The sequence below is a fragment of the Flammeovirga sp. MY04 genome (genome assembly GCF_001682195.2).
In the GTDB taxonomy this organism is placed as follows: domain Bacteria; phylum Bacteroidota; class Bacteroidia; order Cytophagales; family Flammeovirgaceae; genus Flammeovirga; species Flammeovirga yaeyamensis.
Map to the genome: position 1 here is coordinate 1,845,489 of NZ_CP003560.2, position 115,343 is coordinate 1,960,831.

Genomic DNA, 115,343 nt, shown 5'->3' on the forward strand with positions numbered 1-115,343 from the left:
CCCCATTGAAAGGATAACACCTTTTTATTTAAAAAAAAGGTATAAAGACATAAAACAAAAACACCAATCAAAAATGGGGGGTAAACTTTCAATAATCGATGTTTTATAAAGGCAAAATAAGATGAGGTTTTAATAGAATACGATGTACTTAAACCATATCCACTTATGAAAATAAATAATTGTACTCCATAATGTCCAAAAAAAGAAAATGATAAGTTGACAAATTGTTCTGGATAATCTATTAATAATGTAGCATAATTTTTAAAAAATAGGATATCAAAAAAAAATTCATTCTCTCCAGTTGAGGGCTGTACCCAATGAAAAAAATTGTGCAAAACAATAAGCAAGATACCTGTTCCTTTTATTTGTAATGTGTCATTTTTGGAAAAAAGAATACTTTGTTTCATAAAGAAATTAGCTAATCTTTTTCATCTTAATCTGTTTATTCATCCACTCCACAATTGCCTTTAAATCTTCTAAGCCAATTTTAGCATATGGAAAGACATTTATTTCAACACCATCCTTTTGAACTATGACTAAATAAAAGTCTTTATCTTTATTCTTCTTATTGAAATCTAACCGCTTTGTCTTTTTGTAGATACTAATATTCTTAATTTCTGAAAGTTGAAGGGTGTAGTTCTTTTTTAGAAATGTACTTTCATTAGTAATTACAATTTGCTTTTCATCTATACCTAATACTGACTTCCCTTTCGTATTTTTCACTAATTGTATTCCACTTATAACAGCAGCAAATGCACTGATCATCAACATTAAAGAAAAAGACAATTGTTTTGTCAGAGAATCTAAATGATAATTGTATAAATACACAAAAATGAAAAATACTATTATTGAAGTTACCAAATAAAGTATCTGAGTGGAAGCTTTCTTTTCTCCCCAAGTAATAGTGGTTGATTTCATGAATTCTGAATTTCAGATGAAAAGTTTATAAAGTGTATGGACGTTACAATGCAACGTCCATACAAGTATAATTTACCAAGCGTTAATCAAATCGATCAGCTGGAAATAAAGTTCTTTTGAGTGTGTTGGGAAGTTAGCAATTCTAACTTGAGTAGCCTTATTTGGTCCATAACCTGTACTCACTACTAAACCCTTCTCTTCTAGATAAGCCATAAAATCTTTAGGCGAACGTCCGTTTAATATTTCAATCACAATGACTGTTTTTGAACGAACTCTCTCCTCTTTTACTGCATAGTCTAGATCTTTATGAGCACCAACTGCTGCATAAAGTATTCCTGCTTTATATTCAGTTTCGCTTCTAACGATATCCATCTTACGACGTAATAAATCTTCAGAAACTTTACCTAAAAGGTAAATTCCTAAAGCATTTGGCGTTGCAGGAGTCATGTTTTTCTCTGCATTTTTAAGCAAAGTAAACATATCATGGTATCCTCCTAAATGTCTTCCAGAAGCTTTAATTTCTTTGGCTCTTTCTAGGCATCTTTCGTTGAACAACCAAATCCCCAAACCTGCAGGCATTCCCATTCCTTTTTGAACAGAGAAATACAAGCTATCGACTTTTGTCAAATCAATATCTACGAATGGAATCGACGATACTGCATCGATGGCTATCAATTTGTCTGGGTTTTCTTCTCTGATTTTATAGATATCCTCTAATGGAAACTGAACTCCTGTTGAGGTCTCATTTTGTGTGATGGAAATAAAATCACTATCCGCATCAATAGAGAAGTCATCAGCATTAAAACCTTCACCCAAAGGTTTTTCAATTTTTTGAGTTTGGTGTCCCCAAGCCTCAGCAAACTGATGAAAACGAGTAGAAAAAGATCCGTTTACAAAGTGTGTACTCTTTTTAGAAATACAGTTCTGTGCTAATCTCTCCCATACTTCGGTTGCTGAACCTGTAAATACCATGTAATAGTCCTCTGGCACATTTAACATCTCACGCACCTGAGATGCTGTAAAACCAAACATGTCTTGAAAAGCTTTACTTCTGTGGGAGATAACAGCGACATTCTCTTTTAATGCTTGCTGAATATGTTGCTCCACAGTAAAATACAATTCACTTGGGCCCGCTGTTAAGTGAAATTTTTTCATAAAGTGTTAATTGTTAGTTGTTAGATCATGTTTGAAACATGTGCTTACAGAAAATGGATTAAGTCCACTTCTGTAATATTAATTCTTCTGTATCTATATCCATAGAACATTTAAAATGTCCTTCTGGACAACTCTTTAAACCATGTAAACCACAAGGTCGACAAGAAAGTTTTTCTTTTACTTCAACAATTTTAGAATCAGACGATAAAGGTCCGAATCCTAATTCTGGAATTGTTGAACAAAATATAGCTGTTACTGGAGCATTCATTGCACTAGCCATATGCTGGGGAGCCGAATCATTCACGTAGTTCATCTCCGCTCCTTTCATCAATGCTGCCGACTGAAGGAAAGAAAATTTCCCTGCCCAGTTATATATGTTTTCTCTACCCGATTTTACAGCAATTTCATCACATAAATCGCCATCTCCAGGTCCACCGTTTAAAATTACTGCTACACGTGTTGGAATCTTATTAATTAATTCCACCCATTTATCTTTATGGAATTGTTTTGTGTACCAAACCGATGATGGAGACATCGTTACATAAGGCTTATCAAAATGTGCCTTTTCGTAATCAATTTCCCTTGGATACATTTTTGGACCAACAAACTCAGCGTCAGTAATGTCTTCAATTAAAGAAAGGTAGCGACTCACCTCGTGGTATTCTCTTTCTCTTCCTTCACCCATTACATGTTGTTTGGTTAAAGTAAACGTTGTGCTAAGAGGGTTTTTATCAAACCCTGCCGTTGTTTTGGCACCAGAAAGGAACGTCATTAAACCTGTAGAGAAATAGCGTTGTAAATTGATCACACGATCGTATCTACGACGACGAATTTCCATAGAAACTCTCCAAAGGTTTTTGTTTTTATTTTCCTTTTTGTTCCAAATGATTACTTCATTCACATGAGGGTTATTTCTCAGCAATCCCTCATTACCATTACGCACTACAAAATCGATATCAGCATCAGGGTAAAACTTAATTAGTTTTTCGACTACAGCTGTTGCCATAATTACATCCCCAATGAAAGCAGTTTGTATCACCAAAAACTTATTCATCCCGTAAAATTCTAATAAGATTCTGTAAAATCCAATTTAAAATTGAACTTAGAACTACTTTAAAACCTCTCTTAATTGATTATTTTTATATCTTCCATTGAAATTGATCATCGATAAAGCTTAAATGAAAACATTCGACGCTTTTAAAGGGCACTTTAAAGTCCATATTCAACCACAGTTGGAAGAATTAGAAAAGAAGAGGTACGCCATGCATAATAAACGTTTGCAGTTTGGTGGTCTCACATTTTTATTCCTTTTCTTTACCTGGATACTTATTTACTTGGATCAAATCAATATTTATGGTTTGTATTTCATGATCATTTTTGCTCCTTATTTTTCTTACACCTATTTCAAAGAAAATTATCAAGATGATACCATAGAAATTGAGTACAAAGAATTAGTCGTTCGAGAAATGATGCGTTTTATGGATCCATCACTTCAATACAATCCCGAAGGCTACATTCCTCTTGACAGATGGAAAGAAAGTGGTTTCCATACCTTAATTCCTGATGTTTATACAGGTGATGATCTCATAGAAGGAACAATTGAGGGTACTCCAATGATGGTTTCTGAAATTCAGGCGGCCACACAGTTACCTCCCAAAAAGAACAAAGTACTTGATAAAATCAAAGAGCCTGAGTTAAAGTACAAGACCTACTTTCATGGTTTCTTTATGATTTTTGAACTTCAAGAAGAAGTAAAAACAGACGTTTATATATTTAATGATGATATCCAACATCAATGGGGACATGTGGGTAGATTAATCGAAGAAACGGATACTCGATATGGTGATTATGTTCCAATTAGGGATATCAATTTTAGAAAAAACTTTAAAGTGTATGCTCAAAATAGAGCTTTGGCTGAAATCACTTTAAAAGACGATTTTGTATCTAAACTATCGGAAATTGCGAAGCACTTTAAAGCCAAAGTCAGCTGTATTTTAAAGGGGAATCATATGTATGTTTTCCTTGATATCAGAAAGGAGCTTTTCAAAGTAGATACAGCACATTCTTTAACCCGATCATTTATCTTAAAGAATTTATACAAAGACTTGAGTATGATCCTCTCTGTGGCCCACACGCTAAATGATCCTGTTCCTCAAGATGAATCTGAACATAGTTTTAGTAGCATTGATAACAATTTTGGAGGCTCTACCAATGAGTTTATTCAAGATGAAGTCCTCGATTTCCAACCTCAACAAGCCATGGAAGCGGAAGAAGAACATGAAGAATCAGAATATGATGATTTTGATGATGAATTGGGTGATCATACTGAAAAATCGGAAGCCGAATTATTTGGTATGGAAGACCAAATGATGGAAGAGGATGAAATCTCACCTTCTCAACACATGGAGCAATTTGATTTTGACCAAATGATGAGAAAACATGGCAATCAACTCCCTTTAGATTTTGATAATGATAATAATTATGAAGATGATGAGAAAGAATAGTATCAATTGCCTTTATAAACCAATTATTTTCCCCAATTTTGTATGATAGTTATTTATTTAGGCTAATATGCCTTTACAGAAGATTATTCCGTCGAATCTTCATTTTCAAACTGAATTCATATTTTACATACAATGGATAGTAAAAGACAACATAAATTTTCAAGATTAATTCAAAAAGATTTAGGTGAAATCTTTCAACAAAACTCAGTAGCCATGTTTGGTGGTACTTTTATCACTGTAACACAAGTTGAAATTTCTCCTGATTTGGGTCTTGCAAAAGTGTACTTAAGCTTCTTGTTGGAAAAAAATCCTGAAGCTAAAGTAGAAGAGATCGATAAACAGAATAAATCTATCAGAAAATTATTAGCTCAAAGAATCCGCCATCAGGCGAGAATTATTCCTGAATTAAGATTTTACTACGATAATACTGCCGAAGAGGCTGAAAAAATCGAAGACTTGTTCAAAGATCTTGATATCCCAGAAGACAAAGGGGAGGAAGATGATGATGATATTTACACAAGATAGATTCTTATCTAAAGATATATGGTATGGACGTTGCACTGCAATGTCCGTACTCTATTAAACCATTTTTTGAATTACATTTAGTATGCTTTCATTTTTTAAAGTTAACGACCCGCTAAGAGTCATTTTTATTTTCATTCTACTTGTAATTATTCGTCTACCTATCTGGCTAAGCGATATACCTTTACTTACAGAGGAAATTCATTGGTTTACCTTAGGAGCAAAGTTAGCAGAAGGTAAAGCAATGTATCGTGATGTTTGGGACAACGTTGCACCCATATCTGCAGGCTTTTATTGGTTAATAGCAAAGTTTTTTGACGGAAGTAGAACGGCTTATTTTATTATAGCAGCATTCTTAACGGCCTTACAATCCATCATGTTTAATTCCATGATGAACAGAAGTGAAGCTTATAAACAAAAAACATTTGTACCTGGCTTTATTTACCTTATTGCTTCTAATTTCAGCTTCGATTTCATGACCCTCTCGCCTACCTTAATTTCTTTAACCTTCTTATTGATAGGTCTTAGAAGTTTATTAAGGATGGAAAGAACCGATACTGAACAAAGTATATTAAATACGGGTGTATTCTTCGGTTTAGCATCAATGGCTTATTTACCAAGTTTTTCATTTTTATTGATGGGTATTTTCGCCTTGGCTACCTTTAGAGTATCCTCTTTTCAACGTCTTTTCTTGGCTTTTATAGGCTTCTCTTTAGTATGGGGAAGTTATTTGATATATCTCTATTATAATCAAGCATTAGAAAGTTTTGTACAAGCTAGTTTGATGTCAATTGGTTGGAACGAGCACGACTTTATACAAAGCTGGGATCAAATATTGATCATACTTGGCTTCCCATTATTGATGTTTATCTTTGGCTCATTCAGAACATTTTCAAACAATGCCTTTATTAATTATCAGCAATCCATTCAGCAAGTGATGTTAATTTGGGTGATTACGGCCATAATTAGCCTTATTTTCTCTATATACACAACTACTTTCCAATTAATATTATTTGTACCTGCTATTGCCTTCTTCACAGCCCACGAGTTACTGATGATCAGAAGAAGTTTAATAGGCGAAATCACTACAGCATTTTATACTCTTTCCCTATTAGGAATTATGTATGCTACCGCTTTTGGATTTTTACCAAAGAATTTAGACTCACCTTATCAAGATGCTCTTTCAGAACCAATTAACGGTTTGGAAATGCTTGGTGAACGTGTTATTGTATTTGGTGACAATTTTAATTACTTAAATGGAAAAAAATTAGCAACAGGTTACCTGAATTGGGAAGTCTGTAACCGTTTCTTTGATCAAGTAGATTCTTACGACGAAATACGTTCTATCTACAACTCTTTCGAAGAAGATATGCCTGATGCCATTGTCGATTTGAATGGAAAAGGAGAACAAGTCCTCTCCTATTTAAGTATTATCAAGGAACAATACGAGAAAGTAATCCTTGATAATGGTGCGATTATCTATAAAAGAAAAAATTAATAATCATTTTATTTTGTGCTTATGAATCTGTGTGTATATTTGCATTATAAATGTAATTTTTACGTTTTATAAATAAGATACACACTACCAATAAACACATGAAAAACATTATTGACCTTTTATGGCAGAAGTACATCAATGTAACTCCTTCTGCTGCTAAAATTCATGATATTTTCAAGAAAAAAGGAGAGAAAAACATAGCAAACGACCATATTGCTATCCGTACCTTCAATCATGATTTAGTCAACAAAGAAAAGCTTGCAGAGCCTTTCTTGGCTATGGGTTATGAGAAAAAAGGAGACTATATCTTCGAAGCCAAAAAACTCAAAGCCATTCACCTAGAACATCGTATTGATAAGGATATGCCAAAAATCTTTATCTCAGAACTTCGCTTAGAGTTGTGCAGTGAGTTCCTTCAGGAAGTCGCTGATACTTGTGTAGAGATTTCTCAAATCCCTCATTACAGTAGCGAAGATCTTCTATTACAAGGAAGAACATGGGGTACTCCATCTCACAAAATCTACGAAAAACTTCTTGCAGAATCAGAGTATGCAGCTTGGATGTATGTGTATGGATTCAGAGCCAATCACTTTACAGTGTATGTCAACAAATTGGAGAACTTCGATACACTTGAATCAGTTAATGATTTCTTAAAAGACAACGGTTTCCCTATGAACACTTCAGGAGGTGAAATCAAAGGTTCTAAAGAGCAATTATTAGAGCAATCCTCTATCCTAGCAGATAAAACGAAGGTAAACTTTATAGAAGGAGAATACGAAATCCCTTCTTGCTATTATGAGTTTGCTAAAAGATATGAACTTAAAGACGGGCAACTTTTTGAAGGTTTTATCGCCTCATCGGCGGATAAGATTTTTGAAAGTACTGATGTTGCGACCGCTTAACACCCTTTTCTACCAATTCAATTAACTAGCTTAGCACCTCAAAATTTTATTTTGGGGTGTTTTTTTAAATAAAAAGGCCATTTGATTTTTTTTCAAATGACCTTTTGTATAAATCTTTTAAACAAACACCATCCCCACAATACCTGCTAACATATAATACTTTATCCATTTACTGATATCATGATAATTCCTAATGGATGATGCTTTATGAAGCATAAACATCAAGAAAAATGCTGGAAGAATCAAACCAGAAAAATAGTATTGGAAATATTCGTTTTCAATGCGCTGTATGATCAAAGCAGATAAGATGACGAACAAGGCAAACAAAACATATACGAACTGTTTTGTCTTTTTATCACCCCAAATAATTGGTAAAGTCTTGCATCCAAATTGAGCATCTCCTTCTTTGTCTTCTAAATCTTTGATCACTTCTCTAATAATCGAAACAAAAAAGGCAAACAAACCAAATTGATACACCGCCTTATTGTGTTCTATAAAATAGATATTGATCAAAAAGATGGACATAGAGGTCATTGCTGCCACACTAAGGTTGCCAATAAATGCTCTCCTCTTTAGATTATTAGAATATAACCACAACCAAAAAGTCGTAAAGAAAAAGATAGTTCCAATTTCTTTTGATAGAAATAGACCAATAACGATAGCAACAAAATTAAAGACCGTATGCGTTAATATCGCTACTCTCCTTTTCATTACTTTACCCACCACTTGTTTCTTTGGCTTATTTACGGCATCAATTTTTATATCATAATAATCATTGATGATATACCCTGCCGCTGCTATCAACATTGTGGAAAATGTCAATAACCAAAAACCTACATCAGTAAAATGGTCTTTCCATTCTTGATAAGGTCCGATTAAGAAAATTCGGCCCAACCATTGGGTCGCAAATATGATCATTAGGTTATTGAACCTAATTAATTTTAAGAAGTCTTTAATACCAATAAAAAAAGACTTCTCTTTTGTTGGCGTCATCACTTGATTCATCTTAATGTGCTTCTAACCAATTTAAACCTTCACCTACTTCTACTTCCAATGGAACTTTCATTTCGTAGGCATTTTCCATCAGCTCTTTAATTTTTGATTTCATTATGTCCAATTCGTCTTTATGAACATCAAAAATTAATTCATCATGCACTTGCATGATCATTTTGGATTTCAAGTCTTGTGTATCCATCCATTTTTGAATATCAATCATCGCCTTCTTAATGATATCGGCTGCTGTACCTTGAATTGGAGCGTTAATCGCATTTCGTTCAGCCATACCTCTCACCGTAAAGTTTCTTGAGTTGATATCTCTTAAATATCTTCTACGACCCATCAAAGTGACTACATACTCGTCCTCACGTGCTTTATTGATCACATCGTCCATGTATTTTTTCACAGCAGGGAATTCCTCAAAATAAGCATCGATCAATTGTTTTGCTTCTGTACGCGGGATGTCCAATTGTTGAGATAAACCAAAAGCTGAAACTCCGTATATAATACCAAAGTTAGCTGTTTTAGCTTTACGTCTCATATCTGCATCCACTTCTTCTTCAGCTACTTTAAAGACTTTTGCTGCGGTTGCTGTGTGAATATCTTTTTTCGCTTTAAATGCATTGATCATTTCCTCATCGTTACTGAAGGCAGCCATAATTCGAAGTTCTACTTGAGAATAATCGACAGCCATAAATACATGATCTTCATCTCGAGCAACAAAGGCTTTTCTAATCTCCTTACCTCTTGATGAACGAATTGGAATATTCTGTAAGTTGGGATCTGTCGAACTTAAACGCCCAGTAGCTGCTACGGCTTGATTGTACGTTGTATGCACTCTACCATCCTCTTTGATCAACTTAGGAAGTGCATCTACATACGTACTCTTCAGTTTGTTTAACTGACGGAAGTCTAAGATTTTACCAACGATTTCATGTTGTTTCAAACCTTGAAGGATCTCCTCCCCAGTGGCATATTGCCCTGTCTTGGTCTTCTTCGGCTTATCGACCAACTTCATTTTTTCGAATAAGACAATACCCAACTGTTTTGGTGAAGAAATAGTAAATTCCTCTCCAGCTAGTGCATAAATATCTTTTTCCAATTGAACGATTTCTTCCGCCAAGGTCACAGAATATGTTTCAAGAGAAGGAACATTTAAGTTAACTCCTTCTTTTTCCATCAATCTCAATGTTTCCATCAATGGCATTTCAAGATTGTTGAATAACGTTTCTGCTTCTTTTTCTTTGAGTTGATCTGCTAAAGCATATTTCAACTGTAGCGTGATATCTGCATCTTCACAAGCATATTCATATACTTCTGAAGCAGGGATATCTCTCATATTTTTCTGTTTCTTCCCTTTTTTACCTAGAATAGTTTCGATAGAAACAGGCTTATAATTTAAATAATGCTCTGATAACGTATCCATACCATGTCGTTTATCTGGCTCAATTAAGTAATGTGCCAACATCGTATCGAAGAAGGGTCCTTTGACCTCTACACCTACATTATCTAAAATTTGAATATCATATTTAAGATTCTGACCAATTTTCAAAATCTTCTCATCTGCAAAAAGTGCTTTAAAGTGAGATAAGATTTTTTGATCTTCCTCTTCGTTTAAAGTTAAAGGCACATAATAACCTTCATCTTTTTTAGCGGAGAATGAAATACCAACGGGTTGAGCCACTAATGAATCTAGAGAAGTCGTTTCAGTATCGAAAGCGAATTCCTTTTGTTTCATCAAGTAATCTACGAGTTCTTGATATCTCTCCTCAGAATCGATCATTCTGTAATTTTTATTGATAGAATTAATTGTATCAATAGGAATTTCGATCTCTTCCTCCACTACTTCTACTGGAGCCGCTTTTGCAGCAGGAGCTCCACCTCCAAACAAAGATGTTTGTTCACCCGGCTTTGGAGCCACCTTTTTTGGTGCCTCACCTGGGAACACTCTTTTCAATAAAGTTTTAAACTCAAGATCATTGAAAATCTTTACCAACTCTTCTTTGTTTGGTTCTTTTACTTTCAATTCCTCTTCATTGAATTCTACCGGAACATCAATCTTAATCGTCGCTAATTCTTTTGATAGAATGGCTTGTTCACGATTATCAGATACTCTTTCTTTAAGCTTACCCTTTAGTTGATCTACATTTTCAATAATGCCTTCAACAGTAGAATATTCTTTAAGAAGTTTACATGCCGTCTTCGGTCCTACCCCCGGAACACCTGGAATGTTATCGACTGCATCACCTTGTAAACCTAAAAGGTCAATTACCTGATCTACTCTATCTAGATCGAATTTCTCTAATACCTCTTTGGGCCCTAGAATTTCAATTCCACCTTTTGTAGATGGACGGTAAAGGAAAGTATTATCATCTACCAACTGAGCATAATCTTTATCGGGTGTCATCATATAGGTTTGAAAACCTCCCGCGGCAGATGCTTTTTTAGCAATTGTTCCAATCACATCATCTGCTTCAAAACCTTCCATTTCGATTCGAGGGATATTAAAAGCGTCGACGATTTTCTTTACAATAGGAATGGCGATAGATATATCTTCAGGTGTTTCCTGACGGTTTGCCTTGTACTCTTTGTACATCTCATGACGAAATGTTGGCGCAGATAAATCGAAAGAAACGGCTATATGTGTAGGTTCCTGCTTTTTTAGAATTTCCAATAAGGAGTTGACAAATCCCATTGGGGCACTTGTATTTACTCCTTTAGAGTTGATCCTAGGATTACGAATTAACGCAAAGTGAGCACGGAAGATCAAAGCCATGCCATCAAGCAGAAATAATTTCTTCATAAATATTCTATTCAAAGGACAATTACATCCAAAAAGATGATGCTGTTTGTCGTGTTTTCTATTGATGCGAATATACGAAGTTGAGAAGTATTTTGATGGATAATCACAAATGATTTTTAATAGTTGGACTTTCTCTACACTAAATCAAAGTAATTCATTTTATTTGCCATTTGAAACTACATTGAGCGTAAAAACAATTAGACCTTGATAGGAGAAGCTATACTAAATATTCAGCAACAATTACAGTTTGCAGGCAATTTCAGAAACGAAGTAGCACAACATGGTGATCACTTGATAAAAACATTTAAGAAATCGTTTTTCCCTACATTTAATGTGGACGATTTATTAAAAATGTTGAGTGAACATATTGTAGCTGATTGCATATCCTCTCACCTTTTCACATCAGATGAATTGGGGGAACTGAAAGCTGACCCTATTTATTTAGCATTTCACAATCTGCTTCAATTTCTAGAACAAAAAGATGCGTTCGATGAAGGCATTCATCAGTTAAAAGAAAAAATTGATGTACTTCTTGATAACGGAACGGATCGAAATGAGCTATACACTCAATTAATGGGTCGTGAGGAAGGAGAAGAATTGCCCGATTATTTTAACGGCATGTTCAAATCCTTGATGAAGAAACACTTAAATAATGCTGGACAACATGCGCAGTATTTATACCCTTCATTTACCTTGCCTCCATTTTTAGACAATGAAGCTAAATCAAATACGATCGTTTGTTATGATTTATTGGTCTATTATTGGTGTGCAGTAGTAATCTCTGAAAGTAAGCGCTCTTATGGCAATAGTTTAAGCTTTGTAGACATTCAACCTAAAGGTCAGACACACTTTGAGTTTACCGAAGAGGATGCTAATCTGGACAAACTCATCAATCTCAATAGAGAACCTGTTCAAATTGTATTTGGTACGATTCAACAGATGTCTTTGGGAAATAGAAGTGCACATAAAGAATGGACGAATAAAGTTAAAAAGGCTTTTTCTGGTGATCAAAAAAGAAACCCTGTCTCCTATTGGTTGCTTTGGGCGAAGAAACGTTTGGGAAACAATGGTATTCTTGTCATTCGAGGTGATCATTCACTAGCCGCTGCTCCTGAATATAAATTTTGGAGAGATAAAGTGGCTGAAATTTGCCATAGGGTGTATATTCAAGCACATCAATATTCTCAGCAATTAGTCTATTGTTTTATTTTCGATAAAGAAAATGATTTTGACGGGGTGTATTATGCTCCAAGCTACCTTGAGGACTTTTCAAAGATCAGTCAGGATTCCGGAGATTGGATCACACTTTCTTCAGAAGAATACACTAAATTTTTGTGTATGTATTCTCAAAAGGAAAAGAGTATTTTTCAACAAGCGGTCTCTCCTATACAATTGAAAAATAAATCTTGGGTCACCGATTTCAATAAAAAACAATTGGTTTCTAAAGTAGCAGATTTACAGAAAGAATCTTCTAAAACAGTAGCCCAGGCAGTTTTACCTGATAACAAAAAAGAATTCGAAGAAACTTATCTCAAAGTATATCAAAAGCCTTTTGTAAAGAAATGGGTATACTTATCTGAAGAAGATACGAAAGCTTGGACGAATGCACATTCTTTTGGATTGGATAAAGAACAACCTGTCTTATGTATTGGGTCAAATGCTGCTACAGGGTTTGATATAATTTCGACCAATGCTCCGGTTTTATCCGACTTTTTTGATAGAAAACATCAAGTTACTCTCTTACCATTAAAGATGTATAAAGAAGATGCCTCTTTTGATGATAATGTTAGTGACTGGGCGTTACAACGCTTTAAACAATACTATATCCCACGCTTGCCAGAGGCAGGAAAGAAAAGTACTGTAGCAAGTTTAAAAGATCTTCTGATACACGAAACCGGACTGATCAGTAAGCACACACAACGCTTACCTGTGCTTCATAAGTTTACTCAAAAAATTGAGGGAATTATTGAAAATGAGGATAACGAATTAGATTTAATTCAAGTTCAACTTCAAGCACTTCAAAATAAAATGCTTCAGCTCTATCGTGGGGCTACAGAAAAAAAATCAATGTTATCGGCTATAAATTCTAGTATCAGTAATTTATCCAATGAGATCAAAGATTTAGAAAAAATTCAAATCGAGCGTACTTTAAAGGAGTCTGAACTGACGAAAGAAAATATATTCTTTTACTGTTTGGCTATTCTCAATCATCCTACTTACCAAAATGATTATCAGAAAGAATTAGTGGCCATGCCGCCTAGAATTCCTTTATTAAACGATTTTTGGAAGTGGGTCAAAATTGGTAAGAAGGTATATGCTTCATCCATTCAATTGATGAATGAAGAGGTAAACTTAGAAGTAATTGGTGAAGATGAATACGAAAAAGGGAAAGACATTAAATTGAATAATACCCAATATCTTCGTAATGCCGATTTACTTTATCATCAAATGCATTGGGGAAATACTGAACTAAAAGAATTAATCATTCAACAGTATAAAGAAAGAAAGCCTTTAAATAGAAGCTTAAGAAAGTATTTTAATGAAGAAATTTCAAATATCAACCTTATTGAATTGGTGAAGAACTTGGAAACACAATCTCAACTGCAACAAGTGCTTGAAGAAGTGATGCCAGAGGAATTGTTTGAAAATAAAAAACCGGTGCTGAAATTGAGAAAAAGAAGCTAAAAACAGAAAAAAGACTTACTGATTTTAAAATATTATTATGATGAAAGTTTTACTTTATAATTCCAGATTCTAAAGTATACTTTTTCTTGGCTAGTGGCCTCTGGGTTAACATCAATTAATTCAGGTATAATATTTTCTCCTTTATCGATGTAATTCGCAATAATTTCTGAATGAGTTTTAGGAACATAGCCAATCATCATAGAATTGGCAAAAACAGCAATGGCATTTTCGTCATGCGGGTTTGTTGCATGTCTTATTAACTTCAAATTCTGACGCATAATTTCCCACTCTTGATCATCAAGTGCGTAATGCCTGAATCCAGACAAAAATCCCTCAAACAACAACTCTTTAGAGACATTGTCTACTAAATTATTTATGTGATTAGGTTGTGCCATCATTAGCAATAGGGTAGTTAATTAGTGTTCAGTAATGATTGTATTTGCAATATACAATTATTTATTAATATTGTGCAATAAAATAATCGTGAAACTGCTTTTATGAAAGTAATTAAATGATAATTTTACACTCAGAAATCATATTTAAGAATAAATTAATGAAAACAAGTTCCGTTTTAAAAGTTATCATTGGGGTAGCAATATTGGGTTATATTGGAAATATTTTGTTCTCTTCTAAATCAGAGGAAGGCCAAACAAAGTATACTGAACGTATATTAAAAGAAAGAACTGACAAAGATAAAATCTTTAAAAATAAAAATGAAAGTCCTTTAAGTGAGGTAGAAATGGCTTCTTTTGAGCATTTAAATTATTACCCTGTCGATTACTCTTACCGTGTAAATGCACAATTAGAATGGGCAGATAAACCTGATAAAATAAGAATAAATACTACTCAAGAAAAAGCAAGAGAATATTATAAATCTTGTGTTGCAACATTTAAAGTAAATGGAGAAACTGTCAAACTTACTTTACTAAAAGCTGTTCTTCCTACTCCTCTCACAAAAGATTTATTGATGGTAATTTTTAGAGACCTAACGGCTGATACAGAAACTTACGGTGCGGGAAGATATATTGAATTACACGGTATTAAAAAAGGACAAATGCAAACGTATATTGATTTTAATATGGCTTACAATCCTTATTGTGCTTACAATGACAGTTTTGACTGCCCTCTTCCTCCTTTTGAGAATATGATAAATGTAGAGATCAAAGCGGGTGAAAAGAGATTTAAAGAAGAAAATCATTAAAATATATATGTCTTCAAATTTTTTAGACTAAATTAATAACTTGATATCGATAAAATATTTTGAGTCGTACTCAGGAGAATAGATAATTTTTTAATAAAACTTATTCTACATTGGCTTTAGAATCAATTTTCAAAAAACTTGGTTTTACAGGTGACAAAACCGCTTATGCTGAATTGCATTTCTGGATTATGTGTTCATCTATGATACCAATCATTAATATCTACATTACATTATCCTCTGTCGAGATTGTATTCTTAAGAACACTGGCAGCAACGGTTATTGTATTTGGTGTAGTATTATATAAAAAGGTGAATCTAAGAGTAAAGATGTCACATATTGTAATGTTATTCTTTACAGGTTTACTTACTGCAATCTATTGGGTATTATTTGTAGTAGCAGCAAAGAAGTCAAATACATCTGTAACATTAGTTGGTATTGCCACAACGCCAATATGGGTTAGTTTCATCTATCCGGTTGTTAGTAAAAAAAGTCCAACATTCACTGAGGTCATGACAGGACTATCTGCCTTATTTGGAGTATATATGATTTTCAGTTCAGGATTTGCTTATAGTGAGGGTATGTTTGCAGCAATATTAGCAGCTTTCTTTGCAGCTGTTGTTACTATCCTAACTTCGAAATACTCAAAAAAGTATCATTACTTAGTCATCACGTTTTATCAGATGTGTGGTGCATTCGCAGCAACAGCTTTGTTCTTACCTTATTTCTTAAAATATATATCTAAATCAAGCTTTCACACTCCGACATCATTAGATATTGTTCTAATCATCATCTTAGCCGTTATATTCTCTATAATCGCCTACAGTTCAATTGTTAAAGTGATGCAAAAGATTACTCCTTTTAGTGTTTCATTAGCGAATAACGTATCACCAATATATGGAGGTGTGATTGCCTATTTCTTTTTTGGAGATAGCGAATTAATGGATATCTATTTCTATGGAGGAGCTTTTATGATTGCTTTTGCAATTCTTGCCATGCCACTAGCAAGGTTCTTCTTTAAATTAGATGAATTAGACGATAATAAATCGACTACCTAATTTTATTGATTAATTCGTTTGTAGATAAGCTTAGTACCAATAAAACACAGACGGACAATGTGCCAAAGATCACTGCAATCCATCGACTTGTCGACATCCACCAATCTTTATTGTATTGAGCTTTTTTATACATCTCATCAGATAATTTGATGATTGCCTCTGTATTATTTTGCAATGTTAGGGTTAAACCAACATCTCCTCTAAAACCGATTCTATCATCTACCTGAACAATTCTCAATAAAATAGAATTATACCTTCTCAAATGGTTCAAGATATTGTGTTTTCTTCCATTAGGCATCTCAATTCCCTTCACTTCCCGCTGAAGACGATGGTTCAATTCACGTATTTTGTAGAAGTCGGCTGTATCTGCACTTAATAGATAACTTTTTTCTAAAAGTCGCATTTCTTCTAACAAAACATTATTTACATAGGGATCTTCCTGCAGAGATTTCGTTCTTTTTTGTAAATCACCAATCATTCCTGAAGTTTGTGAACCTCTATATTTCAATTGAGTAACAATTTTTGAGAATGTTTTTCTATGTTTTGCCAATAAATCGCTAAAAAGTTTTAGATCATCTTCATAAGCCATTTTCCATGAATCGTTCGATTCCATGATATCACCAACATAAGCTTCAAGTTTTTTATCCACCTTATGATACTCTGTCATAATAGGTGTAGCCTGCCTTGATCTATGAAACTCTTCATAATGAGCTTCATATGAAAGAAATTCTTGAGCAGCTAATGTCATAGACATCGTCATCTGACGTAAATCAATCACTTTTTCTACGATTACGTCTTGATCTTCAATTTGTCTAAACGCAGAAAAGTTACTAACAGCTATCACAAAACAAGCCACAAAGTAGCCATAAAACCACTTTACGATTTTTCTCCATTTATATGATACTGTACTTTTTTTCACTTAGGCTTGTTTCAATTCATATTAAACTTCAATTCTAATCGCAATAAATATTCCATAATGAAAGGAATTTTCTACTTATAAGATTGTGTTGAAGACATGAATTAATTGTTTACTCAAAATCAGTTACTTGTAAAAAATTATACCACAGATTATATTCTAATCTGTGGTATAAAAGTATTGATGTTTTTTAAATTTTAGTGTTGAACTAAAATTGCGTTACGTTCATCTTCGTTACGACCAATTTTCTTAAAGTTTTCCATATAAACCTTAGCTTGATCTTCGTATTTTAATGTGCCGTAAACAACACTATAAATTTGTTCTCCGTTTTCTTCTGTTACTTTAATGTAGGTTTTCCACATTTTATAATAAGACTCGAAGTTCTCTGCATAACCTTGTGCATCACATAAGCTTTTTGTAGAATACACTTGTACGCCCCAACCATGAACAGTAATTGTGCTAGAAAGATCTACAAAATAAGATTTATTACCCATCAAAGCACCTTGCTTACTAGAACAATTTGCACTGTTTGCAGGCATATTATTTCCATTTGCTACAGCACCAGAGTTTGATTTACTATTTTCAAGTGTAGTTACTAAACCTTCATTTTCGCTTTCAAGCTCATCTATTTCATTTTTTAGATTACTATTTTCAGCTTGTAATTTACTTACATCAGATTTTAAGCTTTCCATTTCATATGTAAGCTGTTCATTCATTGCTGCAAGTGAATTAGATTTCTTTTCTAAATCATCTTTACTTCTTCTTAACTCTTGATTTTCAGAAGTAAGTTGAGCATTCATTTGTTTTAATTTCTTTTTACTTTGTCCATATGTAGTAAAGGAAAAAACGAAAGCAAATAGAAAAAGAAAAATTGAGTAATTCTTTGTAATCTTCATCGGAATAAGTAATTGATAAACTATTAATGAGTTATAAATGTCTCATTTGACACCATTGGAACAGAAAATTATGAAATCTGTTTAAGATAAAGCTAATCATTATACATTAAATAACCATTAAAGAAGACAATTAATTTATCATACATATAAAAAAATACTCACTAGAAAGTACATTTTTTAACTATTTGAAGTAAATAATGTATTTTATAGTGAGTACTATTAAATGTATGACGTTGAAGTATTGTTAATACTTATTCGTCTTTCTTTAGCTGTTGCTTCAACTTATCTAAATCAGATAACTCTTCTCCAGCATTACTTTCTGTTGAAGATTGTTCTGAAGTTGATTCAGAAGAAGTAGAACCATCACCTAACCTCATTTTTTGTTTTAACTCTTCCAAAGCTAATGATGAAGTTCCAGAACCTGGTCCTAACGCTTTATTGATTTCTTCGTCAACAGTGACATTTGAATCTGCAATATCACCATAAGATTCCGCTAAAGCTTCTTGAGCTTCTACTTTATCTTTCATTCTTTCTAACATAGCAACAGTGCTAGAAGAGTCGATTGATGCCAACTGCTTATTGATTTTTGAAGAAGCTTCACTTACTTTAGCACGTGCTTTTAATGTTTTCGCTTCATTCTCCCATTGAGAAATCTGAGATTTCAGCTTTTGCACATTCTGCTCCATCTTTGCTACCTGAGAATCGTTTTGTTTTACCATTCCCTCATGTGCTGCCGCTGCTTGTGCTGCTTGTTCTTTTTTATTTAAAGCTTCAGTGGCTAATCGATCTGCTTCACCAGCATCAATTTGTCCGGCTTGTGCTTTCTGCAACAACATAATTGCTTTTCTTTCCCAATCTTGAGTTGCTTGTTTATGTTGTTCGTATTCTTTTCTTGTACGTATAGCGATGGCCTTCACCTGAGCCAAACCTTGTAAACTTTGATCTAAATCCTTTTTAAGATCTCTAATTCCTTGATCAGTCATCTTAATAGGGTCCTCTAATTTATCCATTGCCGAGTTTGCCTCGGAAGACATCCATCCAAATAATCTCTTAAACATATCCTTTCCTCTTTTTTAGTTTTGTGCATAATCTAGTAACATCGAGTAATTTTCGCTAATTACTAATTTCAGAGCATTTAACGTTCCCTCTAACTCGTTCTCATCAAGGTTTTCTAACTCTAATGTATCTCTGTATAACAAACGATTCCCTTGTTCATCAATAACAAATGCACCATGGACAAAGTTTCTGTTTTTAACCAGCAATTGTTTGTAGAAATCTGGTTTTTCCTGATTTAAATCAATCAGATGCATTTCTATAATTAGAATAGGATCTTCACAGTCAACTACTACATTAAGAAGTCCTTCTTCTTCATCAGAGATAATAAATAGTTCTTCTTGCTCATCCTCACTTTTAATATCGTAACCTAGATTTAGCAAGTATCCTTTAACTTTTTCGAAGTTATTCATTTCGTGCTTTTTAGTTTTATAATAATAATTAATACGAATATAAAATTTTTTTGATGTGATATGTAATCAATTTCTAAATAAATTTAAATTAACCCACTCAACATCAAACAATTATGGATTATTAAAAAATGATAAAATATTTCATAACAATCCTGAATACAACTTTCTATATAACTCTGATTGAATTTATTAAATAATAAATTAAAAACAGTCGTTATATTTGTGCAATCGGTTGAAAATTAAGTAACGATACTTAGAACAAACATAATTAACATTATACACAACTTTATATGCCAAAGAAAGTACATTTGAAAGAAACTCCATTGCTCATAGAAGGTGCATGGGAGGTTTGTAATCAAGTTGGGGGTATCTATACTGTAATCAAGTCAAAAATCCTGAACGTTTTACAACAAGTTGGCGATGACAACTATTGTTTAATTGGCCCCTACGTTAATAATAACATATCTGCTGTTTTTGATCCTATTAGTGACGATGGTGATGATTTAGTATCAAGAACTGTACGTTCTTTGAGAAACAAAGGCTACGAAGTACATTATGGTAGATGGTTGGTTTCTGGGAGACCTCGTGTGGTATTATTTAAACCACATAATGAAGCATGGAAATTGACTGACATTAAAAAATCTAATTGGGAGTCACATAATATCCCTTCATTTGATGGTGATGACTTATTTGATCAAACGATCATGCTGGCTTCTCAAATGACTGACTTCTTCCAGGAATTAGATAATTTAAATAATTCGGATAAAAAAGTTGTAGCACATATGCACGAATGGATGGCTGGTATTCCTATCCCAGAAATCCGTCGTAGAAACCTAAATATTAAAACAGTATTTACTACCCACGCTACCCTACTAGGTCGTTACCTAGCCATGAACGACCCTGAATTCTATCAAAATCTTGAGAAAGGAACCTATAATTGGACCAAAGAAGCAGAACACTTTAATATTCTACCACAGGTTTCCATTGAAAGAGCTGCTGCTCATGGATCTCATGTTTTCAGTACAGTAAGTAGGTTAACAGCTGTAGAATGTAAGTACTTATTGGGTAGAGAAATTGATGCAATCGTACCTAATGGTATCAATATCAATAAATTTGAAGCTTTACACGAGTCTCAAGTACTTCATCAAAGATATAAAGAGAAGATCCACGAATTTGTAATGGGTCACTTCTTCCAATCGTATTCATTTGATTTAAACAATACTTTATATTTCTTCACATCAGGTAGATATGAGTATAAAAACAAAGGATTCGATTTAACTTTAGAAGCACTTGCTCGTTTGAATCATAAATTGAGAGTCAATAATATCAATAAGACTGTTGTTACTTTCTTTATCACAAAGCAAGATTATCATACTATTAACCCTATCGAATTAGAATCGAGAGCCGTTTTAGGTGAAATCAGAAAGATTTGTGATGCCATGGAGAAGAGTGTGGGTGAACGTTTATTCTATGTTGCATCAAAAGGCGACATGATTGAAACACCTACCATTGAGGAGTTGATTCCTGAAAACTTAAGACTTCAGTTAAGAAGAACTGTTCAATCTTGGAAAACTTCTCGTCTCCCTTATATCACTACACACAACTTAAAAGATGATGCTAAGGATGATATCTTAAACTTTGCTCGCAATTCTGGTTTATTAAACTATGAAGGCGATAAAGTGAAATTGGTGTATCACCCTGACTTTGTTTCTTCTATGAACCCTCTTTTTGGTATCGATTACGATGAGTTTGTAAGAGGATGTCACTTAGGGGTATTCCCTTCTTACTATGAGCCTTGGGGATATACTCCAATGGAATGTGTCGCAAGAGGTATCCCTGCAGTCACATCTGATTTAGCAGGCTTTGGTGACTTCGTGATCAATGACTTGAAACGTACAAAAGTAGAAGGAATTGAAACTATTCATAGAAAGCACAGTGATTACACTCACTCTGCTGAGGAATTGGCTAATTTCATGTATGATTTCGTTACTATGGAAAGAAGAGACCGAATTGCTCAACGTAGTAGAGTAGAACAATCATCGTATCATTTCGATTGGAATGAGTTGTATGATTACTATATCAAAGCATATAATATGGTGTTGACTCGATAAGTCGCACCTATAAATAAAAAAGCCGATGGAATTTCTTCTATCGGCTTTTTTGTCAAATATTCTGGCTGATTAATCTTTTAGAATACTTCTTGATATTACAATTTTCTGAATCTCTGATGTTCCCTCATAAATCTGAGTAATTTTAGCATCACGCATCAAACGTTCAACATGATACTCTTTTACATACCCATATCCTCCGTGAACTTGCACCGCTTCTACTGTCACCTCCATAGCCACTTCAGAGGCGTATAATTTAGCCATTGCGGAAGCTTCTGAAAAGTCTTTACCTTGGTCCTTTAACCAAGCTGCCTTAAATACTAGATGACGTGCAGCTTCAATTTTAGTGGCCATATCAGCCAATTTGAATGCAATAGCTTGATGTTCACTAATTGGCTTTCCAAAAGTCTTACGCTCTTTTGAATATTTCAATGCCAACTCATAAGCTCCTGATGCGATGCCTAAAGCTTGAGCAGCGATTCCGATACGACCACCGTTTAAAGTAGACATAGCAAACTTAAATCCGAATCCATCTTCACCTACTCTATTCTCTTTTGGCACTTTTACATCTGTAAAACTCAACATGTGTGTATCAGATCCTCTAATACCCAATTTGTCTTCTTTTTTGCCTACAACAAAACCGTCCATGCCTTTTTCTACAATCAAACAGTTGATACCTCTATGACCTTTTTCTCTATCTGTTTGTGCTATGACAAGGTATATCGATGCAGAATTACCATTAGTGATCCAGTTCTTTGTCCCATTTAGAAGATAGTGATCACCCATATCGATAGCTTCTGTTACCTGTGAAGTAGCATCACTACCAGCTTCAGGTTCAGATAAACAGAAGGCACCAATGGCTTCACCAGAAGCTAACGGTTTAAGATATTTTTCTTTTTGAGCGTCAGAGCCAAATTTCTCAAGTCCCCAACATACAAGTGAATTGTTTACAGACATCGATACCGATGCGGATGCATCAATCTTAGAGATTTCTTCCATTGCAATCACATACGATATGGTATCCATACCTCCTCCTCCATATTGAGGATCGACCATCATTGCCATAAATCCTAATTCCCCCATTTGTTTTACCTGTTCTTTCGGGAATCGTTGTTCTGTATCTCTTTCAATAACGCCAGGTAATAATTCATTCTGAGCAAAATCACGTGCAGCATCTCTCACTGCCAACTGCTCCTCAGTTAGTTCAAAATTCATGTGTGTAATGGTATAAGGTGTTTATTGTGTGTTTTTCAATCTCAAATATATCATTAAAAATAGAAATTAAAAGCTTAATCACTGAATAATCATTCATTTATATAAATAACTACAAGTTTAATGATTTGTTTAGTACATAAAATAAAGAATATTCTATCATGATTAATCAATTGATTAGTATTTTATTCTTTAAAGACTGAAGTTGTCAAATGATGAAAAAAATATCAAAAAAACACAAAAAAAGCCCCCAGAATCTGGAGGCTTTCACGTACAGTAGATGTACAATATTTTTTATCTCAACTGTTGACCGATTGTAAAGTGGAATTGGCTACCACTTGGATCAGATCTACCCGGTGCGGCATCGAAACCGTAAGCCCAGTCAATACCTAACATACCGAATGCAGGCATGAAGATTCTGGCACCAAAACCAGCTGATTTATACATTTCAAATGGGTTGAACTCGTCAATTGTCGCCCAGTTATTACCACCTTCTGCGAAACCTAATAAGTAGATCGTTGCTGCAGGGTTTAATGATACTGGATATCTAAGTTCCATTACATATTTGTTATAAACTACACCACCAAGACCATTCGATTCATAAGGAACGATGGAGTTGTTTTCATAACCTCTTAAACCAATAGTTTCCGTACCTAGTAGTGCGAATTGTTGCGTTAAACCGTCACCACCCATAATGAAACGTTCGAATGGACCTAAACCTTTATCTTGGTTATATGCTGCTAAGAAACCAACGTGGGCTCTTACTGCCATTACTAAGTCACCAATGATTGATTGGTACCAAGCGTTATCAAACATCCACTTATGGTACTCTACCCACTTGTAACGCTCTTCGTCAGAAATTGATGGATCTGAGAAGTCTTTGTCACCAAATGCAGAGTAAGGAGGAGTTAAACTCACACTCAAGGATACTTGTGAACCTCTACGTGGGTAAGTTGGTTGGTCAATACTGTTTCTTGATAGAGTAGTATTGAACGTTAAGTTATAAGATTTACCGTTGTTATAATCACCAAAACCAGTAGCATACCAGTTATTCAAATCATATACTAGGAATGACAATGAATTCGACATTGTAAACCAGTCATCCGGCCATTGTAATCTTCTACCTAATGCAACTGTTGCTGCATTAATACCTAAACTACCAATTTTCACATCACCACTGTATGAGTTTTGATTAGAGTAGTTATAACTTACCGTTAATGAGTTCGGCTTACGACCTCCTAACCAAGGTTCAGTAAATGACACTGAGTAAGTTTGGTATTGAATACCTGATGCTTGAACCCTCAATTGTAGTCTTTGACCATCACCTGCTGGTAGAGGTCTCCACTTAGAGAAGTCCGTTACGTTTCTTAATGAGAAGTTGTTGAATACTAGACCTACAGTACCTACGAAACCATAGAAACCACCCCAACCACCGGATAATTCGATCTGGTCATTGGCTTTTTCTGTTAATCCATATTGGATATCTACAGTACCATTTGACATATTTGGCTTAGGTTGAATATCAATAGTTTCTGGGTCAAAGTAACCTAGAGTTGATAATTCCCTCTGCGTTCTAATTAAATCTGATCTAGAGAATTTCTGACCTGGCAAGGTACGGATCTCACGGTAAATTACGTGATCGGATGTTTTCGTGTTGCCATTAACGATAATCTTTGAAACATAAGCTTGCTCACCTTCAAAAACTCTCATTTCAACATCAACTGAATCTCCTTCTACCATAATTTCTGTAGGAGTTACGCTAAAGAATAGGTAACCATCATCCATATATAGGGCAGAAATATCTTGACCGTTCGGGTTAAATGAAAGACGTTTGTTTAGTTCAGTTGTATTGTATACATCTCCTTTTGTTATACCCAATACTTTTCCTAACTCTTCGTTGGTATATTTATAATTACCTGTCCAAGTAATATTTCTATAGTAATAACGAGTACCTTCGTAGATATCCATATCAATTGATACCATCTTAGGGTCCACATCATAAACAGAGTCTCTTAAGATTTCAGCATCACGGTAACCTTCTTCGTTATAGTATTGAACTAAACTTTTCTTATCGTTTTTATATTCTTCTGCAACGAATTTTGATGGCGTAAAGATTCTACCAAACCTCTTTTCCTTCGTCTTCTTTAACTTACGCTTTACCTTCTTTTCAGTCAGCTTTTCTACTCCAGCAAGATTAATTTCTTCAATCTTAACCTTAGAGTTCTTTTGAACATCAATTCTTAAAACTACAGAGTTGGCTAAAACAGGATCTTTTTCCTTTACAATTTTAACTTCTGTGTTTTTAAAACCTTTTTCAGCGTAGTGATCCTTAATGATATTCTGAGTATTACGAATCATAGACTCCGTTACGATTCTACCTCTCACTAACTGTACTTTATCAGTTAAGGTTTTGGCTTGACCTTTCTTGATTCCCTCAAAATAGAATTTTGATAGCTTAGGACGTTCCTTCAAGGCAATTTGAAGGTAAACATCGTTTCCTTGAATCTCAGTGATGTTGATTTGTACATCACCAACAATACCAAGTTTCCATAATTTCTTTACCGCTTTACTAATCGCGTCTCCAGGGATTTTAATTTTTTCTCCCACTTTAAAGCCAGCGATATTGATAAGGGCATTTTTGTCGTTAAAGTCTGCACCAACAACATCAATACCTGCGATAGTATACTCTACCGGAGTACCGTAGTCTACATTATACTTGTTGCTTTGCGAACCATAGTTTGTCCCAAATTGAGCATAAGAGGATGTTATTGCGATCGTCCAAATTGAGATGAACATCAACAGTGTCTTCACTGTTTTATTAGATGATATCATGCGTCTTGCTTGATGTCTTTTAAATACTTTAATAATCTGATTATGTAGTTAGTTGTTCACTAGTCTTACCATAACGGCGCTCTCTATTTTGGAAAGCCATTATTGCATCATGTAAAACGTCTCTACGGAAATCAGGCCAGAGTATATTCGTAAAAAATAATTCAGTATAAGCAATTTCCCATAACAAGAAATTACTAATTCTTTGTTCTCCGCTTGTTCTGATGAGGAGTTCAGGATCAGGCATAGCAGCAGTAGAAAGATATTGTTTGATCGTATCTTGTTCAATACTATCAATTTTACCTTCTTTAAAATCTTCACTCATTCGACGTGTCGCTTGAGTTAGATCCCATCTCCCACTATAGCTTAATGCCAACACTAATGTTAGACCCGTATTTCCTTCTGTTAGTTGTATTGCTTCTTGCAATTCTTTTCGACAGTCGGATGGCAACTTAGAAAGGTCACCAATTGCTTTGAGCTTTACATTATTCTTAGTCAGGGTTTTAGTTTCTGAGCGTATAGTAGAAACTAATAATTGCATTAAACCTAAAACTTCTGCTTTAGGTCTATCCCAGTTTTCTGTAGAAAAAGCATAAAGTGTAAGAAAATCTATTCCCAACTCTGCACAGCCTTCGGTAGCTTCACGTACAGCCTTGATAGCATTTCTGTGACCAAAAATTCTTTTTGCTCCTTGCTTCTTTGCCCACCTTCCGTTTCCATCCATTATAATGGCAACGTGTTTCGGTAGATTTGCTTTATCTATGTTTATACTCATGGTAAAAACCCCTTCTTGAACAATAAATTGATATGTAGATTAATTTATAAGCTACTGAACGGCGAAATTAAAGATAATTCGAACAGTTATCAACCAAATTTGTATCAAAAGTAGAAAGATTTATAAGTAATTTAATAATATGAACTATTTTTGTTGTTAATAAAAAGACATTTTTCAAGCTATTTTTTCCTATTCTATCGGATTATCAATGACATAGACCGATAATAGCATTTTTTACTATGGACAAACTTCTTCATTGGATTAATTTGTTAAATAAAACTATTGGAAAAGGAATTTCACTTTTTACAATACTTTTAATCTTGATTGTTTGTGTGGATGTGGCACTCAGATATTTTTTCAATTTTAGTACGGCAGGAATAACAGAACTAGAATGGCACATTTTCGGGTGTATTTTTCTACTCAATGCTCCCAATACTTTATTAATGAATAAACATGTTCGTGTAGATGCCTTGTATCAGAAGTTTTCTGACCGAAATAAGCGATGGGTAGATATTTTTGGCATTCTGTTTTTTCTTATTCCCTTTTGTCTTTTTGTTATCCATGCAAGCATTCCATATGTATATAATTCATGGGTGATTATGGAAAAGTCTACTGATGCCGGTGGATTACACTTCCGATTTATTATTAAAGCCATCATCCCAATATCAATGTCTTTGCTTCTTCTTCAAGGAGTCAGTTTGATGTTGAGTAAATTATTCGAATTAAAAGGAACTCTCACCTCATGATATTACTACTTTTATTCCTCTGTTTATTTGTCACATTACTTTTAGGTTTTCCTGTTGCATTTACTTTAGCAGGTATCTCCCTACTTTTTGGCTACTTTACTTTTGGAACAGATATTTTCTATCTCCTCCCATTGAGAATCTATGGAACGATGAATAATCAAATTCTTATTGCCGTTCCATTGTTCATATATATGGGTGTGATGTTGGAAAAATCTGGAATTGCTCAACGATTATTACAAACTATGGCGATTCTATTGGGTAGATTTAAAGGCGGACTCGCCATCTCTGTAGCCATTGTAGGTGCTATGCTTGCAGCCTCTACAGGAATTGTTGGTGCAACTGTGGTAACTATGGGCTTAATGAGTCTCCCTGCCATGCTTAATCGAGGATATGATAAAAAATATGCTACAGGTATTATAGCTGCATCTGGTACATTAGGGCAAATTATCCCTCCTAGTATTGTATTAATATTAATGGGTAATGTGATGAATATTTCAATTGGTGATTTATTTGTCGCTGCTGTTATTCCAGGAGTTGCATTGGTGACATTATACATCCTTTTTGTATATATCTATGCTGTTTTCAATCCTGAGAAAGTCCCACATTATTCTCAAGAAGAAATACAACAATTTAAAAATGAATTATCCTACAAATCCTTATTAAATACTTTTGTCCTACCTTTCTTATTGATTATAGCCGTATTAGGAAGTATATTCCTAGGCATCGCCTCTCCAACAGAAGCTGCAGGGATTGGAGCATTATGTGCCACAATATTAACTCTATTCGAAAAGAAACTTACTTGGAAAGTAATGAAAGATGCCGCCTATGAAAGTGGACATTTGAGTAGTATGGTATTCATGATATTAGTAGGTGCCACTGCATTCGGTTTAGTCTTCAGAGGATTAGGAGGAGACGAAATGCTCGTTCACTTTATTCAACAAGCTAACCTTTCTCCCTACGCCTTTTTAGCGATTGTAATGTTAGGTATTTTCATTGCAGGGTTCTTTATTGACTTTATAGAAATCATATTCATATTTATTCCAGTAGTCACCCCAATCTTCTTACTTTATGATATGAATTTATTATGGATAGGAATATTGATATCATTAAACCTACAAACTTCTTTCCTCACCCCACCATTTGGGTTCTCCCTATTTTATCTAAAAGGAGTTGCCCCAAGAAGTATCAAAACATCTGATATCTATAAAGGAATACTTCCCTACATAGGCATCCAATTGATATTGATTTTGATTGTAGTGTTATTCCCGGAAATTGTGACTTGGTTACCTGGGTATTTGAATGATTAGAATATAGGATTTTACTATAAGACTACCTCGTGCCTTAGGTGAACATATTTTGATCACTTATTGAGCTTGAATGTTATATTACTTTTGATAAAATAGTGAATATGGTAGACCTAGATGCATCACGAGGGGTTGCACCACCTCGTTGGGGAAGGTCAGTAAATTTTGAGGTATGAAAAGTAAAAGTCATGAAGTATACGATGGTTTTGTAAAATTGAATCGAGGGGTTTCACCACCTCTCTATCCAAAGAAGAGAATCTTCCTTAGTTCCTTAGTTCTTTAATTTAAAAACGAGGTCGGGAGACCTCTAACGTTTATGGGCACAAATGACGCTGTCGCTTAACATTTGCGCCAGTATTTGCTTCTGCGTTAATACTGCAACTCCTAACTCCTAACTCCTAACTCCTAACTCAAATTCCCCAAGAATTACAAAAATCTCAACTTCCCTCTTACTTTTTACTTTCCCCTTACTTCTTTTCCATCCAATACCACCCTTTAATACAAAGCAACATCATTCCTAATAAATAGATAAAGTCCTCTGAAGGAATCGTACCCACTCTAACACCGCTAAACGCTGCTTGATTATACCAAACTACAGGTGAAGGTGTAATACTACCAGTAAGTATTCCGTTAAAAATTAGGAAAGGAAATAATGTGATTGCATAACTTATCCAAAAGGCCTTTGTCAATGAGTTTCTTGTAATCAAAAAGCCAAAAAGAATAACAATAAGGTTCATATAAGAGTAAATACCTCCATGAATCGTTTGTGAAACTGCTATCCCGAGCAATAAATAATAAGGCATTTCCGTCTTCGATGTTGTCGAAGGAAAATAAGCTTTTACACATTCATAAATAAACAAGAAACAGTAAGGAATGATCAGGAAGAACATCCACTCTTCAACAGGTAGAAAAGCAAACTCAATCCCTATCAAATAGTCTGGGTTGAAGCCCCATTGATCTGTTGCTGTGAAGAAAATATCCCAAGGCAAATAAATTGTCCAAAGAAATATTAGTGAAAATAATAGTTTTCCCCAATGCTTATAAAAGGCCACTTTTTTATCGAAACTTAAAAAAAATGGCCCTGCTAATGCTATGAAGTTTATGATTAAATATAAATTAAACTGCTCCGGCATTTTTGTGTTTTTGTTTATTTCTTGATGGTTTAGCTTTTGCTTCTTCCCAATATTTCTTAGGTACAATCAGCATTCCAAAACACTTACTATCGTATTTCCCTTGATTTTTATGATGTACTTTGTGCGCTTTTCTAATGGCTCTAAAGTATCTGTTATTGGTTTTATCAAACCATTTAAAACGACGATGAATTAACACATCATGTGTTAAGAAATAACATAAACCATATAATGCAATACCAGTTCCTATCCATACAAATACATACTGGTTGTACATCATTCCTAACATAATACCCAACCAAGAGGGTACTGCAAAAATGAGGAAGAAAGCATCATTTTTTTCAAAAAAATGATCGTGAGGTTCATGGTGATCTTCGTGTAAATACCAAAGAAATCCGTGCATTACATATTTATGTGTAGCCCAAGCTACAAATTCCATAAAAAAGAAAGTTGTTAGTACGATTAGTGAATTAATAATAATTTCCATAATGATTATAGATTATGAGCAATAACTTGTAGGAAAAAGTATCCTAAAATTAGAATAAATAAAAATATCGATAAATTATTTCTGTTAGGAATATATTTCAGTTTTAGATAGATAAAGATAGACATAAAAAACCACCATGTGAAATAGTTTTTGAAGGGTGGCATTCCATCATCCCAAACCCAAAAACCAAGTGGTTCACAGACAATCTCTATAAGTACATCTAACATCACGACTATCACACTGCAAATAAGAGCTATAGGTAATAGTGGTAACTTTCCTTTAAAAGAACTTCCTATATTAAATCCTGCAATCGCTAAAATGATCCAATTGATAGGTATGACCAAAGGCACATCGAATACTTTGGGTCCTAGATTGTTTAAATAAACATATTCCCCAAAAAGTAATCCATATGTAGTACCATGCCATTCAACAAAGAAGCTGACGAGGTAGGTAAAAATCAACCAATAATAAAAAGGCTGACTTCGATTTTCTTCAAAAGAAAATAATACAATAAAAGATGCAGTTAATAAAACGGGAGTGAAAGGTAGTAATAGTTGATTTAAAGGTGTGAAAGCTACTACCCCTCCTACACTATAAAAAATGAGTAGGACGACCTTTACCTTTAATTCAGGACTATAGGATTGCAATTTCAATATCAGTTCTTTACTACTCATTGATTAAACTTTCTACAATTTTAGAACTATTTAAACAAAGTGGGATACCTCCTCCCGGATGAACACTACCACCCACAAAGTATAAATTCTTGTAATGATTCGATTTATTTCTTTGTCTGTAAAGTGCATGTGTTAATTTATTACTATTTAAACCATACAAAGCACCTTTCCAACTTAGTGTATCCTCTTCAATTGTTTTAGGTGTCCAATTTTTTGAACAAACAATTTTTTCATTCAGATCAACCTTCAAGAACTCACTCAGTTTTTTAATCAAAAGAGTTTCTATTTCTGAAACTTTTTCTTTTGTAAATACTTCTGGTAAAGCAGGTACATTGATCATCACAAACCAATTCTGAGAATTCTCTGGTGCATCATTCTTATTCAATACACTACTAATATGTACATAAATAGTAGGATCCTCTGGAATCTTCAGTTCATCAAAAAGTTGTTTAAACTCTTTCTGATAATCGTTTGAGAAAAATATGTTATGGAGATCCAGTTGCTTAAAATCATGATCAATACCCCAATAAAATACCATTGCTGATGATGATAATTCTTTTGGCTTAGGTGTTTTGATTTTCTCTCCCAATACTTCAGGTAAAAAGAAATTCACATCAGCATTACAAATAAACACATCAGCTTCGTAAGTTTTATTTGATGTATTTACTTCTTTAATTTCACGACCTAAATACTTTACTCCAGTAACTTGTTCGTTTAATTTAAACTCAACACCTACCTCTTCTGCTAATTTAGTTAAGGAAGTAATGATAGAACGCATACCCTCTTTTGGGAAAAAGACTCCATCAGAATGTTCTAATGCACTTATCACCCTCATAATTGATGGTGTTTTATAAGGACTAGATCCATTATAAGTGGCATATCGATCAAAAAGCTGTACTAATTGATCGTTCTTAAAATATTTTTTATTGAATTCATGAAGTGATTCAAACCAACCTAGTCTAGTAAGTACTGGCAGTGCATCAAATACTTCTTTGGTGAATAAGTCTGTAATTTTGGTTAGTCCGCTTTCTAAAAAAATAGGTGATGTTTTCTTGTAATCATCAATTATCTGATGCATTACTTCACTTACATCTACGCCCCATACTTTTTTTATTTCATCAGCAAATTTTTCTGCATCAGTATAACTTGTAAATTCAGTACCATCTTCGTAGAAGTATTTGGTAGCAATCTCGTGTTTGTTATACTTAAAGTATTGATCAACATCACGATCGTACAACTCAAATAGTTCCTCTACCAAATGTGGTAAAGTAAATAAGGATGGACCTCGATCAAAACGAAATCCATCCATAGAAAATTCTTTTAGCTTGCCGCCTACCGTATCGGTACCCTCAAGCACAGTCACCTTGTATCCGAGTTTGTTTATTCTTAAAGCTGCAGAAACTCCACCGATTCCTGCTCCTATGACAATGGCTTTTTTCATAAAGTTATTTTTGATTGGATTTCCTGCTTTACTATATCAAGACATAATGGGAACCAAGCAGTAAAATCATTAGGTTTATTTGTGAGCCAATCATCCAAATCTTCCAAAGAAAAGTACTTTACAGTTTCTACTTCCTCTTTATTAATTGTTGGATGACCATCGTATTCCCCGATAAAAACATGATCATATTCATGTTCGATTAATCCATTACCAAACTCCGCTTTATACAAAACAGAACCTATTGCTGTAGTATCTGCTGTAATTCCTAACTCTTCAACCAAGCGCCTTTTTACAGCTACATTTAGATCTTCATTGGGCATTGGGTGACTACAGCATGTATTTGTCCATAAACCACCCGAATGATACTTACTCAATGCACGCTGCTGTAATAAGAGCTCTCCTTTTTTGTTAAATAAAAAGACTGAAAAAGCACGATGTAATACACCTTCGACATGAGCTAATTGTTTACCCATTGTCCCTACTTCATTATCTTGCTCATCTACTAGTATTACCTTTGGCTCCATTTTATAAAATGTTTACTTGATGTCTAACATAAGATTGAAAAAACAATGCATATTTCTTAGGATCAGGAATTCTTAATCTTTCCTCCAAGATCACATGTGCAGGTGTGTTTTTCACTTTTTTGAATAATCTAGTGTAATAGATATATGCTAAATAAACACCAAATCTTGATTCTTTAGGTAATTGCTTAATACCTTCAAATCCAAAATCAAAGTCTTTTTGAATATCAGCTTCCACATCTTTTTTTACTTCCTCGTTCCATGAAGAAATATCAATATTAGGAAAGTACACCCTGCCTAGATCTCTAACATCTGCTTTTAAGTCTCTTAAGAAATTAATCTTTTGAAAAGCAGAACCTAAGGCCATTGCTGAAGGTTTTAAACGTTGATACTCTTTTTCATCCCCATTTAAAAAGACCCTCAAACACATTAATCCTACCACTTCTGCAGAACCAAGGATGTAATCTTTGTATTCCTGTTCAGTATATTTCTTTTTACCTAAATCCATACGCATACTACGTATGAATAACGTAATTAATTCTCTTTCAATTCCAAATTTACGGACTACTTCTTGATAAGCATGTAAAACAGGATTGGTACTAATACCATCGTCTATTGCTTTATAGCAGTCCTTTTCAAAATCGTTTAGTAATTGTTCTTTATCAAATCCATGAAAGGAGTCAACAATTTCGTCTGCTACTCTAACAAATCCATAAATAGCATAAATAGGGTTTCTTAATTCTTCAGATAAGAATCGAATTCCAATAGCGAAAGATGTGGTGTATTTAACAGTTATCTCTTTTGATAACTTGTAACTAAGATGATCATAAATTTTTTTCATAGTAATACGGGCACGTTAGTGTTTAAGCGTTGACAGATTGGATACTTGGTAATTTCTTTAAAACTTCGTTAGCGACTAATTGTCCTGAAATGATTGATGGAGGAACTCCAGGGCCAGGCACAGTTAATTGTCCTGTCATCATAACATTATCAATCTTCTTTAATTTTATGGAAGGTTTAAGGAATGCTGTTTGAGTAAGAACATTAGAAAGACCATATGCGTTTCCTCTGAATGCATTATAATCCTCTACAAAATCTTTGTAGGCAAATGTTCTTTTACAGATAATATGTTTAGAGATGTCCAAACCGGTAGATTTCTTTAACCTTTCTACCATTATTTGGAAATATTTTTCACGTATTTCTTCAGTATCTTCTAAGCCAGGTGCCACCGGGATTAATAATACCAAATTTTCTCCTCCTTCAGGAATAATAGTATTGTCTGTTTTTGAAGGTATAGAAGAGTAGAATAATGGTTCTTTTGGCCATGCAGGTTGATCATAAATTTCTGATGCGTGAGCATCGAAATCAGTATCAAAAAATAAATTGTGATGTAAAATTTCAGGAATTTCAGTATCTAGGCCAATATAATACATCAAACATGATGGAGCCATTTTTCTTTTTCCCCAGTAAGAAGGAGAATAATTTCTATGGCTTTGGGGTAATAACTTCTGATCAAAATGTTCATAATCGCAAGAAGCAATCCATTGATCATGCTTTACTTTCTCTCCATTGATCACAAAATCTGTTGCTTCTCTACCTTCACAAATTACTTTTTCCACATTGCTGTTGAAGTGGAAAATAACTCCCTTTTCAATGGCTAATTTTTCAAATGCTTTTGCTACAGAACCAAAACCTCCTGTTGGATACCATGTACCTAATTTAAGATCAGCATAGTTCATTAAACTATATAAAGCAGGTGTACGTTTTGCTACATCACCAAGAAATAAAACAGGAAACTCTAAGATCTTAAGGATCTTCTCATGTTTAAAATACTTTCTTATATAGCTTGCGAAATTATTCACCAAATTCAGCCTTGGTATATTTTTTACTACTTGCCATTCTGCGAAGTCCAAGAAAGAATAGGAAGGTCTGTGAACAAAATCATCCATTCCGATTCTATACTTGATTTCTGCTTCATCGATGAAATCAAGTAGATGTTGCTTTGCTCCTTTTTCCCAAGATTCAAATAAATCACCTAGATCATCTAAGTCTGATGGTATATCTGTGTAGTCTTCTTCAGACCAATAAATTCTGTAAGAGGGTGATAATCTTTCTAATTGATAATAGTCGGAAACGTTTGCACCGTTTTCCTCGAAGAATTTCTCAAAAACTTCTGGCATCCAATACCATGATGGACCTAAATCGAATGTAAACCCATCTTGAGTCCAAGTTCTAGCTCTTCCTCCTGACATTTCATTTTTTTCGTAGACGTGAATTTCATGTCCTTTATTTGCTAAAGTGACTGCTGCTGAAAGCCCCGAAAAACCTGAACCTATAATACCGATTGAACTCATTATTGAATTGTTTAATAGTCTGAAAAAAGTTGTTCAACTATTTGTATAAACAACAGGGTTAAAAAATTGTTTTGTTGAATCTTAGAATCACAAACATTCAACAAATGTAAAATACTAAAAATTAATGGTTTAGTCTAGTTAGAAAGCTTCAATATGCCTTGAAGATTTTTTTGAATTTAATAATATTATAAAAATAACTCAAAAAACTATTCAAAAAAAAGACAAAAAAAGGGTTTTAACTACGAATAGTTAAAACCCCGTTCAAATTACGTATTTCTAAATTTATTTTTTAATGAGATATACATTCTCAATCAATGCTGTATTTACATCCACATTCATGTTTTCATTGTAATCTTCAAAACGTAGAGAGAAGTTGTTGACCCCTTTCTTTAATTTTACCGAAATGTGGTTGGTTTTACCAATACTCGACCATTCTCCAGTACCTCTTTGTGCCATTACTAATGCACCATAATTCGTATTATTAACATAGAGTGTTCGGATAGCACATTTATTATCGGTATTCCATGGTCCACTACCATTAGTATACGACAACCAAACCATATAATCACCCGATTCAGGCACGGTCATTTTAAATGAAACCTTTTTATTGTTTGATTTAGATAACTCTAAAACTCCAGAAGGTGCATCAGCAATTTTCACCCTCTTACTCGCCCTCGCAATTCTTGAGATATTTTTAGTCATGATTTTACCTACTTGAATTGGTTCTGACAAGTAAGATACATCTCCATCAGTATCGATGGCACGAACAGCAATTTCTGTTAGCTTAGCATCCTCTGATAAAGTGAATGAAGTTTTGTTGGTTTTGGCAGTTGATTTTCCATTAATGAAAACTTCGTACTCATTTGCACCCTTCACTTCCTCCCAAACAAATTCACCACCTTCCAACTTAGCTACCGGTGTTCCTAAATGGAACTTATTAGGAACCTTGTTTGAAGAAGAGCCCTCAGTAATGTCATTATCAGATAATACAATTTCTATCGTATGCTTTCCTCCTTTTGATAAATCAAATTGTGGTTTATTTACTGATTTTCCATCTATGGTAATTGATTTCACTTGATTACCATATCCTGATAAAGTGATATCTAGGTTATTCTCCCATAGCTTTACATTTTTCAATTCTTTCTTTCCACCATATCTCTTTGGAACAACTGGATTAAAATGTAGTATCCCTTTTTCATCGATATTGATACCGAAATACACACGATATATCATGGCCATGTTTCCTGATAAACTCCACAACATCTCGTCTGAATTTACTTCAGTATCCATATAATCTCCATCTTCTGCCACAAAGTTTTCTTTGTTTGTCAAGAACAATGCTGCTGGACGATAAATTGATGCTAAACCATGCTCTAGAGCCATTCCATTACCCGCTTTTGCTGTTGCAATATTCCAATAGGCCTGAACGAATGGCCAAATACCGTTATTATGGTAAGGTCTAATTCCAGGAATCTGAGGGTAAACGCATGCAGCTCCAAATGGTGTTATTGGCGACTTTTCTACAATCGTTTTGGCTTTTTCTTCAGAAGCCACATCAAATATTATGGATAACGCTTCTCCCAAAGCTTCGAATTTTGGTGATTGTACCATGTAATCTCTACCATATAAATATTGAGCATAATAACCTTTATCCTCCATCCATAGATGATTATTGATAGCATTTTTTAAGTTTACTGCTTTTTCCTTAAACGCTTTCGCATCTTTCTCTTTACCTAATAAACCAGCCATACGAGCCGCAATTTGCATTGCCTCATAATGATCAACGTTCGTACCTAAATTTAATGATCTATAGATATCTACATTATCCATCCATCGTGGGTAGGTTTGCTTTCTCCAATCCAGGAACGATGATTCCCCCCTCATTAAGCCCGTTTCTTCATCATATACCACCATCATATCATCTTCAATGGTATTAGAAATTACTTCGTAAGCCTCTTTTAACCATTTCTTATCTCCTGTAGTAGTATATACATTCCAAGCAGCCAATGCCCATGTTACACGATCGGATGATACTGGCCATGCTCCTCCTGAACCGGTATCTTGGATGATTCTATTTCTTTTTACTTTTCTTCTTAAAGAAGTCTTTGCTCTTTCTGGATCTAAAATGGATAAACTTAAAACAATAGAATAAGAAATATCTCTTGTCCAAACTCCACCCCATTCTTTACCTGTTCTAAATGTACCGTCTGCTTCAGAGTCCGCTACTAATTCGTTTAAAGCCAAGTTATATAAAGCATCTACTAAAGGTATATCAGAATTATAGGTTGGGTATTTGCTTAAATCTTTAGAAGACTTCCACACAGGTGATGTGATTTTTTCAGGATCAGGCTGATTCATAGTTAGCGTGATTTCATACACTCCATCTCCATTTTCATCTTTCAATTGTTCGAAATCGCCAAGGTTATCAAAGTCCCACTTCATAGGGGCACTACCTCCTGCTACATACAACCCTTTAAAATCTTTCTTATAAATTTTTTCTCCATGGATATCTTCATAATATCCTTTGTTTTCAAAATCCTTAAGAACTTTAGAAAAATCAACACGAATGGTTACAGATGTGTTTTTCTCCATCCAATCCATTTTATCTAATTGTTCAGTATCTGCTTTTTGTTCGCCAAACTTTATTACTGGAGAAGTATATTTTCCATTTTCAGGACGAACTACTAAACGGTGATTTTTACCATAAGGCAATTCATCATCTTTTCCGTTGATACTAAATTTAAATTCAATTGCTCTGCTGTAGGCATCTTGCAAAGGACTTTTGTAAGTAGAGTTCATTTCTTTACTCGACACCACATTTGCTTTGTACTCTCCTTGCTCTACATGATCTTTAAATACAGAAAATTGATCCGATTCATATAGGGTATTTTTATCGTCTTCACAGCTAATTAACAGAACACCCAATAATAAAGGGATTAGCAATCGTAAGTTTTTATTCATTTTCTAAATTTTAAGTTTTTGTGTTTATACGGTCTAAATTTAGTAACAATTATCTTTTTTAGTTAATGTATTTAATGAATTTAAAGGATTTTTTTAATTCATTGAAGGTTAAGTAAATAGTTTTGAAATACATTTATAATTGAAAACATCTCCTTTTGCCCTTTGTTACATTATCACGTACTTTTGCAAAGTCATTTAACCACCCTTTCATTATGAAACTAAAGATCATTGATACTTTCACTTCTGAATTACCAGCTGATAAAGAAGTTAAAAATACGATTAGACAAGTGGAGAATGCTTGTTACTCTTATGTGACTCCTACGAAAACATCCTCTCCTCAATTATTACATGTTTCGAATGAAATGGTTGAAGCACTTGGAATAAATAAAAAAGATATCGATTCCAAAGAATTCCTTGATATTGTCACGGGCAATGCGGTTTACCCTAATACCACACCCTATGCTATGTGCTATGGCGGGCATCAATTTGGTCAGTGGGCAGGACAATTGGGAGATGGTCGGGCAATCAATCTTTTTGAGGTTGAGCATGACCATAAAAATTGGGCAGTACAGTTAAAAGGTGCTGGCCTTACTCCTTATTCTAGACATGCCGATGGATTAGCTGTTTTAAGGTCTTCTATCAGAGAATATTTATGTTCTGAAGCCATGTATCATTTGGGTATTCCAACTACTCGAGCATTATCACTTTCTCTTTCCGGCGATAAAGTTTTGAGAGATGTGATGTACGATGGTAATTCAAAATACGAACCTGGTGCTATCGTATCAAGAGTAGCCCCATCATTTATCCGATTCGGAAATTTTGAAATTCTTGCTGCCCAACAAGATCACGCCACTCTAAAACAATTAGCTGATTATACCATCACTCATTTTTATCCTGAATTAGACATCAATAGTGAGACAATCTATGTCGATTTCTTTAGAGAAGTAAGTAAAAGAAATTTAGAGATGGTGATACACTGGCAAAGAGTAGGCTTTGTACATGGAGTGATGAATACCGATAATATGTCGATTTTAGGCTTGACCATTGATTATGGTCCTTACGGTTGGTTAGAAGGCTACGATTTTGGCTGGACTCCGAACACGACAGATAGAGTAAATAAGCGTTACAGATATGGCACTCAAGGTGAAATTGTGGGATGGAATCTATTCAAACTTGCCAACGCTTTATTCCCTCTGATTGGTGAAGCAGAAGGACTTCAAGATGCGTTAAATGAGTATAGAGATAGTTACGATATGGCATATTATACAATGATGTCTGAAAAGTTGGGTCTTTTTGAAGGCGAGCATAAAACTTTAATTAATGAACTAAATAAAGTGCTTCATAAAACAGAAACAGATATGACTATTTTCTTCCGTCAGCTATCTGATTTTGACCCTCAGGAAACAAAGAATTGGCTTTCCGTAATTCGCCCTGCCTTTTATGATATTGACGAAGTAGCTGAAGGCATTTATGACCTATGGGAATCTTGGTTTACAGCATATCGTTCGAAATTGATAGATCAAAATATGGATCAAAAAGAAAGAACGGAGAAAATGAATGGTATTAACCCAAAATATGTGTTAAGAAATTACATGGCACAATTAGCCATTGATGATGCCGAAAAAGAAAATTATGAATTAATAGCTGAACTATTCGAAGTATTGAAACATCCCTACGATCATCAAAAAGATAAGGAGAAATGGTATGCTAAACGCCCTGATTGGGCAAGAAATAAAGTGGGCTGTTCGATGTTGTCTTGTAGTTCGTAACACACATCTTTCTCAATCTCAATTAATTATTTTTTCGACTGACTGCTTGGATAAATTTAGAATGAATATCACTTCATTATTGAACGATATTTCTCTATTTTTACCTAATTTATTATACCAAGTAGCAAATAGCATTATGACAAAAAAAGAATTATTTGAAGAAATAAAGAAAAAGGAAAGCTTTCTGTGTGTAGGATTGGATACAGATCCAAACAAAATCCCTGCTCATTTGCACAAAGCAGACGATCCAATTTTTGAATTTAACAAACAAATAATTGATGCAACTGCTGACTATTGTGTATCTTATAAACCGAATATCGCATTCTATGAATCTTTAGGTCCTAAAGGCTGGGTTTCTTTACAAAAGACATTGGAATACATGCCAAAATCTCACTTCAGCATTGCAGATGCTAAACGTGGTGATATTGGAAACACTTCAAAAATGTATGCTAAAGCATTTTTTGAAAACATGGATTTCGATTCAATTACCGTAGCCCCTTACATGGGTGAAGATTCTGTAACTCCTTTCCTTATGGACGGAAAATGGGTAATTGTTTTGGCACACACCTCAAATAAAGGTGGTTTAGATTTCCAGAAAATTGTGAACCAAGAAACGGGAAATTTCCTGTTTCAAGATGTGATGCTGAAAAACCAAGAATGGGCTTCTACAGATCAGTTAATGTTTGTAGTAGGTGCTACTAGAGCAGAGAGTTTATTGGATGTTAGAAAAGTAGCTCCAGATAATTTCTTGCTAGTTCCTGGTGTAGGTGCTCAAGGTGGCGACTTACAAGGAGTAGCGAAATATGGAATGAACAAAGAATGTGGTTTATTGGTCAACTCATCTCGAGGAATCATTTATGCTTCAAATGGTGAAGATTTCGCCTCAGTTGCTCAAAATGAAGCCAAGAAATTACAACAAGAGATGGCTGATCTTTTAGAAAAGTATCTTTAATTTAAGTATATGTAGCGAATCAAGAGTAATTGCTATCTTTTGATTCGTTACAAGTAAGCACAAAAGTATGGAACAACAAAAATTGCTTACTTACTAACCAACACATATTAACCGAGTAACATATGAAAAATGCAATGATTTCTGGGTTAGGATTTTATGTCCCAGAAAATGTAGTCACAAACGATGACTTGGCAAAACAGATTACAACATCAGACGAATGGATTCGTGAGCGATCTGGTATTGAAGAAAGACGTTATGCCGCACCCGATGAAGCAAACTATCATTTAGCAGCAAAAGCTACTGAAGAAGCATTAGAAATGGCAAAACTTACGGCAAATGATATCGATTTGATTATCTATTGTACGCTAAGTGCCGATTACATCTTCCCTGGTTCTGGTGTGCTACTTCAAAGAGAAATGGGCTTTAGAACAATCCCTGCATTGGATATCAGACAGCAATGTTCTGGATTTGTGTACGGTTTATCTATTGCTGATCAGTATATAAAAACTGGTATGTATAAGCATGTGCTGGTGGTAGGATCAGAAATTCACTCTAGAGGTTTGGACTTCTCTGATGAGGGTCGTGCTGTTACTGTTCTTTTTGGTGATGGTGCTGGAGCAGCGATCGTATCTGCCACAGATGAAGATAGAGGTATTCTTTCTACACACATGCACTCTGAGGGGGAACACGCAGAGAAATTAGCCGTTATTGATCCTGGGTTCACTAAGCCTGAAAGAAACAATCCTGATTATTGGAAGCCAGGTGGATCTGCATTCCCTTACATGGATGGTCAGTTTGTATTTAAAAATGCTGTTGTACGTTTCCAAGAGGTGATTGGCGAAGCATTACAAGCCAATAATATGTCAGCAAACGATATCGATTTATTGGTGCCTCATCAAGCAAACCTTAGAATTTCGAACTTTGTGCAAGCAAAAATGAAATTACCTGATGAGAAAGTGGTGAATACTATTCAGAAGTACGGTAACACTACTGCCGCTTCCATTCCAATCAGTTTAACTACTGCATTTAAAGAGGGTAGAATTAAGAAAGGTGATATTATTTGTTTAGCTGCATTCGGCTCAGGGTTTACATGGGCAAGTGCTATCATCAAATGGTAATTACTTTAATGATATAGTTGAGGGAGTCTTTATTAAAAAGGCTCCTTTTTTCGTACATAACACTTTGATAAATAAACATCTATCTCAATTTTTATCAAAAAAATTGATATTTTGATAAAACCTTCTCATTCAACAAATGTTGGATTTATATAGATCTAACTTATCAATGTAAATTATGGCAAAATCGAATCAGCTACTTATCAATAAATTAAGAGAGGCCGCAGAGAATATCACTTCAGGGGATTACATGTGGGGGCATCCTGGAAAATGTAATTGTGGTCACCTTGTTCAAGCAATCACTCCAATGAACTCTAAAGATATTTACCAAACTGCCCAACGTCAGAAATTGGATGAATGGAGTGAATTTGCCAATGACTATTGCCCTGCTAGCGGCATGCCTATCGACAATATGATTGACACACTACTCGATGTAGGTTTAGAGGTAGATGACATCCCACATTTGGAGTATCTATCTAACAAAAAGATATTAAAAGCCCTGCCAGGCGGATTTAGATACCTTCAGAAAGGAAATCGTGAGGATGCGGCTGAATACATGCAGACATGGGCAAATGTTTTGGAAGAAGAATTAGTTTAAAAATAAAAAAGGACGTTGCTGTGCAACGTCCATTCTATAAAATATTTTTTTATATATCTACTTATTTGATATTGAAATGACCATTTCGGTACCCTTACCTTGTTGAGCATTCATATCGAAACTAGCATTTTGAGCCTTTAAAATCTTCTTAGCCAAATCAAGCGTTTTGATATCTTCAGATGACTGACCGTCAAATCCCCAACCTCTACCGTTATCAGAGATTGAAATCTGTGCTTCACCTAAGGAAGCATACAAAGAGATGGTGATCTTACCGTTTCCTTCTATGGTATGTGCTGAACAACGTATCAAAGCGTTAATTGCTTTTGTAAAGGAGTTCGGGTTAATTTTCACTTTAGGAGCACCACCAATTTGAGCATCAATACTGACATTATCAGGTAATTTATCCTTCACTTCTTCGATCAGTTCCTCCATAAATTCTTTAGGTTGAATTTCTTTTAGTTTACCGAAGTTATGTGTCGAAACCATCGTTAACTCACCTACATCATCGTTCTCAACTACTCTTAAGGAATCTCCATGCACCCCTTTTAATCGAGAAGAAGTGTATTCCTCATCATGACTTTCTTCTGAAGTGAAAGTTTGTTGAGGAAGATTTTCCCCAGACATTTCTACAATCTCTTCCTGAATTTTAGGCTTATTAATTCTTGAAGGCTTTGTTTGCATTTCCTCCAATTCTTTGATCTTTTCTTCTAGAAAATTGATTTTTTCTTTTTGAGCATTGTAAGACTTTCGCCCTCTTTTCTGCTGACGCCTCCTTAAAACATCAATTGAAACACAAAGAGTGAATAAGAAAATAACGGCTGCAATCCATATCAAACGTTCTTGTTCGTAGGCTTGAAGTCCTAACTCATTTTGTGCATTGGCGTTAAAAGTGACCAAGAAAAATGATGCTATAAAAAGAGTTTTATGCAAAAAGTTCTTCACTGTCAATTAAGTTATGTTGGTTTCTAATTATAGAACATCAAAAAGTAAATATTATTTGATGCCGCTCAAAAAAATCAATTATAAATTGTCAATCCCTCTGTACAGTTTTTACATATATCAATATTTTCACGCCCCTTCAAAATCTGTTTTCTAAAATTGATATAAGATTGACTTCTCCATATTTTTCTAAAGCCAATATAGTCATTTTTTATAGTACCAAGAACGTATTTAGCATCTTTATCAAAACAACAGGGCACTACTTTTCCATCCCAAGTAATCACTGCAGAATTCCATAACCTCCAGCAATGTCGCTCCCATTTTCCTTTAAATTTATACTTCCCTTCTTTAGTTTTCTGATATCTAGAATATTGGTCGAGTGATGGAATTAAAGGCGATCCATTTTCATAATCATAGATTTGAGCAGTTTTGAACTGAATATCGTCCACCTCAAGATCTTTTGCCAATTGCTTTGCCTCCTCTATTTGATGTTCATTAGGTCGCACCACTAGGAATTGTATCACTATTTTAGGTGTAGATGAATTGAGCTGCTTCTTAGCACCCACCACATTCTTAATTCCCGAAATTACTTTATTGATATCGCCCCCTATTCTGTAATTCTCATAGGTTTCTTGGGTAGTTCCATCCAATGAGACAATCAAACGATCTAAACCCGACTCCACCGTTTTTAACGACATTTCTTCATTAAGATAATGTGCGTTAGTAGAGGTAGAAGTAAATACTTTTCTATCGGAAGCAATCTTTACCATCTTCAAAAAGTTCTTATTTAAATAAGGTTCTCCTTGAAAATAGAAAGTGAGATTCATTAGTGTATCTTTTAATTCATCGATCACCTTCGTAAAAAGGTCTTCCGACAACATACCTGTTGGTCGAGTAAAAGAACGTAGACCACTCGGACATTCCGGACATCTAAGGTTGCAGGAAGTAGTAGGTTCAATAGCAATACTAATCGGGTTCCCCCAATGAATAGGTTTCCTCAATCGCTTCGACAATTGATAACTTAAAAAAATTAAGCCTGCGTTATATAGTTTTTTTAGTGAGAGTTTCTCCATCTAAATTATTATTCCACAAAAAAATCAATTTGTTTATTCATTTTGTTTTTAGGCTTAAAGATCTTTCTCCAAAGAGTGTAAATATCGGCCAATAATTATCAAAATAAACAATTGTTTAACGCAAGATAAATCATTTTTCTTGGTAACTTTAATGAACTATTCAAAAAAAGTTATTCGATGAAAAGTAGTAAACTTTCTTTTTTAAGATATCTATTAATAGATCGCTGTATTCGAAATAAACAGAATCCTTACCCATCAAAAATGTATTTACTTGATAAATGCAGAGATGAATTTGGTGTCAATTCTCCTTCAACCATAGAAAAAGACTTACAGGCTTTAAGGCAAGAATTTGATGCCCCTATTAAATACTCCAAGAAAAATGATGGCTATTTTTATAGCGATCCCAATTATAAATTATTAGGCGTACATCATCTTACTGAAGAACATTTAGATGCACTAAACTTTGTGGAAACTTTTCTCTACGAGTTTAAGGCCCTTCCGGTATTAAGTAATTTTTCTGATGCTGTGGATAAAGTATTGGATGGATTGGACATCACTAAGAAATTTAATGATGGACAACAAAAGCAGTTTGATAATTTTATACAACTAGAAAAGTCCATTTATTCAAAAGGAAACGAGCTATTTTCTTCCCTTATCAATTCGACGAAAAATCATGAGGTCATCCGTATTCATTATCAAAAATTTGATGTTGATGAGATCGAAACTTATGACTTCCACCCATATCTAATCAAAGAATTTAAGGGACTTTGGTACATTACAGGATATGCAGAGAACAGAGAAGGTATTAGAACTTTAGGTATTGACCGAATTAAAAACATCGAAATATTATCAGATAAAACGTTCTCTTACGAGCATCACAATGTTAACTTTGATAGAGAAGCTTATTTTAAAAATTGTATTGGTGTTACACTAAAAGGAAAACCTCAAGAAATACGTTTATTATTGAGTCCAATTGCTGCCAATTATATTAAAACAAGTAAGATTCATAATTCCCAAGAGATCATCAGAGAAGATAAAGATGGAGTTGAAATTCGATTAAAATTAGTCGATAATAACGAATTGAGATCGATCATATTAAGTTGGGGAAATCAAATTGAAGTTCTATCACCTTTTAGCCTTCGCAAAAAAATTGGGGAGGAAATCAAACAATTAGCACAGAAGTATTGAATTATTTAGCACACCTATATTTATCAAGAGATGATCATGAAGAAATGTTTGGTAACTTTCTTGGTGATTTTGTCAAAGGCAAAAATTTATCGCACTTACCTCAAAAAGTAGGAAAAGGTGTGCAGTTGCATCGTTTAATTGATGAGTATACCGACAATCATAAGGTCACTAAGGAAATTCAACAACATCTTAGACCTGTGGCTGGCAGATACTCCTTAATTGTGGTCGACATTTATTATGATCATTTTCTAGCCAAACACTGGAACGAGTTTGAACCTCACCTAGCACTTTCTACATTTGCAGATAATTTCTACACCCATAATTATTGGAAAGAAGATTGGGTACCGCAAAAAGCATTAGACATCTACCCTTTCATGAAAGATTATGATTGGCTCAATGTTTATGCAAAAATGTATGGAATGCAGCGAGTTTTTAATGGCATGCAACGTCGAATAAAAAATCGAGTGGAATTATCAAATGCTGTCCAATGGCTGGAAAAAGATTATGAATTTTATCAGTCACAATTTTTTAAATTCTTTCCAGACTTAGTAACTTTCAGTCAACAACACCGACTTTAATATTATGGTCTTCAACCAAACGGTTTACGATAAACTTCAAGAATTAAGGTACATACTTTTATTAATCGCCTATATACTCGTATTATGGGCTCCTGTCATTTTTCAATCATTAAGTCTTTCGGACGAGTTTAGTGATGTATCTCTAATTATCTTGATCTTTGCTATTTTCAATTTTATAAGAAAAACAAAAACAGCTAGTAAAATACTAACTTTCATAACATTTTCCCTAATTTTTGGAAAAAGTGCAACAGTTGGCACAGAAAATGACAATGCTAGTATACTAAGTTGGTTCACCTTGCTTATTTATTTCATATTCTTTTTAAGAATTTTATTACTTGATGTATGGAATTCTAAAAAGGTAAATATGAATACAATATTAGGGGCAATAGCCGGGTATATTCAAATTGGAGTAATTGCCTTTATACTTTTTAAAGTGTGTGACATACTTTTTGATGGTCAGGCTTTTTCACAACCAGTAGAAGTTTCTGATCTAATATATTTTAGTTTTGTTACACTAACTACAGTAGGTTTTGGAGATATTTCTCCTGTAGCGGATGAGGTAAAAGCCTTTACTGTAATTTTTGCAATGGTAGGGCAATTTTATATGGCAATACTTATGGCCCTTCTTGTAGGCAAGTATCAACAAGAACACGGTAAATAATCGTACTATAATTAAAAGGAACTAAGGTAAAAACAATTAAGGGTAAACGTAATTATAAACCATAGTTTTATTATTAACTGAGAAAATAACGACTCGTGGAAAAACTATTTATTAAAAAGAAAGAATTCGTTCCAGAAGTAAACTTTGATCCAGCGAAAGGTCTTTTGGAAGTAAGTGGTCAATCATATCATGAATATACTGCTGAATTTTTTGAACCATTATTTAATTGGGTAGAAAACTACTTAAAGGTATCAGGTCTTGATATCACGCTTAACTACAAAATGACCTATTTTAATACGGCATCTTCTAAAAGTTTCTTCAGAATTATTGAAATGCTTCAAGCATACGAAGAAGCCGGCAAAGGTAAAGCAATAGTCAATTGGTACTATAAAAAAGACGATGAAGACATGTTAGAAACAGGCGAAGATTTTATTTCTGATTCTGGCTGGAAGAACATCAACTTGATCGCTTATTAATTTTTTACTTAAAAAAATTTAAAAAATAATCAAAAATACCTTTCTCAAAAAAAGAAAGGTATTTTTGTACAATAATGCCTATTTTATGAGCGTTATAGAAGTGAAATATAAATATTCGATGAACTACCTGTAATAATTTTAAGAAATAAGAAATACTATTAACAGATTTCAAATTCAAACTTACATTGGTAAATAATTGAAATTCAACTTTTTAAGTGACAACTCGTAATGAAAAGCAACTTAATTTTTAATTTTTGCATTTTATTACACACATAACAACATTATGATTTGGTTTTTTAACTTTTTACTTTTTGCATACTTGATCGTTTCTAATGTAGCGATCTTTATCAGACTATACCGTTCTTTCTTACAGTACTTATCCCCAGTTAAAGGTTACGCATCAATGATCTTATTACTAGGTGCATTAGGCGGAATAGATTATTATGTATTTGACTTCTCACACAATAAGTTCCAAATCTTCGAAGAGAATCAAGAAGTATATAAGCAAATTAAAGAAAGAAGCATCGACTATAAAGAATTAACTAGTCAGAAGTAGTTATTTATTGGATGCTAAAAGATATTTTATAACCCATTGTTTTTAAGGAACAATGGGTTTTGTTTTTTAAATGAAAAATTAAGAATGAAAAATGAAAAACGTAAAATGTTGCTCTATCGCAAGAACTCTCGCCCATTGAAATACTAAGGGCGAGAGTTCTTGCGTTAGTTTAACTAACTACGTTTTTCATTTTTAACTTTTCATTTTTAATTTTTTCATCTAACAAAAAAGGGCTGTTTTGTATAACGAAACAGCCCTTTTTTGTTAGATGAAAACCCTTAGTCTTCTTTCTTACCTTTTCTCTTTGCCGCTTGCTGTGCTTTTTGTTGCTCCTTCATCGCTTTGTCTAAACGAGCTGCAAAACCACCTGCTTTTTTGTTAGCGTTCTTCTTTTTGTTTTCATCCATTACCTTACGGATCTTGTCTTCGTTTACAAAACGTTTAGAAGCCAATTGTTGGATGATAGTGAAACAGTTTGAAACGAAGTAGTAGTACGTTAAACCTGCTGCAAAACTGTTGAAGATAAATAAGAAGATGACTGGTGAGATGTATGAGAAGTACTTCATTTGAGGGTTAGACTGTACTTGAATTTGGTTCTGGAAGTAAGTATAACCTGCCATTGAGATGGCCCACAATAAAGTAAATAACGATACGTGATCACCGTAGAAAGGTATATTGAATGGTAGATCTAAGATCGAATCATATGCCGATAAATCGTCTGCCCATAAGAATGCTTGACCTCTTAACTGAATAGCATTAGGGAAGAAGTTATATAATGCTACGAAGAAAGGCATTTGAGCGATCATTGGTATACAACCTGAAAGTGGGCTTGCTCCTACTTTAGAGTACAATGCCATTGTTTCTTGTTGCACTTTCATTTGGTCGTCACCATATTTTTCTTTCAACTCATCCATTTCTGGCTTCAACAACCTCATTTTAGCCATTGATTTGTACGAGTTGAAAGTTAGTGGATATAACACCGACTTCACCAATACAACCATTAGGAAGATAATTAAACCATAACCTAAATTGAAAGCTTCTAACTTTTCGAAAAGCGGAATAAAAATATATTTAGATAAAGGAGTAGTCCAAGACCAACCCAAGTATACGTTATCTTCAAATCCTGTTGCTACCAGCTCACAAACACGGTATTCGTTTGGACCGAAGTAGTATCTTAAGTTCGCTTCAGAAATTGAAGCTAATGGAATTTGTAAAGAGATATCTGCTGTCTTTACAATGTCAAGACTAGCTTCGTCCGTTGTCTCTTTTAGGTTAGCTGCATTAAATTGCTTATCTGTGATAAAACCAACGTTAAAGAACTTTTGTTTAGCAGAAACCCACTTCAAAGGAGTAGCAATTGCTTCTTCTTCAGTTTTAGTTGATGCCATTGATAAGTAATCAAACTTATCATCAGCTGTGTAGTAGTTTACAGTAGTTTTCTGACGAGAAGTTTTCATGTCCTTCTCAATTGCCATCATCTTAGAATTCCATTTGTAAGAGATGTTATCGCCAGTTACAAATTGCTTTGCAGTACCTAAGATTAACTCATAATCAACTACATATTTTTCTTCCTCTAAAGTATAAATCCTTCTTAAGATTTCTTGACCTTGTGCATCTCTAGCGACCATTGCTACCTTATTACCAGATTTTTCTGGAGTATAGTACAATTTGTTTAGATCAATTGGTCCAAAAGATGTAGGAAGTAATTCTTGTACAGAATAGTTATCTTTATTTACTAAGTGAAGGTCTTTTTTATCATAAGTTTGGTGAGTTTTGATTAAAACATCCTCTACTCTACCACCTTTAGAATTAAAAACAACTTCAATTTTTTTATTGCTAAGGACTAAATCTTTTTCTTCTCCTTTCATCACAGCAGAGAACAGACCATATTGTTGTTGTAAAACTGAATCTGAAACTACTGTTTGCGTTACTTCTGTTTGTTTGTTTTGACTGCTTGTCTGACCATCAACTTGCTCTGTTGTATTTGTCACAGTTTCTTCTGTTGGTTCCGGCTGGAAGAAGAACATGTAAGCAACCAACATGGCAGATAATATCAGAAAACCAGTTGTTTGATTTTTATCCATAATTAACTTTTCTATAAAAAACTTTTATATGAGTATTAGAGAGAAATCATAGTACTCATTAAAATGCTTGCAAATTTACGTTTTTTCGATTTAAAATTTATCAAAAAATTGATAAAAAGGTGAGATCATCCGAAAAACAGTGGAAATTATTTCAAACCTTTCTATTGGGTATTCCACTTGTTTCCCAAAAAAAGGAAACCCCTTGATGAAAACATCAAGGGGTAACAATATCTAAATCAAAGATTAAGCACTAACTACTTCACCTTTGCTATTTTTCAATTCTTTTACTGCTTTAACGAAAGCCACAAATAAAGGGTGTGGATTTTCTACAGTTGACTTATATTCTGGATGGAACTGAGCTCCAACATAGAATGGATGATCAGGAATTTCAACGATTTCAACCAAGCCTGACTTAGGGTTGATACCTGTCGCTTTCATACCTGCTTTTTCGTACTGCTCTAAATATTCGTTGTTAAACTCATATCTATGACGGTGTCTTTCAGAAATCTTCGCAGCTCCATACGCTTCATATGCTTTTGTTCCTTCTTTTACTTCACAAGGATAAGCTCCTAAACGCATTGTACCTCCCATTTGAGAAAGGTTCTTTTGATCTTCCATTAAGTCGATTACAGGATATTGAACTTCCTCTTCCATTTCTGAAGAATTAGCACCTGCTAAACCTACCATATCACGACCAAATGCGATCACTGCAGATTGCATACCTAAACAGATACCGAAGAAAGGTACTTTATGTTCTCTTGCTACAGAACAAGCATTGATCTTTCCTTCCATACCTCTTTCACCGAAACCAGGGGCAACCAATAAACCGTCTAATTCTGTAACAGTTTTAGCAGCCACTTCTCTTTCGTCTAGGTCTTCTGCCTTAATATATTCTAAACGAACTTTTACTTCGTTCACTGCACCTGCATGAACAAATCCTTCTACGATTGACTTATACGCATCAGGTAATTCGACATATTTACCAACTAAACCAATTCTAACTTCTCCTTTTGGATTTTTCAACTTCTGTAAGAAGCTTAACCAATTGTCTAAGTTAGGTTCTTGGAATGCAGGAAGACTTAATTTCATCAATACGATTTCGTCAAGTTTCTCTTTCTGCATTAATAATGGCACATCATAGATTGTAGAAGCATCACACGATTCGATTACCGCGTTTAAGTCTACGTTACAGAACAATGCAATCTTACGACGCATCTCCATTGGAATATGATGTTCAGTACGACAAACCAAAATGTTTGGCTGTACCCCTGCCTCTAATAATTGTTTTACTGAGTGTTGTGTCGGCTTCGTTTTCAATTCACCCGCAGCTCTTAAATAAGGAACTAATGTTAAGTGAATAACCATTGCGTTCTGAGAACCCAATTCTAATCTAGCCTGACGAACAGCTTCAATAAAAGGTAGTGCTTCGATATCACCTACACAACCACCAATTTCAGTAATAACGATATCATAATCGCCATTTTCAGCTACTTTGTAGAAGTTTCTTTTGATCTCATCTGTAATATGAGGAACCACTTGAACCGTCTTACCTAAGTAAGCACCTTCACGTTCTTTTGTGATTACGTTGTTATAAACTCTACCTGTAGTTACGTTATTTGCTTGAGATGTAGGAACGTTCAAGAAACGCTCATAGTGTCCTAAATCTAAATCTGTTTCTGCACCATCATCAGTCACATAGCACTCCCCATGCTCATATGGGTTCATAGTACCTGGATCGATGTTAAGATATGGATCAAATTTTTGGATGGTGACAGAATAGCCTCTTCCTTGTAATAGCTTTCCAAGTGAAGCAGAGATGATTCCTTTACCTAATGACGAGGTTACCCCACCGGTAACGAAAATGAATTTGGTTTGTGTACGAGAAGACATACTTCGATGATTTCACATTATGTTTGCACAAAACTAAAAGAACGAATTAGATTTAACAAATAAAGTATGTCAATGCTTGTAACTAGATTAAAAAAGAGCCCTTTGTTCTACCTTTTCCCTTAAAATTGGGTAGGTAAATTTCCAATTGTACTCAATTTCTGATTTTCTTCCGATATGATTTCCGATTTCTGGACATAAAATATCTTCAGGTTGATGGGCAAAAAAGTAGACTTCCTGAAGTCCCTGAGCCTTGAACCTTGCTAATCTTTTTAGCCAATCATCCACTCGGGAATAGTCGGTAGGACTCAACTCGTTCCCAACAAATCTGATGATGATTGCCGGAGTGGTGAGTCGCATATGCAATACATCTTTTCTACCTGCTACATCAGTAATAATCATCGCCTGACTTCTCTCTGTCATGATAGTAGAAAGTTCATCAAGTACTTCTTTATCATTAAACCAAGAGTTGTGTCTTAGTTCTAAGGCTAACGGGATATCTATTGGATATTTTTCGAGAAATTTAAAAAGCGATTTTCTCTCTTGAGTATCAAAATCTGGGGGCATTTGCAACCATGTATACCCTAATTTGTGCTCAAAAGTACGCATGGCGTCTGTAAATTCATCGACTTCAGACTGTACATTATTCAATCTTTTTCTATGAGAAACATTCTGAAGCATCTTGGGACAAAAACGAAAATCGTCACTTACAGTAGATTTCCACTTGGATAACGTTTCTAATTTGGGAATACCATAATGCGTACTATTCAACTCAATAGTATCAAAATGTTCGGCATAATAATGAAGAAATGTAGCGGGATTGGATTTCTCAGGATAAATTTTCCCTTTCCAAGCAGCACAAGACCATGCAGGTGCACCTAATCGGAAATCAAAATTTCCCACAAAGTTGGGATGATTCCTCAACACCATCTGAGAATACGGATCCTCTTCTGGTAAGGCGAAATCTACTCCTGCTATATCTTTAAGTCGTCCGAAATCCATACACATAGTAAAAGCTTTTGATCAAAGATAAGAAATAGTAGGCGATGTAGGTCTAGTCTTTCGATGCTGTCGCTTGTTCTGCAATAAAGTTTTCGATCTCTTTATAATGACATTGATTGACTAAAGCATCAATTTTTTGTTGGATAACTACATCTGACTCATGATTTCTACTTCTTAAGGCTTCCTTCATTAAAGCAGAAATTTCTGAAGTATGTGCTCTTGCTAAATCCAACAAAGGTAATTCGATTAAATCATGATACAAATTTGATTCCCTTGGAGAGAAGCTTATTTGCCTTGCTGTTTCTAATAATGATTGAGTGTATTGAGGTGCAATCTGAAGCAGTTTACCTATATAGATATAATCGTTCAGATTGACGTCACTTGTTTCGATGTAATAACGTAACTCTTGTAATCCACCTGTATTCACTTCACTTTGAGCAATCATTTTTTGAAATTCCTCCATGGCTTCGTCGTGAGTCATTTGATGAATTTCTTGTGCATGTGAAGTGATACCAATTAGTAAAAAAACAGATAATAGAAGATTTCTCATTTTATTTATTTCTAGTAGACCCGGCTTAGGGCTAATTAAATTCGGATTCTATAATTTATGACAAATTTAAATGAAAATGGTTTTCTGATGATCTTCAAATGATTGTTTTTAACATTGTTTTGATGATTTTAATGATTTAAAGTTAATGAAATTCAATAGGTTTTAATCTTACTTCCAACCAATTTAGATTTAAAGATCGATCGTTTAAAGCCAACTACCTATGTACAATCAAAAAGCAGCTCGCAGAACTGCTCTATTTTTTAACCTATTCAGTGTACCTCTTTTTTTCAATAATTATTATCTATTTGAAGGGTTCACTTTATTAATTCTAATTCAACTATTTTTTCCATTTGTCTCCATTTTTTTATTGATAAAATATGAAGGAGTACTTTCTTTTGATATTGATGAAAACAATAAAAAGCCGCATATCGCACTATGCTTCTTAACATCATGCATTGGGGTTGGTTTATTAGGATTAAAATTCAATTTTGAATCTTACCAAAGTCTTTGGGCTCCTTTATTTATTGTTTCCTCAACTGTTTTTATTATTCTCATCAAACTAAGTGAACTGAATTTTAAATCTTGGGTAAATTGTATTCAATCACTCGTTGTTTTCATTTGTTTATTCTTCTATTTTTTTGGTTTACTTCTCTCTATAAATGTACTATTTGATGAATCATCTCCCACATCAAAAAATGGGAAAATCTCATACAAAAGTAAAAGTGTAAAACTTGCTTACTTTTCAGTTGATGTTAAGCTTGAAAAAGAAAAAGTCAATCATATTCAGGTTGATCGGCAATATTATATACAACATCAAGTTGATGATAATGTAACGATACAATATCATAAAGGATTCCTTGATATTGGTTGGTTCCATATGGAAGAAGCAGAACGCTTTGACTTTTTTAAAGTGCTATAAAAAAGCATATCCCCTCCAAAAGAGATGATATGCTTCAAACAACTTGAATAGGTACTTAATTTCTTAATCTTCTATTCAGTAAAGGGGAGTACAATTTATTTGTACTCATTTTTTGAAAAAAAGATGAAATAAAAAAAAGAGGGTTTCTCATTTATCCAATTTCCTCGTATCAAAAACCTAGAAATTAAATCAAAGTTTTTGATACGAGGTTTTATCGAATTGAGATATCCTCTTTTTATATATTAATTAAATGTTATTCCAATTACTTGCTCACTTTTAGCTTCACTTCTACTCCGTCTAAATCTAGAACAGTGGCATCTGCTACTGAAGATTCGACAGTTAGTGATAATGCTTGAGTTTCATCACAGATATATCCTTTGAATGACTCGAATGCTGCATTGACTAAATCTTCACCTTGCTCAGCAACGATGTTGATTTTGTCTTGCACTTCTAAGCCCATGTCTTTACGGAGGTTCTGAACTCTGTTCACGATATCACGAGCGATACCTTCTTTACGAAGCTCATCTGTCAGTGTAATATCAAGTGCTACGGTAATACCTTGATCTTTCGCCATTGACCAACCTGGGATATCATCCGAAGTGATCAATACATCTTCTACACCAAGAACTACTTCGTTGCCATCCACATCAAAAGTATATGAACCTGTTGATTCGATATTTTTGATATCTTCTTGTGACATTTGATTCACTGTAGCCGCGATACCTTTCATCAATTTACCATACTTTCTACCCAAAGTAGCGAAGTTTGGTTTGATGTGCTTCACGAACATACCCTCGTTTTCTTCTGTCAAGAATTCGATTTCTTTGATGTTTACCTCATGTGAGATTACATCTTGAACCGCTTTAATCTGACCTGTTACTTTTGTGTTTACATCTGGAATAAGGATACGCTGTAATGGCTGACGTACTTTCATCTTCTCTTTCTTACGGATAGAGTGAGTTAACGATGAAATTACTTGTGCCAAGTGCATCTTCTCTTCCAAGTCGATGTTGATTAACGCTTCGTTTACTTGAGGGAATTTTGCCAAGTGAACCGATTGTGCTTCGTCTTTACCTGTTGCTGCATTCAAGTCTTGGAACAAACGATCCGAGAAGAATGGAGCGATTGGCGACATCAATACTGAGATGGTCTCCAAACAAGTGTATAACGTTTGGTAAGCAGCAATCTTATCTGCTGCATATTCGCCTTTCCAGAAACGCTTACGGTTTAAACGAACGTACCAATTCGACATATCTTCGATAGTGAACGATTGGATGGCTCTCGCCGCTTTTGTTGGCTCGTAATCGTTTAATGCCTCGTCTACTTCTTTGATCAAAGTATTTAGACGTGACAAGATCCAACGATCCGACTCGTGACGATCTTCCATTGGTACTTCAGCTTCAGAGTAAGTGAAGTTGTCCAAGTTCGCATAAAGCGAGAAGAACGAGTAAGTATTATAAAGTGTTCCGAAGAACTTACGTTTCGTTTCTTTTACGCCTTCCAAGTCAAACTTTAAGTTATCCCAAGGGTTAGCGTTCGAGATCATGTACCAACGTGTTGCATCTGCACCGTGCTCGTTCATTGTTTCGAATGGATTGATCACGTTACCTAAACGCTTCGACATTTTAGTACCGTTCTTATCCAATACAAGACCATTAGAAATTACGTTTTTAAACGCCACATTGTCTTGTGTCATACCTGCAATCGCATGCAAAGTGAAGAACCAACCACGTGTTTGATCCACACCCTCTGCGATGAAGTCTGCAGGGAAAGAACCATCAAAAATCTCTTTATTTTCAAATGGATAATGCCATTGTGCGTAAGGCATTGCACCAGAATCGAACCAAACGTCGATCAGGTCCAACTCACGGTACATTGGTTTTCCATCTTCAGATACTAAGATGATATCATCTACATACGGACGGTGTAAATCGAATTCCTCTACAAGTTCACCGTTTTCGTCGATGTACTTAGGATTCTTAGGCATTACCCCTGCCGCTACAGATTTTTTCACTTCTTCCGCCAATTCAGCGACAGATCCGATACATTTTTCTACTGCCTCGTCTTCTGTTCTCCAAATTGGAAGCGGAGTACCCCAGTAACGAGAACGAGATAAGTTCCAGTCGACTAAGTTTTCTAACCAGTTACCGAAACGACCTTCACCAGTAGCTTTTGGTTTCCAGTTGATGGTTTTGTTCAACTCAACCAAACGGTCTTTTACTGAAGTTGTACGGATAAACCAAGAGTCTAATGGATAGTACAATACTGGTTTATCAGTTCTCCAACAGTGAGGGTAACTGTGGACATATTTAGCTACTAAAAACGCTCTATTTTCCGTTTTTAATTTGATGGCTAAACGAACATCCATCGATTTGTATTCCTTAGCTCCAGATACTTCGTCCTCTTCGTATTCTGCTTTAACGAATTGCTCACCGAATTCTCCCATTTCTTTTACATAGCGACCAGTACGGTCTACTAATGGAAGAGGCTTACCTTTTTCATCAAATACTACGATAGCAGAAATACCTGCTTGATTAGCCACTCTCTGGTCATCTGCACCAAAAGTTGGTGCGATGTGAACGATACCTGTACCGTCCTCAGTAGTAACATAATCGCCAGGAATTACTTCGAATGCTTTACCTTCAGGTTTCACATATGGCAATAATTGCTCATATTTTACACCTACTAAGTCAGCACCTTTATATTCTCCGATCACTTGAGCAGGAACTAGTTTAGCACCTTTCTCATAAGCATCGAAATCAGCTTCCAATTGCTTTTTAGTGACATAAGCATTCAAACGATCTTTTGCTAAGATCACTGTAATTGGCTCATGTGTATAAGCATTGTATGTTTTTACCTTTACATAGTCAATCTTCTCACCTACTGCCAAAGCAGAGTTAGACGATAACGTCCAAGGAGTCGTCGTCCAAGCCAGGATGAATACATCACCGTGTGCACCTTCAAAAAGAGAAGCAGACTTATCGTCTTTTTCTACTTTAAATTGTGCGGTCACCGTAGTATCCGTCACATCTCTATAACATCCCGGTTGGTTCAATTCGTGAGAAGACAAACCTGTACCTGCTGCTGGAGAATAAGGTTGGATAGTGTATCCTTTGTAAAGAAGATCTTTATTGTATAACTCCTTAAGCAAGTGCCAAAGAGTTTCCATGTATTTTTTATCAAATGTGATATATGGATCATCAAGGTTTACCCAATATCCCATTTGTTTTGTCAGCTCATCCCACTGCGATTTGAATTCCATTACGGTCTTCTTACACGCTGCGTTATAATCATCGACAGAAATTTTAGTACCAATATCTTCCTTAGTAATACCAAGTTCTTTTTCAACTTTTAGTTCTACCGGAAGTCCGTGAGTATCCCAACCAGCTTTACGCTTTACTTGGAAACCTTTCAACGTTTTGTAACGGTTAAAAAGGTCTTTTACAGCACGGCCCATCACGTGGTGAATACCCGGAGCACCATTTGCAGAAGGAGGACCTTCATAAAAAACAAATGATGGATTTCCCTGTCTTGATGAGACAGACTTATCGAAGATATTTTGCTCTTCCCAATATTGGCGAATCTCTCTGTTCGCTGCTACAAGGTCGAGACCTTTGTATTCTTTAAATCCCATTGGATGATGTAACTGTCAATTATTATATTAAAAACTTGTCCCGTACGGGTACAATTCGCACAAATATCGTAATTTGTTTGTAAATGAGAAACTAACTTTTGATGATCTTCGATATTATTTGCAACAAGAGATTAATAGTCAAATAAATAATGATTTTTAAAATTGGTTTTTTAGGTGATTGTTAGTGTTTGTTTGCAGAATAACCATTATAAATAGTTACGAAGTAAATCTTGATGATATTCTTTTGAAAAATCATCCCTAAATATATCATCATTAATAGAATGAAATGTATTTGGGATTTCAATATCATTACTGATATAATAATTTTTGTTTATCATTATATAAATAACATTACTATCACAATCTATTAAGATTACAAAATCTTTAGATAAATCATAAATAAGCACTACAGTACCAATATCTGTATGAGAAATATAAAAATCTGGTTCTGATTTAAATAATTCTAAATCACTATAAATCAGATCCTCTATTTTATTATTTTTTAAATCCACTTCATATTCTAGTTCAAAATCATATAGTTCCATTGGGGACATTGTAGACATAAAAAACCTTGACTCTTTATGTTTATCAATCATGTTCTTAAATAAGAATTCAAACTCATCACAAAAGTCAAATTCAAATGATATAAACAAATAATAATCGTTATTATTTAAAATTTTATCAGGAAAATATGCTTCATTAGTTAGAAATTTCTTAGTGAATATTTCATTTTTAAGCTTTTCATTTAACTCAATAGTTCTATTATCCTTAATTACTTTCATTTGTAACCCCTTTTTGATTCTTATTCTTGATTTCTTATTTACTCTTGTGCCTTCTTACATGAGGTCAGCTAAAAAAATAGTTTGCTTTTAAACGTATTATTATCAGTTCAACCCCAAATTGTGAGATACTTTTGCTAAAACTTTAGCAAATGTCATATTATCAATGACTCCCATTTTTTTAATCAACCTTTCGTTACTGAAAGATTTGATTTGTACTGTATCTATAAAAGAATCTTTTATAAGGCCATTATCTTGAGAAGCTGTAATGGCTACATGTGTTATTCTTTGAGTTCCGGTTATTGGAAGTATGATTCTAATTGGCAATCCGTTTAAATGATCACTACCAATAATTAATGCAGGCCTTACTTTCTTTTGTTCATTTCCTCTACTGGGGTCAAAATCAATTAACCATATTTCACCTCTTTTCATTTAATCAATTACATCAAAATCATTAAATTCATCCGTTTCTTTAGCATAGGATTTTAATTCACGTTCATTTAAGGTATGAATTTCATTTTCAGCCATTTTAAGGTAGTTATTCTCATCTAATTTTTGCTTTTCCAAAGTAATTAGATCATCCATAGAATACTCTTTAACACTAGAAATTAACACTCCCCCCTCAACTGGCGTAAGAATAATATCCTCTGATAATTCTTGTTCTTGAAGCATCTTTTTAGGAATTATCACCCCTTTACTATTTCCTATTTTCTTTATTTTTGTGGTTATTGGTTTCATATATCTAAACATTTTGTTATTACAAATTTACAAAATGTTATAACATCAAACAAAGAGCTTGATACATTTTTTATAGCTCTTTAAAATGATAGTCAGAAGACAATTTCTGTTAATTGTAATAAGTTAAAGACAATTACTAATAATAGTTCGAAGTGACGCTGCCGCTTAACACTTCAAACAGAAAATACTTAATATTTTAGAGTATAAATTACCTTTTAATCTAGCAACAATAACTTATTTTTGATTTATAGAAATCTAATTCTAATTAATTCAGCCTCTCTAACTCAATGAATCAATTGCAAACGACTACATCAATTAAAAAAAGAAAATCTTCTCTCTCCAACTATAAACATGGAAAAGAAATATATATACCTTATACCTCAGAAGGTTTTAAGACCAAGAACAATATTGTTGGGAAACTTAAAAGATGGGTCGGTGGATTATCGTTAGGATTGATTTCAGCAGAGCTAAGTTTTAACATTTATGAGCTATATTCTTATGGCTTAGATTCTTATGTACTATTAGATTGGATGACTTTCGTTCCGGATGTATTAGAATTAGGTGGATTTATCTGTTTATATACATTTGCTCGTCGAATGAACAAAAAATCATTTTTATTCGAATTTTTAGGGTTAACTGATGAAGAAATTCAAATCAATTTACATTATAAAAAGCACCGAATTAAGATTAAAGATGTAATCAGTTACAGGTTCTTTACTTCTCAGTACAACGTCAACTATTTGATATTCGAACTGAAAGATGGAAAAGAACATAAAATCAAATGGCTTCAAACCTTCCTTATCAAAGAACAACAAGAAGTTGTGAATGATTATTTTGAGGAAATCGATAAACGCATTCACCTACCCCACAGGAATAGTTAACTGAAACTTCGATCCTTCATTCAATTTTGAAGTTAAAGAAATATCACCTTTTAATAGTTTTACAAACCTTGCTGTCATGGGTAAACCAAAACCTAAACCTTCCCTATCTGGGCTAGGTGCTATAAAACTTTCAGGCATCAGAAATATAGTTTCCATCTGATGTTCTCCAATTCCAGGGCCGTTATCAGATATTGATAGTGAAAAGCTCGTTTCCTTTCTTTTGGATGAAATCTTAATTTCTCCACCTTCTGGTGAATATTTCAAGGCATTAGAAAGAAGGTTTCTCACACAAAAACTTAGCAACTGATAATCGGTATCTAATATAGTATTTGATGGCAAATTGATATCAAAAGCAATATTTTTACGATCAATCACTTGCTTGTAAAGACTTAAATTCGTTTCTAAGATCTCTTTAAAATCTACCTTTTCGATATTCAATTCAATCTTTTCGTCTTGCAACATTGCCCAATTCAACAAGTCATTAATTAGTCGGATGACGTTATCAATTAGTATTTCGGAGTTGACAAGTTCTTCATAAACTGAAGAATCTTTATCCACTTTACCTATCAAACCAAACACCTGATTTCTTACACTAATCAGCGGTCCTTTTGCATCATGTCCAATCACAGAGAACATTCTATCTTTAATCTGATTGGCATTGAGTAATTCCTTTTGAGATTGAGACAATACATCATTGATAAGCATCAATTCATCGTTGTGTTCTCTCGCAACTTTTGCTTTCTCCCTTTCTAACATTGCATTTTTTCTAGTCTGAAGAAACCACAAGACTAAAAGAACACCTCCCAATAAAACGACAATTAAAATGACGATTAAGAGGTTGGTTTTTACTTTTTCCTGTTCTAGGATCAGATCTTTGATGTATTTATCTTGTCTTAAGTCAATAATTTGTAAATCCTTAAAATAGGTATCAAAATAAGCATTGGAATACGATATTGCCTCCATCTCTTTTTGCTCGTTACTTTTTGCTTGAGCAATTTTTGAGTTCTTAAGTAATTCATTCGACAACTTATAGTCCTTCCTTCTTTCTGCTATATCAGACAATCCAACAAGTGCTTCTTCTAGGTTTTTAAAATCCTGAAAACGTTTAGAATACCAAATAGCAGAATCATAATAGATTTTGCTTTCGGAAAAATTATGATCAATAATAGAAAGGTCTCCTAATTCGTTAAAAATGAATGCTTTTTCTGCATCGAAATTATTACCCATACTTTGTAAAGCCTTGTAATAATAAGACCTACTTGTAGCATATTTACCTTGATTGAAATTAAATTTTCCTAAGTTTTTTAGTACTAAATATTGATTTTCATTCTGTTGAGAAGAATAAGATAGTGCCAACTGAAATAAAGAATCTGCAGTGATATATTCTTTTAACAACATCTGACTTTCTCCCATATAAGAATAAATTTTTGATGCTCGAATTGAATCATTAGAGGCTAATGTATATGGAAGAGATTTATTAAAATAAACCAACGACCGATCGTATTTTTCTATAGCAACCGCCAATCGACCTATTTGATAATTCACCTCAGAAATATAGGAACTGTCCTTTAAATTTTGTGCAAATACCAATGCTTTTTGGAGATTATCATTCGCATTTAAATAGTTATAATTATTATAATAGTATGCCGATAATTTGATTAAAACATTGTAGTTTTTTCTCCAAAATTTCTCCTCATCATTGCTTTTAATAAACTGATCGAAAGTAAGGTTATCACTATGAAGGATCACATGATTTTGGCTGATTGAAAGTAATAGCTGTTCGGCTGTTTCTCTTGGTATATCATTAATATATTCCACCCCAACATATAAACTATCCAAAGATCGTTGGTAGTTCTCTTTAAAGGTGTAATACCTAGAAAGGTTAACATAAGCTCTAACTATTTCGTGTGTGGATGATACCTTATGTGCAGCTTCCAAAGCCTTTTCTGCCATTTTATAACTCTCCAAAGGAGCGTCGTAAAACAGTTCTTCTGCAGAGTCATTGTAAAATTTCGGAGTTTCTTCAGAGTAGGCGTTAGTAGTGAATAATAATATCAGTAATGAAATATAATATGGTAGTTTGTTAATCATGAGATAGAATATAAGAATAATAATTTATTAAGCCGGAAATGAATATTGTAATATTTGATTATATCAAAATTTTCTATTAAATAACATCATAAACTTAACAATCTCCAAAATAATGTGTAATACCAATTCAATTTTACTTGTTGACGACCATCCAATAGTACGTTCTGCTCTTATTCCTTTAATTGATATTATTCCTGATACTCAGATTATTGGTCAGGCAGAAAATGGAGAAGAAGGTTATAATAAATTTGTCTCACTATCACCTCAATTAATTATTGCCGACATCGAAATGCCTAAAATGAATGGTGTTGAAATGGTCAAAAAAATTAAATCAATAGCACCTAATACAAAAGTTATTTTTATCACTAGTCATAGTGACTTGTTTACATTTGAAGAAGCATTAAGCCTCGACGTAGATGGTTATATCTTCAAAGAAAATGCGATGAAAGAAATAAGAAATTGTATTGATGTAGTTTTACAAAATGAAAAGTTTACTTGTGAGAAATTTAAACAATTCATAGAAACCAATCAAAGAAAAATAGATAGAATAAGAAAAAATAAGCAATTAGTTACCCAATTAACGAAAACGGAATTAGAAGTCTTGGGACTAATTTCTAAAGGTAAATCATCTCCACAAATCGCAGATCAACTATTTAAAAGCATTAAAACGATTGAGAATCATAGATATAACATCTGCAAAAAGTTAGAAGTAACCGGTAATAATCAGTTACTAACTTTTGCCGTAAAGCAACGAAAAATATTATCTGATTATTTAGAAGCTGATAAAATATAAAAAAGTGGACTACAAAATTGTAGTCCACTTTAAATTACGGATCTATTTTCACCTATTTAACGATTAATTTCGTTAACCATAATTCAGATGTCTGTCCTTCAAATCTGATAATATACATACCCGATGACAAATGATTTAGGTCCAATTCTTTTTGATTCACTCCCAATTCTTTCACAAGTACTTTGTTACCGTTTAAGTCCATGACAAATATCGTCCCTGCCTCTTGATGTCTGATTTTAACATCACCAATTGTTGGGTTAGGGAAGACATTAATTACATCTTCTGATAAAGTAATTAAAGCTGTTGGATCGGGATCTGTGCTTTCCTTTTTCTTCACAGAATAGGTCTCATTCGATAATTTATCTTCAGAAATCACTTCAAATTGTACACCTTCTGTTAGAGCTACTTTATCTTCTCCAGATATTTGAATCCACTGATTATGTGTCATCATTGCTCCAGTAGAAAGTTTGAAGCTGATGATTAATTCTCCTTCAATATCAAATAGGGATTCGTCGAAAAATATTTCTTGATCTACTATTTCTGCATGAATATCTTCTGATACATTTTCATTCAAATCAGCTAAGATCATAAAAGATTCTAGTACCGCATTATCATTCTCTGGTTTAGCTGTCGATACCGTATAATAGTTCGTTTTACTCTGATCTTCAGATACTACCTTCAACATAAAGTCATTAGCATGATTTACCATAGTTTCATCAGTGATCAGAGTATCGGTACCTATTAAGACGATCGACTTATTGGCTTTTTCAATAGAAACAAATGCATTAGTAAGATCATCTTCTTTGTGAGCATCAATTGATATTTTATTTGATGAAACCTCCCCTATTAAATCTTCTGTAAGATCGTTATTCATTGCTACTACGATATCATAGGCTTGAATTTCAGCTTCATCATTTAAAGGAGGAAGACACTCGATTGTCCATAAAGAGGAATGAGAATTATCGTATGATCTTACTTCGACAACAATTGGAGTTGAAAGATCATAAACCGATGTATATGCCATTTTTTGACCTTTGTAATACAGTTTAGCTCCTGGAGAAATTGAGAATTGCAGCGTTAATTCTTCAATATTCATTTGCTTTGCTGGAATTAACTTTACTTCCTTGTTTACCTCGTCTATTGTTCCAAAAGAGGTTAAGCCTTGAATCTTGACACTATTAATTGAATGTAAAGACTCCGCTATTTCTTTATCATAGAACATAGAGAAACCAATTGCTTTACTAAGACCTTCGTTAACTGCACCCTCTTTTAGTGCACCCGACCATGGATCTACTTCCCAAATTTGGTAGTAATCTGTTGTCAGCTGATTATCTCTGGAAGCCAAATACATTTTACCTATGTTATGATCGAAGAAAAGATGAGGATGTGGAGATGTTCCAGTATAAATTGGTAATGTACTAATTTTAGTGGTTGTCCAATCCTCATCATCAATAATGTAGATATTTCCTTGATTATCCATTCCATACAGCAAACCAGAAATATCACAAGTAATGGTCTTAATCGCAGCATTAGAGAGCGTGCCCTCTAAAGTTGATGCTCCAGTTAGTTTATCAATACTGTAAATCTCTGCTGTGTAATAAGCCATGCCGTACAACTTGTCCTTTGGTTCGCTGTAACACATATCTCTCAACTCAATATCGGAAAATCCAATATTATCGATTTCTCCTGTAAATGGGTCTATAGTAGAAAGTAGTCCTCCTGTAGAGCTATTGTACCATTTATTCTTTGCAATTGTACCTGCATACACGTAGAACCCATTCACTTGTTTTATGTTTCTTGGTTGCTTAATATTTTGCATATGAAAGCTAATTGGTCCTGGATAAACTCCTTCAGCTCCTAAAATATTATAGGCAAAAACAGTGTTTAATGGCTGTACATTTATAGTTCTAAAAATAGAATCGTTAGTAGGTACTTCATCTGTAGATGAAATAATTTCTACATGAATTTTTGTAGTCGATTGCTCTAACTTTACACTTGAAAACAAGATTTCTTTTGTTTCTCTACCTGCATGGTCGTTGATATCAAGAACTTCCTTTTCGACATCATTGATATATAGCTTTAATTGATACGATTCGGTATTCGATGTTTTATTCTCGATAACCACTGGAATCTCATAATTGTCTGGAGTGACAAATTCCTCCATATCAATTCTCTTAATTGCTAAATCATGAATTGGAGCTTCTCCTTCCAACAAGATGGAATAATCTTCTACCTCTCCTGTAAATACAATTCCTTCTGGATCCATATCACCAAAAGACAACACACGAATTCTAAGTCTCTTTTTCCCTGGGGTTACATCATATGGTGGATCGATCACTCCTTTCATTTGTTGAGGATTAATTGGTTCAAATTCAAAACCTTCATCCTCATCAAATTTTCCATTGAAATTCCAGTCAATCCAGTATTTTCCTGCTCCTGAACCATCATTTTTGGTAACAATCAATTCAACCGTTTCACCATAATTAATTTTCAGTTCTTGATTGGAATAATCTTCATACATGAAATCTCCAGAAGTTTGGTTGATATCACCCATAGTTACATTGGTAATATATACTCCACCAAAACCTAAAGCGGGTTCATAATCTGATTTAAACCTTACTGAAGTTGAATCATTTCTACCCACTTCATCATTCTCTAAAATAGTATATGCTTTTACTTCGTATTGAATACCAAATGTGTTGAAAACATCTGCCTCATCAAATTCGATATCTGCAGACCTACCTGCTTCGATAAGACGATCTACCGCTTGTATTTTCGGTTCTCCCCCATTAATTGTGTAGGCAATTTTAAAAGATGAAATATCTTCTTTACCAAAGTTGGATACTGAAACTACTACCTTTTCGGCATCAGTTAGCCCCAAATGTGTTACAGGATGAAGAATTGATGTGATACCTGCATCGTAATCAATTGTATGATCTTCTTGTGTGACTGTGGCAATCCATCCCTCTTCGTTTACCGCCTCATCTGAATAAAATAAAAAGCTCAATGCCCCACCATTTACTGTAGAGGTAAAAGTTGTTTCTTGATTTTCGAATAAGCTGCCATTAAGTATTGCAATTGGATCACCTTTAGCATCTGTTCCTTCAAATACATAGAGGTAGTCGTACCCTTCCTCTAATTGCAATGAAGTAAATTCTACTTTTACTTTTTTATTAGGATCTGAAGGCACAAAGTTGTGTACACTTCTTGTATTATCAGGGTAATTGAAAATTCGTGTTCCTCCATCAGTAAAGATGATTTCATCACTTACTGTGGTGGTCTGAGTATAATCGTTTGCAGCCATTGGAACAATATCTCCAAAATTGAAGAAATCGCTTCCTTGCAATGTGTTATTTTCAATATTTGAGTCTCCCGAATGTTCCGCTTTTCCTTTTACATAATACAAAGCATCTTCTTCAGAAAAATCGCCTAAAGCAATAAATGTATAATTCTTTGTTTCGAAAGATGATAAAGAAGTTGTGAACGTTTCGTCTGCTCTTTGATTGATTAATCCGTTTTTGTAAACTTCAAAAGAGAAATCAAATGCACTTAAATCTTGAGATCCAATATTGGCAATTAGAAATTTAAGTTCTGCTTCTTTCAATCTTAGAGAATGATTAGGATGTTCGATTTCCAATAAAGCTACATCAAATTCTGCTTTTTCGGACAGATGTAAATTATCTATCCCCACCTGATCACCTTCTGGTGCCCAAGCAATTACTCCAGAAGGATAACGACAAATGGCTTTCAATTCTAATTCAATCGGCCCTCCTAGAAAACTGCTAAGATCGAAATACATTTTATCTCTTTTAAGTAAAGCTGTTTCGCTACCAATAAAATAACTTTCACCTTTAATATCAGAGATAGGTTGACCATTTACATACACTCTAAAAATACTTTGATTTCTAGAAACAGAATAACCTAATTTTGCATCTAATGTGAATAATAATGATTGAATGCCGTCTGGTATTTCTGTATTTAATTTTGCTGTTGATATGAATGATGGATTGGCATTCCAAACTTCTTGAGTTGTCCCATCGCCGTAGAAAGTTGCACCAGTAAGCCCGCCCTCAAATTTTAAATAATGTGAGTTCGTTTCGGTATCGTAATTTATTGTTGCATTGCCTTGATCTGACTTTTCGATAGAAATATAATTTGATTGTCCATCGTCAAAGCCTTCATCAAATGGAAAGTTACTAATAACCCCTTTCACACTTAAATCAATTGCCTTAGAACGTAATCCAACTATATTTTTCTCTTTATTGATGGCTCTCACAGCATACCAATATTGGCCAGGTTCAGGTGTGTATTGCGTAGATGTAACTTCTTCGACAACTTTCATTACTCCATCCTCAATTCTCATCACTTCGTATGAAGTAGCACCAGAAATTGCTGACCAAGAAATACTATTTGATGAGTTATCCAATATAACTGGTCTTCCGATAATACTGAATGAAGCATCACTCTCATCGAAATATTTTCCGTTAATTACTCTTACTTTTAGATCCCCTTTTGCTTCTGAAGAAGTTGTATATGTATAGTTTCTAGCTCCCGATCCTAATTCAGCTACTGTTTGGTAATTTGCTCCATTATCTTCCGAAATTTGAACTACAAAACCTTCTGTATTATTTTGTGGTGCTGACCAGTAGATCATCATAGAATTATCTGAAATATATGATTCTCCTCCTACTGGTGATAATAAAGTCACCCCTTTCTCTACAAAATCCCATGTGATACTATAGTTCTGTGGTCCGAAAGGAATTGATGTTCCATCCACTACAAATTCATAATATCCCGATTGAGGAAGATCTATAATTACTTGTTCGATGTTATTTAAATGATCTTCTTTATTAGTGGCCAATTTTGAAGGATATGCTGCATCTAAAACTAGAGGCAGTGTGGTCTCTCCATTTTTCACAACAGTTAAATCCAAATCATTAATCAGAGTATTTGATGTAAATGGAATACTTGGGTAATCGCTCCATGTTAACATCACTTTTAATTGACCTGTACCCTCGGGCACCCAAATTTTATAGGTTTCCTTCTCACCTGTTTCAAGTTCTCCCAATTTAAAATGATTGTTTTTAACCACTTTTGCTGCTCTTAAAGCATTCATTTCACCAAAACCGTAAGCGAAGTCAGGGCCAACATCACCTAAGTCTGAAGCCGTGTTACATAAAACCCCTTTTATTAAATCTGCTCTGGGTAACTCATCATTTTCTCTTTTGTATAATTCGTATAACTGGATAGCAACACCAGATACCAATGGAGTAGCTTGAGATGTACCATCCATCAATTCGTAATCATTATAAAAAGAACATGAATACACATCTACACCTTTTGCAGTGATATGAGGACCATGTCGACCGTCGTCTACTGGACCCCAGCTGGAAAAATCGCTCATTGCTCCAGTTTGAGTCAAAGCTCCAACTGTAAGGATATTCTTTGCCGTTTTAGAACTTGTTCCATATTGAAAACTTCCTCTTGAGTTACCAGATGAAAAAACGTGTAATACATGAGGTTGAGTCCATGTAACTAAATCTAATTCTGCATCACTCTGTATATAGGGCCAAAGGAACCCTCCTGGATGTGGAATACCGTAAGAATTTTGAGTGATGGAAACATCATTATTTAATGCTGCTCCCATCATCTCATCACCAGTAGTTAGTCCGTTTCGACCAATATTAAAATTCCAAGATTCGATTTTTACATTGTGTGCAATACCCACACCAAGAGGATCGACTAAACCACGCCCTGCCATTATACCTGCCACGTGGTTACCATGTGCAAAAAGATGATCTTCTAACTCATGCGATGTTACTCTACCGTTAAAATCTAAGTGAGGCTCAACATCTTGATCCCAAATACCCACTGTAATACCATTACCAGTAAGCATTTGGTCAATTCCCATATATCCCATTAAAGCATCTTGACCTACCATAGTTTTTCCTATGAAGTCGTCTTTTTCCACTTTCGGAGGAATTGGAGCGGCATATTTTAACCACGTGAAAGCATTTAATCTTTTCAGTTCTTTGATATCAATCTGACATCTCACTTTATTAAAGTAAGGAGAAAAGTTAATCGACTCTGCTCCTAGCCCTTCTAAATCGGATTGTACTTTTTGAGTATTTACACCCGAAAAAAACAACACATCTAACTGAATAGAATGTTTACCCGACATGGCGTATTTAGGCAATTCTGATTTCAATAATAATGGATCTAGTTTTTGTAAATCAACTAGGTTAATAATAGATCGAATTGAGCTTAAATCTATTCGACTATTAAACGTATTTATTTCGGTCAAATAGGCATTATTTCCCAAATAGTCGTTTAGAATAATACCATTATTCAGCAAGTTTGATCGCTTCTCTTTATTTGGAATTTGATAGAATTGAAGAATTACATAAGCCGATTGATTTGAAGTACGAGATAATCTTTTTTGCTGAAAATATGCATCAGCATTTTCTGGTAATTTCACAGCATTACCATTGAAAGTTACTTCTTCTAGGCTAGTCTTTGATTGAGAATACACAGTTGTGCTTAATCCCAAAACATAGAACAGAAGAAGAAAAATAAAATTCCTTTTCATTGTATAAGTGATAAATAAAAATGATGACTGCCAACTTGAGTTAAGTTGACAGCCTTAATGGTTAGTATGAGTTATTGTTTCTGAATCTTAAATGTCATTGTAGACGTTGCTGTATTCACCTGAACTATATACCATCCTTTTACAAGATGGGCTACATTAAAACTACGTTTTGATTCTTGAGTTAAGTCTTCGAAAGATTTTACCTTTTTTCCAATCAGGTTATAGATAAATACACTTTCCATTTGATCTATACCTTTCACAGTAAACTGATCTAACACTGGGTTTGGATATAATGTTACAGTTTGAATATCAAGAGAAGCATCAGTAATTTGTTTTTCTTCTACGGTTACAACAATCTCTTGCTCCATAGTCCAATCGGCTTGTGAGGCTAAAATCATAATAGATCCTGATTCCATCAAATTACCTTTTAGAATAGCTGTTCCATCTTCATTATCAATTAATTCCACACCTTCTACTGCTTCTTTTAATGATAAAGTGATTGCTAAATTTTCTAAGCCATCAACCGTTACTTTATGTTCAAAAGTTTCTCCTTCAGTAGCTGTTAAAACTGCTTCTGAAGTAAACATTAATGGGTTATCAATTTCAATAACTTTCAATGTGAAAGTTTGATTTAAATTCCAGTCAGCTACAGTAGCATTAAGTGTAATCACATTATTTCCTGTTGTTGAAGGCATACCGTTTAATACATATTTACCTTCTACCATATCAAGTGATAACCATTGAGGTCCTTGAGTAAGTTCTAAAGAAACTGCTTCATCAATATCACAACCTACTTGTACTTCATACTCATAAGTATCAAAGATTTTAGTTGATAAAGTAGGTATTGAAATAAATGAGAGAGGATTTTCGATATCCATAATTCTAAGATCAAATTGCTGACTTGCAATTTTATTATCGGCCATTGCCTTCACTCTAACATAATAAGAACCTGCCTCAGTAGTTCTTCCTGATAATGTAGCAGACCCATCATTATGATCTTCTATTGACAACCACTCCGGAGCATCATCTAAAGTAAATTCAATGGCGATTCCATCTTTATGAGTGGCTGTAATTACATAGCTATAATCATGATAAATAGCTCCCTCTTCAACTATTGAAGAAGTGAAAGTAATTGGATTCTCTCCTGCAATATCTAAGGATACATTATCTAGAGTCAGCACTCCTGTTGAAAGTTCCGTTTTAGTGTAAAATGCTAGAAACATATTGTTAGTTTCCGGAGCGTCAAACGTTATTGTCACATCCTTCCATGCATCTTCTATAGTAGAAGCTTTTACTAAGGCATCACCTAATGCTGTCACGTCATTATCACTTACCAAATAAACTTCTACTTCTTCTGTATGCCATTTATCTTCAAGTGCATCAAGCTCTGTTCTAATACTAAATGACAATTCGTAGGTAGTTCCTTCTTCTAAAGCCAATGGAACTGAGTAAAGAATATCATCTTTTTTACCAGAAATCTGCATTGCTCCAGAACCCTTCACCAAATCATTTGATCCATCATCTGTAATCTGTTTCCATTCGTTACCGTCAAGATTCAAATCGTCTATTGACCAACCCATAGGTTTAGTCGTTCCTTGTTTCATTGTCTCAAAATTTTCGAGATATGGGAAAGTCTCAACAGTTGGATCAGGGATGGTTGTAAATGACCATACTGGAGCATTAGGCAGTTCACCGTTACTATTATATGGCACTACTTGCCAATAGTATTGAGTGTTATATTCTAAGTTTTCTAAATCTAAAGCAGCAACATCTAAAGTTACTTCTTGCTCAGAAATCATATTGTTTGGAGGATAATTTGTCCCCACATTCACTTTATAACCTTCTGTTGCTCCGCCTCCATCTTGCCATTCTAATTTCACTCCTTTCATCATATCTACTTCCACAGCGTTCGATGCAGGTGATATTGGATTTGCCGCTAATGGGAATCCATTAGAAATCTTTTCCCAAGAAATATCATCGATTAAAGCAGCCGTAATTTTCTGTTCTCTTCCTCCGTGTCTAAATGCGATATACGGTCCTTTATCAGTATGACTAAAAAGTAAATTGAACTGTTTGTAAGCACTCGTTAGTTCGAAAGTCTTTTTTAACTCAAAAGTGGATGGATCCGTTGGGTCTGTCATTAAACCAACCTCAAGAGTTAAATCATATGCATCATTAGATTTTTTTGCTTGGAAAACGATACGGTTTGTATCAAAGTTTTTCACACCTGGTGACACTAAGATGACATCCGATTCAAAGTCGTTCAAGTTCATCAAACGAGCACAGTGAGGAGCTGTGAAATATTCTAAGGCACCGTTTATTACTTCAACACTTGTATAGTTATCCCATGAACTTCTTACCTGACTCCATTTTTCAGGCATTTCGGTACTATTATCAAAGTTTTCAAAGAAATCAGATAAAGGTTGATAAGCTGAACCTATCAATGTAATATCATTTGACCCTACAGTCGCATTTGTTTCTAAAGTAAATGTACTTTCAAAATCACCCACCTCAGTTGGTTCAAAATATAATTTGATGTCGGCCGATAATCCAACATCGATAGTTCCAGTATAATCCATTGAGAAAGGACCTGTAGATGATCCACCTCTGATGATAAGTGGTGCTCTACCCGTATTGGTTACCGTAACAGTTTTACTTACTTTACTTCCAACACTCACAGTAGCAAAAGTTAGATTATCTACTTCAATTTGAATTTCAGGTTCTACTTTTTGTTCCTTGATAACAATATCATCTATCCAGAAATATTTTGGTGACCAACTAGAAGCTTCATGATATCTCCATCGGATATAAACATTATCTCCAGTGTAACCACTTAAATCAAAAGATTCATACTTATAATTTTCCATGTTACCTTCTAGCATCATTGCCCCGATTTCAGACCATGTCTGCTTTCCATCAGTAGATATTTCTAGGAAAGTTCCACTTGAAGGAGAATTTGAACCTGTTCTCCAATAGAAGGTAATATCAGAATTCTCTTTAAGGTTCATTCTTGGCGTCACTAATGAATAATCACCTGATCTCCATGCTGAAACATAACCAGACATCTCTCCTTTATATATACCATCAGGAAAACCGTCTATATCACCTGAAATCCAATATTCATCAAACTCCCAATCTGAATCGTCAGGAAAGTTAGTATTGATAATTCTACCAATTCTGTTTCCTGTTATTTGACTAATGTAGAAATCTTCAAAATCTATAATAAATGGAAATTCCTCCACAAACTTTTGTGCAGTAAAAGATAATACTGCTGAAGGAGTAGAATTATCTCCTTTCTTCGCTACAATTTGATAATAATAGGTAGTTTTTGATTCCCATAAAGTCTGACTTTTATAAGATTCAGTACCATCGGCAGCTACAGCTTGGTCCGAGATAATTAGTTGCATATTATCTGCCGAAGTACCTAAATAGAAATCGTAACGTTCTGTATTGCATAAACTAAATTCAATAGCTTGATCTACTAAAACTTTAGAAGCTTGATTTGTTGGATTTACAGCAATAGGAGTACATGGCGTATTTTCATTTACTAGGTAATGAAAACGTATGTTTGGAGTCGCGTTATTTGAAGGTCTCCATCCATTTACACCAGTAGGAAAGTTATTATCATTTCCACTTACTGCTTGATGATCCTGATTCACTGTGCCATAAAATAAACCAGACGTTTGATATGACTCCCCTGAATGATTTTGCCAATGAATAATTAAATCACTAGTTCCATCATATTCAAAATCTTCAATATCAATATCCATCCAATCGGCACCATTGGCTGGATAAGTCACTGTACCTTCAAAAACCTTAGTATAATTATTAAGATCCGGGTAGGTTAATGAAACATCGTCTTTTGTAACTAATGAAAAATATACTTTTTGATTTGGAAATGCTTTCTCCCATCCTGAAAAGTCTTTGTAACCATAAAAAGAGATTTTACTAATTGTTTTAGCTTCTCCTAAATCTTCACTTTTGTATAGAAAACTACCCCATGCATAATTCCAATTAGAGTAAATAGGATCTGTTGTAGGTGTCTGCCCACTACCAATTTCAATAAATGCAGTTGGTGTTGAAGTTGTTTTACCATAGGTTAAATGCCCTATACTAAATAGGATAAATAACGAAAACAATAATAGTCGTTTCATCTTAAAGCTGTTTAAATAATTGAACTGTTTGTTTCCTCAATTTTAAGGAGATAAAACGCTATTGTAAATAGGGGCTTCCACTCATTTTGATCAACAAATATTGCTTTTATATTGATTTACAACCCTTTAGATCATACTTAAAATAGAGTATTAAATTACTTTTATTAGAAAAACAGAAAGGAAGTATTACATAAATAAAGAATGATGATTATATTCATAGAGTCATTAAACCTCAACATTTTATGTTAATCAAAAAATACTTCTCATTAAAAGAAATGGCCTTATGGACAAGGTCTGATACAATCATCTTCATCATTTTAGCCATTATCCCGACGGTTGCATACGATATCTTCGGACAAACATGGATTGGATTACCATGGACACCTATCGCATTGGTGGGTACTGCTGTAGCATTTGTTGTTGGTTTTCGTAACAATGCAGTTTATGGGCGACTATGGGAAGCTCGAAAAATTTGGGGTGGTATTGTTAACGACTCTCGTACCTTTTCAATTCATGTTGGAGACATGGTCACCAACGAATATGCAAAAGAAGGAGAAGAACTATCGGAACAAGAACTATTTTTAGAGAAGCAAGCTATTGTCCGAAGACATATGGCATGGCTTACTGCTTTAAGATATGCAATGAGAACAAAAAAAACATGGGAATCATTTATGGATCACCATACAAACAGAGAATGGGCCAATAAAATACATATACCTGAGTTTGTGATTGAAGAAAGGGACGCCCTTTCGGAATATCTTTCTAAAGAAGAACTTGATTTTGTGATGAGAGTTGGTGGCAATAAAGCCGCATCAATCATTAAACTTCAATCTAGACATCTTAGAAAATTAAAAGAAAAAGGGCTTATTTGGGAATTCTCATTTCTTCACTTAGAAAGTATCATAAGAACTTTATTAGAGTTACAGGGAAAGAGTGAAAGAATAAAAAACTTCCCCTACCCAAGACAATACGCTACATTAAATGTATATTTTGTTTGGGCATTTATCATTATCCTTCCTTTAGGAATTGTTCCAGAATTTGCAAGATTGGGAGACAACATGATGAGTAACTTCCCATTAATTGGTGACTACTTTATATGGTTTTCTGTTCCCTTTACCACCCTTGTTTCTTGGGTATTCCATACTATGGAACGTATCGGGACTGTAGGTGAAAATCCGTTCGAAGGATCTGCAAATGATGTTCCTATTTCGACCATTGCAAGAGCCATAGAAATTGATGTACTTACATGTGTTGGAGACCCTAACATTCCAGAACCTTTTGAAGTAAAAGAGAACGTACAGATGTAAATATTGACCATTAACAATTTTTTAGTGATCGTCGTCATCTTTTTTGATTGATATTAGTTACATTTGGTTTGTGAAGTAACATTCACTAAATGTCACGTTATCTCATACGCTAATATTTACCTGATGCAATACGAAATCATAAATCATGATCGTTATGTTGTACTCGAAGTAAAAGGTATTCCAAATGTTGAGGAGATGATCCATGCTTTAATGGATGCAAAAGATCTTCTAAACAAAAAGAACCATCCCATTTTGATGATTGATAGTAGTCAATTGGAAAAACCCTTCGAAATACATGAAAAGCATTACTTGATCTCTTCTTTGGATAAAATACGTTTAAATAAAACGACTAAAATATATATGATGACAAGTTTGAAAATACAAGATCATCATTTAATAGAAACCTTTGGTAAGAATAGAGGTTGGTTTATTAAAACCTTTAAGCATCTACCACACGCAAAAGATATGATTCAAAGGGAAATAAACCCTGCGATGACTAGAAATATATAATTTGAAACACTAATAATTAAAGAGACGACCTCAACATTGAAGTCGTCTCTTTCTTTTTTGAATATATATTGTCTGTTTTTTTACAAACTCATGTAATATCGAATAGATTCTTCTATATCGTTCCACTCAATAAATTGATCGTACGTACAATCGCCGATTTTATTTAATAGAGAGAAACTTAATTTCTTTCCAGTATTTTTCTTATCCTGAAGTAAATAAGAATATAAATGTTGTAAATCAGATTCTTTGATTTCTACCTTACCATAGACTCTAAGAATATAGCTTTGAATTTCGATTAATTCAACCTTAGTTAAGCCAGTAAATTTTGTAGATAGCCACGCTTCAGCAATCATACCAATTGCAATAGCTTCTCCATGTAGTAATTTTCTCCCTGGAATATCTAAAAGGTAAGATTCGATCGCATGTCCTACAGTGTGACCAAAGTTCAATATTTTTCTTAATCCTTTTTCTGTAGGATCAGAAGTTACCACTTTATCTTTGATATTGATTGAATGAGGAATAATCGCCTCAAGATCTTGATCAGCCAACGGTTTAGATGAAACCGTTTTCCAATGGTATGCATCTTGAATCAAACAGTGTTTAATGACTTCAGCAAAACCAGAACGTAATTCATTTGCTGGTAATGTTTTGATAAACGATGGATAAATCAACACATTATTAGGCACTCTAAATACCCCAATATGGTTTTTCAGTTTACCAAAATCAATGCCCAACTTGCCACCAACAGAAGCATCTACTTGAGACAACAAAGTAGTTGGCATTTGCCAAAAATCAATTCCTCTTTTATAAGTTGAAGCACAGAAACCACCCATATCGCCAATAACACCACCACCAAGATCCAAGACAGCAGCTTTTCTGTCAAATCCGGCATCCGTCAATTCTTGCCAAATGTGCTGACAAGTAGTTAATGTCTTGTTCTCCTCACCACTTTCGATCTCTATCAAAATATGTGAAGGAAGATATTCTTGTACGATTGGATAACAATCTCTTTTAGTGTTTTCGTCTACAATTACCGCCAAATTGGTATATGATACCAATTCTTCAAAAGTAGACGTTGCTACACTATTTAAAAAAGTAACTTTGTTGATACTCATAGTCAATCTTTTCTCTTGACGTTAGTTTTAACGTTTAATTGATATTTTATCAAAAAAGGCGGTGATCTAAGAAGATTCACCGCCTTTTATATATCCTAAAAAGCTTATGCTTTTTCAGTGTTTACTACTTTAGTTTGAACACGGATAGACTCATCGTGGATCAATTTGAATAATTGCTCCATGAATGATTTGCCGATACCTAATTTCTCAGCTTGTTCTGGACGGTTTTGGAAGATATCGATCCAACGACCTGCTTGGAATACAGTTAGGTTATTTTCTCTCTTATAATCTCCAATCTCGTTCACAACGTTCATTCTTTGAGACAATACTTCAAGAAGTTCGTTATCCAAACGGTCGATTTTCGAACGAAGATCATCCAATTTGTTATTTACTTCTTCAGCATCAGTTGTGCTCTTTCTAATTTTCACCTCGTTTAAGATCTCAGCTAAACGCTTAGGAGTAACTTGTTGAGAAGCATCAGACCAAGCGTTATCTGGGTCTCTATGCGTTTCAATCATTAATCCGTCGAAATCTAAATCGATCGCTTTTTGAGAAACAGGATAAATTAAATCCCTAGTACCACCAATATGTGAAGGGTCACAGATTAGAGGCAAGTTTGGTAATTCAGTTTTTAGGGCGATAGCCAATTTCCACATAGGTATATTTCTATACTGAGTTTTCTCAAAAGATGAGAATCCACGGTGGATACCAGCAATTTGTCTGATACCTGCGCCATAAATACGCTCAATCGCACCCTTCCATAATGCTAAGTCTGGGTTGATTGGGTTTTTGATCATTACAGGAACGTCAACGCCTTTTAATGCATCCGCAATTTCTTGGATAGTAAAAGGGTTTACTGTCGAACGAGCACCAATCCAAAGAACGTCTACACCATACTTAAGGGCTAACTCAACGTGTTGAGCGTTTGCCACCTCAGTAGTGATAGGCATATTCAATTCTTTTTTAACGTTGGCGAACCACTTTAAACCTTCTTCACCGATTCCCTCGAATGATCCCGGTCTTGTACGTGGTTTCCAGATACCTGCTCGTAGCATTGTGATATCTATCTCTTCAGTAATCTGACGGCAAGTTTCCATCAACTGCTCTTCAGACTCCGCACTACATGGTCCTGCAATGGCAATCGGACCGCCATTTTTAACTACAGACCAACTTTCTAATGGTTGTATATCTTTCATATCAGATTCTATTCAGATAGTTTGTATTATTGCAAAATTACAAAAAATTAAAAAGAATCAAGTAATTATTGCAATAATTATAGACATTAACATACATTTTTGATTATTGACAATAAAAAACACCTTCCGAAGTAAAATTCGTATTAAGTATTTAAAAAATTGCCTTTACTTTGTATGTTTTGGAATTGCAAAGAAAATAAATAAACAGCATACTTGTAAATTGAAACTGTTATGTTATTTAAATTTGCTGACGTTTCATTACTTTTACACTAGGAACCAGTATATATATAGCGCGTGGGACAAAATAAAAAACATTCTCAATTTCTGGAAGATCAAAATGTCATTCCCGATATCTCAAAAATTGCCGTTATCGGCGGGGGTAGTTGGGCAACTGCATTAGTAAAAATTTTATCAGATGGAGGAAAAACAAAATTACATTGGTGGATTCGTAATCAAGATGATATAGACCATATCAGACAATACAATTCTAACCCAAGATATCTACCTTCTGCTAAAATATCACCAGAGAGTGTAGTTCCTTTTAGTAATATCAAAGATGCCATCAGAGAGGCCAATGCGATTCTATTAGCTGTTCCAGCCGCCTTTATTCTAGATGCAATCAAAGACCTCACGCCAAAAGATTTCGAAAATAAGTTCGTTATCTCCGCTATCAAAGGTCTAATTCCTGAGAAACATATCTTAGTTACAGAACATATTGAACAAAACTTTAATGTTCATCATAAAAGAGTAGCCGTTATTGGTGGTCCGTGTCACGCAGAAGAAGTGGCTATGGAAAAACAAGCCTACTTAACTATTGCTTCTGGAAGTAAGCGTTTTGGTAAAGCTTTATCTGAAGCAATGCAGAATAGATATATTCAAACTACCTCAATACGTGACATCTATGGGGTTGAATATTCTGCAGTGATGAAAAATATCGTCGCCATTTCTTGCGGTATAGCTCATGGGTTAGGTTATGGTGATAACTTCCAAGCGGTATTGGTATCCAATGCGATGCAAGAAGTTCAATATTTCTTAAAAGCTGCCTACCATATCAAAAGAAACTTATTGGGCACCGCCTATTTAGGTGATATGTTGGTGACTTCCTATTCTCAATTTAGTAGGAATAGAACTTTCGGAAATATGATTGGTCATGGTTACTCTGTAAAAGCAGCACAACTAGAGATGCAAATGGTAGCCGAAGGATATTATGCTGTAAAAAGTATTTTCGAGATAGCTAAGCGACTTGAAATTGAAAAAGAGATGCCTATCACTAGAGCTGTTTATAACATACTGTATGAAAGAATTTCACCAATTGTGGAGTTCAGAATTTTGAAAGATCAACTAAACTAACTATTTTGACGTTATAAACACATACACCTATATTCTACTACAGTGAAACAGCATTAGCTTAAAAATATTTAAGGGTGGTTTAGTCCACCTTTTTTTATACCGCTTAGATCAGTCCTTGATACTAAGTCGATTCTATTATTCTTAAGACAACGAATTATCCTATTGAATCTGTTATTCAGAGTTCATTGCGTACGCGTATGTTTTATTTACATACCTTATTCATCTGAAACAAACATTTTCATTTCATTGTTCTTGAATAAATACATACCAATTTAAACACACATTTATTTAACACACATGCTAACATCGGAAAAAAACGTAAAATCCGGAGTGGATTTTCTGCCTATCAATGGTACAGATCACATTGAGTTTTATGTAGGAAACGCAAAACAAGCCGCCTATTTTTATCAAATTGCTTTTGGCTTTCAGCTAGTTGCTTACGCTGGTCCGGAAACAGGAGTAAAAGAAAAAGCAAGTTATGTTCTTCAACAAGGAAAACTTCGTTTTGTATTCACCACATCACTTAATTCCAACTCTGAAATTGCCAAACATGTACACAAGCATGGCGACGGGGTAAAAGTATTGGCTTTATGGGTAGACGATGCTCGTAAATCATACGAAGAAACTGTAAAAAGAGGAGCAGAATCTGTTCAAGCCCCTCACTCTATCACAGATGCAGACGGTGAAGTTGTAATGTCTAGTATCAAAACGTATGGTGATACTATTCACACCTTTGTAGAAAGAAAAAACTACAACGGAGCCTTCCTACCACACTTTGTTGGAAAAGAACCTCTAATGAAAGTGAAAGATGTGGGATTAAAATACGTAGATCACTGTGTAGGTAATGTTGAGTTAGGCGAGATGGATCAGTGGGTGAAATTCTACGAAGATGTGATGGGCTTCAAGTTGCTACTTACTTTCGACGATAACGATATCTCCACAGAATACACTGCCCTAATGTCTAAAGTAGTTTCCAACGGAAATGGATATGTAAAATTCCCTATCAACGAACCTGCTGATGGAAAGAGAAAATCTCAAATTGAGGAATACTTAGAATTTTACAATGGTTCTGGCGTGCAACATATTGCCGTGGCTACAGACGACATTTGCTATACGGTAAGTGAATTAAGAAAAAGAGGTATCGAGTTTCTTTATGTTCCAGACAATTATTATGATGATCTTAAAGAACGTGTTGGAAACATTGACGAGGAAATTGATCAACTTAAAGAATTAAATATCCTAGTAGATCGTGACGAAGAAGGATATTTATTACAAATCTTCACAAAACCTGTCGAAGACCGACCTACATTATTCTTTGAGATTATTCAAAGAAAAGGGGCAAAATCATTTGGCAAAGGGAACTTTAAAGCCTTGTTTGAAGCGATTGAAAGAGAGCAGGCATTAAGAGGTAATTTGTAATTAACTCTCTCCAAATAAATAAAGGGACCGTTTCATTCACTTGAAATGGCCCCTTCTTTATATTTAATCAATTATTAAAATCAAATTATTGTGTTAGTGAGTATTTAAACTGAACACCAAATGCTGTAGATGTTCTTCTAAATGCATTCGATACTTTGGGATCGTTAATCGTTCTATCAAAATAGAATTGAAGATTTGCTCTATCATTCAACATATAATTCACTGTTGGTCTTAAAGCAAAGTTCATGTTACCTGCAGTCACTACATTCTCCTCTTCCATTCTATATTGAGTCGTTTGATTATCTCTAATCGACATGGCCAATCTAAATGTGATATCGTTTTTCAAAGTAGTCGTTCTACCTTTAGATCTAAATGGAAGTTTCATCCCTGTAGTTGTGTATCCGATATCAATGGTAAAGTCATTGTTCAATTGTTCTGTTACCTGAGCATTTGATAGATTCAGAGATAACATTCTTCCTTTATTGTAGTCAAACTTAATCTGCAAATCATTCATCAATTTGATATTGATACCGATAAGAGGACCAAAACGCTCCTCAATATTCACTTGGTTGATTACATATACTGGAACGATATTACCATCTTGCCCCTCAGCTACAGGCTGATCATTAATATCTCTATCTGGACCAATTTCAGTCGCACCATATAATAAAGAAGAGTTATAGTTACCTACCGTGTAATTCGATTGATAAGCGTGAGCTAAAGTGATAGATTTGATTGAATTCTCAAAAACCTTCAATTTAGATAAACCTGTGTATCTCACATCCCAGTTTGGTATTGGGAATGAAGAAGGGAAAGCAGACAAACCAACTTTAGATGAACTCTGACCAGTATATGCTGCAATAAATGCAGGGATTAATACATCCTGATCATTTTCTTTGTATTGAGTTTGACTTGATGTCCTTGTACTGTTCAGTCGATCTTTCACTTCAGATCTATTGGCTACAAACTGATTGAAAACTTCTGATTCATTGTTTCCATCAGGTTTTGAGAATGCAGTACCCATAGAGAAGAAACTGATGCCAAAAGTACCTGTTCTTGTTGGAGATAGAGAGTTATAATCATTTATACTACTATCGAATCTAAATACTTCAGAATATGATTCTGTTCTATTAGATGTTGAAGTCAGAGTTACTTTAAAATCCCTGAAAGGCTCTAAATTCGCTCGCACTCTATATTCTTCCCTTTTCGTCTGTACAAACTGATTATTCAAATATTCACTTGGTGCTAACCATCCATTTTCAGCCGCTTTAAATCGAATACTTGGATCCTGACTACCCAATAAGAAAGGTAAGCCTGGCGCGTTGGTCTTAGAATCTAAACCAACATATTCCGCCGTCGGCATATATCCAGGAAGTGTAGTTGCATTATTTTCTGAATAAGTCATATCAATGTCTTTCAACATTGTAAGAAAACGAATACCTGCGTCTCCTAATTTCTCACCTGCCGATTTGGTAGGTTCCGGTCTTTCTTTCAACTGATCATTCACGGCCAACAACTCCTGTTCAGTTTTCTTAATTTCTTCTGCAATACTCTCCAGTTTTTTATTCTTTTTAGGATTTTCCTTTGCGAGCTGTGCATCAAGAGTATCAATTTGAGCATTGTACGTTAAGATTTTTGCATCTAAATCTGCATAATCTTTTCCTTTTCCTTTGTACTTCTCAATTTTCGTTTTCAGCTTAGTGATCTTTGCCTCTATTTTCCCTTTCTGCTTATCAATTTTATCTTTATCGGCATTTTGAAGGTTAGTTTGTTCTGTTCGCAGATCCTTCAATTTATCCTTTAATTTTACTTTCTGATAAGCTAAACGAGTATAATCTTTCGTTGGCTTATTAGATCTATTCCCCCCTTGTTGCTGTTGCTGATTTCTATTCCTAGACCTTGATCGACCACGATTACTCACTCCATTTTCTAAGTGATTTACATAACCGATCTTCTTATAAATATTTTTGAAATCAAACTTAGAGTTTAAGGATATTTGTTGTGTGTTACCAATTGTGTTACCAAGAGTATCTGCAATACCTAAAGTACCTGCTGTCCAATTAGTACCGGCAACATATCGAGCATTAGCCCCAATAAAATCAAGACCTGGCACTTTATTGATTGGAATATTATAGGTACCCGATAAATTCTGAGTGAATAACTTCATACGACCAAAGTCTAAAAGGTTATTCATTATGGAATCCCTTGCGGTATCTGTATCAATCGCTCCTTCAGGTTCGTCGACTAGGGCATTGGCAGTGGCTTGATAATCAATTTTCAAACTCTTTGCCAAATTCCAGCCTAAATTATATCCTCTATTAAATAGGAAACTCTTTTCGTATGTTGGTAAAATACCATCTTTTACAAAACCTCTTCCTTCTTCGTAACTTCTAAATTGAGTATATCTATACTGACGATCTAAATCACCTCTAACAGTAATTGAACTTGGTAATGGATTTAAGTTGAAATCAGTAATTAATGATGACCAATCCCCACCTTGTGTATCTTTAAAAGGTTCCCATGCTTTTAATGGTGATTGATAAGAATAGGCAGCACCTAATTTCCATTGTTTGAAATCTTTCGCTTCGGTATTCTTATCTCTCATATTTCTATCAGAATAGGAACCACTGAAACTAAAGTTTTCAATATCCCAAGGATAACTTTTGGCCTCAGGATTCATTTTCACTTTCGTCAGATTGGAAATATTGATACTTCTAGCCTCTTCTAAATATTTCACTTGTTCGCTATAATAGCTACCTCTAACTTCAGAAGAAACATCAAGAGGTACATCAGGATCTAAAGGATCAAAATATGGATTAGAGCCTTTTCGATCATAACTCATATAAATAGGGACAGATAAACCTATCCTATTTAAGAAGATCTTATCTAAGTTGATGTTTGCAGCAATACCAAACTCCAAATTATCTTCCATCTGACGATCACCAATTTTATCTTGGATACCTCCAAAACCAACCGTACTGTAACGAACATTGGTTTTAATGTTGGCAAAATCGGCTAAAGTGGCATCAATTGATGCATTTGCAGCCCATGATGAGAACGTAGAATATTCTGTTGCTCTTAGCTCGTTAGCCCAAATTCTAATATCTTTTCTGGCATTATCGGTGGTTTTATTTCGAACACCAATCATAGCCGTTTGGATCGCACTCATATCTGGGTTACCCACGACTCTTACTCGATATTGACGAACGTTTGGTCCTGCTGCCTCTAAATTGGTTGGATATGGAATATCTCTATCCGCATTTTCCGAATTACGCTGAACTTTAATTTTATAAAGTTCTTCTAGGGCGACATCAATTTCGTTCTCCCTAGGCCAAATTACTTCTGGGGTAGTTGCTCCTTTTGGTGTAATCTTTAGAGGAACTTCTATTTCGTAGTAGTTATCTGTTAGGTCAGTACCTACTCTTAAGAAACCCCGAACTTCATCATCCCGGGTGATATCAGATGGTGATTGGGCATGAAGTTCCATCCTTAGTCGTTTGTAATTGACTAAATTCAGACTAAAGTTTTTAAAGATTCCGATACCATCATCTACATCTAAATCTTCAACATTTACCTGTATAGATTGTTCATTAATTCGTCTTGTAACTGTTGATGTTGCATCATAATCTCTTTCGAAACCCGGAGGCAATACATAAGGAATTTTTCTAGTTTGCGTATCAGTTACTCCATTCTGCTCGATATTAACTGATGAAATCTCAACTTTAGCAGTTGAAATTGGCAACTCATCATCTTCAATATTTTGAGTGTATTGACGCCATTGCGCTCCTACTAATTGGAAATTCAACATACGTAATACTACCGGCTGCTCCCAATCTGTCATGAATAAACGCATGAATTTTACCGACTTGAAATTATCAATACCCCCTACTTTACTGTAGTTATTATCATCTCTAATAGGGATTCTTACTTGATACCAAGTTACTAATTCTCTTGACTCTGGTGCTTCTGAAGTTACTCTATCTACGACAAACTTATTATTTTCTAATTGTCCTGGACGTAAATCTAACTCGTATTCAAAGTAAGCATTCAATTCATTCAAGGTATTATCCCCATTCAAATCCTCGTTGTTTGGATAACTAGTATTTGAAGGAGTAAAACCTCCACCTCCTTGGTTTTCTGGTGAGTTTCTCTCCGTACCGTTAAACCTTTTATATCTTTCTAAAACTTTTAAGTTTTGAGCATCGGCTTCATCACCTAGATAGTATTTAAAATCATCACCTGATGGGTCGGCAATAATTGCTTGCAATGCTTCTGGTGATAATACGCTTGGCAATCGATCAATAAAGAACTGCTTAAAAAATTCTGCTTCTTCTTCACTCGACAAACCATCGTAACCAATATCTTGAGCATCTCTTGGAACTGCAGTACTAAATACATTATTCACAAATTGAGTAGTAGGAGAATAACCCCACACTGAACGATTTAATAGATCTTTATTGGTTGTCATACCGTTCTCGAAGAAGTGCCTACCATCAGGAACTACATCTTCGGAAATACTACCTAAATCAATAAATAACTTACCACCTGTATTGTTGTTTGCTCCTTCTATTTCAGCGTTTTTACCTGTCATAAACGGATCCATCATCCAGAATTCTATATACTGCACATTCAAGTTATCAAAATCGACATCTGTGGTAATAGCTTTAGTTATTGCACCAAAATTATCTTTAGGATTCCGGAGTGTACCGTCATTATTTAAATCTGTATTATAGTTATAAGGACCTCTCTCTGATGGATAGTAAGCTAGGTCAAATGTTACTTCGTTGGTATTGATTTGATTGGCCTGCCTATTTTTAAATACTTCATTGAATGGAACCAAACGAACATAGTGATTTTGCATATCTTCGTCTGTAATATTATTTGGTCGACTCGTATTACCCGTTGTGTAATAGAAGACATTATCAATATTATACCAAGCCATTAATGCCCTACGGTGGTTATAAGCCAAGGAATCTTCTGCTGTGGTTGGAGGTGCAGTATTCCATCCTTGTTGATCCAAAATGTATTCTGGTGTACTACCATGTGCCCATGAAACAGGATTTAAACCTAGATCATATGGCACTTCAGCTCCTTCAAAATCATCGATATAACCTGTACCATCTGTACCAATAAGAGACGGTGTACCAGGAATGAGTTGAGCAAATTCCCCCTTAAAGGTGAACATAGATTGTTCTTGCGTATCTATACCTGGAATGGCATCAACTAATTTGGTTAAAAACCTAGATTCTGTGGTGTAGTCCATAGTAAGACCCCACATAGTATTCTTCACTGGTTCTGAACCTACATTCACCCTAGAAATCAAAGGTTTTTCTGAAAGGTGCATTAAAGTACCTGAGATAATGAAGTCCTCACTCACATGATACTCTAAGTCTACCCCTGCTAATGTTTTTGTTTGGAAGTTGAATAAGTCAGCTCTTTCATAGGTAATTCGAATATCTTTTCCAGAGTTCAAGACCCCTTCATCCAAGATAGTTACTCTACCAAATTGATAATCTACAGTATATTGAGCTCCTTCTGTTAAAGTGACACCTCCAGCAGTAATCGTTACAGAGTTCTCTGCTATATTTATTCCAGGTAGTAAGATTTCATTTGATGATCCCCCCTTATAACTACCTTTCATGAAATACTTATTTTGTTTTGTATTCAGAACTGCATCTGCTTGAGTTTTTTTATATAGATCCTCAAATACATATTTGGTGACTAAATTCGCTTCTCCTGGCTCGAATTTTTCTTCAAGTGTTTGTCCAAAGGGCTCTAATACAGGGAAAATAATCCGACCATTCCTTGAGTCAATAGTTACTCCTTCAATAAAGTCAAAGTTACCATCCTTTTGAAGTTCCAAGTTCATGTTCAAACGATCCAATCCAGTGACCTCAATTAAAGGAACATTGGCTAAGTTAACTCCCTCTTGAATAGACGGGTTATCCACACCTGTACGGTCATCTCTGTAGATGATTCTAAATTGGAAATCTTCTTTTTGAATTGAATTGGCTTGAAGTGAATAAACGTTCTTCATCATCAAATCCCATAAAGGAAACGGCTTTGATGGGTCATTCGGGTCAGTAGTGATAATTGTTGATGGACTTAATAGTTTCATGAACATCACTTCATTTTGTCCAAGGTTTGGTAGATCCTCATTCAATTCACCTACTTTATAGCTTTGTCCATTAAAAGTATATTCAAAAGCAACGGCTAAAATTTCATCATTTCTAAGTGGTGTATTAATTGAGATATACCCCAATTGTTGGTTGTAACTAAATTCCGTTGGACCTAATTCTCTTGCAGAACGAAGAATTTCAAATTCGGTACCATTATTTAAACCTAATCCTTCTAAGCCTCCTTTTATAGTATCAGAATTACGGTTTAACTGGGTAACTTGACTATATAACGTGTTTGCATCGTTACTTGCTGCTGGGTTTGTACTTCCACCCCAAGCGGTATTGTAAGGATCTGCTTCACCAAGGTCAAGTAGACCTACTAAGTTTCTTTGCGTTTGAGTATCGTTGGCTCTATTGGTTACATAAACTTTCATACGAGTAACAACAACTCCAGAAATAATATTTGGGGTTGTCTTTAAAGCTTCTTCGTATTTATCTCTAAAGAAGTGACCAATAAAAAAGTGTTTATTATTATCGTAGGTATCTGCTCTGAACTCAAACTCTCTATTCTGACCACCATTTTTTATAGTAATGGTCTCTTGAGAACCTCTTTGACTTGAGAAAACACTGGAAACATATAGATTACCAAATCTCAGTTTACTATACACACCAAATAAGTTCTGTGCTCCAGAAATTAATGAGTTACGTACGTTAAAGCTAACATTACCTACTTGAATATCTTGAATGATGTCATAATCATAAGCGGTATATGACATATTGTATTGCTGATCAAATTGGAAAGTACTCTTTGTATCAAAATTGGCTGACATTTCTAGTTTATCACCAATTTTACCGATCATCCCTAATCCAACTTGTTGATCGAAATTAAATCCACCATTTCTTTGCTGGGTCACTGGAACTTGAGGGTTATCGACTCTTTGGAATAAGAAGCCGAAATCAAGCATTGCATTACCATTGAGTTGAAAATCTAAAGTAGAACCACCAAATAGGAAATCTGCAACACGACCTAATTCTATATCTGGGATTAGTTTTCCATTGCCTTGACCAGGTAAAGCATCACCGCCATCTTGTTGGAGTGATAAATTTTTATAATAGCTTGCCATGTTTTTTCTGTACAGATAATCACGGTAAGCATCATAAGGTAAATACGAAGGATTACGGTATTGCAATCCATCACCTAATGTCTCCTGCACATTGTAGCCATTGCCTGTTGTATCTAGCTCAATTTGAGTATTTACATGAGGATCCGTGCCAATAATTGGCGAACTATATTGCGGGGTAGACACGGGGTCTCCAAGCCTATCTCTTTCGTAAGGCTTTTGAGGTTTATACAACGTAGTATCCTGTTCCTGCTGATTTTCTTGAGGAATTGATTGTTGTAATACATTCCATACTACTGTCTCTTTGACGTTTGCCCAAACATTGTTTATCGTTGAGAAAAAAATTAGAGCTAGTAAGTATTTATAATTTGCTGTGTGTAAGCGAAACAAAATGAAGTCAAGTATTTAAGTTTACTAAAATCTTACGGTCAACCGACCATTAGCATTTAGTGATAAGTTCATAACAAGTCGAAATTGTCAGATGATATTAAATGAAAGATAAAAAGAATAGTAAAAAATTACTACAATCATCACTTTATCTGAGTGATAATTTGCTTATATAAATGCTAAAAAAGTAATAGTAAGGCGCTTATAGGCTAATTTTGTTTTAATGCTAATTTTATTAATTTTTCTACTGATAGATCATGTCCATGTTTTTTCTGAATTAGCTTAACAGATTTCTGTGCTGCAGCTCTAGTAAAACCAAGGGCAACAAGAGCGTCCATAGCTTCATTTACAATTCCATTGTCTTGAGCAGTAGAAGTCGCATTCTGAATTAATTCTCCAGAATACTGCAATTTAGAAATTTTATCTCTTAATTCAATAACTACACGCTGCGCAGTTTTAGCTCCGATACCTTTTACACTCTGAATTGTCTTTACATCTTCTTGCATAATGGCCGAACAAATCTCCGCTGTTGATAGTGAAGATAAAAAAGCTAACCCTGTTGAAGGGCCTACTCCAGATATTGAGATTAGTTGTAAAAATACTGTTCTATCATTTTCTGACAAGAAGCCAAATAGTTGTTGCATATCTTCTTTTACATAAAAGTAAGTATACAACTTTACTTGATCACCCTCATTGACTGCACTAAAAGCACTTAAAGGCCATCGAATTTCATAACCTACCCCATTTACATCAATAATAGCTGAGGTAGGTATTTTTTTAACTAGCTTACCGCTAATGTAGTAATACATATATTAAAAGTCTTTAAACGTCTTTAGTTGAGCTTCCATATCTCTCATCAGCTCTCTTTTATCCATGCTTGGTGCATAAACAAAACCTTCTAAATAATAAAGATTCGCACCAGATTTATCAGTAAATAAGTAGCTAATAAATGGACCACCCATTGAGTAGGTATTTGTTCTCCAAAGACCTCTTATTTCTACTGCTTGTCTACCGTCTATTTTTGCATTTTTAATCTCAGGCTTCACCTTTGATTCTGTAATTACAAAAGATTCTTTGTCTTCAGGATTACCATATAAGTATTTTTTGGCTAATTCATTTCTAAATTTGAGAATATGATCAGCATCAAATTGTTTCTCGTCTGTATATGGCATTTTCATTAAGATAATGTTATTATCAAATGCTATCTCGGGATGTCTTAACCAAAGAAAATCCTCTTCTGATTTTGCAATTTTATATCCCTGCAATAAAGAGATATCGACATTGTATTTATCTTTCAAGAAGCGAGTTATCTTACGATCTCTTTCTTTAGTAATCCTTTCTGCCAATCGCTTATTTTCTATATCATGGAAAGGTTGAGTCAAATAATATGTTTTATTTGGATCTTCTAAAACCTTTGCCATCTTTTCTTCGCTTTCAGCAAAGAATAACATCACTGTTTGTCCTTTAGCCCAAACATCTTTCTTCACATAATAATATTTTTCCGGATCTTTTGATAATGCTTCGATAACACCCTCACCAAAAAACGATTTTAATATTCTTGACTCTCTACCTTTATTATCAAAAGTAGTGACAATCATAACGTTTCTTGCTTGTCTAAGAATACTATTAAATCCTGAAGGCTGAACTTGTGTAACTGTAAATTGAGGTTCACTTTGGGGTAAAATTCCTCTAGTAGCACCTAAAACTTTTGTATACAACTGTCCTCCAATACTTGCTTTCGTTCCCCATTGAGTAGAATCTATAACAAGAACCATCTCGCCAGGTTTACCTTTTGAAGAGGGTAAAAAAGATTTTTCTGTTTCAGTTTTAGCTCCACTATTATCAAGACATGATGAAAGACAAAGTAATGAAAAGCTTATGTAAGTAAGATATAAGAATATTTTTTTCATGATGTTAGTTAATTTATTGCTAGAAATAACCCAATCAAATTTTATGAATATATAATCCCACAATATAAAAAATCAAGTTGTGAATTTAACTTAAAATGTTTTTGATAACAACGGCAAATCCCTAAATGCTCTTAATATATTTTTAGAATCAAGAATATCAACTCATTCTATTCTATAAATGATGTGTGAATACGGATCAAAATAGATCTTTCGTCAGTCTTCACTTTAAGATAATGACGGTATTGATTTTCGTCTTTCACTTTAGCTGTTATTGGGAAAAACAGGACTTCTCCTTTTAGCACAGATCTTGGTAATTTTACTTCTTCCACATCTAAAGTACTACTTGATATCTCTTCGACATGTAAAGTTTTCTCACCAACATTTGTCAGGTAAATGGGCAGATTGATCTCATCTCCTTTTTTTGATCTTACTTGAAAAATATAATTCGAAAAAATTGGATATGACTTATGGTAACTTTTCCATGGAACGATAATTTCGTTTAGATTTTTCTCTTTCGAGAACGGACTTAGTACCCCTTGTAATACAACGGTGTATTGCGATATTTTAGCATCCGTTTGTATCACAATATTTCTATAAAAAGGCGTTTCACCTTCTACAGGAGTAAAGTTGATTGTAAAAAAGGCAGTATCGCCTATAGCTATTGTTTCATTATTGATAGAAGCATTAGAACACCCACAATCTGTATCGATTTTAAGAACGTTGACACTAGAGTTACCAATATTTACTACGGGGATAGTAATATGATATTCATTTTCAGCATGAACTGTTTCTAAATCGATATTCTGATTCGCAAATCGCAGTACACCTCCCCTTTCTTGAGCAGTTACATTTAAAATAAGGAGAAGTAAAAAAATGAAATTAATAAAAAACTTTTCTCTCAATTCCTTTTTTCTTTCTCAACATGCCTCGAATAATTTTATTCACATCGGCATTGTCTTTATATTTAGTGATTACTTTTTTCAACTTATCTGGATTATAGTTATTGCTTTTCTTTACATAACCAAAACCCTTATATATACCATTTTCAATCTGAATGACACCTCTCTCGTTATCTTCTCTACCTTTATCAATCAAGAAAACATTTGGAGCACCATAACTAAACCTCATAGCTGCTTCATTCGCTCTGACATTGTATGACTCTGCAGTTTCTTCACCACAACAGGCCCCTTTACAATTTTTCAATTGATATCTAAAACAAGAATTTTGGCTATGATCGATACCACAAAGCTTTTGACATAGATTGTTTTTCTCTATCATCCTATCTAATATCCTTTCAGCTTCTTTTCTCGAAAAAGTAGTAGTTACAGGATAATCACCTTCTGAAAGTGGTGCAATTCTAAAGTTGATATAATTATTATCATCAATATATTTATAGATACCAAAGAACTGTTTTGTTCTTCTTTGTGCTCTATTAAATCTAGGTTGATGTTTTTTAATTTCGTCAGATTCCAAAAGAAGTGCTATTAGTTCGCTACCTGTAATTGTTGTTTTTACATCACGAACCATTTCCGCCATTCTTATGGCTCTAGGAGTAGACTTATTCGATAAATGTTGCAATATCCTTTTTCTGATATTCTTTGATTTACCGATATAAATCAGTTCCTCTTCCTCATTATAGAGATAATAAACGCCAGTCTCATCAGTTAAAGCATCTATGACCTCTTTTTTAATCATATAATGCTTTTTAGAACTATATACATCATAAACAGTCATTTCTTCAATAACCTGTTCTGCATTTTCTTGTTCTAGGAGTAATTGAAAAAGTTTAGCAGTTGCTTCAGTATCACCAATAGCACGATGACGTTTATTATGAGGAATGCCGATTTCATCACATAATTTACCCAAACTATATGATTTTTTACCAGGCAATAAAATTCGGGATGTTTCTACGGTGCATAATGAGTTTCTTAGATATTTGTAACCCAACAACTTAAACTCATCTTTTACAAAATTGTAATCAAACTCTGCGTTATGTGCCACGAAGGTACAATTTTCAGTTACCTCCACAACTTTTTTGGCGATTTCAAAAAACTTGGGAGCATCCTTTACAGTGGCATTTTTAATTCCTGTCAATTGTTGAATAAATGGAGGAATATTCATCTCTGGATTTACAAAAGACTCAAAACGGTCAATTTCAACACCATTTTCTAAGACAATTATGGCGATTTCGATAATCTTCCCTCCTTGGGCGACGGAACCTCCTGTAGTTTCAAGATCAATTACAGCGTACTTCATAGATTAGCAAAACTAATAAAAAAGCATTCTCAAAAGAATGCTTTTTCATATTTATTTATTCTGATAGAATGAAATATCAATATTTTTACAATTATTGGATTTTACTCATCCGATTTCTTCAATTTTAGGTTCGCTAAAACAGGGAAATGATCAGAAACTTCTCCTAAATCATATAGAACTTTCCAGTCTAATAATTCAAAGTGTTTTGAAGAGTAAAAGACAAAATCGAGCTGTTCTATTGGCTTATCTGTAGGATAAGTTAGTGTTTTCTCGCCAAGTAAATTTTCTTTGGAACACATCGCTCCAATACGCTCATCATTATACATTTCTAAAATAGCTGCGTTTTCATAAGATGGATCAGAATTAAAATCACCCAATAAAATTACAGGCATTGTTTCAGCAGTTTTCAAAAACCAATCTTTTAAAAAGAACATTTGTTTTGTTCTCGTATCTTGATCAAATGCCTCAGTGTGCGCATTAAAAACCATCACTTCTTGATCACCTACTTTTATTTTCACACGCTCTACTAAACGATCTAAATACATTGCAGCATAATAGTAAGGGTGACTCTGAACTCTTGACAAGACTACTCTTTCGTAATCTGTAATTTCAAAATTTGTCATCATTGCCTGACCACTAAGCATTTTACCAAAGTGAACTGAAGGCGGAAAATATGGAAATGGCACATATTTCTTATCCCAATTGATCGAACGACATCCATTGAAATAACCCAATTGCTCACCCATTTCTTCAAATTGATTCACGTAGTATGATCGTTTCCCTCCAAAATCGATTTCTTGAATGGCCAACACATCAACTGGATGTTTCTTCAAACCTGAGATAATTGACTTTAAATTATTCGTATAAAACTCTTCGGTTGGACGTACCGAGGTATTATTTGTCATACCAGACAGATATCCAATATTGTAGGTAATCACTGAAAGTACGGAATCTTCTACAGCTTTAGACGATTCATTTCCATTAAACTTTGTGATTTTAGCATATTCTGAGGAATCTAGATTAGGTGATTTTGCCCAGAAAAAAAACGCTAATGCTCCAATAATTAAGACGAGTAGAATATATATCACAGTTTTAAAAATCTTTTTCATAAATAATTGATATATGAAGATGTATTTTATAGTGCAGTTATTAAAAAATTCAATTCACATTTCGTAATAAAATTAGAATTGTCAATGACGATATGAATATAAGAATTAAATAATTTAGAGTATAATTTCATAGATTTTATGTAAAAAAACTATAGATTTTGATTTCCTATATTGGAATTAGTATTTCAAAATGGCTTACATAATGTTAGAGAAAAAAACATGTTATAAATCTTGAAAAATTATCACACAAGTAATTGTTTTTTAAAATAAACAACATAAATTGTAAGTCTTAAAATATAAATTAAATTTTCAACTTTTTAAGCTTACAATCCCTTAACAAGCTTCTAAGATGCCTAATAAAATCAATATCATATTTGTTTGCCTTGGTAACATCTGTCGTTCCCCTTTAGCTGATGGATTAATGTTACACCACCTCAAAGAAAGAGGCCTTACAGATCATTTTCATATTGATTCTGCAGGCACTTATGCAGGACATGCAGGTAGTAGAGCTGACGAAAGAATGAGACAGACTGCAAAAAAGCATGGAGTCGAACTCTTGAGTATTGCTAGACAATTTACTGTAGAAGATTTCGATCATTTTGATTATATTGTAGTAATGGACGATAGTAATTATCAAAATGTGATTCGAATGACGAGATCAGAAAGTGACAGAAGCAAAGTGTTTAAATTGAGAACTTACGACAATCATCAATCAAATAAAGATGTGGAAGATCCCTATTATGGTGGAATGCAGGGTTTCGAAAACTGTTTTGATGTTGTCGATGAAAGTGTGAATAATTTTTTAAACGATTTAGTACAACAAAACAATCTTTAATTACGAAAAGATAATGCTATCTTTATATAAGCAAAAGCTTACTACTTTACTTTTACTGTTTACCTTATCACTAACACAATTACCAACTCTTGCCCAACATAGAAAATTTGTAATAGTAATAGATCCCGGGCATGGAGGTAAAGATCCAGGTAAACCGAGAGGTAGTAAAGTTCACAAACACGAAAAAGATTTAAATCTTATCATTGCTAAGCGAATAGGAATGTTAATCAGGAATTCTATGCCTGATGTTCAAGTATATTACACTAGAACTTCAGACACTTATGTGAGTCTGGAAGATAGAGTAAAATTTGCTGAACACGCCAAAGCAGATTACTTTCTGAGTATCCATAACAACTCCAATCCAAATAAATGGATCGTGGGAGCGAAAGCACATGTAGACAATAATTCTGATCAGATCAGCATTGCTATGGCTCATTCTATACTTAACAGTATCGAAAGAAACACATTAATACAATCAAGAGGAATTATGAACCGAAGTGACAGAGGATACAATTTATTTGTGTTAAAAAACACTTCTATGCCTTCTGTTTTGGTTGAATGTGGATTTTTATCCAATCCACATGAACGAATTTACCTTAACTCATATAACGGACAAAAAGAAGTTTCTGAAGCTATATACAAAGGTTTTAAAACCTTCCATGAAAAGATGAATCAAAAAAATGGATTATATAGTATTCAAATTCTTGCTACAAATAAAAAAGTCCCTACTACTAATACTTCAATTGTAAAATTACTGAAGGCAGGATTAATAGTAAATGAGAATGAAAGTATTCGAAATAAGTCCAAGATTTATAAATATACTGTTGGAACGGTTTCTACACCTCAAGCTGCTCAACGTCTTAAAATGAAGGTAAGAAGCCTTGGTTTTAAAGATGCTTTTGTAGTAGCTTCTCCTCAATAGTTATACTTCATATAGCCATTTTTCAAGCTGAGTTCAATATTTTTTTCATTGAACTCAGCTTAAAATTTGGAAGTTTACCCAACAGTAGATATAATTGCATATCAATTTATTATAATTAGTCTATAATGTCACAAAAAACAATTACATATTCCCAGTATGTTTTGGTAGGTCAGTTCTTTGACACTTCCCAGTTGTTGGCATTCTCATAATTAGACTTTTCCACTATCCTTTTTACGCCTTATAGTCCCCTTCATTCCAATTAAAGGGTTGATTTGCGTATACCATAAAATTCACATAAACTTTCACATCATGGACATTAAGTTACTTACTGTTCGTTCCGAAATTGCAGCAGGAACGAGAGGAGCAGGTATGGGTATTGACGCCCTTATTGTAGCATCATTAGATCAGAAATCTACTTTTTTTAGTGACTATTCTGTACAAAATATAGATGACGTTAATAATATCTTATTCAAGAATAATCAATATCCTAATGCTAAACATATTGATGGGGTACACACTATGTTAGAACGTGTAAGCAATGCTACTTCGAACGTTTTAACCAAAGAAAATACTCCTTTTGTGTTAGCAGGGGACCACTCTACAGCAGCTGGGACAATTTCTGGAATTAAAAAGGCTTTTCCAGAAAAGAAACTTGGTGTAATATGGATCGATGCACATGCTGATTTCCATTCACCTTTCACAACTCCTTCCGGTAATATGCATGGTATGCCTTTAGCAATGGCAACCCATATCGATAACAAAGAAGAAGCTGTTAACTCTCCAAATCAAGAAACATTAGATTATTGGGATAGAATTAAATCTGTAGGGACTTCAACTCCAAAGTTAGCTGCAGAAGATATTGTCTTTATTGGTGTTAGAGATACTGAGACACCAGAGAATGTCATCATCAATAAATATGGAATTAAGAATTATACAGTTGATGAAGTAAGACAATTAGGAGCAATAGAAACAGCTCATGAAGCCTTAAAGAGATTAGAGGACTGCGATATGATCTATGTATCATTTGATGTAGACAGCATGGATCCAAGCATCTCAAAAGGAACAGGAACACCTGTTGAGCATGGATTAACTGTTGAGGAAGCTTTAACAATCAACACTACATTAGTGAGTAGTGAGAAATTGGTTTGCTGGGAGATGGTAGAAGTTAATCCAACTTTAGATAAGCACAATACGATGGCAAATAATGCCTTTCACATACTTACCGAAACGGTAAAATCATATAAACATAATAGAACTGTAAAAGCCTAACGGTTTTTACTCACGTGTAAAAAATAAAGCCACTCGAAATTCGAGTGGCTTTTTTATTTCTTCATTGTTGATTTTATTTCAACTAATAGTTATCTATTTACATCATATAAAGTCGTCTCTGCAAATTTATAGTCAGATACATTTTGAGAGTTGTCTTTAAATTTAATAAATACTCTCTTGATTCCTGCACCTGCCTTTAAACTCCAAGTGAAACTTTCTGAGTAAGGTCTCCAAACTCCACCAGTAAAACTTTGATCATTAGAGATCATCATAAATTTAGCATCTCTAGCTTTTGTTTGGATAGTAACCGTTGGAGAATCTACTGCAGTTGCACCACCATTAATTTTCACATATTGAGGAATTGGAGGTGTAGTATCTAAAATTATTCTTCCTTCTGTAACTAATGATTCATTACCTGCATCATCACGGAATTTAACATAGACAAACTTTTGACCATCAGTGGAATGTTTAATTAACCAATCTTTAGATGTTGCATATGGCTCCCATTTGATATTTTGCTTGAAGTATCTATCATTAGAGACTTTCATCTCTTTGGCGTCCTCAGCATAAATCTCTAATGCAACTCGACCTGATTTTTCATTGGTATACTCTTCACCATTATTAATGATCAATTTCTCATTAACAGGCTCTTGTCTGTCCAAAATAATGCTTGAAGAAACAGCGTCAGTAACGTTTTCTGCATCATCTTTAAATTTAGCATAAACGGTCTTTTCTCCATCTTCAGCAGCTTCTAGATAATGATTATAGATATAATATTTAAACTTCTCCCATTTGGCATCTGTAAAATCTCTATCGTTAGAAATCATCATTTTTGTAGCACCTCTTGCATTTAGCTTCAATCGTACTACCGCATCAGGATCCGTACAATATTTCTCACCATTGGCTACTAAAATACTTCCTTCTCTAGGAGCATCTGTATCTACACCAACCGAAGCGTATGCAGGTCTTGAAAGGTTACCCACTTCATCTTTAAAGATCACATAAACGAATTTAAGTCCATCTCCAGAAGGGAATTTCCATTTCTTAGAGGTCGAATATTTCTGCCACTCCGCGTCTTTAAAATCAGATCTAGAAGATAACTTCATTTGATGAGCACCTTCTGCACTAATCACCAAGTTCACATCAGTTAAATTGGTTAACTTGTCTTTTGCCTCAGCAATTTCAACACTACCTTTTACAGGAGGAGTCCTATCTAAAGTAACATTCACTGAGTAAGTGTCAGTAATATTACCGGCTTCATCCATAAAGCGAGTATATATTTCTTTCACACCGTCTTCACCTGGAAGTCTCCAAGGAATATTATATTCTGAGTACCCCGTCCATCTAATTTTCTCAAAATTAGGGTGGTTACTAATTTGCATTTTAATGGCATCCTCTGCATTTACTCTAATTAAAGCGATCGCATCAGGATGGTTAACTACTCCTTCTTTGTGATTCTTCACTAAGATAGAACAGTTAAATGGAGGTTTAGTATCTAATTTGATATTATCAGATACAGGTTCTGAAACGTTACCTGCTAAATCTCTATATCTTACGAAAACAGTTTTCACACCGTCTCCACCATCTAAAGTCCAATTTTTAATAGTATTGTAAGGTTCCCATTCGATACCCATAAAGGTAGGATCATTACTTACCTGCATGAAATCAGCTTTTCTTGCGAATAATTTCAGCTGCACTTTATGCTCTTTATCAATACTATATTCTGCGTTATTATTAATCGTGATTTTACCACCAACAGGAGGTTCAGTATCAATTAAAACTCTATCAAAAGCTGGTTCTGAAACATTCTTTGCTCTATCCATAAATTTCACAAAGACACTTCTTAAACCATCTGCTCCCGCTTGAAGTTTCCAATCTTTCACTTTTTCTTTATAAACCATCCAACGTGCACCGTAGAAACTTTTCTGATTCGCAATCATCATAAAACGAGCATCATCTGCTTTGATTTTTAGATCTACAATTTGCTTATCATCTTTCAATAGCTTCACATTATTGGCTGTATCTTGAACGATACCTTCCGCTACAATATCAATTTTAGGATTTTGTGGAGGAGTAGCGTCCAACATTACAGAAGAACTATACACTTCAGATTCGTTATCTGATTGATCTTTAAACTTCACATAGACCGTTTTCTTACCATCTCCGATTGGGAAGTTCCAAACAGGAACCACTGGAGAATAAGGAATCCATTGTGCATCACTTAAAGACTCATTATTAGAAATCTTCATGTGAGTCGCACCTCTTACTATTAATTGAAGTTTATGTTGGGCATGGCTATCGATGAATTTTCTACCATCATCAATAATTACACGACCTAAATCAGGAGGAGTTGTATCCACAATCACACGACCTGACACTATTTTAGAGTAGTTACCAACTTCATCTCTAAAACGAGCATAAACTACTTTTTCACCTTCACCTGGAGGCAAGGTCCATTTTACTTGTTCAGCATAATCGATCCATCCATCTCCACCTCTAATCTGTATATGTGAGGCTCCTTCTGCATAAAAATTTAATGTTACGACAGAGTCTTTGATATACTTCTGCCCCTCATTAATTTTCATTTTACAGTTTACCGGAGGTGTAATATCTATAGTGATTTTGGCACTTACAATTTCCGTAGAGTTTCCTGCAGCATCCTTAAACTGAGCAAAAATTTCTTTTTCACCATCAAGACCCAATAATTTGTATTTATCAATCCTTTGAGTGTAAGGTCTCCAATCTATACCATGAAAATCGGGTCTATTAGATACTCTCATCTTCTCTGCCTCATCAGCAGCCAAGAATAGAGTCACCATTCGAGATTTATTATTCGTGTATGGAAGACCTCCATTGATTAGAATTTCTGGATTTTGAGGTGGAGTTCTATCCAACTCAACCATTAAAGAGGCAACTTCAGAAACGTCTCCAGTATCTTCATTTTTAAATACTGCATAGATGGTTTTAAGACCATCGCCTTCTCCTCTTCTTATTATTGGGAAATCAGGTTTTTCCCAATTCACCCTCTCCCACACAACTCCTCTAAAACTCTCATCACGAGAGATTTTCATGTGTGTAACTGAAGCCGATGCTTTAATTCTTAGATAAACTTTTCCTTCAGGATGGTTTGTCACTATTTTATCTCCTTCAACATAGATTGAACCAGATACTGTTTGTGAAAACACACTATTTAAAGTAAGAAGAAATATAAAACCTAGTAAAAAAATCTTCATAGAAGTGCTATTTAGCATGTTGTATGCTACCCTTTTCTGTAAAAACAAACAACAATAATTCATTTCTTAAACAACGCGGGTTTAATCAAATTATTGAGTATAACTGTGATTTAATCAAATTACATACCAAGTCTACTTTTATAAGGCGATTTATTATAATATTTATAATAAAGCATTCTATGTTATTTTTATTACTATCTAATAATCACTTCTATGAAAAATATTTTATTAGGATAGAAATAAAGTGTATTTTTATCTCTCAAAAAAATAACGTAATAAATAACTTAAGCATCTACAGAATGGCTAGACAACGATTTGATGCATTACGCTTGGTTGAAGAAAGAAAACCTGTAAAAATTACTCCTCCAAGTGATAAAGTTTCTGACTATTATGGCGAGAATACTTTTAGTATGGCCGTAATGCAAGAACAACTTTCATCGGATATATATAATAAATTACAAAATGCTATACATAAAAGTGAGCAAATAGATGAGAACGTTGCCGATGCTGTGGCCACCTCTTTGAAGGCCTGGGCACTATCTAAAGGGGTAACTCACTATACTCACTGGTTTCAACCACTAACTGGCTCAACTGCAGAGAAACATGACGCCTTCTTTGAATTACACAAAGATGGTCATGCTATCGAAAGATTTAAAGGAAGCGCTTTGGTGCGTCAAGAACCGGACGCTTCTTCTTTCCCAAGTGGTGGATTAAGACAAACTTTTGAAGCAAGAGGATATACTGCTTGGGACCCTACTTCCCCTGCATTCATAATCGAAAGCGGAGATGGAAAAACTTTATGCATCCCGACAGTTTTTGTATCCTATACTGGAGAATCTTTAGACAATAAGGCTCCCTTATTAAAAGCACTTGAAAGAGTTGATAAAGCGGCTACTTCAGTTTGTCAGATTTTTGATCGCAGTATTGAAAAAGTGCAAGCCTCTTTAGGGTGCGAGCAAGAATTTTTCTTAATCGATAGGGCTCTTGCCGATGCTCGTCCGGATATATTATTAACTGGCCGTACACTATTTGGTAGAACTCCTCCTAAAGGCCAACAATTAGACGACCATTATTTTGGTTCTATTCCTTCGAGAGTCACTCGTTTCCTTCAGGAATTGGAAATTGAAGCCTATAAACTAGGAATTCCTATTAAAACTCGTCACAATGAGGTAGCTCCAAGTCAGTTTGAAGTTGCTCCTATTTTTGAAGAAGTCAACGTAGCCAACGATCATAATGTATTATTGATGGACCTAATGAAAAAGGTTTCATCAAGACATAATTTTAGAGTGTTGTTTCACGAAAAGCCATTCCAAGGAATGAATGGTAGCGGTAAACATAACAACTGGTCTTTGATTACTGATAAAGGAAAAAATCTTCTTCAGCCCTCTACTAAAGCGAAAGAGAATTTGATATTCATTACTTTCTTTATCAATATCTTAAAGGCTGTTTATGATTATTCTGATCTGTTGAGAGCTTCTATTGCCTCAGCAAGTAACGATTACCGTTTGGGTGCAAATGAAGCTCCTCCTGCTATCATATCAGCATTTATTGGTACTCAACTATTTGATATCCTAACAGAATTGGAACACAATGGAGATATCAAAGTAAAAAAAGGAGACAATATCTACATGAAATTGGGAATTAGTAAAATCCCTCCAATTCTTTTAGATAATACTGATAGAAACAGAACTTCACCTTTTGCTTTCACAGGAAATAAATTTGAATTCAGAGCTGTAGGTTCGAATGCTAATAATGCTCGTCCAATGACAGTTCTAAATACTGCTGTGGCGAATCAATTGGACCTTTTCAAAAGAGAAGTAGACAAATTGATGGAGCAAGATGAGAAGAAAGAAGTGGCTATCATTGATATCCTTCGTTCTTATATCCCATCCGTGAAAAAAGTCATTTTCGAAGGAAACGGCTATGGTGATGAATGGGTAAAAGAAGCGAAAAAACGTAAATTATCTAATAACAAAGACACTCCTAGAGCCCTTTCTGTTTTAAAAGAAACTTCTACGGCTCGTTTATTCAAGAGAATGCGTATCATGTCTCAAGCAGAATTGGATGCTAGACATGAAATCAGACTTTCGAATTATATCATGAAAATGCAAATTGAGTCACGCGTAATGGCTGACCTAGCATTAAACCATATCGCTCCTACTGCTATTCGATATCAAAATATGTTGATTGAAAATGTAAAAGGTTTAAAAGATATTGGTTTGGAGAGCCAAACTGAAGAGACAATGATTACCATCAAAAATGTAAGTAATCACCTTGTTTCTGTAAAGAAATTGGCCCATGAAATGACTCAGGAAAGAAAACGCATCAATGCAATGGAAAACGTGGAAGAAAAAGCGTTAGCCTATTGCGATGATATCAAAGAGAAATATTTTGAGGAACTTAGATGGCATGTTGATAAGTTGGAAACTATGATTGACGACGAGATGTGGCCACTACCTAAGTATCGAGAGCTATTATTCTTGAGATAAAAAAATAGTCATCTAATTAATTTTAGATGACTATTTTTTTTATGATACCGCTTCTACCATCATTCCCCTACTAATTAATAGTTGGGCTACAATATATGTAATCATTATATAGGCATGAGATATTTCATATCCTTGAAAGGCGTCCATACCAATCATAATGTCTGAAATAATAAATATGAATGCTCCTGCAGCTGTAAACCAAGCCCACTTATCCTTTCTGACAAAAATTCGAATCACTGCAAACGAAAACATTACTGAAATAATGATGCTGTAAGACAATATTGGTGCGTACATCAAAGAATGTGTGGATGCAATATGTTCTCCAATAAATAATCCTATTACTGATACAACAAATGAGAATAAGAAACCCATCATTTTATCTTTCACTCCTGAAAAAAAGAAAGCGATAATATACAGCACATGACAAACAAAAAAGCAACCTAATGCCAATAACATTACTTCTTCATCACTTCTAAACATCATGTATAAATCTCCTATCCAAGCAAAGAAAAAACCTATCATCATTGCTTTGTAAATAATAGAGTTTTCTGTTGTTTCTTTCCAAGTTGCCGAGAAATATATGGCGATGAAAGGCATTAATAACGGTTTAGAAAAAATCGTCAATAGTGAGTTATCAACGAAATTACTGTACACGTTTACAAAAAAAATGATAGAAAAAAGACCCCAGAAAATTTTCCTTTGTCGGTTATTCAGGGGTTCTTTTACAATTTTAGTATTTGATGTCATATTTTAAATATATTCCTAATCTTATTTAGCAGAGTTCATGTCTTCTACTAAATCACCTGGCTTCAAGGTTTCTGAAATCACTCTAAATGGACCTTTAATAATCACCTCTCCATCTTCAATTCCTTCTAGTATTTCAATATTATCAAAATCAGAAATACCAGTTTTCACTTCTTTTGGAGTTACTTCCTGAGTAGTTTTATCATATACAAATACAACTTCTAATAACTCTGAATCTTTTTTTCTTGAGTTATTCAACATTGTTTTGTTCTCATCACCTACTTTATCCTCTTCACCTTCTTCATCTTTTTTGGTAAGCTCAGAACGTTTTCTAGTAGTTACAGAAGTTAATGGCACAACTAAAATATCCTTTTTAGTCTGTGTAATAATATCTACAGAAGCTGTCATACCAGGTCTAAACGGAGATTCAGCATTTTGATTCTCTACCATTAAGTTAGCATAAGAATTTGGAAGTAAACGAATTTTCACTTCAAATTCTGTAACAACATCAGAAGAGGTAGCGTCTTTTGCCGAATTTGCGATAGCAGTTACCACTCCTTTAAACTTCATATCTCTAAATGAGTAAGCATCCACATCAATAATAGCAGTATCTAATTTATGAACACGGATGATATCATTTTCATTTACATCTACCTGTGCTTCCATTTCTGATAGGTTAGCGATTCTCATCAACTCGGTAGCCGACATTTGACGAGCACCTACAACCATCTCTCCTTTTTCCACCGATAACTTTGATACAACTCCAGACATTGGAGCAAAAATCTTTGTTAGTTGTAACGATTCTTTTGCATCGTCAACTTGTGCCTCTGCACTCTTTACAGTGTATTCTGAAGCTCTTACACTTTCTTTAGATGCTTCTAAGTTTGCTTGTGCAATTTCAAAATCAGCTTTGCTATTTTCATATTCCTGATCTGAAATCACTTTATCTTCCCAAAGCTGTTTATTTCTATTAAACGTTAACTCCGCTTGTTTTAACCTCGCTTCATTTTGAGCAACATCTGCTCTCGATCTAGCCAATTGTGCTTTTTGAGAGTTCAATGATGCTCTTGCTTGATCTAAAGCCGATTGAAAGTTATCAGGACGTATCTGAGCGAGCAATTGCTTTGTAAAAACTGAATCTCCTTCTTTAATATACAACTCCCTGATTTCACCTGATACTTCAGATGACAAAGTCACTTCATTTATAGGTTGAACTTTACCAGACGCACTCACTTTCTCAGTGATTGTTCCTTTAGCGGCAGTAGCAAATTCAACTTTTACTGATTTTTTCTGATTTGATTTGTAAAGGTAAGCACCTCCTCCAGCGACAACTACAAGTAAAATTAGAGAGAGATATAATACTTTATTTGATTTCTTTTTCTTTGCCATAATAGTTTAGTGACTTTATGATAGTATGTTTTTATAGAAGTTTAGAATTGATCAAGTAATTTGACAACTGTACAATTTGAATAATTTCTTATTCATTATCATCAACAAAAATAAGGATATTATTGAAAATGTTATTGAATATAATCGATTTCATCTGATAATAATCGAAGTTCAACGAATTATATTTTAAAAACGAGTTTTGAACTAAAATAAATCTATAGAATTAAGTATATTTAATAGTATCAATTTAGAATACTTTTCTAAAGTAATCATCAAGAAAATATGATTTAATCGATTAACATAAATAATTTATGAGTACCTATACTTCTATACTCGACTTACTCATTAACAAATGGATTCTTTTCTCATCACCCGATTATCCATCAGGAAAGATTAAAAGTTTAAATATTCTGTGGTCTGATTATGTTGAAAATTATCAGCTTCAATTGACAATGGAACTATTTAATCAAACCGAAGTTCAAATACGTATCCCTTTAGAGAACAATGATGAAGAATTTTACATCAAATTATTGAAAGGTAGCTTGGGAATTATTTTTGATTCTGAGGAAGAATTGAGAAAGTATTTAAACGCAGAAAAGGTGATATAAACCTAATTTATATCACCTTAATTAATTATAGTTTCTCAATAATAACTGCAGAGGCTCCACCTCCACCATTACAAATTGCAGCAAGTCCTTTTTTACCTTTTCTTGCATTTAGAACACCCATAAGTGTCACCATAATTCTTGCTCCAGAAGCACCTAACGGATGCCCCATAGAAACTGAACCTCCATGAACATTGACAATATCACTCGACAATCCTAATTGCTTTGAGAAAGCCAAAGTCACTACAGAGAATGCCTCGTTTACTTCCCAATAGTCTATATCTTCTTTAGATAGACCTGCTTTTTTTAATGCTTTATTTGCAGCATCAGGTGGGGCAATAGTAAACCACTCAGGTGCTAAGGATGCATCAGCAAAGCTTACTACTTTTGCTATAGGTTTTAAACCTAATCTTTTTACAGCCTCTTCACTTGCTAAAATAATAGAAGCAGCCCCATCATTAATAGTTGATGCATTCGCGGCTGTTACTGTTCCATCTTTCGTAAATACGGCTCTTAAGGATGGTATTTTTTCAAACTTTACTTTAGTGAATTCCTCATCTTTGTCAACAATCAAATCATCTCCCCTTCTTTGAGGTACAACTACTGGAATAATTTCATTAGCAAAAATTCCATCTTCCGTTGACATTGCTGTTCTTTTATAAGATTCTATTGCGAAGGCATCTTGTTCTTCTCTTGAAATCTCACATTTTACAGCAGTAGCATCAGCACAAACACCCATAGCCTCACCATTGTAAGCATCTGAAAGACCATCTTTTACCAAACCATCCAATAATTGTCCGTGACCGTAACCATGACCATAACGACCCTTTGGAACGTAATAAGGGATATTCGACATCGATTCCATCCCTCCAGTAACAACAATATCGTTATCACCTAACATGATTGATTGTGCTCCTAACATTAAGGTTTTCATTCCAGAAGCACATACTTTATTTACTGTTGTACATGGCACATCGTGTCCGATGCCAGCACCAAGCGCTGCTTGCTTTGCAGGAGCTTGACCAAGATTTGAGGCAATCACATTCCCCATAAAAACTTCGTTCACTTCCGAAGGTTGAACGCCTGCTTTTTCTAAAGCACCTTTGATGGCAGTGCTTCCTAATTGAGTTGCTGATAGTGAAGACAATACACCTCCAAAGCTACCGATAGGCGTTCTTACCGCCGATACGATATATACTTCTTTCATAGTGTTATTTTATTTTTGTTTATTGGTTGTGGTGTTAGTAAAAATAAATTATTACTGATACAATAATAGTACTTTTTACATTAATAGTAAATCCTTTTGACCTTTTATAAAATCTAAGTAAATATTTTGCCTTGAATGAATATTGGTTTACTTTAGTTTTTTAAACCAAATAAAAATGAAGACTAATTCTCTCATGTTTCTTAAACAACTAAACAAATTTTCAAAAAACTTATTTGATTTTACACTCATGTTTCTAGCTGTTGTCTCTGCATTTCTTTTGAATGACTGGAAGGATAGTAAAAAATCTGAAGTACAAGAAGAAAAGATTTTAATCGAAATAAATAAAGGGCTAGAATTGGATAAAGAGCAACTCAAACAATTTATTTATTCTGATTCTGTAGGTATTGAGGCAGCAATATATTTTAAAAAGTTAATCACCGAAAAGAATAAGAAGGCAGAAGGGAAGTTCCCTATTCAACAACTCTTGCTCACTACAAAAGATTTACTAGTTCTAAATGTTTCAGGGTATGAATCATTAAAAGAGAATGGTGTTGAAATTATCGACAATGATGAGCTTAGAAATAAAGTCATTCTACTTTATGAGTATTATCTAAAAATGTGTCTAGAAAGCGAAGACAAATCACCTGAAAATCAATTACATCAAAATTACTTCTTTAGAATTAGTGATATTCTATCAAAAGATTTCATATACTCGAAAAAAGGTGAATTATTAGATATTAAACACCCTTTATCACTTTCAGTAAATGATAAAAACAAATTGTTACTGTATATGGATAAAATCATTATGGTTAGAAATTTATCCATGCATTATAAAAAACTCGCGTTACATCATCTTCAAGATGTAAGATCTGAAATCAATAAAAAGTTAGAAAATTAATTATTGAATACCTTATAAACACTTTGTTCTAATTTGAATAATTGCAGACCATATTGATAGTTAAGCCAAACATAACTATATGGACTCAAAGGCGTGTGCTCGTCATCATTTTCTTGATACAACTTATCTAATTCTTCTCTGGAGGAAGTTAGTCTGATCACTGTTTCTTCAGGAGAGGTGTAGGTATTGTCTTTTAATTGCTTCGCTATATTTTGCATTCGCTCAGTAAAGAACGCTCGTTTTTCTTGAATGGAATACAATTGACTGATATACTTATTCCCTATCTCAGAAGCTATCGTACTTGAATTCAACAGTTCTACAATAGAACTCATTTTCCGCATCACAACGGTAATATTCTCAAGTTCCTGACGGTTTAACTTAAAATGTTTGCTTTCTTTTGTGACATGCTCATATGTTTTCCTTTGTTTCCTTAAAGAGTTAAACACCAAAGTCATATCATCTAAGTATTCTTTGTGCGCAAACTCTCCTTTTATGGTGGATGTATATAATTTATCGATCATCAAAATACTCTCTGCCATTTCGAGTCTTAATTCTTTAATTCCTCTTACGGGAAATATCAAAGAGAAAATCAAAGTGATTAATCCCCCTGCCATAATATTTCCTACTCTCCATAAAGCACTATCAATCGTCTTATCTTCAGTAACTCCCAAAACAATCACAACAGTGAAAATACATACCAAGTAAGAATATGGATATTTTTTAAATAGCGATGCCATTAATGGTATCCAAGCGATTAAAAAGATGGTTTGCATCCATAAGTTGTTATGGAAAAAGAAGATCATAGCCACTCCAGAAATGGATGCTGCAATGGTGCCCAATATTCTTTGTTTTACTCTATGAATTATCCCTCCAAATTCTGGATACGGCCCTAACAAAACCACGACAGTGATACATACCCAAGACCCATGAGGAATTTTAAAATAATTGACGGTAAAAAATGAGAAAGCAAGAATGGCTATTGTTCGATACAAATGTACTTTCTCAACATTATTATAAATATAAGCCTCTATTTTCTTTGAAATAGACATTATGAGTGCTGTTTGAGTATTTGATATAATTTGTTTTTTGTCAGATGATAACAGATATGTAAACCGAATTTACTATATATTTGATGATTATAATACAACCTAAATCATCTAAATAAAAAAAGGCCATTTCCGAAGAAATGACCTTTGATATATCATGTAAAGAAATCCAACTATGTATTACATAGACTCGTGGAATGTTCTTTGAATTACCTCTAATTGGTGAGCTCTTGATAATCTGATGAAGTTCACAGCGTAACCCGATACACGGATTGTTAACTGAGGATAGTTCTCAGGATTTTCGTAAGCATCCATTAGTGTTTCTCTGTTCAACACGTTCACGTTCAAGTGGTGTGCCATACCGCCTTCTTCAGCGAAGTAACCATCCATCATAGTTACTAGGTTTTTCACTTGAGTATCACGATCAGAACCTAAAGATTTAGGAACGATTGAGAATGTGTTAGAGATACCATCTTGAGCATCGTTGTAGTCTAACTTAGCTACTGAGTTCAATGAAGCAACAGCACCGTTAGTATCACGACCGTGCATTGGGTTAGCACCTGGAGCGAATGGCTCACCAGCCTTACGACCGTCAGGAGTAGCACCAGTTTTCTTACCATACATTACGTTCGAAGTAATTGTCAATAATGACATTGTAGGAACTGCGTTACGGTAAGTTTTGTGCTTCGCTAACTCAGTGAAGAAGATATGAGAAATTTCTTTAGCGATGTTATCTACTTCGTCGATGTCGTTACCATATTTAGGGAAGTCACCTTCGATTTCGAAATCAACTGCTAAACCATTCTCGTCACGGATAGGCTTCACTTTAGCATGCTTGATTGCTGATAATGAATCGGCAATGATTGAGATACCTGCTGCACCGTAAGCCATATCGATACCTGGGTTAGTGTCCAAGAATGCGAATTGAGCTTTTTCGTAATAGTGCTTGTCGTGCATGTAGTGAATGATGTTCATTGTTTTTACGTAAACACGAGCAACATCTACCATTGTTTTCTTGAATTGCGTCATTACTTTGTCGTAATCCAAGTACTCATCACCTGTCATTGAATCGATATCATCTGCAACAAGAACGTTTTTGTTCTCATCGTGACCAGCGTTGATAGCCATCAATAACGCTTTAGGTAAGTTTGTACGAGCACCGAAGAATTGGATACGCTTACCGATTTCTTGGTAAGATACACAACATGCGATACCGTAGTCATCAGAACCTCTGTTTGGTCTCATCAAATCATCATTCTCATATTGGATTGATGAAGTATCAATTGATACTTGAGAACAGAAATCTTTAAATCCTTGAGGTAACTCGTTAGACCAAAGTACAGTTAAGTTTGGCTCTGGAGACGCACCTAAGTTATAAAGTGTTTGTAAGAATCTGAATGATGACTTAGTTACTTTAGTACGACCATCATGGTATACACCACCAATCGCTTCAGTAATCCAAGTTGGGTCACCACCAAAGATTTCGTCATAAGCACCAGGACGAAGGTGACGAACCATACGTAACTTCATTACGAAGTGGTCGATATATTCTTGTGCTTCAACTTCGTTGATAGTACCTTCTTCAATATCTTTTTGGATGTAGATGTCCAAGAATGAAGAAACGTTACCAAGTGACATTGCTGCACCATCTTGTTCTTTTACTGCTGCTAAGTATGCGAAGTAAACTGCTTGAACAGCTTCTTTAGCATTTTGAGCTGGACGAGTAACATCACAACCATAAGATGCCGCCATTGTAGCGATATCTTTCAAAGCAGAAACTTGAGAAGAAATTTCTTCTCTTAATTGAATTTGCTCAGCAATATCAGCACCTGAACCAGTAATTAAACCATCTTCGATTGCTGCGTGATCTGCTTGTTTTTGAGCGATCAAGAAGTCAGTACCATATAAAGCTAAACGACGGTAGTCACCAATTATACGACCACGTGCATAGTTATCAGGAAGACCAGTAAGGATACCTAATGAACGGTAAGTTCTGATTTCTTTATCATATGCTGAGAACACTTGGTTGTTGTGATCTTTTGCATAATGGAAAACGTTTTCAACTGCTGGGTTAACAGTTTTACCTTTTTCTTCAACAGCGTTTTTAACTACTCTGTAACCACCGAATGGTTTCATAGCTCTTTTCAACAACTCGTCAGTTTGTAAACCTACGATAGTTTCAAGATCCTTGTTGATGTAACCAGGTTTGTGAGAAGTAACAGTTGAGATTGTATCCGTATCGATATCACGGCAACCATCATTTTCTCTTTCTTCTTTCATACCTGCTAAACAGATATCCCAAAGTTTTTTTGTTGCTTCAGTTGCTTCAGCTAAAAATGAAGAATCTCCGTAGTAAGGTGTAACATTATTGATTACGAAGTCATAAACATTTACTTCGTTTTTCCATGTTGTTCCTTGAAACTGAGAGTTCTTTACAGCGTTTTCCATGTTATATAATTTTTGTTTTTCTTTACAATCTTCTCATTCACTAACGATGATTTTTCACAATTAGATCGAGAAATTTGAATTTATTAAATAAATTGATGTTAAATAATGACCTACACTATTGTTTAATCAATTCCTTTTCAATTTGTTTTTCTTCTTTTTCAGATTCTGGCTTCACAAACATCCACCAGTATATTGTTCCTACGAAGAAGGCTCCTCCAACAATATTACCTATTGTTGCTGGAATTAGGTTTGTTACTATAAAGTCAACCCAAGTAATATCAGCACCATTAAAGATAGCTGCTGGAATTACATACATATTGGCAATACAGTGTTCAAAACCAAATGTTACGAATGTCATTACTGGGAACCAAATACCTAATACTTTGCCCGTAATGTCTTTAGCAGCATAGGCCTGCCAAGCGGCCAAACACACTAGCCAATTGGCACCCACTGCTTTGAAGAACGTTTTGTAAAATGGATTACCCACTTTGTGATGAGCTACATTCAATAGCGCATCATGAAACACTTGCGCATCGACAACACCTGTCAATGTCGTTATAAAATAAGCTACAAATAAAGAACCGATGAAGTTACCTAAGTAACCGAACACCCATACCTTACCTAGCTTTGATAGTTGCTGATCTTTAGAGAAAACAGAAACTGTCATCATTGCAGTACTAGAAGTAAACAGTTCTGCTCCAGCTACGATACACAAAATTAGTCCTACTGGGAAAACAGCACCCATTGCAAACTTAGCTAGTCCAGGATTCTCTGCTGCGATCCCTGGCATTCCACCTCCAACTACAATAGCTAAAAGGAAACCGAAAGCAACATATGCACCTCCAAGGAAACCAAATACTAATAATTGTTGAACGGACATTCCGCCTTTTTGCAATGCACCATTTCTGATGTTATTTAAAATATCTTTTGGTGATGAATAACCCATATTCTTTTTGATTGTGAGATTTTCTCTTTGTGATGTTACAAATATGTTTTGGGGTAAAAACTGTTTTGGTGATGGTGGTCATCAAAATGAAATTCACAATGATTCACACACCTTAAACACCACAAAAACAATGCTTTACACACGATTTTTTAACGGTTTTTTTTTGAAAAAAGTTTTTAAAAAAATACACTTTTTCACTTCATTATGAATCGTTTAAGAATGAAATTTCTCACTTAGCGTAACTTGTCGTTTTGCGAAATTTCGCTTTACTACTAACGTAATAACTACACCTATTTTTATAAAAGGGTTTGTTTATAGAATGAATATAAAATAACTCAGTACCATAATATATTTTCGACAATGGTTAGAAGCTCATGTAAGTTTTTATTAAATTGTCTGTATTTAAACTGATTATATATGAAACACCAAGGTCATCATCATTCACATGGTCAACATCAAGATAACACTTCTAATATAGGATGGGCTTTTGCCCTAAACCTTTTCTTTACCATTATCGAATTTATAGGGGGTGCACTTACAAATTCCGTAGCCATATTATCAGATGCTATACACGACCTTGGAGATACTATTGCAATAGGACTGGGTTATTTCTTCGAACGATATTCCAATAAAAAAGAAAATCCGACTTACACATATGGCTACAGACGTTATTCCACTCTATCTGCCATCATCAATGTGATTGTCCTAACAACAGGTTCGATCATCATGCTTTCTAAAAGTATTCCAAGGATTATTGAGCCTGAAGAGGTAGACGTAAAAGGGATGATATTTTTTGGTATACTTGGTGTCATCATCAATGGATCTGCGGTTTTTAAATTGATGAAAAATAAAAACTCAGCAAATCAAAGAGTAATGATGCTTCATTTGTTAGAGGATACTTTAGGCTGGGTGGCCGTTCTAATCGGAGCCATTGTGATGTATTTTATCAACTTACCGATAATCGACCCTATTTTATCTACTTGTATTGCTGTTTATATTCTTTATAATGCAGTAAAAAACCTTTTTTCTATTCTCCCCATCTTTCTTCAAGCTGCTCCCACAAATGTTGATCAGAAGAAAATTGTGCAACAAATTCGATCGCTTCAGGGAGTCAAAGATCTTCATGATCTACACATTTGGTCTTTAGATGGAGAGTTTAATATTATGAGCCTACATTTAGTCATAGATAAAGACCTTGATAAAAATCAAGTTGCTTCTATAAAAAAAGATATTCGACGAATTACTAGCGAAGATCAGATTCATCATGTTACCATTGAATTTGAATGGGAAAATGAAATCTGTGATATCGCTCACTAGCTCACTTTTCTAAGAGGAACTCCTGCACTAGGTTTAGAAGCCTCTTCTACTTTATTGAAGGCATCGCCTACTCTCAAAATTTCTTTCTTTAAAAACCCTCCTACTTCCGCAAGATCAATTCTGTCTGTGGTATAAGCTGCCCTTATATTAGATACTTTACATTTATCTTCTAATTCTTCTAAATTTTTAAAGAAGTCCTCAGCATGTTTTTCATATTTATCTGAAGGGGAATTCTCCCAAACACAATAAACGCCATCTAAATCGTATCTATCAATCATTCCTTTATGTTTAAAAAGGCTTTGATTTAATAAATAAGAGAACTGTTGCATTTCTTCCATTTTTTCTAGCAATTGATCCGTAGTAAATTCCCAACGTACATGCATTACCACAAACTCTTTTTCTTTAGGTTCATAAAAACGAGAGAAGACCATATCAAATAGTTCTGTTGCACCCAAGAATTTATCTACCTCGAATATGAAATGATACATTCCAAATAGAACGAACATATATATTGCTCTACCCAAAAAGAAGTCACTTTCGAAAGAATGAATAATATGTTTTATCACTTCACTAAAGGATAAATCATCTGATATCATTCCCTTCAACACATCCTCAACTAATATTGTCAGGAAAATAACTACAGTATATAGTATAGATTTCATCATTACTATATTCAACAGCTTTGTACGTTTTAGTTTTAGGTCAATTCCGACAGATTCTAAAATTACCACTACTTTACCTGTAAGTGCTGCTGAAAAGGTCGCTGCACCTATATATCCAATTTTAAAATCAATCTTATCTGAAATTAAAACCGCTATAATAACCAGCAAATTTAAGCCAACAGCAAAATAGGCAGTGACTAAAAACGTTTTTTTAACTTCGTGGATAATTTTATCTTTTATATTACTCATCAGAAATAGATATTTTTTTTGATAATTTTTTTAATTCTCTTTTTAAATATACAGCTGCAAAAGCGATGGATACCAAGTCTGAAAAGAAAAAAGATACCCAAGTTCCTGTTACTCCCCAGAAATGAGAAAAAATGTATACAAATGGTATTCTAAAAAACAATTGTCTTAATAAAGTCAATAATAAAGCATCCCTTGCTTTAGCCAAAGCTTGTGCAAACATACTTGCTGTTATACCAATAGTAATTATGGGTAGTGCGGCCATCACACCCCACATTGCTGGAATACTTTCTTGGATTAACTGTTGGTCTTTGGTAAATAAACTTGTGAGTTCTTCATCAAAGCAAAAGACTAAAACCACAATAATACTATTGACAATCACGCCGTATTTTATTCCATTGGTTACGGTGTCCTTCACTCTTTGATATTTACCAGCTCCATAATTAAAGCTGCAAATTGTCAATAAACCCTGCCCTAAACCAATAATTGGAAATGTAGCCAATAAGAAAAGCCTACTCACAACGCCATAAACAGCAACACTAACTTCTCCTCCATGTTCAAAAAGTATGTGATTAAGTATAATTGCAATAACACTTGAAGCTGCTTGTCTAGCAAAAGAAGCTGACCCAAGAGCCAAAATTTCATTGACAATTTTTTGTTGATATTTTAAGTATTTAGAGGCAAGACTTAAGTGCGTCTTCCCTCTAAGGAAGAAAATGACTAGAAAAAAGAATCCTATGAAATATGATATTAGGGTAGCATATGCTGCCCCTTCCATTCCCATATCTAATCCTATAATAAATATCGGGTCTAGTATAATGTTACAAACACTAGGTACTACCATAGCGAACATGGCTGTTTTTGCATGCCCCTCTGATCTTACCGCATTGTTGACTACCATTGACCAGGTTAAAAATGGCATTCCCCATAAGATGATATTAAAATAAGATTCTGCATAAGGGTATATATCACCGTTTGCTCCAAAAAACAGCAATAACTCTCTTTCAAAGAAAAAGCCGATGCCAACTGCAATAATCGTTAACCCTACAGCTATGATCACTTGATTCCCTAAAACCTCATTTGCCTTTTGCCTGTTTTTTCCACCTAGTGCACTTGAAATAAGAGCGGCTCCACCCATGCCTACCGACATTCCAATGGATTGAATCATTAAAATTAAAGGGGAAACAACAGAAATCCCTGCCAATCCAAGAGTACCGACCCAA

General features: G+C 34.4%; 85 protein-coding genes (2 of these 85 cut by a window edge). 33 read left to right on the top strand and 52 right to left on the bottom strand.

All coding sequences use genetic code 11. From position 1 onward, the window contains the following. The 4 genes from MY04_RS07485 to MY04_RS07500 form a co-directional block, all read right to left on the bottom strand. A protein-coding gene (locus MY04_RS07485) for an acyltransferase family protein (protein ID WP_066208219.1) crosses the window boundary here: on the bottom strand, window positions 1–407 show its 5' portion. Its footprint begins 652 nt before the window's first position; the window shows 407 of its 1,059 coding nt (coding positions 1–407); its start codon is at window positions 405–407; the stop codon falls past the left edge of the window. Window positions 408–414: 7 nt separating this feature from the next. Next, window positions 415–918 (bottom strand): hypothetical protein, encoded by a 504-nt coding sequence (locus MY04_RS07490; protein ID WP_066208220.1) that lies wholly within the window; start codon window positions 916–918, stop codon window positions 415–417. Between the two features lie 72 nt (window positions 919–990). Then, window positions 991–2,073 (bottom strand): aminotransferase class V-fold PLP-dependent enzyme, encoded by a 1,083-nt coding sequence (locus tag MY04_RS07495; protein WP_066208222.1) that lies wholly within the window; start codon window positions 2,071–2,073, stop codon window positions 991–993. A gap of 58 nt (window positions 2,074–2,131) precedes the next feature. Further along, on the bottom strand, window positions 2,132–3,127 hold the full coding sequence (locus MY04_RS07500; RefSeq protein WP_066208224.1) for a glycosyltransferase family 9 protein: 996 nt from the start codon (window positions 3,125–3,127) through the stop codon (window positions 2,132–2,134). 124 nt (window positions 3,128–3,251) lie between these two features. Here MY04_RS07500 and MY04_RS07505 point away from each other — a divergent pair, with 124 nt between their 5' ends. From MY04_RS07505 to MY04_RS07520, 4 genes are all read left to right on the top strand, one after another. Beyond that, entirely contained in the window at window positions 3,252–4,577 is a 1,326-nt protein-coding gene (locus MY04_RS07505; protein ID WP_066208226.1) for a DUF3137 domain-containing protein, read from the top strand. Between the two features lie 132 nt (window positions 4,578–4,709). After that, window positions 4,710–5,102, top strand: a complete 393-nt coding sequence (gene rbfA, locus MY04_RS07510; protein ID WP_066208228.1) for a 30S ribosome-binding factor RbfA — start codon at window positions 4,710–4,712, stop codon at window positions 5,100–5,102. A gap of 82 nt (window positions 5,103–5,184) precedes the next feature. Next, window positions 5,185–6,597 (top strand): hypothetical protein, encoded by a 1,413-nt coding sequence (locus tag MY04_RS07515; protein ID WP_066208231.1) that lies wholly within the window; start codon window positions 5,185–5,187, stop codon window positions 6,595–6,597. Window positions 6,598–6,695: 98 nt separating this feature from the next. After that, window positions 6,696–7,499: a DUF1338 domain-containing protein gene (locus MY04_RS07520; RefSeq protein WP_066208233.1), complete on the top strand. Its 804-nt coding sequence runs from the start codon at window positions 6,696–6,698 to the stop codon at window positions 7,497–7,499. Between the two features lie 117 nt (window positions 7,500–7,616). On the opposite strand, the gene MY04_RS07525 is transcribed toward MY04_RS07520, so the two are convergent. Both MY04_RS07525 and polA read right to left on the bottom strand, forming a co-directional pair. Continuing rightward, window positions 7,617–8,504, bottom strand: a complete 888-nt coding sequence (locus tag MY04_RS07525) for a geranylgeranylglycerol-phosphate geranylgeranyltransferase (protein WP_066208236.1) — start codon at window positions 8,502–8,504, stop codon at window positions 7,617–7,619. A gap of 1 nt (window position 8,505) precedes the next feature. After that, window positions 8,506–11,298 carry a DNA polymerase I gene (gene polA / locus MY04_RS07530; RefSeq protein WP_066208238.1) on the bottom strand — a complete coding sequence of 931 codons (2,793 nt, stop codon included), beginning with the start codon at window positions 11,296–11,298 and terminating at the stop codon, window positions 8,506–8,508. A 204-nt stretch (window positions 11,299–11,502) separates the two neighbouring features. On the opposite strand from polA, the gene MY04_RS07535 reads away from it, so the two are divergent. Further along, the gene (locus MY04_RS07535) at window positions 11,503–13,983 is read left to right on the top strand and encodes a type ISP restriction/modification enzyme (RefSeq protein WP_066208240.1); all 2,481 of its coding nucleotides are present in this window, start codon (window positions 11,503–11,505) and stop codon (window positions 13,981–13,983) included. 35 nt (window positions 13,984–14,018) lie between these two features. Here MY04_RS07535 and MY04_RS07540 read toward each other — a convergent pair whose 3' ends face one another. Then, window positions 14,019–14,378 carry an HIRAN domain-containing protein gene (locus MY04_RS07540; RefSeq protein WP_169055524.1) on the bottom strand — a complete coding sequence of 120 codons (360 nt, stop codon included), beginning with the start codon at window positions 14,376–14,378 and terminating at the stop codon, window positions 14,019–14,021. Between the two features lie 158 nt (window positions 14,379–14,536). On the opposite strand from MY04_RS07540, the gene MY04_RS07545 reads away from it, so the two are divergent. Both MY04_RS07545 and MY04_RS07550 read left to right on the top strand, forming a co-directional pair. Further along, window positions 14,537–15,184, top strand: a complete 648-nt coding sequence (locus tag MY04_RS07545) for a DUF1684 domain-containing protein (RefSeq protein ID WP_158297610.1) — start codon at window positions 14,537–14,539, stop codon at window positions 15,182–15,184. A gap of 110 nt (window positions 15,185–15,294) precedes the next feature. Then, window positions 15,295–16,239 (top strand): DMT family transporter, encoded by a 945-nt coding sequence (locus MY04_RS07550; protein ID WP_066208243.1) that lies wholly within the window; start codon window positions 15,295–15,297, stop codon window positions 16,237–16,239. Here the strand turns inward: MY04_RS07550 and MY04_RS07555 are convergent. The 4 genes from MY04_RS07555 to MY04_RS07570 form a co-directional block, all read right to left on the bottom strand. Beyond that, entirely contained in the window at window positions 16,232–17,158 is a 927-nt protein-coding gene (locus MY04_RS07555) for a hypothetical protein (RefSeq protein WP_066208245.1), read from the bottom strand. The two genes, MY04_RS07550 and MY04_RS07555, sit on opposite strands and share 8 nt — an antisense overlap. Window positions 17,159–17,352: 194 nt before the next feature. Then, window positions 17,353–18,051, bottom strand: a complete 699-nt coding sequence (locus MY04_RS07560; protein ID WP_066208247.1) for an SPOR domain-containing protein — start codon at window positions 18,049–18,051, stop codon at window positions 17,353–17,355. A 251-nt stretch (window positions 18,052–18,302) separates the two neighbouring features. Next, window positions 18,303–19,109: a PspA/IM30 family protein gene (locus tag MY04_RS07565; RefSeq protein ID WP_066208249.1), complete on the bottom strand. Its 807-nt coding sequence runs from the start codon at window positions 19,107–19,109 to the stop codon at window positions 18,303–18,305. A gap of 15 nt (window positions 19,110–19,124) precedes the next feature. Then, window positions 19,125–19,517 carry a type III secretion system chaperone gene (locus MY04_RS07570; RefSeq protein ID WP_066208251.1) on the bottom strand — a complete coding sequence of 131 codons (393 nt, stop codon included), beginning with the start codon at window positions 19,515–19,517 and terminating at the stop codon, window positions 19,125–19,127. 290 nt (window positions 19,518–19,807) lie between these two features. Between MY04_RS07570 and MY04_RS07575 the strand changes: the two genes are divergently transcribed. After that, window positions 19,808–21,628, top strand: a complete 1,821-nt coding sequence (locus MY04_RS07575; protein ID WP_066208252.1) for a glycosyltransferase — start codon at window positions 19,808–19,810, stop codon at window positions 21,626–21,628. Between the two features lie 69 nt (window positions 21,629–21,697). On the opposite strand, the gene MY04_RS07580 is transcribed toward MY04_RS07575, so the two are convergent. The 3 genes from MY04_RS07580 to MY04_RS07590 all read right to left on the bottom strand — a co-directional run bounded on the left by MY04_RS07580 (window position 21,698) and on the right by MY04_RS07590 (window position 26,441). Next, window positions 21,698–22,840, bottom strand: a complete 1,143-nt coding sequence (locus tag MY04_RS07580) for an acyl-CoA dehydrogenase (RefSeq protein ID WP_066208256.1) — start codon at window positions 22,838–22,840, stop codon at window positions 21,698–21,700. 291 nt (window positions 22,841–23,131) lie between these two features. Beyond that, window positions 23,132–25,669 (bottom strand): outer membrane protein assembly factor BamA, encoded by a 2,538-nt coding sequence (bamA, locus tag MY04_RS07585; RefSeq protein ID WP_101958134.1) that lies wholly within the window; start codon window positions 25,667–25,669, stop codon window positions 23,132–23,134. A gap of 40 nt (window positions 25,670–25,709) precedes the next feature. After that, on the bottom strand, window positions 25,710–26,441 hold the full coding sequence (locus MY04_RS07590) for an isoprenyl transferase (RefSeq protein ID WP_066208259.1): 732 nt from the start codon (window positions 26,439–26,441) through the stop codon (window positions 25,710–25,712). A gap of 239 nt (window positions 26,442–26,680) precedes the next feature. Here MY04_RS07590 and MY04_RS07595 point away from each other — a divergent pair, with 239 nt between their 5' ends. Together MY04_RS07595 and MY04_RS07600 are read left to right on the top strand one after the other, a co-directional pair. Further along, window positions 26,681–27,187: a TRAP transporter small permease subunit gene (locus tag MY04_RS07595; protein WP_066208261.1), complete on the top strand. Its 507-nt coding sequence runs from the start codon at window positions 26,681–26,683 to the stop codon at window positions 27,185–27,187. Then, entirely contained in the window at window positions 27,184–28,494 is a 1,311-nt protein-coding gene (locus MY04_RS07600; protein WP_066208265.1) for a TRAP transporter large permease, read from the top strand. The genes MY04_RS07595 and MY04_RS07600 overlap by 4 nt, the downstream gene beginning before the upstream one ends. Window positions 28,495–28,958: 464 nt before the next feature. On the opposite strand, the gene MY04_RS07605 is transcribed toward MY04_RS07600, so the two are convergent. The 8 genes from MY04_RS07605 to MY04_RS07640 all read right to left on the bottom strand — a co-directional run bounded on the left by MY04_RS07605 (window position 28,959) and on the right by MY04_RS07640 (window position 38,059). Continuing rightward, the gene (locus MY04_RS07605) at window positions 28,959–29,624 is read right to left on the bottom strand and encodes a lycopene cyclase domain-containing protein (RefSeq protein ID WP_066208267.1); all 666 of its coding nucleotides are present in this window, start codon (window positions 29,622–29,624) and stop codon (window positions 28,959–28,961) included. Further along, window positions 29,608–30,108 carry a sterol desaturase family protein gene (locus MY04_RS07610; protein ID WP_066208269.1) on the bottom strand — a complete coding sequence of 167 codons (501 nt, stop codon included), beginning with the start codon at window positions 30,106–30,108 and terminating at the stop codon, window positions 29,608–29,610. The genes MY04_RS07605 and MY04_RS07610 overlap by 17 nt, the downstream gene beginning before the upstream one ends. A 5-nt stretch (window positions 30,109–30,113) precedes the next feature. Continuing rightward, window positions 30,114–30,782, bottom strand: a complete 669-nt coding sequence (locus tag MY04_RS07615) for a carotenoid biosynthesis protein (RefSeq protein WP_066208270.1) — start codon at window positions 30,780–30,782, stop codon at window positions 30,114–30,116. Next, the gene (gene crtD, locus MY04_RS07620) at window positions 30,775–32,223 is read right to left on the bottom strand and encodes a 1-hydroxycarotenoid 3,4-desaturase CrtD (protein WP_066208272.1); all 1,449 of its coding nucleotides are present in this window, start codon (window positions 32,221–32,223) and stop codon (window positions 30,775–30,777) included. The genes MY04_RS07615 and crtD overlap by 8 nt, the downstream gene beginning before the upstream one ends. Next, window positions 32,220–32,747, bottom strand: a complete 528-nt coding sequence (gene idi, locus MY04_RS07625) for an isopentenyl-diphosphate Delta-isomerase (RefSeq protein WP_066208275.1) — start codon at window positions 32,745–32,747, stop codon at window positions 32,220–32,222. Before idi ends, crtD begins: the two co-directional genes overlap by 4 nt. A gap of 1 nt (window position 32,748) precedes the next feature. Next, window positions 32,749–33,585, bottom strand: a complete 837-nt coding sequence (locus MY04_RS07630) for a phytoene/squalene synthase family protein (protein WP_066208277.1) — start codon at window positions 33,583–33,585, stop codon at window positions 32,749–32,751. A 22-nt stretch (window positions 33,586–33,607) separates the two neighbouring features. After that, window positions 33,608–35,098 (bottom strand): phytoene desaturase family protein, encoded by a 1,491-nt coding sequence (locus MY04_RS07635; RefSeq protein WP_066208279.1) that lies wholly within the window; start codon window positions 35,096–35,098, stop codon window positions 33,608–33,610. Window positions 35,099–35,380: 282 nt separating this feature from the next. Then, complete coding sequence (locus MY04_RS07640; RefSeq protein WP_066208282.1) at window positions 35,381–38,059, bottom strand: alpha-L-rhamnosidase-related protein; 2,679 nt, start codon at window positions 38,057–38,059, stop codon at window positions 35,381–35,383. Between the two features lie 212 nt (window positions 38,060–38,271). Here MY04_RS07640 and MY04_RS07645 point away from each other — a divergent pair, with 212 nt between their 5' ends. From MY04_RS07645 to MY04_RS07660, 4 genes are all read left to right on the top strand, one after another. Continuing rightward, on the top strand, window positions 38,272–39,828 hold the full coding sequence (locus tag MY04_RS07645; protein WP_066208284.1) for a protein adenylyltransferase SelO: 1,557 nt from the start codon (window positions 38,272–38,274) through the stop codon (window positions 39,826–39,828). Window positions 39,829–39,964: 136 nt separating this feature from the next. Continuing rightward, entirely contained in the window at window positions 39,965–40,780 is an 816-nt protein-coding gene (gene pyrF, locus MY04_RS07650) for an orotidine-5'-phosphate decarboxylase (protein ID WP_066213116.1), read from the top strand. A 122-nt stretch (window positions 40,781–40,902) separates the two neighbouring features. Beyond that, window positions 40,903–41,898, top strand: a complete 996-nt coding sequence (locus MY04_RS07655; RefSeq protein ID WP_066208287.1) for a 3-oxoacyl-ACP synthase III family protein — start codon at window positions 40,903–40,905, stop codon at window positions 41,896–41,898. 175 nt (window positions 41,899–42,073) lie between these two features. After that, window positions 42,074–42,493, top strand: coding sequence for a hypothetical protein (locus tag MY04_RS07660; RefSeq protein ID WP_066208289.1), 420 nt, complete (start codon window positions 42,074–42,076; stop codon window positions 42,491–42,493). Between the two features lie 57 nt (window positions 42,494–42,550). Here the strand turns inward: MY04_RS07660 and MY04_RS07665 are convergent, their stop codons facing one another. Beyond that, window positions 42,551–43,435 carry a hypothetical protein gene (locus MY04_RS07665; protein WP_158297611.1) on the bottom strand — a complete coding sequence of 295 codons (885 nt, stop codon included), beginning with the start codon at window positions 43,433–43,435 and terminating at the stop codon, window positions 42,551–42,553. A gap of 74 nt (window positions 43,436–43,509) precedes the next feature. Next, window positions 43,510–44,505, bottom strand: a complete 996-nt coding sequence (locus MY04_RS07670) for a radical SAM/SPASM domain-containing protein (protein WP_066208294.1) — start codon at window positions 44,503–44,505, stop codon at window positions 43,510–43,512. A gap of 177 nt (window positions 44,506–44,682) precedes the next feature. Between MY04_RS07670 and MY04_RS07675 the strand changes: the two genes are divergently transcribed. The 5 genes from MY04_RS07675 (at window position 44,683) to MY04_RS07695 (ending at window position 47,964) form a co-directional block, all read left to right on the top strand. After that, a complete protein-coding gene (locus tag MY04_RS07675; protein ID WP_066208296.1) occupies window positions 44,683–45,693 on the top strand; it encodes a helix-turn-helix transcriptional regulator in 1,011 nt (336 codons plus the stop codon). Continuing rightward, the gene (locus MY04_RS07680) at window positions 45,690–46,271 is read left to right on the top strand and encodes an acyl carrier protein phosphodiesterase (RefSeq protein ID WP_066208298.1); all 582 of its coding nucleotides are present in this window, start codon (window positions 45,690–45,692) and stop codon (window positions 46,269–46,271) included. Before MY04_RS07675 ends, MY04_RS07680 begins: the two co-directional genes overlap by 4 nt. 4 nt (window positions 46,272–46,275) lie before the next feature. After that, a complete protein-coding gene (locus MY04_RS07685) occupies window positions 46,276–46,932 on the top strand; it encodes an ion channel (RefSeq protein ID WP_066208300.1) in 657 nt (218 codons plus the stop codon). A 95-nt stretch (window positions 46,933–47,027) separates the two neighbouring features. Further along, entirely contained in the window at window positions 47,028–47,408 is a 381-nt protein-coding gene (locus MY04_RS07690; protein ID WP_066208302.1) for a DUF1987 domain-containing protein, read from the top strand. Between the two features lie 283 nt (window positions 47,409–47,691). Further along, a complete protein-coding gene (locus MY04_RS07695; RefSeq protein WP_066208304.1) occupies window positions 47,692–47,964 on the top strand; it encodes a hypothetical protein in 273 nt (90 codons plus the stop codon). Window positions 47,965–48,242: 278 nt separating this feature from the next. Here MY04_RS07695 and yidC read toward each other — a convergent pair whose 3' ends face one another. From yidC to MY04_RS07715, 4 genes are all read right to left on the bottom strand, one after another. Then, window positions 48,243–50,048, bottom strand: coding sequence for a membrane protein insertase YidC (gene yidC / locus MY04_RS07700; protein ID WP_066208306.1), 1,806 nt, complete (start codon window positions 50,046–50,048; stop codon window positions 48,243–48,245). Between the two features lie 243 nt (window positions 50,049–50,291). Further along, the gene (locus MY04_RS07705; protein ID WP_066208309.1) at window positions 50,292–51,938 is read right to left on the bottom strand and encodes a CTP synthase; all 1,647 of its coding nucleotides are present in this window, start codon (window positions 51,936–51,938) and stop codon (window positions 50,292–50,294) included. An 87-nt stretch (window positions 51,939–52,025) separates the two neighbouring features. Then, complete coding sequence (locus MY04_RS07710; RefSeq protein ID WP_084005801.1) at window positions 52,026–52,943, bottom strand: DUF72 domain-containing protein; 918 nt, start codon at window positions 52,941–52,943, stop codon at window positions 52,026–52,028. 46 nt (window positions 52,944–52,989) lie between these two features. Next, entirely contained in the window at window positions 52,990–53,487 is a 498-nt protein-coding gene (locus tag MY04_RS07715) for a hypothetical protein (protein ID WP_066208312.1), read from the bottom strand. A gap of 367 nt (window positions 53,488–53,854) precedes the next feature. On the opposite strand from MY04_RS07715, the gene MY04_RS07720 reads away from it, so the two are divergent. Next, a complete protein-coding gene (locus MY04_RS07720) occupies window positions 53,855–54,406 on the top strand; it encodes a hypothetical protein (RefSeq protein WP_158297612.1) in 552 nt (183 codons plus the stop codon). 262 nt (window positions 54,407–54,668) lie between these two features. Here MY04_RS07720 and ileS read toward each other — a convergent pair whose 3' ends face one another. The 4 genes from ileS to MY04_RS07740 all read right to left on the bottom strand — a co-directional run bounded on the left by ileS (window position 54,669) and on the right by MY04_RS07740 (window position 59,557). Beyond that, window positions 54,669–58,040 (bottom strand): isoleucine--tRNA ligase, encoded by a 3,372-nt coding sequence (gene ileS, locus MY04_RS07725; RefSeq protein WP_066208318.1) that lies wholly within the window; start codon window positions 58,038–58,040, stop codon window positions 54,669–54,671. A gap of 206 nt (window positions 58,041–58,246) precedes the next feature. Beyond that, window positions 58,247–58,822, bottom strand: coding sequence for a hypothetical protein (locus MY04_RS07730; RefSeq protein ID WP_066208321.1), 576 nt, complete (start codon window positions 58,820–58,822; stop codon window positions 58,247–58,249). Window positions 58,823–58,924: 102 nt separating this feature from the next. Continuing rightward, window positions 58,925–59,251 (bottom strand): type II toxin-antitoxin system PemK/MazF family toxin, encoded by a 327-nt coding sequence (locus MY04_RS07735; protein ID WP_066208322.1) that lies wholly within the window; start codon window positions 59,249–59,251, stop codon window positions 58,925–58,927. Beyond that, window positions 59,252–59,557 (bottom strand): AbrB/MazE/SpoVT family DNA-binding domain-containing protein, encoded by a 306-nt coding sequence (locus MY04_RS07740; RefSeq protein WP_066208325.1) that lies wholly within the window; start codon window positions 59,555–59,557, stop codon window positions 59,252–59,254. Window positions 59,558–59,844: 287 nt separating this feature from the next. Between MY04_RS07740 and MY04_RS07745 the strand changes: the two genes are divergently transcribed. Further along, window positions 59,845–60,438: a hypothetical protein gene (locus MY04_RS07745; RefSeq protein ID WP_066208327.1), complete on the top strand. Its 594-nt coding sequence runs from the start codon at window positions 59,845–59,847 to the stop codon at window positions 60,436–60,438. Here MY04_RS07745 and MY04_RS07750 read toward each other — a convergent pair. Then, complete coding sequence (locus MY04_RS07750; protein WP_066208329.1) at window positions 60,418–62,529, bottom strand: ATP-binding protein; 2,112 nt, start codon at window positions 62,527–62,529, stop codon at window positions 60,418–60,420. The two genes, MY04_RS07745 and MY04_RS07750, sit on opposite strands and share 21 nt — an antisense overlap. Window positions 62,530–62,641: 112 nt before the next feature. Between MY04_RS07750 and MY04_RS07755 the strand changes: the two genes are divergently transcribed. Further along, window positions 62,642–63,322 (top strand): response regulator transcription factor, encoded by a 681-nt coding sequence (locus MY04_RS07755; RefSeq protein ID WP_066208332.1) that lies wholly within the window; start codon window positions 62,642–62,644, stop codon window positions 63,320–63,322. 52 nt (window positions 63,323–63,374) lie between these two features. Here the strand turns inward: MY04_RS07755 and MY04_RS07760 are convergent, their stop codons facing one another. Together MY04_RS07760 and MY04_RS07765 are read right to left on the bottom strand one after the other, a co-directional pair. Then, window positions 63,375–69,911 carry a S8 family serine peptidase gene (locus MY04_RS07760; RefSeq protein WP_084005802.1) on the bottom strand — a complete coding sequence of 2,179 codons (6,537 nt, stop codon included), beginning with the start codon at window positions 69,909–69,911 and terminating at the stop codon, window positions 63,375–63,377. 71 nt (window positions 69,912–69,982) lie between these two features. After that, the gene (locus MY04_RS07765; RefSeq protein ID WP_066208336.1) at window positions 69,983–74,065 is read right to left on the bottom strand and encodes a T9SS-dependent choice-of-anchor J family protein; all 4,083 of its coding nucleotides are present in this window, start codon (window positions 74,063–74,065) and stop codon (window positions 69,983–69,985) included. Between the two features lie 242 nt (window positions 74,066–74,307). Here MY04_RS07765 and MY04_RS07770 point away from each other — a divergent pair, with 242 nt between their 5' ends. Further along, window positions 74,308–75,372, top strand: a complete 1,065-nt coding sequence (locus MY04_RS07770) for a bestrophin family protein (RefSeq protein ID WP_066208337.1) — start codon at window positions 74,308–74,310, stop codon at window positions 75,370–75,372. 123 nt (window positions 75,373–75,495) lie between these two features. Continuing rightward, window positions 75,496–75,882 carry a hypothetical protein gene (locus MY04_RS07775; RefSeq protein ID WP_066208339.1) on the top strand — a complete coding sequence of 129 codons (387 nt, stop codon included), beginning with the start codon at window positions 75,496–75,498 and terminating at the stop codon, window positions 75,880–75,882. A gap of 80 nt (window positions 75,883–75,962) precedes the next feature. Here the strand turns inward: MY04_RS07775 and aroB are convergent, their stop codons facing one another. Next, window positions 75,963–76,997 carry a 3-dehydroquinate synthase gene (gene aroB / locus MY04_RS07780; protein ID WP_066208341.1) on the bottom strand — a complete coding sequence of 345 codons (1,035 nt, stop codon included), beginning with the start codon at window positions 76,995–76,997 and terminating at the stop codon, window positions 75,963–75,965. A 104-nt stretch (window positions 76,998–77,101) separates the two neighbouring features. Beyond that, window positions 77,102–78,193, bottom strand: coding sequence for a chorismate mutase (locus tag MY04_RS07785; RefSeq protein WP_066208343.1), 1,092 nt, complete (start codon window positions 78,191–78,193; stop codon window positions 77,102–77,104). A 294-nt stretch (window positions 78,194–78,487) separates the two neighbouring features. On the opposite strand from MY04_RS07785, the gene MY04_RS07790 reads away from it, so the two are divergent. Together MY04_RS07790 and hppD are read left to right on the top strand one after the other, a co-directional pair. Then, the gene (locus MY04_RS07790; protein WP_236941102.1) at window positions 78,488–79,543 is read left to right on the top strand and encodes an NAD(P)H-dependent glycerol-3-phosphate dehydrogenase; all 1,056 of its coding nucleotides are present in this window, start codon (window positions 78,488–78,490) and stop codon (window positions 79,541–79,543) included. A gap of 297 nt (window positions 79,544–79,840) precedes the next feature. Continuing rightward, window positions 79,841–80,962, top strand: a complete 1,122-nt coding sequence (gene hppD, locus MY04_RS07795; protein WP_066208344.1) for a 4-hydroxyphenylpyruvate dioxygenase — start codon at window positions 79,841–79,843, stop codon at window positions 80,960–80,962. Window positions 80,963–81,047: 85 nt separating this feature from the next. Here the strand turns inward: hppD and sprA are convergent, their stop codons facing one another. The 6 genes from sprA to MY04_RS07825 form a co-directional block, all read right to left on the bottom strand. After that, window positions 81,048–88,592 (bottom strand): T9SS outer membrane translocon Sov/SprA, encoded by a 7,545-nt coding sequence (gene sprA, locus MY04_RS07800; protein WP_066208349.1) that lies wholly within the window; start codon window positions 88,590–88,592, stop codon window positions 81,048–81,050. A 206-nt stretch (window positions 88,593–88,798) separates the two neighbouring features. Beyond that, window positions 88,799–89,398 (bottom strand): Holliday junction branch migration protein RuvA, encoded by a 600-nt coding sequence (gene ruvA, locus MY04_RS07805; protein ID WP_066208350.1) that lies wholly within the window; start codon window positions 89,396–89,398, stop codon window positions 88,799–88,801. Between the two features lie 3 nt (window positions 89,399–89,401). Beyond that, window positions 89,402–90,499, bottom strand: coding sequence for a DUF4837 family protein (locus tag MY04_RS07810; RefSeq protein ID WP_066208353.1), 1,098 nt, complete (start codon window positions 90,497–90,499; stop codon window positions 89,402–89,404). Window positions 90,500–90,666: 167 nt separating this feature from the next. Continuing rightward, entirely contained in the window at window positions 90,667–91,401 is a 735-nt protein-coding gene (locus MY04_RS07815) for a DUF1573 domain-containing protein (protein WP_066208357.1), read from the bottom strand. After that, complete coding sequence (locus MY04_RS07820; RefSeq protein ID WP_066208359.1) at window positions 91,379–92,755, bottom strand: 3'-5' exonuclease family protein; 1,377 nt, start codon at window positions 92,753–92,755, stop codon at window positions 91,379–91,381. The genes MY04_RS07815 and MY04_RS07820 overlap by 23 nt, the downstream gene beginning before the upstream one ends. 101 nt (window positions 92,756–92,856) lie before the next feature. After that, window positions 92,857–93,864 carry an endonuclease/exonuclease/phosphatase family protein gene (locus MY04_RS07825; protein ID WP_066208361.1) on the bottom strand — a complete coding sequence of 336 codons (1,008 nt, stop codon included), beginning with the start codon at window positions 93,862–93,864 and terminating at the stop codon, window positions 92,857–92,859. A gap of 349 nt (window positions 93,865–94,213) precedes the next feature. On the opposite strand from MY04_RS07825, the gene MY04_RS07830 reads away from it, so the two are divergent. The 3 genes from MY04_RS07830 (at window position 94,214) to rocF (ending at window position 96,890) form a co-directional block, all read left to right on the top strand. Further along, window positions 94,214–94,699, top strand: a complete 486-nt coding sequence (locus MY04_RS07830) for a low molecular weight protein-tyrosine-phosphatase (protein ID WP_066208363.1) — start codon at window positions 94,214–94,216, stop codon at window positions 94,697–94,699. A 13-nt stretch (window positions 94,700–94,712) separates the two neighbouring features. Continuing rightward, window positions 94,713–95,621: an N-acetylmuramoyl-L-alanine amidase gene (locus MY04_RS07835; protein ID WP_066208365.1), complete on the top strand. Its 909-nt coding sequence runs from the start codon at window positions 94,713–94,715 to the stop codon at window positions 95,619–95,621. A gap of 309 nt (window positions 95,622–95,930) precedes the next feature. Further along, window positions 95,931–96,890 (top strand): arginase, encoded by a 960-nt coding sequence (rocF, locus tag MY04_RS07840; protein WP_066208367.1) that lies wholly within the window; start codon window positions 95,931–95,933, stop codon window positions 96,888–96,890. Between the two features lie 89 nt (window positions 96,891–96,979). Here rocF and MY04_RS07845 read toward each other — a convergent pair whose 3' ends face one another. Beyond that, window positions 96,980–100,123, bottom strand: a complete 3,144-nt coding sequence (locus MY04_RS07845; RefSeq protein WP_066208369.1) for a hypothetical protein — start codon at window positions 100,121–100,123, stop codon at window positions 96,980–96,982. A gap of 299 nt (window positions 100,124–100,422) precedes the next feature. Here MY04_RS07845 and MY04_RS07850 point away from each other — a divergent pair, with 299 nt between their 5' ends. Then, a complete protein-coding gene (locus MY04_RS07850) occupies window positions 100,423–102,612 on the top strand; it encodes a glutamine synthetase III family protein (protein ID WP_066208371.1) in 2,190 nt (729 codons plus the stop codon). 39 nt (window positions 102,613–102,651) lie between these two features. On the opposite strand, the gene MY04_RS07855 is transcribed toward MY04_RS07850, so the two are convergent. Then, window positions 102,652–103,359 carry a lysoplasmalogenase gene (locus MY04_RS07855; RefSeq protein WP_066208373.1) on the bottom strand — a complete coding sequence of 236 codons (708 nt, stop codon included), beginning with the start codon at window positions 103,357–103,359 and terminating at the stop codon, window positions 102,652–102,654. 21 nt (window positions 103,360–103,380) lie between these two features. Further along, window positions 103,381–104,745 carry an efflux RND transporter periplasmic adaptor subunit gene (locus tag MY04_RS07860; protein WP_066208374.1) on the bottom strand — a complete coding sequence of 455 codons (1,365 nt, stop codon included), beginning with the start codon at window positions 104,743–104,745 and terminating at the stop codon, window positions 103,381–103,383. A gap of 311 nt (window positions 104,746–105,056) precedes the next feature. On the opposite strand from MY04_RS07860, the gene MY04_RS07865 reads away from it, so the two are divergent. Continuing rightward, the gene (locus MY04_RS07865; protein ID WP_066208376.1) at window positions 105,057–105,353 is read left to right on the top strand and encodes a hypothetical protein; all 297 of its coding nucleotides are present in this window, start codon (window positions 105,057–105,059) and stop codon (window positions 105,351–105,353) included. 25 nt (window positions 105,354–105,378) lie between these two features. Here MY04_RS07865 and MY04_RS07870 read toward each other — a convergent pair whose 3' ends face one another. Next, on the bottom strand, window positions 105,379–106,557 hold the full coding sequence (locus tag MY04_RS07870) for an acetyl-CoA C-acyltransferase (protein WP_066208377.1): 1,179 nt from the start codon (window positions 106,555–106,557) through the stop codon (window positions 105,379–105,381). Window positions 106,558–106,804: 247 nt separating this feature from the next. Between MY04_RS07870 and MY04_RS07875 the strand changes: the two genes are divergently transcribed. Further along, entirely contained in the window at window positions 106,805–107,455 is a 651-nt protein-coding gene (locus MY04_RS07875) for a hypothetical protein (RefSeq protein ID WP_158297614.1), read from the top strand. On the opposite strand, the gene MY04_RS07880 is transcribed toward MY04_RS07875, so the two are convergent. The 3 genes from MY04_RS07880 to MY04_RS07890 all read right to left on the bottom strand — a co-directional run bounded on the left by MY04_RS07880 (window position 107,452) and on the right by MY04_RS07890 (window position 111,895). Next, the gene (locus MY04_RS07880) at window positions 107,452–108,504 is read right to left on the bottom strand and encodes an FUSC family protein (RefSeq protein ID WP_066208381.1); all 1,053 of its coding nucleotides are present in this window, start codon (window positions 108,502–108,504) and stop codon (window positions 107,452–107,454) included. The two genes, MY04_RS07875 and MY04_RS07880, sit on opposite strands and share 4 nt — an antisense overlap. Window positions 108,505–108,681: 177 nt before the next feature. After that, window positions 108,682–110,949: a formate C-acetyltransferase gene (gene pflB, locus MY04_RS07885; protein ID WP_066208383.1), complete on the bottom strand. Its 2,268-nt coding sequence runs from the start codon at window positions 110,947–110,949 to the stop codon at window positions 108,682–108,684. A gap of 115 nt (window positions 110,950–111,064) precedes the next feature. After that, window positions 111,065–111,895, bottom strand: coding sequence for a formate/nitrite transporter family protein (locus tag MY04_RS07890; RefSeq protein WP_066208385.1), 831 nt, complete (start codon window positions 111,893–111,895; stop codon window positions 111,065–111,067). A 417-nt stretch (window positions 111,896–112,312) separates the two neighbouring features. On the opposite strand from MY04_RS07890, the gene MY04_RS07895 reads away from it, so the two are divergent. After that, window positions 112,313–113,212: a cation diffusion facilitator family transporter gene (locus MY04_RS07895; RefSeq protein ID WP_066208386.1), complete on the top strand. Its 900-nt coding sequence runs from the start codon at window positions 112,313–112,315 to the stop codon at window positions 113,210–113,212. On the opposite strand, the gene MY04_RS07900 is transcribed toward MY04_RS07895, so the two are convergent. After that, the gene (locus tag MY04_RS07900; protein WP_066208387.1) at window positions 113,209–114,123 is read right to left on the bottom strand and encodes a hypothetical protein; all 915 of its coding nucleotides are present in this window, start codon (window positions 114,121–114,123) and stop codon (window positions 113,209–113,211) included. The genes MY04_RS07895 and MY04_RS07900 overlap by 4 nt on opposite strands. Next, window positions 114,116–115,343, bottom strand: the 3' portion of a protein-coding gene (locus MY04_RS07905; protein WP_066208389.1) for an MATE family efflux transporter. The gene runs 128 nt beyond the window's last position; the window shows 1,228 of its 1,356 coding nt (coding positions 129–1,356); its start codon lies beyond the right edge, outside the window — the gene reads right to left on this strand; the stop codon is at window positions 114,116–114,118. Before MY04_RS07905 ends, MY04_RS07900 begins: the two co-directional genes overlap by 8 nt.

Coding starts and splice junctions, on each gene's coding strand:
- MY04_RS07490 (WP_066208220.1), bottom strand. CDS start 918: ATGAAATCAACCACTATTACTTGGGGAGAAAAGAAAGCTTCCACTCAG.
- MY04_RS07495 (WP_066208222.1), bottom strand. CDS start 2,073: ATGAAAAAATTTCACTTAACAGCGGGCCCAAGTGAATTGTATTTTACT.
- MY04_RS07500 (WP_066208224.1), bottom strand. CDS start 3,127: ATGAATAAGTTTTTGGTGATACAAACTGCTTTCATTGGGGATGTAATT.
- MY04_RS07505 (WP_066208226.1), top strand. CDS start 3,252: ATGAAAACATTCGACGCTTTTAAAGGGCACTTTAAAGTCCATATTCAA.
- rbfA (WP_066208228.1), top strand. CDS start 4,710: ATGGATAGTAAAAGACAACATAAATTTTCAAGATTAATTCAAAAAGAT.
- MY04_RS07515 (WP_066208231.1), top strand. CDS start 5,185: ATGCTTTCATTTTTTAAAGTTAACGACCCGCTAAGAGTCATTTTTATT.
- MY04_RS07520 (WP_066208233.1), top strand. CDS start 6,696: ATGAAAAACATTATTGACCTTTTATGGCAGAAGTACATCAATGTAACT.
- MY04_RS07525 (WP_066208236.1), bottom strand. CDS start 8,504: ATGAATCAAGTGATGACGCCAACAAAAGAGAAGTCTTTTTTTATTGGT.
- polA (WP_066208238.1), bottom strand. CDS start 11,298: ATGAAGAAATTATTTCTGCTTGATGGCATGGCTTTGATCTTCCGTGCT.
- MY04_RS07540 (WP_169055524.1), bottom strand. CDS start 14,378: ATGGCACAACCTAATCACATAAATAATTTAGTAGACAATGTCTCTAAA.
- MY04_RS07545 (WP_158297610.1), top strand. CDS start 14,537: ATGAAAACAAGTTCCGTTTTAAAAGTTATCATTGGGGTAGCAATATTG.
- MY04_RS07560 (WP_066208247.1), bottom strand. CDS start 18,051: ATGAAGATTACAAAGAATTACTCAATTTTTCTTTTTCTATTTGCTTTC.
- MY04_RS07565 (WP_066208249.1), bottom strand. CDS start 19,109: ATGTTTAAGAGATTATTTGGATGGATGTCTTCCGAGGCAAACTCGGCA.
- MY04_RS07570 (WP_066208251.1), bottom strand. CDS start 19,517: ATGAATAACTTCGAAAAAGTTAAAGGATACTTGCTAAATCTAGGTTAC.
- MY04_RS07575 (WP_066208252.1), top strand. CDS start 19,808: ATGCCAAAGAAAGTACATTTGAAAGAAACTCCATTGCTCATAGAAGGT.
- MY04_RS07580 (WP_066208256.1), bottom strand. CDS start 22,840: ATGAATTTTGAACTAACTGAGGAGCAGTTGGCAGTGAGAGATGCTGCA.
- bamA (WP_101958134.1), bottom strand. CDS start 25,669: ATGATATCATCTAATAAAACAGTGAAGACACTGTTGATGTTCATCTCA.
- MY04_RS07590 (WP_066208259.1), bottom strand. CDS start 26,441: ATGAGTATAAACATAGATAAAGCAAATCTACCGAAACACGTTGCCATT.
- MY04_RS07595 (WP_066208261.1), top strand. CDS start 26,681: ATGGACAAACTTCTTCATTGGATTAATTTGTTAAATAAAACTATTGGA.
- MY04_RS07600 (WP_066208265.1), top strand. CDS start 27,184: ATGATATTACTACTTTTATTCCTCTGTTTATTTGTCACATTACTTTTA.
- MY04_RS07605 (WP_066208267.1), bottom strand. CDS start 29,624: ATGCCGGAGCAGTTTAATTTATATTTAATCATAAACTTCATAGCATTA.
- MY04_RS07610 (WP_066208269.1), bottom strand. CDS start 30,108: ATGGAAATTATTATTAATTCACTAATCGTACTAACAACTTTCTTTTTT.
- MY04_RS07615 (WP_066208270.1), bottom strand. CDS start 30,782: ATGAGTAGTAAAGAACTGATATTGAAATTGCAATCCTATAGTCCTGAA.
- crtD (WP_066208272.1), bottom strand. CDS start 32,223: ATGAAAAAAGCCATTGTCATAGGAGCAGGAATCGGTGGAGTTTCTGCA.
- idi (WP_066208275.1), bottom strand. CDS start 32,747: ATGGAGCCAAAGGTAATACTAGTAGATGAGCAAGATAATGAAGTAGGG.
- MY04_RS07630 (WP_066208277.1), bottom strand. CDS start 33,585: ATGAAAAAAATTTATGATCATCTTAGTTACAAGTTATCAAAAGAGATA.
- MY04_RS07635 (WP_066208279.1), bottom strand. CDS start 35,098: ATGAGTTCAATCGGTATTATAGGTTCAGGTTTTTCGGGGCTTTCAGCA.
- MY04_RS07640 (WP_066208282.1), bottom strand. CDS start 38,059: ATGAATAAAAACTTACGATTGCTAATCCCTTTATTATTGGGTGTTCTG.
- MY04_RS07645 (WP_066208284.1), top strand. CDS start 38,272: ATGAAACTAAAGATCATTGATACTTTCACTTCTGAATTACCAGCTGAT.
- pyrF (WP_066213116.1), top strand. CDS start 39,965: ATGACAAAAAAAGAATTATTTGAAGAAATAAAGAAAAAGGAAAGCTTT.
- MY04_RS07655 (WP_066208287.1), top strand. CDS start 40,903: ATGAAAAATGCAATGATTTCTGGGTTAGGATTTTATGTCCCAGAAAAT.
- MY04_RS07660 (WP_066208289.1), top strand. CDS start 42,074: ATGGCAAAATCGAATCAGCTACTTATCAATAAATTAAGAGAGGCCGCA.
- MY04_RS07670 (WP_066208294.1), bottom strand. CDS start 44,505: ATGGAGAAACTCTCACTAAAAAAACTATATAACGCAGGCTTAATTTTT.
- MY04_RS07675 (WP_066208296.1), top strand. CDS start 44,683: ATGAAAAGTAGTAAACTTTCTTTTTTAAGATATCTATTAATAGATCGC.
- MY04_RS07685 (WP_066208300.1), top strand. CDS start 46,276: ATGGTCTTCAACCAAACGGTTTACGATAAACTTCAAGAATTAAGGTAC.
- MY04_RS07695 (WP_066208304.1), top strand. CDS start 47,692: ATGATTTGGTTTTTTAACTTTTTACTTTTTGCATACTTGATCGTTTCT.
- yidC (WP_066208306.1), bottom strand. CDS start 50,048: ATGGATAAAAATCAAACAACTGGTTTTCTGATATTATCTGCCATGTTG.
- MY04_RS07705 (WP_066208309.1), bottom strand. CDS start 51,938: ATGTCTTCTCGTACACAAACCAAATTCATTTTCGTTACCGGTGGGGTA.
- MY04_RS07710 (WP_084005801.1), bottom strand. CDS start 52,943: ATGTGTATGGATTTCGGACGACTTAAAGATATAGCAGGAGTAGATTTC.
- MY04_RS07715 (WP_066208312.1), bottom strand. CDS start 53,487: ATGAGAAATCTTCTATTATCTGTTTTTTTACTAATTGGTATCACTTCA.
- ileS (WP_066208318.1), bottom strand. CDS start 58,040: ATGGGATTTAAAGAATACAAAGGTCTCGACCTTGTAGCAGCGAACAGA.
- MY04_RS07730 (WP_066208321.1), bottom strand. CDS start 58,822: ATGAAAGTAATTAAGGATAATAGAACTATTGAGTTAAATGAAAAGCTT.
- MY04_RS07735 (WP_066208322.1), bottom strand. CDS start 59,251: ATGAAAAGAGGTGAAATATGGTTAATTGATTTTGACCCCAGTAGAGGA.
- MY04_RS07740 (WP_066208325.1), bottom strand. CDS start 59,557: ATGAAACCAATAACCACAAAAATAAAGAAAATAGGAAATAGTAAAGGG.
- MY04_RS07745 (WP_066208327.1), top strand. CDS start 59,845: ATGAATCAATTGCAAACGACTACATCAATTAAAAAAAGAAAATCTTCT.
- MY04_RS07750 (WP_066208329.1), bottom strand. CDS start 62,529: ATGATTAACAAACTACCATATTATATTTCATTACTGATATTATTATTC.
- MY04_RS07755 (WP_066208332.1), top strand. CDS start 62,642: ATGTGTAATACCAATTCAATTTTACTTGTTGACGACCATCCAATAGTA.
- MY04_RS07760 (WP_084005802.1), bottom strand. CDS start 69,911: ATGAAAAGGAATTTTATTTTTCTTCTTCTGTTCTATGTTTTGGGATTA.
- MY04_RS07765 (WP_066208336.1), bottom strand. CDS start 74,065: ATGAAACGACTATTATTGTTTTCGTTATTTATCCTATTTAGTATAGGG.
- MY04_RS07770 (WP_066208337.1), top strand. CDS start 74,308: ATGTTAATCAAAAAATACTTCTCATTAAAAGAAATGGCCTTATGGACA.
- MY04_RS07775 (WP_066208339.1), top strand. CDS start 75,496: ATGCAATACGAAATCATAAATCATGATCGTTATGTTGTACTCGAAGTA.
- aroB (WP_066208341.1), bottom strand. CDS start 76,997: ATGAGTATCAACAAAGTTACTTTTTTAAATAGTGTAGCAACGTCTACT.
- MY04_RS07785 (WP_066208343.1), bottom strand. CDS start 78,193: ATGAAAGATATACAACCATTAGAAAGTTGGTCTGTAGTTAAAAATGGC.
- hppD (WP_066208344.1), top strand. CDS start 79,841: ATGCTAACATCGGAAAAAAACGTAAAATCCGGAGTGGATTTTCTGCCT.
- ruvA (WP_066208350.1), bottom strand. CDS start 89,398: ATGTATTACTACATTAGCGGTAAGCTAGTTAAAAAAATACCTACCTCA.
- MY04_RS07810 (WP_066208353.1), bottom strand. CDS start 90,499: ATGAAAAAAATATTCTTATATCTTACTTACATAAGCTTTTCATTACTT.
- MY04_RS07820 (WP_066208359.1), bottom strand. CDS start 92,755: ATGAAGTACGCTGTAATTGATCTTGAAACTACAGGAGGTTCCGTCGCC.
- MY04_RS07825 (WP_066208361.1), bottom strand. CDS start 93,864: ATGAAAAAGATTTTTAAAACTGTGATATATATTCTACTCGTCTTAATT.
- MY04_RS07830 (WP_066208363.1), top strand. CDS start 94,214: ATGCCTAATAAAATCAATATCATATTTGTTTGCCTTGGTAACATCTGT.
- MY04_RS07835 (WP_066208365.1), top strand. CDS start 94,713: ATGCTATCTTTATATAAGCAAAAGCTTACTACTTTACTTTTACTGTTT.
- rocF (WP_066208367.1), top strand. CDS start 95,931: ATGGACATTAAGTTACTTACTGTTCGTTCCGAAATTGCAGCAGGAACG.
- MY04_RS07845 (WP_066208369.1), bottom strand. CDS start 100,123: ATGAAGATTTTTTTACTAGGTTTTATATTTCTTCTTACTTTAAATAGT.
- MY04_RS07850 (WP_066208371.1), top strand. CDS start 100,423: ATGGCTAGACAACGATTTGATGCATTACGCTTGGTTGAAGAAAGAAAA.
- MY04_RS07855 (WP_066208373.1), bottom strand. CDS start 103,359: ATGACATCAAATACTAAAATTGTAAAAGAACCCCTGAATAACCGACAA.
- MY04_RS07860 (WP_066208374.1), bottom strand. CDS start 104,745: ATGGCAAAGAAAAAGAAATCAAATAAAGTATTATATCTCTCTCTAATT.
- MY04_RS07865 (WP_066208376.1), top strand. CDS start 105,057: ATGAGTACCTATACTTCTATACTCGACTTACTCATTAACAAATGGATT.
- MY04_RS07870 (WP_066208377.1), bottom strand. CDS start 106,557: ATGAAAGAAGTATATATCGTATCGGCGGTAAGAACGCCTATCGGTAGC.
- MY04_RS07875 (WP_158297614.1), top strand. CDS start 106,805: ATGTTTCTAGCTGTTGTCTCTGCATTTCTTTTGAATGACTGGAAGGAT.
- MY04_RS07880 (WP_066208381.1), bottom strand. CDS start 108,504: ATGTCTATTTCAAAGAAAATAGAGGCTTATATTTATAATAATGTTGAG.
- pflB (WP_066208383.1), bottom strand. CDS start 110,949: ATGGAAAACGCTGTAAAGAACTCTCAGTTTCAAGGAACAACATGGAAA.
- MY04_RS07890 (WP_066208385.1), bottom strand. CDS start 111,895: ATGGGTTATTCATCACCAAAAGATATTTTAAATAACATCAGAAATGGT.
- MY04_RS07895 (WP_066208386.1), top strand. CDS start 112,313: ATGAAACACCAAGGTCATCATCATTCACATGGTCAACATCAAGATAAC.
- MY04_RS07900 (WP_066208387.1), bottom strand. CDS start 114,123: ATGAGTAATATAAAAGATAAAATTATCCACGAAGTTAAAAAAACGTTT.